The organism is Burkholderia sp. GbtcB21 (assembly GCF_019091065.1).
In the GTDB taxonomy this organism is placed as follows: Bacteria; Pseudomonadota; Gammaproteobacteria; order Burkholderiales; family Burkholderiaceae; genus Burkholderia; species Burkholderia pyrrocinia_C.
The window spans coordinates 400702-515418 of record NZ_JAGXKA010000001.1; the positions used below are offsets into that span (position 1 = coordinate 400702).

Below are 114717 nucleotides of genomic sequence, written 5' to 3' on the forward strand. Positions count from 1 at the left end.
ACGACGCCGCTCGACGTCCGCGCGCAACCGCTGATCGACGCGCTGATCGACGAGTATTCGACCCGTTACGACGCGTACCGCCCCGACAGCCGCGCATCCGCGCGCGACGAACTCGCGCGCTATCCGGCCGAACTGTTCGCGCCGCCCGAAGGCGCGTTCGTACTGCTGCTGCGCGACGGCGAAACGATCGGCGGCGGCGCGTTCAAGCGCTACGACGCGCAGACCGCCGAGCTCAAGCGCATCTGGACGCGCACGGACCTGCGCCGTCAGGGCCTCGCGCGGCTCATCGTCGAAGCGCTCGAGTTGCGCGCCGCGCAGCAGGGCTATCGACGCCTCTACCTGACCACCGGTTTTCGCCAGCCCGAAGCCTGGGCGCTGTACGACCGCACCGGCTATACGCGGCTGTTCGATTCGTCGATCGACCCCGAAGCGTATTTCCACCTGCGGTTCGGCAAGGATCTCGCCGATCCGTCGCGCACGTCGACGCTCGCCGACCTGCGGGCGCCGTTGCCCGAGCCGGCGCTGCCGCGCTGAGCCCACCGCTCCACCCGACTCCGCTCCCTACGACACGACAACAGGACGTTTTCATGCAACGAGCCGTACCGCATTCTTCCCGCGCCATCCGCACGCTGGCCGCCGCGCTGATCGGCCTGACCGCATTCGCCGCGGCTGCCGCGACGTTCGACCTGAGCCCCGAGCAGCGCGGCCGCCCGCGCGGCGTGGCCGATGCGGCCGTCGAACGCGCGGTGCCCGCGTCGTTCAAGTTCGCCGAGCCCGGCACGCTGACGATCGGCATCGCGCCGAGCCTGCCGCCGATCAGCTCGTATGCGACCGACGCGCGCACGGTGGTCGGCTTCGACGCCGACGTCGGCCAGCTCGTGTCCGACAGCCTCGGCCGCAAGCTGAAGATCGTCGCGCTCGCGTGGGCCGACTGGCCGCTCGCGCTCGAATCGGGGAAAGTCGATGCGGTGATCTCGAACGTGACCGTCACCGAGGAGCGCAAGCAGAAATTCGATTTCTCGTCGTACCGCCACGATCTGGTCGGCTTCTACGTGCGCAACGACAGCAAGATCCAGGCGATCCGCGAGCCGAAGGATGTCGCGGGGCTGCGCGTCGTGACCGACGCCGGCACCAATCAGGAAAAGATCCTGCTCGCGTGGGACCGCGAAAACGTCGCGCACGGGCTGAAACCCGTGCAGATCCAGTACTACGACGACCAGGCGATGCGCATCGTCGCCGTGCAGTCGGGCCGCGCCGATGCCGTGTTCAGCGTGAACTCGGTGCTCGCGTACCAGAGCGCGCAGCAAGGCAAGACGCGGCTCGTCGGCGCGATCAGCGGCGGCTGGCCGCGCACGGCCGACATCGCGATCGCGACGCGCCGCGGCAGCGGGCTCGCCGAGCCGCTGACCGTCGCGCTGAACGGGCTGATCAAGAACCGCCGCTACCAGCAGGTGCTCGACCGCTGGAACCTCGCGTCCGAAGCGATCGACCAGTCGCGCACGAATCCGCCGGGGCTGCCGAAGAGCTGATCGCCGCGCGCGCCCACCGTCCATCCACGCCATACGCAGGAACGCCGCTCACCATGTCTTATTCGCTTTCGTTGCTGGACAAGAGTCCGATCGCCGACGGCGCGAGCGCCGCCGACGCGCTGCGCTTCACCACGACGCTTGCGCAGCGCGCCGAACAGCTTGGCTACGAGCGCTTCTGGGTCGCCGAGCATCACGGCACGCCGGGTTTCGCGAGTTCCGCGCCGGAGATCGTCGTCGCGCACCTGCTCGCGCACACGTCGCGCATCCGCGTCGGCTCGGGCGGCGTGATGCTGCAGCACTACAGCCCGTTCAAGGTCGCCGAAGCGTTCAAGGTGCTGGCCGCGCTCGCGCCGGGCCGCGTCGATCTCGGCATCGGCAAGGCGCCCGGCGGATTGCCGCTGACCACGCGCGCGCTGCAGTGGTTCCACGACAAGGCGCGCAAGCCCGACTTCGCGGGCCAGCTCGCGGAGCTCGACGCGTTTCTCGGCTGGGGCGTCGCCGAAGATCATCCGCTCGCCGGCGCGGTCGCGATGCCGGTGCCGCCGCAGCCGCCCGAACGCATCCTGCTCGGCGGCTCGCCGGACAGCGGCGCGCTCGCCGCGCGCAACGGCTGGCGCTTCTGCTACGCGGGGCATTTCAACGGCGACGACGCGAATCTCGAACGCTCGCTGGACGCGTACCGCGGCGCGGGCGGCACGCGGCCGCTCGTTGCGCTATACGCGGTGGCCGCGCCGACGCGCGACGAGGCCGAGCAGCTGATCGGACCGCTGAAGATCTTCAAGCTGCAGTTCGCGGGCGGGCAGAGTTTCAACCTGGCGAGCGCACAGGCGGCCGCCGAATTCGCGCGGCAAAGCGGCGCGTCCGACTACCGGATCGACGAGCTGCGCCCGACCGTGCTGGCCGATACGCCCGAGCGCGTGCACCGCGCGCTCGATGCGCTGAGCCGGCGGCTCGACGTCGATGCGTTCGTGATCGATTCGCCGGTGACCGACTACGCGGCGCGGCTCGCATCGGTCGAATGGCTCGGCGGCGCGCTGTCGGCCACGCCGTTGCAAGCGGCCCTCGCGGCCGACCGCTCCCTCTCCCCTGACCAGAACGCGTGACGCTCCCATGACGACCCGACGATCGATCCCCTTCGGCCTGATGCTGCAAGGCGCAGGCAGCCACATGAACGCATGGCGGCACCCGAGCAACCCGCCGGACGCGAGCATCAACCTCGACTTCGCGATCGGCATCGCGCGCAAGGCGGAAGCCGCCGGCATCGCGTTCGCGTTCGTCGCGGACGGCCTCTACATCAACGAGAAGTCGATCCCGCACTTCCTGAACCGCTTCGAGCCGCTGACCGTGCTGTCGGCGCTCGCGGTCGCGACGAAGAAGATCGGGCTCGCGGGAACCATCTCGACGTCGTACAGCGAGCCGTTTACGGTCGCGCGCCAGCTCGCGTCGCTCGACGCGATCAGCGGCGGCCGCGCCGGCTGGAACGTCGTGACGACACCGCTCGAAGGCACCGCGAAGAATTTCGGCAAGGCGCATCCCGATCACGAACTGCGCTACGAGATCGCCGACGAATACCTCGACGTCGTGCAGGGCCTGTGGGACAGCTGGGACGACGACGCGTTCGTGCGCGACCGCGCGACCGGCCGCTTCTTCGATCGCGACAAGCTGCACACGCTCGATCACCACGGCCGCTTCTTCCAGGTCGCGGGCCCGCTCAACATCCAGCGCTCGCCGCAGGGGCAGCCGGTGATCTTCCAGGCCGGCTCGTCCGACACCGGCATCGGGCTCGCGGGAAAGTACGCGGACGCGGTGTTCACGCATTCGCCGTCGCTCGACGAAACAGCCGCGTTCACGCAGCGCGTGAAGCAGAGCGCGGTCGAGCACGGGCGGCAAGCCGGCGACGTGAAGATCTTCCCCGGCGTCGGGCCGATCGTCGGCCGCACGGCCGCCGAGGCCGAAGACAAATACCAGGCGATCCGCGACCTGTTGACGATCGACGAGGCGCTCGCATATCTCGGCCGCTATTTCGATCACCACGATTTCACGCAATACGCGCTGGATGCGCCGTTCCCGGAACTCGGCGACCTCGGCCGCAACAGCTTCCGCTCGACCACCGACCGGATCAAGGCCGACGCGAAGAACAAGGGCCTGTCGCTGCGCGAGACGGCGCTCGCGGTCGCGACGCCGCGCCCGAACTTCATCGGCACGGCCGAGCATGTCGCCGACGAGCTGATCCGCTGGCACGACGCGGGCGCCGGCGACGGCTTCATCCTCGGCTTTCCGGTGCAGGCGCAAGGCGTCGACGATTTCGTCGAACTCGTGATTCCGGTGCTCGAGGCGCGCGGCCGCTACAGCCGCGACCTGCCCGGCGCGACGCTGCGCGACCACCTCGGCCTGCCGCGCAAGGCGAGCCGCCACGCGGCACCCGGCGCTGCGCAGGAAACGGCGGCCGAAGCGCACGCCTGAGCCACCGCGGCCCGGCCATGTGCCGACCGCCGCGCCGCCCGTGCGCGGCGCGACCGACTGACCGACCGATTCGAGGACTTCCAACGACATGAGCGACACGACCCACCTCGGCGGCGCACTGCCGCCGCTCTCTTCCGCCGGCGCGCGCGAGCCCGGCACGCGGTTCCGGATCGTGCCCGCGCGCCACCGGGCGCGCACGGCCGGCACCGTGCTCGCCGTCGTGCTGATCGCGATCGCGCTGCATTCGATCCTCGGCAACCCGCAATGGGGCTGGCCGGTGTTCGCCGAATGGTTCCTGTCGCCGCCGGTGCTGTCGGGGCTCGCGCGCACGCTGGTGCTGACGCTGCTCGGCGCGGTGTTCGGCTTCGTGCTCGGCGCGTTCGTCGCGCTGGCCCGGCTGTCGCGGTCGCGCCTGCTGTCCGCGAGCGCATGGACCTTCGTGTGGCTGTTCCGCTCGATTCCGCTGATCGTGCTGCTGCTGATCCTGAACAACCTCGGCTACCTGTACGAGCATGTGCGGCTCGGCGTGCCGTTCACCGGCATCGTGTGGTTCGAAGCGCCGACGACCGACCTGATCAGCCCGTTCCTCGCGGCCGTGCTCGGCCTCACGCTGAACCACGCGGCGTTTTCCGCGGAAGTGATCCGCGGTGGCATTCTCGCGGTCGACCAAGGCCAGCTCGAAGCGGCCGCCGCGCTCGGGCTGCCGCGCGGCCGCCAGACCGCGCGGATCGTGCTGCCGCAGGCGATGCGCGCAATCCTGCCGACCGCGTTCAACGACCTGATCACGCTCGCGAAAGGCACGTCGATGGTGTACGTGCTCGCGATGCCCGAGCTGTTCTACACGGTGCAGGTGATCTATCGCCGCAATCTCGAAGTGATTCCGCTGCTGATGGTCGCGACCGTCTGGTATTTGATCATCCTGACCGTGCTGTCGGCGATCCAGGTACAGGTCGAGCGGCACTATGCGCGCGGCGCGCTGCGCAATCCGCCGCCGTCGGTGCTCACGTTCGCGCTCGCGCGCATCGGCGTGCTGTGGCGGCGTGCCACGTCGCGCCATTCGGCGTCGATCGTGCGGGCCGAAAGCGATACCGATCCCGCTGCCGCCACCGCGCCGCGCGCCGGCGGCGAAGTGGCCGTGCATGGCGTATCGAAGCAGTTCGGCATGCAGCGCGTGCTCGACAACGTGTCGTTCGTCGCGCCGCGCGGCAGCGTGACCGCGATCGTCGGGCCGTCGGGCTCGGGCAAGTCGACGCTGCTGCGCACGATCAACCATCTCGAACGCGTCGACGACGGTTTCATCGACATCGACGGCGAACTGATCGGCTATCGCCGCGACGGCGACGTGCTCTACGAGCTGAAGGAGCGCGACGTGCTGAAGCGGCGCACGGCCGTCGGGATGGTGTTCCAGAATTTCAACCTGTTCCCGCACCTGACGGTGCTCGAGAACCTGATCGAGACGCCGATCGCCGTCGCCGGCGTCACGCGCGATGCGGCCGAGCGCACCGCACGCACGCTGCTCGCGCGCGTCGGTCTTGCGGATAAGGCCGATGCGTACCCGCGCCAATTGTCCGGCGGCCAGCAGCAGCGCGTCGCGATCGCGCGGGCGCTCGCGTTGCGTCCCAAGGTGCTGCTGTTCGACGAGCCGACGTCCGCGCTCGACCCGGAGCTCGTCAACGAGGTGCTCGACGTGATCAAGGAACTCGCGCGCTCGGGCACGACGCTCGTGATCGTCACGCACGAGATCGGCTTCGCGCGCGAGGTCGCGGACAACGTGCTGTTCATGGAGCGCGGACGCATCGTCGAAGCGGGGCCGCCGGCCGTCGTGCTCGACGCGCCGTCGCATCCGCGCACGCGCGCGTTCCTGTCGCGGGTGCTGTGATGCGCATCCCTTCCGACAACCGGGGCGCCACACGATGATCGATCGACGTCAATTCATGACCGCCGCGCTGATCGCGGCATCCGGCGGCCAGTCGTCGCGCATCGCAAACGCGGCGGCTGCAACGGCCGACCTCGACCCACGCCAGGCCGGCCGGATTCGCGCGTCGCGCGACGACGCGGCCATCCGCGAGGCGAGCGGCTACCGCTGGGTGCGCGACGGCGCATTCACGGTTGCGATTTCACCGCACGCGCCACCCGTATCGACCTACGCGACCGACGCACGCACCGTGGTCGGCGCCGATCCCGACTATGCGCAGCTCGTCGCCGATGCGCTCGGCCGCACGCTCGTACTGGTGCCGATCGCATGGGCCGACTGGCCGCTCGGGCTGACGTCCGGCAAGTACGACGCGGTGATCTCGAACGTCGGCGTGACCGAGAAGCGCAAGGAGAAATACGATTTCACGACCTACCGGCTCGGGCTGCACGGCTTCTATGTGCGCACCGGCAGCCCGATCGCGAAGATCGCCGAGCCGAAGGACATCGCGGGCCTGCGGATCATCACCGGTGCCGGCACGAGCCAGGAGCGCATCCTGCTCGAATGGAGCCGGCGCAACGTCGCTCAAGGATTGAAGGCGACCGAGCTGCTCTATTTCGACGACGACGCGACCGCGCGCGTCGCGCTGCTGTCGGGCCGCGCCGATGCGGAGCTGAACCCGAACGCGTCGCTCGCGTACGAGGCCGCGCGCAGCGGCAAGATCCGCCGCGTCGGCGTCGTCAATGCGGGCTGGCCGAACAATGCCGACGTCGCGATCGCAACGCGTCGCGGCAGCGGCCTCGCGCCCGCGCTGACGCTAGCGACGAATGCGCTGATCGGCAGCGGCCGGTATGGGCAGGCGCTCGCGCGATGGGGTTTGCAGAGCGAGGCGATCGCTCGCGCGGAAACCAATCCGCCGGGGTTGCCGTCGTTCTGAAGGCGTCGATGCGTCGATGCGTCGATGCCTGAAATGACATCGCCCCGGCATTCCACGATGGAAATACCGGGGCGCAGTCGAAGCAGTACCGTTCGTCGCCGAGTCGCGCCTATGCCGTCACCGCAGCGTGATACCGGTCGAGCTCCTCGACATGCGCATGAATCGCCGGAATCAGGTCGCGCCCGTAGGCCAGCGCATCGTCGAGCGGATCGAACCCGCGAATCAGGAACGTCGACACGCCGAGCCGATAATACGCGCCGAGCGCCCGCGCGACCTGTTCGGGCGTGCCGACCAGCGCGGTCGAATTCCAGCGCGCACCGGTCAGGTTCGCGACACCCATCCACAAGCGCTCGTCGAGCACGTCGCCCTGCGCGGCGGCGGCCATCAACCGTTGCGAGCCCGCATTCTGCGGCGCGTGGCCGGCGATCGGCTGGCCGTTCGCGACCCGCGCCGCGCGTACGCGCTCGCGAATCGCCTCGGCCTTCTCCCACGCGGCGGCCTCGGTATCGGCGACGATCGGCCGAAACGACACGCTGATGCGCGGCGCGCGCCCGAACGGCGCGGCGGCGGCATGCACGCGCGCGATCTGCTCGCGCACCGATGCGAGCGGCTCGCCCCACGTCATGTAGACATCCGCGTGCTCGCCCGCGACCGCGAGCGCGGCCGGCGACGAGCCGCCGAAATAGATCGGCACGTGCGGCCGCTGCGCGCCCTTCACGAGCGGCGACGCGCCGCGCAGCCGGTAGAACTCGCCGTCGTGGTCGACCGGCGCGTCGGCCAGCCAGATCCGCTTCAGCACGTCGAGATATTCGCCGGTGCGGCGGTAGCGTGCATCGTGCGGCACGAAATCGCCGTCGCGCTGCAAGTCCGAATCGTCGCCGCCCGACACGACGTTCAGCGCGAGCCGGCCGCCGCTGAACACGTCGAGCGTCGCGATCTGCCGCGCGGCGGCCGACGGCACGATCACGCCCGGCCGGTGCGCGAGCAGGATGCGGATGCGTTCGGTCGCGGCGGCCGCGAACGACGCGACGATGAAACCGTCCGCCGCGTTGCTGAAATGGCCGACCAGGATCTGGTCGAAGCCCGCCGCCTCGTGCGCGTGCGCGAAGCGGCGCACGTAGTCGGGCTGGACGGCCGCGCCGCCCGGTACGTCGACCTCCGCGCCGGGCGTCGCGGTGATCATGCCGATGATGTCGACTGGCATGTCGGGTTGTCCTTCTGGTTCTCGATCGGGAATCGGGGATGCGACCGCGCGATTACTGCGCGGCGGCCGTCTTTTGCGCAGGCGCAGCGAACGCGCCCGCATACGAGCGGTCGAGCAGCTTCGACGTGTCGTACGCGGCCGGAATCACGCCGGCCTTGTGCAGGAAATCGGCCGTGTTCTGCGCGTCCTTCGCGGCCGTGTCGTCGACCGGGCCCACGCGCTGCTTCGCATTGTCGAGCCAGCGGTACGCGACGTCGGGCTCGAGCTTCGCGCGCTTCGACCATAGGTCCGCGTACTCGCGCGGATGGCTGTCGACCCACTGGCGTGCGGCCACGACGCGCTTCAGGAAATCGGTGATCTCCGCCCGCTTGCCCGACGCGGCCTGCTCGTTCGCGGCGACGAAGCTCAGCGCGGGCATCAGCCCCTGCGCGGTGGTGATGGGCCGCGCGCCCTGCCGCAACGCCAGCGTGCTGACGAACGGCTCCCACAGCGACACGGCATCGACCGAGCCGTTCGCGAGCGCGTTGGTCGCGTCGATCGGCATCAGGTACGCATACTTGACCGAATCCGCGCGCAGGCCAGCATGTTCGAGCGCGCGCAGCACGAGCTGCTGGCTCCATGCGCCGCGCCACACGGCGACGGTCTTGCCCTGCAGGTCGGCCACGGTACGCACCGGCGAATTCTTCGGCACGAGGATCGCGACGCCGTCGAGGCTCTGCCGCGACACCGCGACGACCTTCACCGGCGCGCCGCGCGCGGCCAGCGTGAGCAGCGCGGAATCGCCGAGGAAGCCGATGTCGATCGCGTTGCCGTTCAGGCTCTCGGCGACCGGTGCGGCGGCCTGGAAGTGCTTCCACTCGATCGTGTAAGGCAGGTCCTTCAGCACGCCGGACGCCTCCATCGACGCCTGGATGTTGAAGTAGTTCTGTTCACCGACGCGCAGCGTGACGGTGTCTTTCGCGATGCCCGGCTGCGCGGCAAGCGCCAGCAAGAGCGCCGTGACGATTCGGCTCAGCAACGTGATCTCCCGGATGGTTGGCGGGCTGCCGCACGACGGCGGCGCCTCGTTGTCCGCCTTGCGCGACGGCCGGCGGAACGGATGGATCCGATGAAGATACGGCGATCCTCTTCATGAGACAAACGCAATATTCTTCTATGTAAAGATGCAAATATTTTATGGAACGAGCCGCGTCACGCGACACCGGACGCAGCCCTCCGCCACATATCGTTCGAATGATTCCTCGATAGATATTTCGTTCACGAAATAAATCCCGGACTATATTTCGCATACGAAATAACCATCTGGAACGAGGACGGCCATGACCTCCCAACCGATCGAGTTTTCCGCCATCGACGGCTATCCGCTGCGCGGCACGCTGTGGACGCCCGATGCCGAACCTCACGCGCTGGTGCTGATCCATCCGGCGACGGCCGTGCCGGAGCGGCTGTATGCGGGCTTCGCGCGCTTCCTGACCGAACGCGGCTTCGCGGCATTGACCTACAACTACCGCGGCATCGGCGCGTCGCGGCCCGCGCGCCTGGGCGCGCTGCGAGCCCGCATGCGCGACTGGATGGAGCTCGACGTCGGCGCCGCGACCGCATGGGCACGGCAGGCATACGAAGGATTGCCGCTGCTGGCGGTCGGGCATAGCGTGGGCGGGCACGCGATCGGGCTGTCCGCGAGCACGACGCATCTGCGCGCGGCCGTGCTCGTCGCCGCGCATGCAGGCAGCACGCGCCTGATCGCGCAGGCGGCCGAGCGCCTGAAGGTGCGGCTGATCCTGCGCGTGCTGGGCCCGCTGATGTCCGCGCTGCTCGGCTACGTGCCCGGCAAGCGGCTCGGGCTCGGCGAGGACCTGCCGGCCGGCGTGTTCCGCGAATGGAGCCGCTGGACGACGCTGCCGCACTATTTCTTCGACGATCCGACACTCGGCGCGGCCGATCGTTTCTCGAAACAGCGGCTGCCGATCCTCGCGCTCGGCTTCGACGACGATCCGTGGGCGAACCCGGCCGCGATCGACCTGCTGGTAAGCTATCTGACCGGCGCGGCGGTCGAGCGCCGCCAGATCGATCCGCACGCGGCGGGCAGCGGCCCGGTCGGGCACATGGGCTTCTTCCGCAGCCGGCCCGGCGCCGTGCTGTGGCCCGACCTGGCCGACTGGCTCGCGCAGGCACTCGACACGCCGCGCGCCGCCGGCCGTCCCTCCCTTTCCATTGCAGCCGGGAACCCAGCTTGAGCGAAAACCGACGACTGTTTTTCCTGTTGAACATCGGCCAGCGGCGCGTGCAGCGCTGGGTCGACCGCAAGGCCGAGACCGATACGCGCGCGAGCGCCGCGCAGGCCGGCGTGCTGTTCTGTCTCGCGAAGCAGGACGGTGCGCTGATCGGTGAAATCGGCGCCGCGCTGCAGCTCGCGCCGTCCGCGATGACGGGGCTCGCCGACCGGATGGCGAAAGCCGGCCTGCTCGCGCGCCACGCCGATTCGGACGACGGCCGCGCGACGCGCCTGTACCTGACCGACAAAGGCCACGCGGCGCTCAAGCGCGCGCGCGTGCTGCTGCGCGAACTGAACGGCAAGCTGTGCGACGGGTTTTCCGACGCGGAACTCGATATCGTCGCGCGCTGGCTGCACGCATTGCAGGACCGGTTTCCGACGGAGCGCTGAGCAGCGGCAACGCGGACGCCGCATCGCCTGCCGGCAACGAATCGATTCGACAAAACCGGCTCGCGCCGGCTGCAATCGAAAGCGATTGCGATTCGCCTTTTCGATTCGATTTCCGCGCACTCGCGACGGCAAATTTTGCGTTCGCGCCGCGCCGCTCCGGCAACGCTTTCCGGCTACGCTCTGTTACAAAAAATTGCCTGCCGCGCCGCATCCGGATCATCTACATTGCAATCCACTTCTACGCATTCTTCGCCTGCCCGAACCGGCGTCCCAGCCGGGCGGCATCAACGACACATCCGTTACAAGCAATAAAACGAATAGGAGTCTTGACCGAAGTGCTGGCGGTATCCAGCGCACGCGGATCGCGGTGGCTGAAGCGGTATCCTGAACGACACGTCCCGGCGGCATGCATCGTGCGCGTCGCCGCGGCGCCCCGATCCGGCGGCCTGTGCCGCCGCGCATCGGCTCGCGCTGCCTCGTTCCGCCGCACCATCGCGGCCGCACGTCAACGAGGAGCAGTCCATGCGACGCACTATCGTGTCCCACCCGCTTTTCACCTGCCTGCCCGCCGTGATGGCGCTGGCCTGTGCCGCCGCGCACGCCGATCCCGTGCTCGTGTCCGGCCCCAGTCCATACGCCGCCTGCACCATAGGCGGGCCCGGCACCGTCTATGTGAATGCCGAGGTCGAACCCTGGCTTTCGGTCAATCCGGCAAACCCGACGAACATGATCGGCGTGTGGCAGCAGGACCGCTGGTCGAACGGCGGCGCGCACGGGCTCGTCGCCGGTTATACGTTCGACGGCGGCGCGACCTGGGCGCGGACGACTCAGCCGTTCAGCGCGTGCGCGCCGGGCGGGCTCAAGTACGAGCGCGCGTCCGACCCATGGGTGTCCTTCGGCCCGGACGGCACCGCGTATTCGGTATCGATCTCGTTCAACCAGTCGAACAACAGCAACGCGGTCGCGGCATCGGTATCGGCCGACGGCGGGCAGACGTGGAGCAGCCCCGCATTGCTGATGGCGGACAACGAACCGACCACGCAGTTCTTCAACGACAAGGAATCGGTGACGGCGAACCCGGTGAAGGCCGGCACCGCATACGCGGTATGGGACCGCCTCGAACTGCCGAACGGCAATCCGTACGCGAACCTGCATACGCAGGCGTTCCGCGGGCCGACGCTGTTCTCGAAGACGACCGACGGCGGCAAGACCTGGAGCAAGGCGAAGGTCATCGTCCACGTGCCGTCGCGCCAGCAGACGATCGGCAACCAGATCGTCGTCGATCCGAAAAGCGGCACGCTGTACGATTTCTTCAACCTGATCCAGCCGCCGTTCAGCAAGGCCGCGGGCAAGGTCGCGTTCATCAAGTCGACCGACGACGGCGCAACCTGGACGCAGCCGCAGGTGATCGCGGGGCTGCAGACGGTCGGCGTGACGGACCCGAACACCGGCGAACCCGTGCGCACCGGCGACATCATTCCCGAGCCCGCGATCGATCCCGCATCGGGCCAGCTATACGTCGTATGGCAGGACAGCCGCTTCAACGGCGGCAAGTACGACGAGGTCGCGCTATCGACGTCGAAGGACGGCGGCGCATCCTGGAGCGCGCCGCTGCAGATCAACACGCCGACCGGCCGGCCGGCCTTCAATCCGTCGGTGCGCGTCGACAACGCGGGAGCCGTGATGGTCACCCACTACGACTTCCGCGACCTGCTGGCCGGGAACACGACGACGCTGCCGACGGGCTTCTGGCGCAAGATCTCGCACGACGGCGGCGCCACGTTCAGCGACGAGCGGCGCGTCGGCGGACCGTTCGACATGAAGCTCGCGCCGAACGCGGAAGGCTTCTTCATCGGCGACTACCAGGGCCTCGACGTCGGCCCGTCGTCGTCGTTCCATCCGTTCTTCGTCCAGACCAGCGCGGGCAACCTGACGAACCGCACGGACGTGTTCTTCGCCCAATGATGTGAACCAGGCTGCACGGCCGCCGTCGCGACGTGATCCGTCGCGCGGCGGCCGCGCGCGTCACTGCATCTCGGTCAGCACGATGCGCCCGTCGACCTTGCCTTCGCGCAACTTCGCGAACACGTCGTTGATGTTGCCGAGCCGGTCGCGATGGATATGCGCGCGCACCAGGCCGTCGGCCGCGAAGTCGAGCGATTCCTGCAGATCGCGGCGCGTGCCGACGATCGAGCCGCGCACGGTGATGCCGTTCAGCACCGTCGAGAAGATCGGCAACGGGAAATCGCCGGGCGGCAGCCCGTTGAGCGCGACCGTGCCGCCGCGCCGCACCATCCCGAGCGCCTGCGCGAACGCGCTGCGCGACACCGCCGTGACCAGCACGCCGTGCGCACCGCCGATCTCTTTCTGGATCACCTTCGCCGGATCGTCGACCGATGCGTCGATCGTCAGTTCCGCGCCGAGCTGCCGCGCGAGCGCGAGCTTGTCGGGCGAAATGTCGATCGCGGCGACGTGCAGGCCCATCGCGCGTGCATATTGCACCGCCACGTGCCCGAGGCCGCCGACGCCGGAGATCGCGAGCCACTGGCCCGGGCGCGTATCGGTGACGCGAATGCCCTTGTAGACGGTCACGCCCGCGCACAGGATCGGCGCGATCTCGTCGAACGCGACCTTCGCCGGCAGATGGCCGACGTAGTCGGGATCGGCGAGCACGTATTCCGCGTAGCTGCCGTTCACCGAATAGCCGGTGTTCTGCTGGTCGTGGCACAGCGTTTCCCAGCCCGTATAGCAGTACTCGCAATGGCCGCAGGCCTTGTAGAGCCACGGCACGCCGACGCGGTCGCCCTCGCGCACGTGCGTGACGCCCGCGCCGACCGCCGCGACGATGCCCACGCCTTCATGCCCCGGAATGAACGGCAGCGACGGCTTCACGGGCCAGTCGCCGTCGGCCGCGTGCAGATCGGTATGGCAGACGCCCGTCGCCTTGATGTTGACGAGGATCTGGCCGGGGCCCGGCGTCGGCACGGGCACTTCCTCGATACGCAACGGTTCGCCGAATGCGTGCACCACGGCCGCTTTCATGGTTTGCGTCATGCGTCGCTCCTGTCTGGTCGATGAGCGATCCAGTATCCGGTTTCGGAATCGGAGGACGTTGATACGTATCAACGCGATGCGCGCCATCCGCAAATCGCGGCTGCTTCATCGCGCCGCACGGCGGCGCGACGCGGTCGGGCGCGCGGCGCTTCGCTCCACGCCGTGCCGGTCGCACTCGCAGGCGATCTTCGGCCGGAACGCCTTCCGCTCGAACCGATATTTCGACGACCAGACGGAAGTCGTACGCTCCGCTGACATCCGGCTTGGAATTTGAAATGATATAACATATCATTTCGCGTGCTCGTCCGCCTGACGCCTTTCCTCCCGGGTGGCCGAGCGTCGCCGAGCCATGTTCCAACGGGTCACCGCGCGTCGTTGACGCAACAATATATCGTATCCAGCCGTGACCCGTATCGCTCGTTATCCGATCCGATTCCAACCGATTCACCGACCATGCGCGACCTCCCTCGTCTACCGCTTCGCCCGCTTTCGCCCCTTTCGCTGATGCTGCTCGCCGCCGCCGCGCACGCGCAGACCGATGCACCCGCCGCGTCGGGCACGCCTTCGGCTACCGCGCTCGCGCCGATCTTCGTGACCGCGAACCCGCTCGGCGATACCGAGCTGATCTCGCCGACCGTCCAGCTTTCCGGCGACGCGCTGACGCGCCGCCAGGCCGATTCGCTCGGCGAAACGCTGAACGGGCTGCCCGGCGTGTCGACCACCACCTACGGGCCGATGGTCGGCCGCCCGATCATCCGCGGCATGGACGGCGACCGGATCCGGCTGCTGCAGAACGGCGTCGCGTCCTACGACGCGTCGTCGCTGTCGTACGACCATGCGGTACCGCAGGATCCGCTGTCGATCGAACGCGTCGAGATCGTGCGCGGCCCGGCCGCGCTGCTGTACGGCGGCAACGCGGTGGGCGGCGTCGTCAACACGATCGACAACCGGATTCCGCGCGAAGCGATCGAAGGCGTGACGGGTGCGCTCGACGCGCGCTACGGCGGCGCGAATTCCGTGCGCGCGGGTGCCGCGCAGGTCGAAGGCGGCAACGGCCGCTTCGCGTTCCACGTCGACGCGTTCGACCGCGAAACGAGCAAGCTGCGGATTCCCGGCTACGCACGCAGCAGCGCACAACGCGCGATCGACGGCCCCGATACGCCGCAGCCGGAAGGCAGCGTGCCGAACAGCGACGGCCGCGTGCACGGCGGCGCGGTGGGCGCGTCGTACACGTGGGCGGACGGCTTCGCGGGCCTGTCGTACAGCGGCTACGAATCGAACTACGGCTCCGTCGCGGAGAGCGACGTGCGGCTGCGGATGCGCCAGGAACGCCTCGCGCTCGCGTCCGAGGTGCGCAACCTGAGCGGGCCGTTCACGAAGCTGAAATTCGACTTCGCGTACACCGACTATCGCCACAAGGAAGTCGACAACGGCGAGACGGCGACCACCTTCCGCAACCGCGGCTACGAGGCGCGCATCGAGGCGCGGCATCGCAGGATCGGCCCGTTCGAAGGCGCGATCGGCGTGCAGTTCGGCCAGAACACGTTTTCCGCGCTCGGCGACGAGACGCTCGTGCCGTCCACCCGCACCAACAGCGTCGCGCTGTTCGGCCTCGAGGAATGGCAGGTCGTCCCGGCGCTGAAGCTGTCTCTCGGTGGCCGCTTCGAGCACGTGAAGGTCGACCCCGATCCGGCCGGCGTCGAGAAATTCGCGGGTGCGCAGCCGCGCGATTTCAATGCGGGCAGCCTGTCGGCCGGCGCGCTGTTTTCGCTGACGCCCGTGTGGTCGGTCGCGGCGAACGTCGCGTACACCGAACGCGCGCCGACCTTCTACGAGCTGTATTCGAACGGCCCGCACGATGCGACCGGCCAGTTCCTGATCGGCAACCCGAACGCGTCGAAGGAAAAGGCCGTGTCGACCGACCTGTCGCTGCGCTATGCGAGCGGCCCGAACCGCGGCAGCGTTGGCGTGTTCTACAACCGCTTCTCGAACTACCTGACCGAGTACAACACCGGCCGCGTCGTGAACGACGACGGCGAGCCCGTCGCGCCCGGCGCCGACGGCTCGCTGAACGAAGCGATCTATCGCGGCGTGCGCGCCGAGTTCTACGGCATCGAGCTGGACGGCAAATGGCGCGCGTTCTCGCGGCGCGGCCATACGGTCGACCTGGAACTGACGGCCGACTACACGCACGCGCGCAACGTCGACACGGGCCAGCCGCTGCCGCGCATCGCGCCGCTGCGCGCGACGCTCGCGGCCGACTACGGTTACGGCCCGTTCGGCGCGCGTGCGCAGGTCACGCACGCGTGGTCGCAGCATCGCGTGCCCGACAACGACTTCTCGACGGACGGCTACACGTCGCTCGGCGTGATGCTGACCTACAAGTTCCGCGTCGGCGCGACGCACTGGCTCGCGTACCTGCGCGGCGACAACCTGACGAACCAGGAAATCCGCTATTCGACTTCGGTCGTGCGCGGCTTCGCGCCCGAAGGCGGCCGCAGCGTGATGGCCGGGTTGCGCACTACGTTCTGAGTGCCGTGCGGCCCGCCGGAACTTGCGCACGCGGCGTTCGCCCGCACAAGTTCCGGCCCCGCCCGTCGCGAGATGCAGCGCACATCGTGCGGCATCTCGCCGTTTCCCCTGCGCCGACGCAGACTTTTAAAACTGGCGAATGACGAGTATCCTAAAAAAAGCACTCCCCGTTCGGACGGCGAATCGCGTGCCCTGATTCCCGTCCGATCGCATTGCGGCCCCATCGCATCGCGCGCAGCGCGCCGATGGCGGCGTCCGCTTCGCGCCCCGGCCGCACGAACCTTCCCCCAACAATCGTCAGGAGAGCTGGTGAGCCGACTCGTCGTCGTATCCAATCGCATCGCAGATCCCCGTAAAGCCGCGGCCGGCGGCCTCGCCGTCGCCGTGAAGGACAGCCTGCAGGAAACCGGCGGCGTCTGGTTCGGCTGGAGCGGCAGGCTACGCGGCGCCGACGATCAGCCCTCGCACGGCGAAGAGGTGCAGATCCAGAACGTCGGCGGGATCCAACTCGCGACGATCGACCTCGACCCGCAGGACTACGACGCTTACTACCTCGGCTATTCGAACAACGTGCTGTGGCCGGTGTTCCACTATCGGCTCGATCTCGCGCAGTTCGACCGGCGCTTCGCCGACGGCTACCGGCGCGTGAACCAGCTGTTCGCGCGCAAGCTGCGCACGCTGCTGCGCCCCGACGACGTCGTCTGGGTGCACGACTACCAGCTGATACCGCTCGCCGCCGAACTGCGCGCGATGGGCTGCACGAATCCGATCGGCTTCTTCCTGCATATCCCGATGCCGCCGCCGCCGATCATGGCCGCGATCCCCGAACACGAATGGCTGATGCGCTCGCTGTTCGCGTACGACCTCGTCGGCTTCCAGACCGAATCGGATCTGCTCCACTTCGAGCATTACGTCGAAGCGGAAGCCGGCGCCGCGCGGCTGCCGGATGGCCGCCTGCGCGCGTTCGGCCGCACGCTGTCGGCCGGCGCGTTTCCGATCGGCATCAACGTCGACGAGTTCGAGTCGCTCGCCCGCGATCGCGACGGCATCGACATGTTCGACCGGATGCGCGATGAATATTCGCGCCGCCAGTTGCTGGTCGGCGTCGACCGGCTCGACTACACGAAGGGGCTGCCGCAGCGCGTGCATGCGTTCCGCCAGTTGCTCGAGCAGTATCCGGAGAACCGCAACCGCGCGACGCTGATCCAGATCGCCGCGCCGAGCCGCGAGGATCTGGGCGCATACGACGACCTGCGGCGCGAGATGGACAGCCTGTGCGGCGCGATCAACGGCGACTACGGCGAACTCGAATGGATGCCGATGCGCTACATTCACCGCACCGTCGCGCGCAAGCGCTTGCCGGGCCTGTATCGCGCGAGCCGCGTCGCGCTCGTCACGCCGCTGCGCGACGGGATGAACCTCGTCGCGAAGGAATTCCTCGCCGCGCAGGACGCGGCCGACCCGGGCGTGCTCGTGCTGTCGCGCTTCGCGGGTGCGGCCGAGCAATTGAAGCCGGCGCTGCTCGTCAATCCGTACGACACGCAAGGCACCGCGCAGGCGATCCAGCGCGCGCTCGCGATGCCGCTCGAAGAACGCCGCCAGCGCCACTCCGCGCTGATGGCGATCGTGCGCAAGACCGACGTGCACTGGTGGCGCACACGGTTTCTCGAAGCGCTCGCCGAAGCGGCCGAAGTCGCGGCGGCCACCGAGCACTGACCGCACTCACATATCCGTCGCCGCGTATTCGAGCGCCGCGCCGTTCACGTCGCACACATCGACCGAGATCGGGATGCCCGCACGTATGCTCTCGGTCACCACGCAATACGCATCGAACTGATCGAGCACGCGCGTCGCCGCCGCGAGATCGGCCCACGTCTTGCCGATCGACAGCCGCACGGCCATCGCGCCCACGCGCACCCTGCCCGCTTCGTTCTGCGCCATGTCGACGTCGATTCGCGCGGTGACCGGCTCCGGATCGACATGCTGCCGGTTCAGCGCGAACAGCAGGCTCGCCGCGAGACAGCTCGCGACCGACGCGGCAAGCAGCCGGATCGGGTTCGGCCCGCGCCCGTCGCCGAGCGGCGGCGGTTCATCGATGAGCACCGGCGACAACGTCGTGCCGGCAAACGTGACTTCGAAGCCGAATCGCGCCTGCTGCGCGACTTCGACCGATACGTGCGCCTCGCTCATGGCGACTCCGTAGCTGGAAAGAGGGATAGGAATTCCGGCGCATCGCCGCATCGACACGCGCCGGCCGCAGGATTGCGGCGCGTTCAGCGCTCGGGTTCGCGCGGCGGCCCGTACGCGACGAAATCGCGCTCGACTGCCGACGCCTGCTCCGGCGCGAGCGCGTCGCCGCGCGGACCGGCTTCATCACCGGGTGCCGTCGTTGTGGACGACGGTTCGATGCGCCCGTCGATCAGCGCCTGCAGCGCGTCGCGTTCGAGCACCTCGCATTGCAGCAGCCGTCGCGCGATGCGTTCGAGCGCATCGCGCCCTTCGCCGAGCGTCGCCGCGACCCGCGCATGCGCGTCGGCCAGCAGCGCGTGCACCTCGTCGTCGATCATCCGTGCCGTGTGCTCGCTGCAGCGTCCGGCGCCCGCATGCCATGCGCCGGGCATGCCCTGGCGTGCATCGCCGTCGTCGAACGTCGCGAGCCCGATCTTCTCGCTCATCCCGTACTGCATGACCATGTGGCGCGCCATCGCGGTCGCGCGCTCGAGATCGTTCTGCGCGCCCGTCGACACGTCACCGAACACGAGCTCTTCGGCGACGCGCCCGCCAAGCAGCGCGTCGATCCGGTCGAGCAGCTCGCTCCTGCGCAGCACGTAGCGATCCTCGGTCGGCACCTGCTGCGTATAGCCGAGCGCGGCGACGCCGCGCGGAATGATCGACACCTTCTTCACCGGATCGCAGTGCGCGCGGCTTTCCGCGACGAGCGCGTGGCCGGCCTCGTGATACGCGATGGTCAGCTTCTCCTGCTCGTTCATCACGCGACTCTTGCGCTCGAGGCCCGTCAATGCGCGATCGATCGCCTCGTCGAAGTCGGCCATGCCGATCGCCGGCTTGCCGAGTTCGGCCGCATGCAGCGCGGCCTCGTTGACGACGTTCGCGAGATCGGCGCCGACGAAGCCCGGCGTGCGCGATGCGAGTTCGCCGAGATCGACCTCGGCCGCGAGCTTCACGTGCTTCACGTGCACGCCGAGGATCTGCCGGCGGCCATTCACGTCGGGCCGGTCGATCGCGATGTGGCGATCGAAGCGGCCCGGCCGCAGCAGCGCGGGATCGAGAATCTCCGGCCGGTTCGTCGCGGCCATGATGATCACGCCGGAGCCGGCCTGGAAGCCGTCCATCTCGACGAGCAGCTGGTTGAGCGTCTGCTCGCGTTCGTCGTTGCCCGACATCGGGCCGACGCCGCGCACCTTGCCGAGCGCATCGAGTTCGTCGACGAACACGATGCACGGCGCCTTCTGCTGGGCCTGCTCGAACAGGTCGCGCACACGCGCGGCGCCGACGCCGACGAACATCTCGACGAACGCCGAGCCGCTGATCGAGAAGAACGGCACCGCCGCCTCGCCGGCCACCGCGCGCGCGAGCAGCGTCTTGCCGGTGCCCGGCGCGCCGACCACGAGCACGCCCTTCGGAATCTTGCCGCCGAGCCGCTGGTAGCGGTCGGGGTTGCGCAGGAACGAGACGAGCTGCTGCAGCTCGGCCTTCGCTTCGTCGATGCCCGCGATATCGTCGAACGTGATGCCGGTTTCCTGCTGCACGTACACGCGCGCGCGGCTCTTGCCCATCCCGGTGAAATCCTGCAGCCCGCCGCGCCTGCGCAGCATCATGTTCCACACGAACACGAACAGCACGAGCGGCAGCAGCCACGAGGCAAGCGACGCGATCCAGCTCGTGTCGGGCGTGCCGTGATAGCGGATGCCGGCGGCGGTCAGCGTGTCGGTCAGGTGCTCGTCGGTCACGCGGTTGGTCGTGAAGCGCCACGGCGCGCCGGCCTGCTGTACGGCCGCGGCTTCGGACGCCGGCAGCATCGTGCCGGCCTGCGGCATCTTCAACGTGCCCGTGATCGACGCGGGGCCGACCTCGAGATCGTCGACTAGCCGCGCGGCGACAAGCTGGTGGAAATCGCTGTACGCAATCGGCGCCGAAGCCGGGTGCAGCATCAGCAACTGCGCGGCGAACAGCACGAAGAAGCCCGCCGCGATCAGCAATCCCGGGTAGTCGAATTTCTTGTCCATGGTATCGAGCCTGCCGCACGCGCGGTGCGGCGCGCACTCACTCGGACAACCGCACGCGACCGGCGTACGGCATCGGCAGCCATGCGGAAACGGCATCCATCCGAGCCATCGTCGCCTCGCTGTGTCGCCTCGCCTCGTCGCCTCGATGACGCCGCGGCGGCGCCGTCGGCCGGCACCGTCGGGCGATCGTCGCCCGGGCGGCACGCCGCGACGCGCCGCCCCTGAATTCAGTCTAGCTCGCGCGCGGGCGTCGCGCATCGCCCGCCGCACGAGTCGAATCGTCCGACAAACACCTTTCGTCGGCGGCGCCCGCCGCGTTATAGTCGCGTTCATGACATTTGTGTGACAGTTGCATCGCACCTGCTTTTGCGCGACGCCGGCCGTTGCTGTCCGTTTCGCATCGCGGCAGCCCGAGCGACGCGGCCGCGTATCGATCCACACCGCCAACCTGCTCATTCGAGGAGCCCACGACGTGACCGACACCCCCGATCGCCCCGACGACCTTCCCGCCGATCCCGACCGCCGCCGCGTACTCGGCGGCCTCGCCGCGCTCGGTGCCGGTGTCGCGCTCGGCGGCTGTGAAACCACGCCGGGCAGCGCGCCGCGCTCCGCCGCCGACCTGCGCATCGACGAAGCATTGCGCCAGCGCGTGCGCCACATCGTCGTGATCTATGCGGAAAACCGCAGCTTCGCGAACCTGTACGGCGATTTCCCGGGCGTGCGCCATCCGTTGAGCGAGGTGCGGCCCGAGCACGCGCAGCAGCTCGACCGCGACGGCAAGACGCCGCTGCCCGTGCTGCCGAAGATCTGGGGCGGGCTCGTGCCGCAGGCGCAGGAAGTGGACGGCAAGCGCTACGCGATCGCCGAGCGCGATATCGACAAGCTGCCGAACGCGCCGTTCCGGATCGCCGACGCGCAGGGCAAGCCGCTGCCGAACGGCGTGATCACGCGCGACCTGTGGCACCGCTTCTACCAGAACCAGATGCAGATCGCGGCCGGCCGCAACAACCAGTTCGCCGCCTGGGCCGATTCGGGCGGCCTCGTGATGGGCCATTACCGCAATTCGGCCGACACGCTGCGGCTGTGGAATCTCGCGCGCCAGTACACGCTGTGCGACAACTTCTTCATGGCGGCCTTCGGCGGTTCGTGGCTGAACCACATGTTCCTGATTTCCGCGCAGCCGCCGCTGTATCCGGACGCGCACAAGCATCCGCAGGCGGCGAAGCTGCTGTCGAAGGTCGAAGGCGACGATCCGGCCGGCACACGTCTCGCGCTCGCCGCCGATTCGCCGGCATCCGCGCTCGACGGCCCGCCGAAGTTCGCGGGAGACGGCCCGCTGACGCCCGACGGCTACGGCGTAAACACGATGGCGCCGCCGTACCAGCCGAGCTATGTGCCGCCGCCCGACCCGGGCAATGCCGCGTATGCCGATCCGGGCGACCATCGCGTGCTGCCGCCGCAGGGCTACGCGACGATCGGCGATCGCCTGTCGGAGAAGAACATCGACTGGGCGTGGTACAGCGGTGCGTGGCAATACGCGCTCGAGCATCGCGACACGGGCACCGTGCCCGATTTCCAGTACCACCACCAGCCGTTCAACTACTTCCGCAACTACGCGCCGGGTACCGCTGCGCGCCAGCGGCACCTGCGTGATGCAGGGCTCGGCGACGATGCGTCGACGAACCGCTTCATCGCCGACATCGATGCGGGGCGCCTGCCGGCTGTCACGTTCTACAAGCCGCAGGGCAACCTGAACATGCACGCGGGTTACGCGGACATCGAATCGGGCGACCGCCACATCGCGACCGTGATCGATCATATCCGGCGCGGTCCGCAATGGGACAACACCGTGATCGTGATGACGCACGACGAGAACGGCGGCTGGTGGGATCACGTCGCGCCGCCGGTCGGCGACCGCTGGGGGCCGGGCTCGCGGATTCCGGCACTCGTGATCTCGCCGTTCGCGAAGAAGGGCTTCGTCGATCACACACTGTACGACACGAACTCGATTCTGCGCTTCATCAGCCGCGTGCACGGGCTCGCACCGCTCGACGGCGTGGCCGCGCGCAACAACGCGTTCGCCGCGCGCGGCGAGACGCCGCCGGGCGATCTCACGAACGCGCTCGATCTCGGCTGACGGCGGGTTGGTCGCCTAGCCGGTTCACCGTTTCACCGCTTGAAACGACGACGCCCCGGGCAATGCGATCGATTGCCCGGGGCGTCGTTCATTTCAGGCGACGCTACGCGGCGCTGCGTAATGCGTCGCGCGCCGCGTGCGCGGCGCATGTCCGTCGTGGACAGGCCCGCCGCGTCGCATTTCGCGAGATGCGGATGGAGAAACGGCATCGATGCAAAAACGTCCCGCCGCCGGCGATGGAAGCCGGCGGCGGGACGTCAAGGTCGATGCATCGATGGGCCGATGCGGATCGTCAGCCGCCGAGGCGCTGTTCGATTTTCTTCATCGTATCGGTCATTTCAGCCGGCAAGCGCAGCTTCAGCATGTCGAACAGCGCCGCGTGCAGTTTCAGCTCCTCGCGCCATTCGTCGGCGTTCATCGACGTCACCGCGGCGAACTGCTCGCGCGTGAAATCGAGCCCGTCCCAGTGCAGGTCTTCATAAGCGGGCGACACGCCGAACGCATGTTCGCCGCCGCCGCCGGTGCCTTCGAGACGATCGAGCATCCACTTCAGCACGCGCATGTTCTCGCCGAAGCCAGGCCAGACGAACTTGCCGTTCGCGTCCTTGCGGAACCAGTTCACGCAGTAGATCTTCGGCAACGTGGCGCCCGCGCCTTCGAGCTGCTTGCCGAGCTTCAGCCAGTGCGCGAAATAATCGCTGACGTTATAGCCGCAGAACGGCAGCATCGCGAACGGGTCGCGGCGCACGATGCCCTGCTGGCCGACTGCCGCGGCGGTCGTCTCCGAGCCCATCGTCGCGGCCATATACACGCCTTCGACCCAGTCGCGCGCCTCGGTCACGAGCGGTACCGTCGTCGAGCGGCGGCCGCCGAAGATGAACGCGTCGATCGGCACGCCGGCCGGGTTCTCCCAGTCCGCGTCGATCGACGGGCACTGCGCGGCCGGCGCCGTAAAGCGCGAATTCGGATGCGCGGCCTTGCGGCCCGTTTCCTTGCCGATTTCGGGCGTCCACGGGTTGCCCTGCCAGTCGGTCAGCTTCGCGGGCGGCGTGTCGGTCAGCCCTTCCCACCACACGTCGCCGTCTTCCGTCAGCGCGACGTTCGTGAAGATCACGTTTTCCTTCAGCGTCGAGATCGCGTTCGGGTTGGTCTTCACGCCGGTGCCCGGCGCGACGCCGAAGAAGCCGGCTTCCGGGTTGATCGCATACAGGCGGCCGTCACGGCCCGGTTTCAGCCACGCGATGTCGTCGCCGATCGTCGTGACCTTCCAGCCGTCGAAGCCCTGCGGCGGGATCAGCATCGCGAAGTTGGTCTTGCCGCACGCGGACGGGAACGCGGCCGCGACGTGATACTTCTTGCCGGCCGGCGACGTCACGCCGAGGATCAGCATGTGCTCGGCGAGCCAGCCCTGGTCGCGGCCCATCGTCGACGCGATGCGCAGTGCGAAGCACTTCTTGCCGAGCAGCGCGTTGCCGCCGTAGCCCGAACCGAAGCTCCAGATCTCGCGCGTCTCGGGGAAATGCACGATGTACTTGGCCGGGTTGCACGGCCACCGCACGTCTTGCTCGCCCGCTTCGAGCGGATGGCCGACGCTGTGCACGCACGGCACGAACTCGCCGTCCTCGCCCAGCACGTCGTACACGTCGCGGCCCATGCGCGTCATGATCCGCATGTTCACCACAACGTACGGGCTGTCGGACAGTTCGACGCCGACGTGCGCGATCGGCGAGCCGAGCGGGCCCATCGAAAACGGCACCACGTACAGCGTGCGGCCGCGCATCGAGCCGCGGAACAGCTCGTCGAGCGTCTCGCGCATTTCGGCGGGCGCGACCCAGTTGTTGGTCGGGCCGACGTCGTCGCGCGATTCCGCGCAGATGAACGTGCGGTCTTCGACACGTGCAACGTCGGACGGATCGGATTGCGCGAGATACGAGTTCGGGCGCTTCGCCGGGTTCAGGCGCGTAAGCGTGCCCTGGTCGACCATCGCCTGGCACAGCGCGTCGTATTCCTCCTGCGAACCGTCACACCACACGACGCGATCGGGCTCCGTGAGCGCCGCAATGCGCGACACCCAGTCGATCAGCTTGCGATGCTTGACGAAAGCCGGCGGAGCGATCAGCGGGCCGTGCGTTGCTTCGGCCAGATTGTTTTGCGACATGGGGATGTCTCCAGATTATTGGACGGGAATGGGGGATGCGGGGTGAACCCGCCAGATGGGAAATGCGATCGGAATGCAGGACGCAGCAACGCGCAACGCGGGGCACGCGAGCTGTGCGCGTGTCGATGCCGCGATGCGGGCGAGAGGATGTGATGTCTCGTTAGAAGATGCGAACGCGAGTTTCGCCATGCCAGCAACCTGCCTTACAACTTCCATGCCGGCCAGCATACCATCGCCGTTATCGAGCGGGCGTTGCGTTGCAACAAGAAACAACTGTCACGACGTGCAGGCACATGTGTTGCAGGAAAGTCATTTCGACTGCGTCGACGCGATCGCTGCCGGGGACGAAACGCGGGGAACGTCCGTCGGACAAGCGTTTGGCGAAAGCGGCAAGTTCGGCCCGCCGGTTGCGCGGATGAAAATTGCACATGCGCGCCCGGCGAATTCTCGTTTTCGCTACTCAGGCAAACCCTGAATTAGGTTGCGTACACAAACATCGTGCTCCAACGCGTGATGTACGCCACTGCTCAAAACGGCGCCCCCGGCAATCCGGGGTAATACGCGCCCGCCGCCATCCCGCCGTCGACGGCCAGTTCGGCACCGTTGCAATACGACGCTTCGTCGCTCGCGAGGAGCAGCGTCGCGCGTGCGATCTCGTCGGGCAGGCCGACGCGCTGCAGCGGCACGTTCGCATAGTGGTTGTTGATCTCCTCGAGCGGCGCGCCGGCCGGGTTCGACATCGCGGTGTTCGCGCCGGCCGCCGGCCTGAAGCAGACCAACACGCATCCGGGCATTCAGTCGAGACCAGGCACACGGGGCCTGATAGTATCGGCGACCATTACGATACGAGGCTTGTATGCCGACATCCTATCGATTCATTGCCGATCCAGTAGACAGTGAAATTGTGCTGACATGGTTTCGGGAATTGGACGATCGACCTCGCGAAGTGGTAACGCCACATCAAACAGTTCTGCATTTTTCCAGTTCCGGAGCACTGCAATACACAGAGGACGGCTCCGTCAACGCGGAAAAATCGCCAATCGTCACGATCCGCCTTCCTCGAACCGTACGCGGAACCCTCTGGACGGTCGGGGAAGTGCATTTCAGATCGAGCGCACTTCGCCGCCTCTATCCTGCCCTGTATCGCATCAATCGGTCTTTTCTGGGATGGTTAAACACCTATCAATGCGTCTATTCACCGAATGATCGAGACAATCGGTATAGCTACTACTTCGAAGGGACGGTGAGAAACCAGACTTCTCCGGTATTTGCATTCCCTTCCGGCATGGAGGCGCTTGGCGCCGGGCGCTATTTCGTCAGCGCCGGCGATAACGATGTTGTGCTGGACCGGGTATGTAAGGCGCTGAGGTTGCGTGGGATCGATTTCGATCGAGGCAGCTAAGACTCGGCGTGATTCAGATGTCGCGAACGGTAGTTTGAGTGTACGTTTGCGCGTCCGTGGATTGCCGCCCGTTCCAATCCTCCAATGTTGACGGCAGGCTCCAAGATCACCCAGGCATCCCGCCTCATCCCAAAACGCTTGCCCCCAGCCGGACATCCGCCACCTGCGAATGTTCGACGTCACGCGGACAAGCTCCCCGCAGACGCCAGCCCTCGATATCGAGCGACATTCGTCGCAGGGTGCCACCCGTTACGGGCCCCCATCGCCTCGGCTACGCGTACTTGTCCCCGACCGTACTGCGAATCGGATGCGTGTCGTAGACGATGATCATCCGTTCGATGAGCCCCGCGACGTCGAATTCGAACACGTCGACGCACTCGAAGCGCACCGAGGAACCGTCTTTCAGGCCCCAGTCGTAGATGAAATAACCCGTCGCGCGTCGAGCTCCGGTCGCGCTGACGCAGATATCGATTGGTGTAATCTTGCTCTCTCCCGATGCGGCAGCGACCTTCGAAAAGAACGGCTCAGCGTGCATCCAGCCGAGAAACGGCGAGAAAATCAGGGCCTCCGGCGCGAACAACGCACAGATGGCGCCAACATCACCTCGCTCCAGTTCCCGGAGGTAGGCGCGAACCCGTTGCGGGTATGGTGATTCCGGCGTTGAGTTCAAAATTTTCCTCCGATCGTTCGTTGATAACCCGTCCATTCGCAAGAATGGGGCATGCGGTAGACGCACGATAGCGACGCACTGATGACTGAACAATCGAAAAATTCGCAATCCGGGTATGCAGCGCATGCATATCCGCTGGCTGACCTTACGCGCCCCCTGCCGCCGTTGACAGCGTTTCAGTCATTCGTGGCAGCGGCGCAGCTCGGCAGCGTCAGCAAGGCCGCGGACCATCTATGCCGAACGCAAGGCGCAGTGAGCCGCCAGATCCAGCAGCTGGAAGCGCATTATCGGTGCGCACTCTTTGTGCGTCACGCGTCGGGGCTGACGTTGACGGCAGAAGGAAGCGCGCTGCTGACTGTCACGGTGAACGTTCTCACGCAATTGGTTCGGCATGCCGACATCCATGCAGGGACGACCTCGGTACTCACGTTGAGGTTACCGTCCACGTTTGCAATTCGCTGGTTGCTCCCACGGCTGCCTGACATCAATCGCGCGCTGGGCGATACGGAGCTCCGCATCTCGACATCGGCGCACGATACCCCGGATTTCACTGCGACCGACGTCGATGCCATCGTCGTGCGAGGCACGGGGCAGTGGGCCGGTATGGAAGCGATTCCGTTATTCGAGGAGACGCTCACGCCGATGTGCGCGCCCATATTGGCAACATCGCTGCAATCCGTAGCCGACCTTGCGCACGCCAATTTGCTCCATCCCGGCCCCGGTCATGCAGAGTGGCGATGCTGGCTCGATCATGTTGGCTCACCCCGGATCGATGCAGGACGTGGACTCGTATTCGATACCCTCGAATTGACGCTCGCAGCGTCGATGGAAGGACACGGAATTGCAATAGGCGATCCGCGGATGGCAAGAGACCGACTTCGGGAGGGATCTCTGGTGACGCCGTTTCGGGACGTGGTTCGAAACGGCCTTTCCTATTTCCTCGTCTACCCGCCCCAACGGGCGACACAACCGAAAATTCGTGCCCTCGCCGACATCCTGCTACGTCTTGCGCGAGAAGACTGACCGATAGACGAAAGTCTCGTAGCCGAGCCGACATTCACATGTCCCACCCGAATCACGTGCGAAGGACGGGTTTTGGCCGAACCGGAACGACGCCGCACCGTGCTCGCGAGGCCGCGGCGCCCGCACTGCGGCGGTATTCGGTTGGCCGCATCGTGCGAATCTCGATGCGCAATGTAGCCTGTTCGCAGATGATTTTGGACGCAGCCAACCGGTCACCATATCGCATGGAGCAAGCAAAATTGCTGGCACCCGCCGTCACCGAGCGCCCGGCAACGAACTCCGCGTCAGCGGACGGTGATGTCGACGGTCACGATTTCGTATCCGGGGTCGGCGTTCTCGTTCGCCGCTTTTTTCGCTTCCTCATACGACAGAAAGGACATGGCGTCTTCAATCACCGGTGCCATGCCGATGTCGCCATCCTCACCGGTGCAGAGGAACTGCTCACCGGTCTTCACGACATAGATGGTCGTCATGGTCGTCATGCCTCCCTCCATGGTTTGCATGGGGAACTTCCAGTCTAGCTTCCACGACTCCGTATGCAACCCCGGCAGTCGAATTGATCTGCCGTCAAGATTCGTCATCCTCCGTGACCGCAGTTACGCCAAAGGTCATCCTGCGTGCGTCAAAGGACCAGCTCAACGATAGACGCCCGCCCGTGACAAAACGTCTATAATTGGACAATCCATCGACCATCCCGCCCGGAACGACATGAGCGACATGAACGACTACCCCGTTTTCGACACGCTTTGCGACCTGCTGACCACGTCCGGCGCCCGTTTCCGCGTGCTGGAACACCCGGCGGAAGGTAAATCCGACATCATCGCCGCGATCCGCGGCACGCGCCCCGAACAGGGCGCGAAGGCGATGCTGTGCACGTTCAAGGACGGCGGCAACACGACCGCGCTCGCCGTGATCCCCGGCCACCTGAAGATAGATTTCCGCAAGGTCGCGGACGCCGTCGGCCGCCGCAAGGCGACGCTCGCGTCACCCGATGTCGCGGCCGCCGTTACCCGCTGCGTGATGGGCGCCGTGCCGCCGTTCGTGTTCGACGGCAACGTGACGCTCGTCGTCGATCCCGCGCTGGTCGAACGCAACGACGAGATCGCGTTCAACGCGGGCCGCCTCGATCGCTCGGTCGTGCTCGATGCGGCCGACTACGTGCGGATCGCGCGCCCGTTGCTGGCCGACATCACGCGGCCGGAAACGACAACCGACCAGGAACACGCCGGTTGACCGTTTCCCGAAACCGTCGCATCGATCCGAAACCTGAACGCGAGCCCACCATGACCACCACCCGGAACAAAGCGCAGTCGGAGCAGGCATCGCTGATCGAACAGGTGCAGCGCATCGCCGAAGGGCTCGGCGAGATGTTCGCGCCGTTCACCGAGGTCGTGGTCCACGACCTGCGCACGCCGAAGCACGCGATCCTCGCGATCCACAACAACCTGTCCGGACGCGCGGTCGGCGACCCCGCGACCGAGCTCGGCCTCGCCCGCATCGAGGACGACGATTTCCCGCAGGTGCTCGCGAACTACCCGAACCGCTTCGCCGACGGCCGCACCGCGAAAAGCACGTCGATCGGCATCAAGGATTCGACCGGGCGCTACGTGGCCGCGCTGTGCCTGAACGCCGACGTCACGCTGTTCCGCGGCTTCCAGGGCATGCTGAACCAGTTCTGCAGCACGGACGGCGAAACCGTCGCCGAAACGCTCGACCCGGCCGGCGCGGACGCGATCCGGCAACGCATCGACGCGTTCGCGACGCGCCTCGCGACGACGCCGCGCGAACTGAAGACCGACCAGCGTCGCGAGCTGATGCACACGCTGAAGGCCGACGGCTTTCTCGAGGTGCGCCGCGCGATGGAGATCGTGTCGCAGCACCTCGGCGTATCGCGCGCGACCGTGTACAACGATGCGAAATGAGGCAAGCGCACTGCTTTCATGTTGACTAAATTTTCCGACCCTCGAACGACCATGAACTCTCCGACTCTCCCCACGTACGACGACGTTGCCGCCGCCGCGGCCCGGCTCGAAGGCCATGCGCACCGCACGCCGGTGATGACGTCGCGGACGATCGACGAGGCGCTCGGCGCGCAGGTGTTCTTCAAGTGCGAGAACCTGCAGCGCATGGGCGCATTCAAGTTCCGCGGCGCGTTCAACGCGCTGTCGCGCTTCGACGCCGAGCAGCGCCGCAATGGCGTCGTCGCATTCTCGTCCGGCAACCATGCGCAGGCGATCGCGCTGTCGGCGCGCATCCTCGGCATCCCGGCGACGATCGTGATGCCGCAGGATGCGCCGGCCGCGAAGATGGCCGCGACGCGCGGCTATGGCGGCAACGTCGTGACCTACGACCGCTATACCGAGGATCGCGAGCAGATCGGGCGCGACCTTGCGGAGAAGCACGGGCTCACGCTGGTCCCGCCCTACGACCATCCGGACGTGATCGCCGGCCAGGGCACGGCGGCGAAGGAACTGTTCGACGAAGTCGGGCCGCTCGACGCGGTATTCACGCCGCTCGGCGGCGGCGGGCTGCTGTCGGGCACCGCGCTGGCCACGCGTGCGCTGTCGCCGCACGCGACGTTGTACGGCGTCGAGCCGGAAGCCGGTAACGACGGCCAGCAATCGTTCCGGTCGGGCGCGATCGTGCATATCGACACACCGCGCACGATCGCCGACGGCGCGCAGACGCAGCACCTCGGCAACCTGACGTTCCCGATCATCCGCCGCGACGTCGACGACATCCTGACCGCGACGGACGCCGAACTCGTCGACTGCATGCGCTTCTTCGCGACGCGTATGAAGATTGTCGTCGAGCCGACCGGCTGCCTGTCGTTCGCCGCCGTGCGACGAATGAAGGACCAGCTGCAAGGCAAGCGTGTCGGCGTGGTGATCAGCGGCGGCAACGTCGATCTCGAGAACTTCTGCGCGCTGGTATCGACATCGGCATGAACGTCGCGGCGCGCATGAACATCCTGTCATCTGCGCGCCGCCGCTCCTTCACGTCGCGTTAAGTTTCGCGCCCTAGACTGATTACGTTGTCCTGAAGTCAGTCGTGAAGGAGCCACCATGAACACGCACGCGATCGTCGCCGCCGCCCTGGCGGCCGTTTCCCTTTCGGCGTTCGCTCAACCGGGCGTTACGTCAGCCGGTTTTCCCGCCGCATCGCCGCACGAAGCAGTCGCGCAGGCGCCCCATCGTGCGCCCGGCGCGCTGCCGGCCGCCGGCTTCGTGCTCGCGAAGATCGATCAGAACAATACGCCGCCCGACCGCGGCGGCGACCCGAGCGGCCGCACGCACGCCGGCACCCGCATGTAACGGCGCGTGCCGGCCGGCGCTGCCGCGCGCGGTCGTCATTGTCGGAACGACGGCAGCGACGGATCGCTCACCTAGATGACGCCGCGCACGCCCGCGACCAACTGGATCGCGCCGAATGCCGCGACGACGACGGCCGACACGCGCGACAGCCCGTGCATGAACGCGAACGACATCTTCGTGCGCAGCGCGGCGGTCGCGCCGCTCAGGCACAGCCACCACGTTGCGGAACCGATGAACACGCCGGCGACCATCAGCGACACGGCCGGCCACATCGCACCTTCCCGCGCGCCCGACAACGGGCCGAGCGCCGCGAAAATCCCGACGAACGACAGGATCGTCATCGGGTTCGACAGCGTGAGGCCGAACGTCGTCAGGAAATCGCGCAGGACAGTCGTGCGCGGCAGGTCGCGTTGCTGCGTCGACGCGGCCGGCGCCTGGCGCGCGATGGTCCACGCCAGCCACACGAGGAACGCGCCGCCGCCGATCTTCAGGCCGACGGTCAGCATCGGGAATGCGGTGACGATGCCCGCGATGCCCAGCGCGCCGAGCAGGCCATAGATCGCGTCGGCGCACGCGGCGCCGACACCCGTCGCGAACCCCGCCTGAAAGCCGCGGCTCAGGCTGCGCTGAATGCACAGCATGCCGATCGGGCCGACCGGCACCGCGATCGACAGCCCCATTACGACGGACTTGATGAACAGCATCGCCTGCTCCTTGCGACATGCAACGGGTTGAACAGGCATCGTAGGGAAAGTCCGGTCGCCGCTGAATGCTGTTTTTAAGGAAAAATAGCCGTTCTGCCTTAAAAAAACCGCCGCGATGGACGATCTGGACTGGAAGATACTCGCGCTGTTGCAGGCCAACGGCCGCATCAGCTATACGGAGCTGGCCCGCCAGGTTCACCTGTCGGTGCCGGCGGTGACGGAACGCGTGAAGCGCCTTGAAACGGCCGGCGTCATCGAGGGCTACACGGCCCGGATCAACCCGGCCGCAGCCGGCTATCCGGTGAGTGCGCTGATCGGCATCACGGTGCCGCAGCCGGCGAAAGCGAAATTCCTCAAGTTGCTGGAGACGATTCCCGAAGTCGTCGAATGCCATCACGTGACGGGCGCCGACTCGTATGTCATGCGGTTCGTCGCCACCAGCATGACCCACCTCGAACAGTTGATCGAACGCATCAACCTGTACGGCGAAACGCGCACGTCGATCGTGATGTCGACGCCGCTGCCGGCGCGCGGGCTGGCGCGGCCGCCGTCGAAGTTCGATGACGGCCGCAAGTAGCTGGCCGCGTTTTAATGGCCGGCCGGAAGATCCCGGCTGGAACCTTGGGCGGCCGGTGACGGTCGGCCGACCAAGAGACGGGTAGCAATGGTCGACAACTCAGCCGATGGCGTCTGGATAGGGCTCAACTTGTCGTCATCAAGACGGGCGAGCGCTGCGAATCGTTGCAGCTCTGCGTTTGAAATAAGAGGGAAAAGAATCCATCCCTCGGTTCCAAGCGCAGATATACCTAATGCTCAATCTTCAAAGTCGTTTACTCAAAACACTTATTGACCTGCTTTCGCAGGTTGTGGGTAATTGCAAGGTTGACGCCCCGTATTCACGCTCATAAGCTGGCCCTCGTTCCAATCTTGAAAAATGGGCGAAAACAATGAGAAAGCTCAATCAGGCAGTTTTTGCCGCGTTCATCATTTGGTTTGCGACGAGTTTCGCGCACGCGCAGCAGCCGGCCGCGAGCGGCTCGGACGTCGCGCCTGCCACACCGGTCATGTACGTGCGGGCTTTCCAGGTCGTTCAAGAAAGCAACGGCTCGGGGCGCTTGCTGTCCCGTTCGCGCGCGATCACGCACGGGAGGTCGGCTAGCCAGAATGCAGGTGCGTTGGCGAAGGCCATCGTCCAGCAGCTAAGCAACGCGGGCGTCACCGCGCGTTATCTCGCACCCGGCGAGCCATTGCCGATGCACGCATCGGGCTGGCTGATCGGCGGCGTTTTCTATTCACGCGTCCCGAGCGGCCGCATTCAGTCGCTGCTGCAAGGCGGCTCGGACGACGGCAACCCGAACACGGAAGTCTCAGTGACGATCGCCGACGCGGCTGGGGACTCCAACGTGCCGTTTGCGATCATCGGCGTGAAGGATGCGATCAAGGCGCAGGGCACGGTGGCGAGCTGGAATCCGTACATCGTTGCGGCAAAGTTCGTCGTCAAGAAAGTCGAGGGGACGATCGCGGTCGATTCATTGGCGAAGGAAATCGCCAATCAGATCATCGAGCACCTGGAGGCGCTGCAGCAGCATGCGGCGGCACGGCCGCATTAAGGTGAGGCCAAGAGGCGGTTTCATAACGATCGCCGTGAGGTGTTCCAGCAGATCATGCGGCAGCCGGGTTTAAGAAGCGCTTCGTGGATGTCGGCACGTCGCTCGGAACGAATGCGAGGATGCCGGAAATGATGCAAACCAAGCGTGCGTGCGTTCAACGACCCAACGGACCTTCCCGGGACCGCTGCCGTCAGGTTTCCCGCGTCGGGCGATGCTGAAGCCGTCTCCAAGGCCATTTGGCCGGTTGCCTCTGTGACGTTCGGCGCCGATCGGCTATTTGCCGACCGCGCCGCCGAGCAGGCCGCCCACCAGCGACGTCACCGACGCGAGCGGATTGCCGCCGCCGCCCAACGGCGTGGTGCCACCCGTGCCGGTCGCGGAACCGTCGTGCACGGGCGCCGGCATGCCGCCGACCACACTCGTCACCAGGCCGGCGATCGGCACCGCGCCATTCGCGCCGCTCGGATTCACGAGCCCGCCCGCATTGGTCACCGTATTGCCGACGGCACGGACGAGGTCACCGACACCGCTAACGACCGGCTGCGGCGACGTAGACGTCACCTTCCATCCGGCGGACGTGATTGCGCTGCCGACCTGCCCGAGCAGGCCGGCGACCGGCTGGCCGAGGCCGGTTGCCGTGCCGACCTGTTGCGTGAGTTGGCCGGCCGTCGTCACGAGCGGGGTGATCGCCGTGCTGAGCGCCTGCGTCGCCTGCTGGACCGGGCCCGACGACAGGGCCGAGCCGAGCATGGTGCCGCCCGACTTCAGACCGCCGGCCACCGTGTCGAGCAAGCCGCCGACCGGCGTCGTGATCGGCGCCAGCGGCGACAGCGGACCGGAGCCGAGCGCCTTCACCGTCTCGCCGAGACCGCTAACCGGATTGCTGGTCGAGCCGACGATGGTGCCGAGGCCGGCGACCGTCGTGCCGACCGGGTTCGGCGTGAAGCCGATCTGACCGATGCCGTTGCTCACGGCGTTCGACGTATCGCGGACGATCGTGCCGACGCCGGTGACCGTGTCGGCCGGCCCGGCGGTCACGCCCTTGCTGACGCCGCCGGGCAGGCTCGCGCCGCCTATCGTGACGCCCACGTCCGTGACAACGGAGCCGACCGAGCTGACGATGCCGTTGGTGCTGGGCGTGCCGCTGGTTCCGCTGGTGCCTCCGATTCCGCTGGTGCCGCTGCTGGTTCCGCTTGTGCCACTGGTCCCGCTAGTCCCGCTGGTTCCGCTGGTTCCGCTGGTTCCGCTGGTTCCGCTAGTCCCGCTAGTTCCGCTAGTTCCGCTGGTTCCGCTGGTCCCGCTGGTCCCGCTGGTTCCGCTAGTCCCGCTAGTCCCGCTGGTTCCGCTCGTGCCACTGCTCCCGCTCGTGCCGCTGCTCCCGCTCGTGCCGCTCGTACTCGTTCCGATGTTGTTACCGGCCAGTTTCGGCACCGTAACGTCGCTGCCGCCGCACGCGGCCAGCGCACACGCCGCGGCAATGGCGGCGAGCGCAACGTTCGCCTTGATGAAATGATTTTGCATGGAAGTCCCCGTCAGCTATTCAGCGCGAACATTCCAGCAAGCATCTACCGTGCCACCTTCGTCGGCTTCGTTAACAATTCCTCAACCGCGCCGTAGCGGCTTTCCTGACGGCACTTTCCGGCACGACGCATCGCATGCGAGTCCAGCCCTGCGGTTCGATCCGCCCTCGCGTCCCCGCGACGCCGACGTAACACCGGCCCTGCGTTACGTAGCACGAGCGGTGAAAAAACGGCCGCGACCGCACCTCGCTTGCCCCCGCCCCGGCACCTCGCGCAAGCCGCCGCTTCATTGAAAATCTCCCGTTACCCCGAAGACGTTTCCGCTGCGTGTGGAAGTCGCGCATCGCGAATGACTTGCGAACCCGGATGCCCCATTCAAACGATCAACGTCACGGCGGCCCAGGCGATCAGCACGACGCCCAGCACGCGCCCGACAAGGTCTCCACCTGGCAGGATTTTTTCCGCGAACACGAACAGCGACAGCGCGGCAATCCAGACGACATTCATCACGCCGCCGACGAATAGCAGCGCCATCAGCAACCAACAGCAGCCCACGCAATACATGCCGTGGCGCGCGCCGAGCAGGAAACTGCCGACGACGCCCGGACGCCAGTGCGCGACCAGAAAACCGGCCGGCGCGCGGCATTGCCGAAGGCACGCGCGTTTCAGCGGCGAGAATTGATAGAGCCCGGCCAGCGCGAGAACGACTGCGGAAAGAACAGCGCTCTTCGACCACAGCATCATTGCGGAGATCAGCCCGGCCGGCTGCAGCAGCACCTGAAGCAACGCCGCGCCGATCGAGAACGCGAGCCATACGGCCAGATAACCGGCCAGCAGCGACACCGACATGAACGCGGCACCCGAGCCGTCCGCGCCGCGATGCCGCAGCACGCGCCGGTACAGCATCACGAGCGGCGCCGCGCTGGGCGTCATCATCGCGATCATCATCACCCACCACATCGCAATCACGGTCGGCAGCGACGGATCCATGCTGCCCATGCCGGCCGCCAGTCGATGCGGAAAGAGCGCGACCGTTGTCATCTCCAGCGCCGACATGCCGGTTCCCGCGCCCATCCACAGATAGAACCAGCACGCGCCGACGAGCGCGGCCATGCCGAGCAGCGTGACGACGCGCTCGCGCCCGAGCCAGGTGTCGAACGGAGTCATGCCGCAACGCGATGCCGGATCAGCCCGTGGTTGTTCATGTGCAGCCGCGCGAACTGCGCGTAGGTTCCGTCGAGCGTCAACGCGATGTTGCCTTGCGAGCGCCCCGTGCCCGAACCGATCTCGGCAAGCTCGTATTCGAAGCCGTTCGGCAGGTCGATTCGCGCGCGATGCTCGGCGCCCGTCACCGGGTTGAGAATCGGATCGCCCGCAACGTCGAACACGCCGTCGACATGAATCCGGCCGCGCCGCGCATCGACATCGACGTCGAAATCGATCTTCGTGAAGATCGGCTCGAACGCGTGCTCGAGCGTCGACGCATACACCGAGAACATCGTCGCAAACGGATCGGTATCCTGACCGGTCATGATCTTCAGCACCGCTTCGCGCTGTGCCGGGCTGGCGCGCTCGTCGACGATCGGCTGGCACTTGCCCTTGCCTTCGTGGACCGCCCCCGGCCACTGAAACACGACAGCGATCCTGACGCCGTCGAGCACCACGTCACCGTAGTGGCCGCTGTCGATCGAAATCGCGCCCATCGCTTCGCAATTGCCGTTGGTCGGCAACGCACTGAACTGGCAAGGACAACCGTATGAGCAATTGCAACTGATCAATTCGGTACCCTGAATTTCCCACGGAGTCATGACTCCACCTCGCGCTCGGTGACATATGAACGCTTCGAATCTAGTGCACGGCACTGGGGAAATCAAAGCCGGAATGGAAGGCCGGTTCGACGCGTGAAACCCGTGCGTTCCGGCCTCACGCGTGACGTTCCGAACGACTCGACGAAGGCGGTTCCGGCCACCGTCGTCGCACCCGGATCTCACACGAACAGCGACGCGACGATCGCACACCACGCGGCACTCGCGCCGCGCGGAAACACTCGCCGAGGATCGCCGTGATCTCTTCCGCCGACAGCAGCTCGCGAGTTCATTTCCGGTTCGATTGAATCAAGAGCGGAATCAAGAGCGGCTTCGCCGCCGGCCAGCGAATACGCGTAGTCACGGATTGACAGAGTCGATTCGATCGAACGCCATGTTGCAGCCGATTCGTCGAACACGAACATGGGTGTCGCCCGTTAACCCGGCTTTCTCGCCGCCTCTGCGACGGCCACCCAGCCCATCACGGCGCCGGCGACCCAGCAGCACGTGACCAGCAGGTCGAGATCCATCCAGCCTTCGAAATTCGCGCTGTTTTCGAAACTGCAGCGATGATGGCCCCTGACCCATATGCAGCCGCTGATGAACTGCTGAATGTGCATGTAGACGTTGAAAACCGCAAAGGCGGAGGTAATGACGGCGACCCGCAGGCGTATGCTCGTTTTCATTGGCGCTGAAGGCGTGGGATGAACTCCTGCCGATCTTAAGCCAACGGCGACGTGTGACGCAATCGATCCGGTATCGGCCCGCTCATCGTGTCCGGTTCGAGCGTCGCGTCATGCACGATCGCGCCATGGCCGACGTGGCCGTTGACGCCGAGCCGGCACTGCTCGCCGACCCTTCATGCAGCACGCAGCCGTCCTGCACGTTGCTGCCGTCCGCGACGACGATCGCGCCGAAGTCGCCGCGCAGGCTCGCATGCGGGCCGATGTAGCAGCGCGCGCCGATCGTCACGTCGCCGATCACGACCGCGCTCGGGTCGACATACGCGGACGGATCGACGCGCGGCCGCATCTCGTTGAATTCGAATAGCGGCATCGTCAGAGCGCCGCGACCGCTTCCGGCACGAGCGTGAACAGATCGCCGACGACACCGTAGTCGACCACGCTGAAGATCGGCGCTTCCGGATCCTTGTTGATCACGACGATCACCTTCGAATCCTTCATGCCGGCGAGATGCTGGATCGCGCCCGAGATGCCGACCGCGATGTACAACTGCGGCGCGGCAGGCATCCATCCGGAAGCGGTGCGAAACGGGGTGGAAGCCCCGTTTTCTTTTGACGGGAGGAAAGAGGCAAACGACCGCGATGCCGGGTACGCCGCTTGCGCGCCGGCTGCCCTCGCCTGTTGACGCCACGCTGTCAGCAGGCGGCGCCTAAGCTCGATCGTTCGACACCCGAGGAGCATCGCTCGTGACCCGCACCGAACAATTCGCCGAATACGCCAGCCGTGCCGGCAGACGGCGCGGCCTGACCCTGCTGCCCCTCTGCATCGCCGTGCTCGTCGCACAGGTCGACACGGCCGTCGTCAATCTCGCGACGCGCGCGATCGGCGACTATTTCCACGCGGGCGTCGATGCATTGCAATGGGTCGTCGACAGTTACAACCTCAGTTACGCGGTACTGCTGCTGACCGGCGGGCTACTCGCCGATCTCCACGGCCGGCGTCGCATTTTCATCGCCGGCACCGCGCTGTTTACGGTCGCGTCGCTGCTGTGCGCGCTCGCGCCGTCGGTGTCGGTGTTGATCGCCGCACGCGCGCTGGCCGGTGTCGGCGCGGCATTGTTGCTGCCCGCGTCGCTCGCGATCGTGCGTGTCGTGTGGCGCGATCCGGTCGAGCGCGGCCGCGCGCTCGGCATCTGGGCTGCGTGCAACGGCGCGGCAATGGCGATCGGCCCGACGCTCGGCGGCGTGCTGATCCGGCACTTCGGCTGGCGCAGCATCTTCTTCGTCGTCGTGCCGCTGAGCATCGCCGCGATGCTGCTCGCGATCCCGGCCGTGCCCGAGTCGTCCGACCCGCGCGGCCGGCATTTCGACGGCGGCGCGCAAGTTACGGGTGCGCTCGCGCTCGGCGCGCTCGCATATTCGGCGATCGTGTTCCGCGATTCGCCGGCCGCGTGCGCGCTCGCGAGCTGCGTCGCGATTGTGTCGTTCGTCGTATTCACCTCGATCGAACGGCGCCACGGCGCGGCCGCGCTTGTACCGCTCGACCTCTTCCGGATCGGCACGTTTCGCGGCGCGATCGCCGCAACCGCCGGCATGACGTTCGGGATGTACGGCGTGCTGTTCCTGCTGCCGCTGACCTGGCAAAGCATCGGCCGCCTCGACTCGATCGGTGCGGGCCTCGCGCTGCTGCCGATGGCGCTCGCGTTCGTTGTCGTGTCGCCGTGCTCCGGGCCGCTGTCCGAGCGCGTCGGCACGCGCACGACGACGGCCGGCGGCGTCGCGGTGATCGCGAGCGGGCTCGCTGCGATCGGCGCGTCCGCCGGTTCATCGAGCCTGCTCGGCACTGAAATCGGGCTAGCGTTGACGGGACTCGGAATGGGGATCGCGACAGGGCCGTTGATGACCGTCGCCGTTGGCGCGGTCGAGGCCGCGCGCTCGGGCACCGCGAGTGCGCTCGTCAACGTCGCGCGGATGGCCGGCGCGACGCTCGGAATCGCGGTACTCGGCACGCTGTTCGCGGCCGCGCACGGCGGCGCGACCGGCTTGCGCGCGGCGATGTTTGCCGGCGCGGCCGTTCAGTTGACGGGTGCGGCGGTAGCGGCAGTCAGCGTGCAGCGCGCGCGCCAAGCGGCGTGACGCGTCGCGGCCTCTCTCACGCACGCACCGGCTTCACACCGCCCCACCCGTGCGCCGCCATACCCGTCAGCGATGCTTCCCGCCGTGCCGGCGCCGCCGGTGTTCCGCACGCGCCTGCAGCAGCGTCGGCATCAGTTCCTCGATGTATTGCCGCGCCTGCCCGCGCGTCACGATCTCGCTGAAGCGCAGATGGGCGTTGTCGTGGCCGACCAGCGCCGCATGCGCTTTCTTCAGGATGTGCAGATAGGCGATCAGGCTCGTGCCGTCGCGCACGGGCAGCGCGTCACGCGGGTCCAGGGCCGGGGTCGTGCTCATGATCCAATCCTTTGCGGGCAGTCGGTGCGGCAGGTGGTCGTCACGAGCGCCAGCAGGTCGTTGGCGAGGCGGTCGCGATCGGTCAGCGGCGCGAGGCCGAACAGCCGCTCGAGCGTCGCGGCGACCGACGCATGATCGTACGGCGTGTGGTCGACCTTCCCGGCCGCGACCCACGGCGAAATCACGATCGCCGGCACGCGCACGCCATACACGTCGAAGCCGAAGCCGCTCGCATTCAGCGTCGCGGCCGCGCCGTCGTTCGGCGGCGGCGCGGCGCCCGGCCTGACCGAATCGTAGAAGCCGCCGTGCTCGTCGTAGACGATCACGAACAGGCTGCTGTTCCACACCGGCGAATTGCGGATCGCGTTGTACACGCGCGCGGCGAGCTGGTCGCCGCCGGCCAGCCCGTCCATCGGGTGTTGCGAGCTGCCGTTCCGGTAGGTGCCGTGCACGATGTCGCCGTAGCTCGGCTCGATGAACGTGTAGCGTGCCGTGTAGCCGGCCGCGAGATCGGCCTCGAAGTGCGCGAGATCGTCGACGTCGACGAAGCTGATGCCCTTCAGCGACGCGACCTGCGGCACGTGGCCGAGCGGGTCGCCCGACTGATCCTGGTAGATGCGCCAGTTGTCGTCGCCGAGCGCACCGAAGATCGAACCCTTCGGATAGCGGAAGCCGTCGAACGCCTCCCACCCGCCCATTTCCTCCCTGGTCGGCGAATGGTCGAGCCCGGCCGACGACGCGCCGTGCAGGAAGAAGCGGTTCGGCCAGGTCGGCCCCGGCATCGACGCATGCCACGCGTCGCACAGCACGAACGCATTCGCGAGTGCGTACAGCGACGGCGCGTGCGTCCGCACGTCGGCGCCCTGCATGATCTTGCCCGCGTCGGCCGGCTGAGGCGGCGTGCCTTCGGAATGCGACGTCGCGTAGTTCGACACGAATCCCGAATTATTGACGCCCGGATAAGCCTGCCCTTTCATGAACGGCACGCCCGCGCCGCAGAGCTGTTCGAGCACGTCGGTGAATTCGTGGCACGGGTCGGTCGGCATCCGGTCGGGCGCGCCGCCGCCGAACGGATAGACGGCGCCGCCATACGCATTGCTGTCGCCCGGCGACGCGGCGACGATGTCGGCGATGCCCGACAGCGCGAACAGGTGATCGAACGAGCGGTTCTCGAGCATCAGCACGAACACGTGCTGGATGCGATCCTGAACCGGTGGGGATGCGGGAGCTGCGTCTGCACTCATGGCGCCTCCTGGCGTCGCGCGACGAATGTCCGGCTGGCACGGTCGTTGGCCCGCTGAAAGCGACTGAAGGGATTGAAAGCCACGCGCGAGCCGCGAATTGCCGACGAGTGTACGACCGTGCCGGCATCCGCGTAAAGCGACGCACAGTGCGTGCGCGGCGTGCGTGCTCAACCAGCTGCCGATGTGGCCGGCCGGCGCAATGCGCAGCGAATCAACGAGTACGGGGGAGAAACGACGATCCGAACCGGGCGGTTCGATCGGGATGCGACCTGGGCCGCCACGGCGTGACGACGCCGCAAGCGACCGACGAACGGCACGACCCGTGCCGTCCATCCGGTTCGTCCGGCCGCATGGCCGGACGGGAGTAGATCGGCGCGGTGCTGCGCGCGCGATCCTGGCCGCTTAGCGGCGCGGCCCGCTGTTGCGTTGCGGACGCGGGGAATTCGCGTCCTTGTGACGGAAGTTGATGCGGCCCTTGGTAAGGTCGTACATCGACAGTTCCAGCGTCACGCGGTCACCCGCGAGAATGCGGATGTGGTTCTTGCGCATGCGGCCCGACGCATATGCGCCCACCACCACGCCGTTTTCCAGCGTGACACGGTATTTGCTGTCCGGCAGCACTTCGTCGACGATTCCGTCCAGTTCCAGCAGTTCTTCTTTTGCCAAACCAATTCCTCCAGACAAGGTGATTGACCGCGGCCGCGGCGATCTGCCCGGCGCCGTTTCCCGCAACGGGACGACGGCCGGCAGGCTGCCGGGTATCGGTTCGTTCAGACGGGCCACGGGCCTGTCTTGCGATCGGAGCCCGGCGCGTTGCGGCGTTCGGGCGGTCGGTGGCGGCGGCGCGATGAGCGCCGCGCAAGTAGTCGGGACCGCGCCGGCTGCTATGGCATGGCGTCGGTCTGCTCGGGTTGATGCGTTAAAGCGGTGATGCGCTGGCGAAGCGGCGCTCGCTTCGCGAGGGCGTTATGTCGCACGCGGGTCACGCATGCGATGGGGAGGCGTCACGGCCGATGCATCGTGAATGTCGCGATGCATCGGTCGTGCGCATCGGAACGCGCAGGCCACCGGAACAGCGGCGCCCCGCGCGAAACTCCATCCGGCACCCGCCGCCGATCGGCGGCCGATGCCGATGCGGCTTACTGCGGCGTGATGTTCGACGCTTGCAGACCCTTCGGGCCGCGCTTCACTTCGAAGCTGACCTTCTGGCCTTCGGCCAGGGTCTTGAAACCCGTGCCGCGAATTTCCGAGAAATGGGCGAACAGATCGTCGCCGCCGTTGTCCGGGGAGATGAAACCAAAGCCCTTGGTTTCGTTGAACCACTTGACGGTACCGGTATCCACAAATACTTCCTTAATACGAATAATTGAACATGCGCCCGCGACGGGCACAGAAAGAATCAAAGAGGGAGAGACCAACGACTGCCGCACACGGAGTGCGGCCAATGATGAGCAATCGAACTTCTTGAAGACTTCGGTCACGGACACTACGCGGTAGCGGCCGCCCCGTCAAGCTCTTTCGGTGCGACGCGCGCGCACGGGCGCCGCGCGCGCCTTATGTGGCGGGTGTTGCCGGCCGACGGAGCATATTTCGATGCGCCCCCGATTTTTGGCCGGGCCGCCGGTTTTTTGCCGCAGTTCGAGCACGTGCTGCAGCGCCGGCGGCGCGTCGCTTTTTTCGCGCGCCTGACCTGCACGCCGATAAAACACTTGCTCGACTGCGCGGCCGCCATTTCGATCCGGGTTTGCGTCATGAGACGGCCCGCACCGAAAGAGCCATCACCGAGCCGCTAACTTTCCGTCTCCGGAATCGTATTGACGATCATCGAAAACAATTTGTCGAGATCGGCTTCGAGCTCGCTCCCGTCGAACGGATCGCGATTGGCTCCGAAGGCGGCGTCCGTCTCGGCCCAGTCTTCCGCCGTCAGCAGGCGTCCGGCGGCGGGCAAAATCAACGTCTCTTCCATACACCGGTGATCGGCGTAGTACTCGGCATATTCGTCCACCTTGGCTTGCAAAGCACGAAGTGCGGGAGCGCCCTTCAGCTCATAGCGCGTCAATGCGTGCTCCAGATTCATCAACTTCAATTCTCCCAACGCGTGTTGAGATTCCAGTTCGTCAATGACACTGTCGAACTCGTTTGTCTTGTCCCGCAGCGGCGCAAACAAGTAACGCTCCTCCTTGGGATGATGCACCTTCTCAGGGTACTCGCGAATGTAATAAAGCATGGCCCGAAACACCATGAGACCCGGAGCGGGCTTGCCAGTCGTCAGAAGATGGACAAACCGCCGCATGCCGTCGATCACGGTAGACAATTGCTCATGCTCACGGAAAATGATGGCGATGGCCCTACGCGGCCCGTGCGATGACATATCAAGCTCCGCGGCAGTACGTGAAATGCACCGGCGAATCGACCCGCTGCGCCACTCCGGCAGCAAGTACAAGCGCCAGTGTCGACACTTTCAATGTCGTTCATCAGCAGCCCGACATCAAAGCAAGCCGACGCCAAAGCCTTGATGGAAATCAACGATCTGTGCGGACATCGTGGCCCGCGGAGTCAGCGCCCCTCGGCCGGATCCTCGGTCGGTATATTCATAGCATTCTTCGATGCGTTCGAGCGATTTGCGTAGCCGTGCGTGCGCCTTCCCCCAGCGCTTGAGCGCGAGCATCTTCTGCGTCTCGTCGATCCAAGCCTGGTCGAACTGCCCCTGTTCGAGCAGCACCGGAAACATCCCGGCCTCGATCACGCCGACCAGGATCGAATTCGCGCGAACGTTGCAACGCCCCTCCTCGCGCGCTAGCCCCTTGACCAGTGCCTCGTTCGCGGCCTTCGGCGCGACCAACACGCTGCGCGTCGACGAGGACGACGACCTGTATGCGGCGATGGCGCGGGCCGTGAAGGCCGGCGCGTCGGTGCGCATGCCCGTGCGGGCCGCACGAATACCGCGCGGTGCTGGAGGACAAGAACGGCGCGCTGCTCATGATTTCGCAGAAACGGCCGGCATGACGATGCGCGGCGCGCGTGCGGGAATACGGGCGCATCACGCGTGGCAGGTGCGCTACGCCGGACGGGATCGAGCATCACGCATTGCCGATGACAATCGATGTCTCCAGGCAGCTTCCCGATGGCCACAGGAATCGGTACCATCGAGCGCTTGAAGACCGACAGGCGCCGCGCGTCCGTGCAATGGCGCCGCCCGCGCCCGGTCTTCGCACCGCCATTTCGCCATGTCCCGGGAACCCACACACTCCGCGCTGCTCTGGATCGTCGCCGCTGCGTTCTTCATGCAGTCGCTCGACACGACGATCGTCAACACTGCCCTGCCTTCGATCGCGCAAAGCCTGCACGCGTCGCCGCTCGCGATGCAGCCCGTCGTGGTCGCCTACACGCTGATGATGGCGATGCTCACGCCGGCGTCCGGCTGGCTCGCCGACCGGTTCGGCACGCGCCGCGTGTTCTCGGTCGCCATTCTCGTGTTCGTGCTCGCGTCGATCGGCTGCGCGGCATCGCATACGCTCGGCCAGCTCGTCGTCGCGCGCGCCGTGCAGGGCATCGGCGGCTCGATGCTGCTGCCGATCGGGCGGCTCGCCGTGCTGCGCCGCGTGCCGGGCGAACAGTACGTCGCGGCGATCGCGTTCGTATCGATCGCCGGCCAGCTCGGCCCGATCGTCGGGCCGACGCTCGGCGGCTGGCTCACGCAGGCGATTTCATGGCACTGGGTGTTCATCGTCAACGTGCCGGTCGGCGTGGTCGGCTTCATCGCGGTGCAGCGCTACCTGCCGCACGACCAGGCGAAACAGCCGCCGCCGTTCGACTTCGTCGGCTGTGCGCTGCTGTCGGTCGCGATGATCGCACTGTCGCTCGCGATCGACCCGCCGATGCCCGCGCATCGCGCCGCCTGGTCGGCCGGGCTCGCCGTGCTCGGCCTGGCGAGCGCGCTCGCGTACCTGCCGCATGCGCGGCGGCGCGCGCAGCCGCTGTTCCGGCTCGGGCTGTTTCGCGAGCCGAACTTCGGTTCGGGGCTGCTCGGCAACCTGCTGTGCCGGATCGGCACGAGCGCGGTGCCGTTCATGCTGCCGCTGCTGATGCAGGTGCAACTCGGCTATACACCGCTGCAATCGGGGCTGATGATGCTGCCGGCCGCGATCGCGGGCGTCATCGCGAAACGCTGGATCGCGCCGCTCGTGAAGCGCTTCGGCTACGCGACGTTTCTGGTCGTGAATACGGGGATCGTCGGCTGTGCGATCGCGGGGTTCGCGCTCGTGTCGGCGCGGCCCGCGCCGGTGCTGGAGATCGCGCTGCTGGTCGTGTTCGGCGCCGCGAACTCGATGCAGTTCGCGGCGATGAACGGCGTGACGCTGAAGGGGCTGTCGCATGCCGACGCCGGCAGCGGCAACAGCCTGTTCACGATGATGCAGATGCTGGCGATGGGGCTCGGCGTGTCGATCGGCGGCGGGCTAGTGAACCTGTTCGCCGCCTGGTGGGGCTCGATGGGGCGCGGATTCATGCTGTCGTTCGCGTGCATGGGCGCCGTCACGCTGCTGTCGTCCGTCGTGTTCCGGCGGATCGATACGGCCGCGCCGCCGGCCCGTGCGGCGGCGCGGCCGTCCGCGTGAGCGCGGACGTCAGTTCGCCTGGCGGCGCTCGACGACGCGCTTGAGCACCCAGCGGATCGACGAACCGTCGGCCGGCGGCCGCGCGACGCGGTATTCGTCGACTTCGAGCGTGTACAGGTAACCGGGCTGGTACGCAAAGCCCTCGATGCCCGCGTACCACAGGCTCCACGGCTCGCTCGGGCTGCTGCGGACCTGCAGGCATTCCATCGGTGCGACGCCCGTGCAGCGCGCGGATTGCGGCGCGACATAGACGGTCTTCGTCACCGGCCGGCCGTCGGCCGGGCGGGCCGCGTTCTGGGCCGTGACGGCCGCGTCGGTCTGGCATCCGGCGAGGAGCGTGCTGCCGGCAATGACGGCCGCGCCGAGCAGCGTTCTGGAATGGCGAAGCATCTGGTGTTCCTCTGGAAGCGTTGGAGGGGCGGTTAGACGATCGGCGCGGCGGGAAAGTTCGCAAATGCCTTACAGCCGGCGTTCTCCCCCCTCATTCGTGCGATGTCGCCCGCACGCCGACACGTTACCGTGCTCCGGTTCAGCCGCGCGCATCGCAGCCGACGGTCCGCATGTGCACGCCGGGCGCCTACTTCGCGCGCTTCGCGTCGTTCGGCAACACGAACTCGACACGGCGATTCAGTGCACGGCCGTCCGGATTGTCCGCGCCATTCCTGAGCGTATTGGGCGCGACCGGCCGGCTGCCCCCCAGCCCCTTGACCGACAAACGCGCCTTCTTCATCCCGTGCGACGTGAGCCAGTCGGCCACGGCATTCGCACGACGGAAAGACAGCGTCTTGTTATACGCGGCAGATCCTTTCGAATCGGTATGCCCCTCGATCACGATCGCCCCGGACGGAACGGACGCGGCGAGCCGCAGGATGTCGTCGAGTGTCGGCTCGGCAGACGGCCGGATAGTGGCCTTGTCGAAGTCGAACAGGATGTCGCCCAGCATCGACACCCGCACTGTCGCCTTGTCATCGCGCACGGACAGGCCGTCGTGCCGTGCCGCGAGCCCCGATGCCCTGGCCGACAGATCCGATACGGTGCTGTTCAGATCGGACGAGAAGCCCTTCACGTCCAGGACGGTTGCGTTGAGATCGCGAATGTCGCGATGCGCCGGCGGCGCTTGCGCGAAGGCGTCGCCGACGGCGGTCGCCGACAGGATCAGCGCCACGATTGATGTGATCGCTCCGGCCATGGTCAGCGATCGGTAATCTTGATGCCGTCGAGCGCTTCCACACCCGGAATCGACAACGACACCTTGGTGACGTTCTTCGGCGGAGCGGGAAATCTCCCGTACCACGTGCCCGCGCTCGGAGAATCCTTCGATGTGCTAAGAACCACGCGAGGGCTGGCCAGCGGCTGGTTGTTGCTGTCCGTCAGCAGCAAGTGCTTCTTGTTGCCTGCGAGCACGTAGATGCCGTTCTCGTAGTCGCTCTTGCTGATCGAGCTATAGAGCACTTCCACCTTGTTTGCGACGAGCGGCTTGAACCGCAGCTTGATCGTCAGGATATCGCCTTCGCGGATCGCCTCGATTGCCTGCGCTTCGGCTACGCCGCTCGAAACGAGCCCGACAGCCAGCGGCGTTGCGGCGGAAGACCCCGCGGGCGCCTGAGCCGACGCGTTATCGGAAAGTGCCGCGGTCGCCAGCAGCGCCCCCACGACGGTGCAGATGGTTGCTGCGTTTCTAATTGGTGTCACGGGAACCGTCCTTTTTTAAGGTTATTGGTAGCGTGCGTCAATTACGAAACGAGTTCTCTCATTGCCATTCCGGCGCTGGAACCCTGACTGTGTCTCGGATTTTATTTTATGAATTTGTAGGGAGAATACACGTCCTTCGTAAGGATCGACAACCGTCGCGGGCATATTCCCGTGGCGCGATTCGAGCGTAAATATTTCCGACTGTCAGGTGGCTCCTTGAAAAAACAAGGGACTACGCACGGCGTGGACATGCCCGATGCCATCGAATCTGCCATGTCGTGCGGAAAAACCGACCGCACTTCGTGCGCGATCGCGGTCATGGGGGTTTCGAGCACGGAGATACGGCCAGCCTCGCGAGTGAATTTGCAGAATCAGCGGAACGTCTGTGATCCGCATCAACGGACCCTGGTCCGCTTCGACGTCGAAGCACCGGCATGCGCCGCATGACGATCGTGTACCATCGGCGCTTCCCGATACGCTTTGTCGCGCTGCCTTCGTTCGCTCGCGCGGCCCACACTGCGCCCCCGCTTCGCATGACCTCACCCGTTCCGTCCGGCGCCGCGCTGCGCCCGCTGCCGATCGATACGCTGACCGTGCCGGCCGCACTCGACGGACGCGCGGGCACCAACCGCTCGGGCAGCACGCATCCGCAGATCGCCGCGACCAACGATCTCGACGCCGTGCGCGCATGGCTCGCGCGCTTCGTCGATACGCCGACCACGTTCCAGAACTACCGCAAGGAAGCCGAGCGCCTGCTGCTGTGGGCCGTGATCGCGTGCGGCAAGCCGCTGTCGTCGCTCACGCACGAAGATCTCGTCGTCTACCGGCAGTTCCTGCTCGCGCCCGCACCGACCGACGTATGGTGCGCGAACGGCGGCCGCAAGCATCCGCGCGACGACCCGCGCTGGCGGCCGTTCTACGGGCCGCTGTCGGCGGCCAGCCAGCGGCAGGCGCTGGTGATCCTGAACGTGATGTTCTCGTGGCTCGTGCAGGCCGGCTACCTCGCCGGCAATCCGCTTGCGTTGTCGCGGCAGCGGCAGCGTCGTCCCGCGCCGCGCATCACGCGCCATCTCGGGCAACCGCTGTGGCAGTCGGTCAAGGACGCGATCGTCGCGATGCCGCGCGACGATGCGCGCGCGTGCTTCCATGCGGATCGCGCGCGCTGGCTGTTCACGCTGCTGTATCTCGGCGGGCTGCGCATCACCGAAGCGGCCGACACGACGATGGGCCAGTTCTTCTGCCGGCGCGACGCGAACGGGCACGACCGCTGGTGGCTCGACGTGACGGGCAAAGGCGGCCGGCAGCGGCTCGTGCCGGCCACCGACGAGATGATGGCCGAGCTGTCGCGCTACCGGCGCGCGCACGGGCTGCCCGCGCTGCCGTCCGACGGCGAGCCCACGCCGCTCGTGCTGCCGCTCGGCCAGGCGCGCAAGCCGCTCACGCGCGCGGCGCTGCACAGGATCGTGAAGCGGGTGTTCCGGCACGCGGCCGACCGGCTGCGCGCGAACGGCGCGGCCGGCGACGAACAGGCGCGCGTGCTCGAACAGGCGTCCGCGCACTGGCTGCGCCACAGCGCGGGCTCGCATATGGCCGACGGCCGCGTCGACCTGCGGCTCGTGCGTGACAACCTCGGCCACGTGTCGCTCACGACGACGAGCCAGTACCTGCACGCTGACGACGACTGGCGGCATCGCGAGACGGAGGAGAAGCACCGGATCGGGTGGTAGGCGCTGCGTGCACGGCAGCACGCTGTCGCTGTCGCTGTCGCTGTCGCTGTCGCTGTCGGTGTCGGTGTCGGTGTCGGTGTCGGTGTCGGTGTCGGTGTCGGTGTCGATGTCGGTGTCGATGTCGAGGCCGACTTGCGTTTCGCACCAGCGTTCAGTGAACGAGTTCGAGCCCGCTTCCCGGCACCCTCGCCGCGAACCGCCCGGAACGCCCCGCCCGATCAGTACACGGCCACCCAGTGCCCGGGCACCCACGCCCAGTGATTGCCGGCCCACCGGTAATGCCCCTTCGCCCAGCGATAGCCGGGTGCCGGTGGCGGCGGCATCACTTCGACGAGCGGCGCCGGCTGCGGCGGCCGCACGGGTTCGACCACGCACGCGGACATCAGCACGGCACTCGCGCTCACCAGCACGGTAAGCGAAACGGATCGGATCTTCATCGTCAATTCTCCCTGTTGTGTAATCGTTTGGCGAGGTCGAACGCGGCGACACCCCGCGTCACGCAGCCCCGTGAATCAGGCCCGTCATCGGCCGCGTCGCACCGCTTTCCGCAAACAGCGCGGACGCGGTGCGGCGAGGATCGAGCCGCAGGCTTTCGGCAGCCGCGCCCGAGATCAGCGCATCGAGCGAGGCGGTCGGCTTCAGGTCGCGGCCTTCATACAGGTCGCCCGGCCGCAGTCCCGGCCAGTCGGCGATCACGCGGCCGCCCGCGACCACGCCGCCCGCCAGCATCGCGACCGACGCCTGCCCGTGATCGGTGCCGCCCGTGCCGTTCGCCGCGGCCGTGCGGCCGAACTCGGTCGCGACCAGCACCGTGGTCTGCTGCCATGCGGGCCCGAGGCCGTCGCGCAGTGCGGCGAGCATCGTGTCGAGCGCCTTCAGTTGATTGGCGAGCCGCGTGTTCTGCGCGCTGTGCGTGTCCCAGCCGCCCGTTTCGATCATTGCGATCCGCGGGCCGTCGTCGCGCGCGAGGAACGTCGCGGCAAGCTTGCCGACACCCGCGGGATCCTGCCGCGCATGCGCGTCGCCGGCGAGGCCGCGCGCTTGCATCGCCGATTGCCACAGCGGGCCGAGCTGCGTGTCGGCCTCGTAAAGCGCCGACACGCGCGCGAGCAGGTCGTCCGGCGCGGCCGGCAAACCGGACGGCGCATACGACGCGGCCTGCACGGTGCCGCGCAACGCGAGCGGCACGGTCGGCGCGAACGCGATCGCGCTTTCGCGCGTCGCCGGCAGCAGCGCGGCGAGCCGGTTCAGCCAGCCGTCCTTCACCTGATATGGCGCGCGGCCGCCTGTTTCGAGCACGTTCTGCCCGTCGAAATGCGAGCGGTCGCGATACGGCGACGCGATCGCGTGCACGAACAGCGCCTGCCCGTCGCGGTATAGCTGCGCGGTCTGCGTGAGCGACGGATGCAGCGCGAACGTGCCGTCGAGCCGCGTCGCGGACTCGGTATCGATCGCGAGCGCGCCGCGCAGCGACGCATACGCGGGTTCGGCATACGGGACGACGATGTTCAGGCCGTCGGCCGCGCCGCGCTGAATCACGAACACGAAGCGCCGGTCGGTCTCGACGTTCGCGAACACGATGCGCGGCGCGACGAGGATCGCGCCTGCGCCGGCGGCGGCAACGCTCAGGAATTGTCGGCGGGACAGTGCCATGTTCACCTCCGTTGGAAATCGGGCGATACGAGCAGCAGCGCGAGCGACGTGGTCGCACTTTCCGCGCGCGCCAGCGCGGTCGCGGTCGGCGCGCTCATCGACCCGGCGAGCAGTGTGTTGCCGAGCGTGCGCGGGTCGAGCCGGTCGCCGGTGCGTGCGGCCAGGCGCTGCGCGATCTCGACGCGGCGCACGAGCGCGTCGGGCGCGGCCCAACTCGCGGCGACGTCGTCGTAGCCCGCCGGCGAGCCCGGCCGCCACACCGGCTGGCCGAGCTGCGCGAGCAGCGGCGCGGCCTTCAGGTCGCCCCGATCGTCCATCTCGCGCCAGCCGAGCCCGCGCAGCGACGATACGGCCCACTCCCACGGCGTCTTGAACTTGCGGTTGACCGGCGACCACGCATCGGGCGCATCGACGAGCGCGCGATAGACGGTCGGCAGATCGCCGCCGCTCGCATCGAACGCGCGGACCAGCCGGTCGGTCAGCGCGGGCGGCGGATTGTCGGCGACGAAATGACGGGCAAGCTGGAACGCGATATGCCGGCCCGTCGCATCCGACCGCGCGAGGTCGTGCAGGATCGCGCGCGCCTGCGCTTCGCCCGGCTGGTCGTAGGTGCGCCCCATCACCGTGCGCGTGCCCGGTTCATGCAGCTTCGGGCGAAACACGAACGCGCCGGGCGCGGCATCGCCCGGCTGCAGCCCGCGTCCGCCCGCGATGCTCCAGCCCGTCAATGCGCGCGCGAACTCCGTCACGTCGGCTTGCGTGTAGCCGGTTCGCACGCCGAGCGTGTGCAGTTCCATGATTTCGCGCGCGAGGTTCTCGTTGAGCCCGCGCTTCGCCGACGGATTGCGTGCTTGCGCGCGCAGCGCGGCCGGGCTGTCCGGGCCGACCGAGCGTGCCTGGTCGAGAAAGACCTGCATCGCGGGATGCTGTTCGACGGCGACGAGCATGTCCTCGAAGCGGCCGAGCACGTGCGGGCGGATCGCATCGCGTTCGAACGCGCCCGCATACGCGGCCACCTGCCCCTTGTCGACCGACACCGCGAAATGGTTCGCCCAGAAATGCACGAGACGCTCGACGAACGGCGCGGGCGTGTTCAGCGCGCTGTTCAGCCGTGCGGCGACGGCGCTTCGATACGCGTCGTAGCCGTCGCGCCGGATCGATTGCGCGGTCGCGCGCTTCGCGGCCGCGTCGTCGCCTGTCATCGCGTTGCGCGCGTTCGCGAAGCGCGTCGCGAGCGCGATCGCGTCCGGTTCGCCGGCCCACGCGGCGGGCCGCGCGTCGTAACGGTCGAATTGCGCGACGAGCGCCGCCTTCGGGTCGGCAGGCGGCGCTTCGTCGGCCCGCGCGCCGAGACCGAAGCGGTTCAGCGCGATCGCGGCCGGCGTGGTGTCGTTCGGGTGGTCCATGACGGGCTCTCTGGCGGTGCGTACCCACGTTTAACGCAGGCATGCAGGGAAATCCGTCGCGGAGCTCGCAAATATTTTCTGGATCGGAGAAACGAGGAACGGGAGAGGCGGCGGAGGTGAGGCACTGCAACGGCGCGAGTCATCGACGCGCAACGGCGCGTGCAATTCATCCCGTGTACGCATTGCGCGTGACCGAATGCGAGTGCCGGCGACACGCGTATCGCGTGTCGCGCTGCCTGTTGCCTACTGACTCGCCGGCGTGTCCGGCTTCTTCTGCAGTCTCGGCGGCAGACGCCAGTTGCCGCTGTGCTGCAACCCGTCGACGAACTTCACGCGCTCTTCGGGTGTCAGCGTCGCCGCGAAATCGACGACGCTGCGCTCGACCTGCGCACGCATCGCGGTATCGGCCGCGCGCGTGCGATCAAGTGCGGCGTCGATCGCCGCGCGATCGAGTTGCGGCGCGGCGAGCAGATCCAGCACGGTGATCCGGCCGTCGCGCCCTTCCCGCGCGAAATCGCGGCCGTTCTTGCGCGCGGCCTTCAGCGCGGCGGCAAACTCGCGCTGCCGCGCATCGGGCAATTCGTCCGCCGCGAAACGCAACGCGGTGCGCTGCGCGGGCGCGCCTGCCGCAAGCTGGTCGCGATGCGTCGAGAACCACTGATACACGCCGCCGCCGATCGCGCCGAGCATGAACACGTTCAACACGACCGAGCCGACGAGGATGAATTTCCAGCCGCGTTCGCTCATTCATCGCTCCCATCGATGCTCGGGCCGCCGAACGTCGTCGTCAGATAACCCGGTTCGTGCTGCGACGTCGGCACGCTGCCGAGCATCAGCATCGACACGGCCACCGCGCCCGCCAATGCGCCGGCCAGGCCGACGCCCGCGAACGCCGCGCCCGACCACCACACGTTGCCGCGCCGCCGCGCGCGTTGCGGCGCGGGCGCCGTCGCGACGATGCGCTCGACCAGCGCCGGTGCAGGCGGCATGACCGTGTCGTACGAGAGCCATGCATCGAGGTCGGCGGCATCGTCCAGCGCCAGCAGCGCTTCGCGCGGGTTCGCGTGCGCCCATGCCTCGGCGGCCGCGCGCTCGCCGTCCGGCCAGCGCCGCGCGTCCGAGCCGTACGCGGCGACGATGGTGCGAAATCGTTCGGGTGTCATCGCTTGTCCTCGCTAGGTGGGTCGCCGGCCAGTTGCGCGCGCAGGTTGCGCCTCGCGCGGGCGAGCAGGCTTTCCAGCGCATCAACGGTGATGCCCATCAGGTTGGCTGCTTCCACATTCGACATTTCCTGATAGTACTGGAGCACGAGCGCTTCCCGCTGCCGCGGCGGCAACGCGGCAAGCGCCTGCCGCACGCGCGCATCGCGCGAGCGCAGTTCCGCATGCGCGGCCGGCTCCGGTTGCGGGTCCTGCACGTCGGGCAACGTATCGACGGGCTCCTCGCGCCGGCCGCGCAACCGGTCGTAGCACAGGTTCAGCACGACGCGATGCAGCCACGTGTCGAAACGCGCCTCGCCTTCGCGCCAGCGCGGCGCCTGATTCCAGATTCGCAAGAACGTCTCCTGTGCGACGTCCTCGGCTTCGTTCCGATCGCCGAGCATGCGCGTCGCCAATGCGAGCAGCCGCGGCAGCTTGCGCGCGACGAGCACGCGCACCGCCGACGAATCGCGCGCGCCGACGCGCGCGACGAGTTCCGCGTCCGGGTCGCGGTCGCCGCGATCGCTCAACGCCGCCTGCTCCGTCGCGCAGCGCGATTGCGTCGCGCTGTACCGGCAGGTGTGCCCGCCGCCCGGCTGAAGCTCATCGTCGTGCTCTCCTTGCATGCGTCGGGCCATCGCCGCGCGGCGCCACGCCGACGGTTCGGCGGCGTCGCGCGCATCGTGCGCGGCGTCGCACACGGTGTCGGCCATGTCCGTTTCATCGACATCCGTTTCGCGCGGCATATCGATCCTGTCGGCAACTCACGCGTCGCCCGGTTGCGCGACCGTCGGCCGGCGTGCTCAATATACGACGACCGGCACGGGCCGGTAATACACCGGACGCGCCGGCACCACGACGCAGCCAGCCAGCACGATGGCCGCGGCCGCCAGTATCACGATGGTTCGAAAAGGCATGGCTTCGACTCATGACATTGCGTGAAGGATCCGCCGCGCCGGCACGATGTCCCGCGCGGCGGCGCGCGCATCAGGCCCAGTGGCCCGGCACCCAGCGCCAGGCCGGCCCGCGCGCGGCCCAGTGTCCGGGCACCCAGTGATAACCGACGCGCACCACTTGCCAGTGGCCCGGAATCCATACGTAGCGGCCCTGCCGCCAGTGCCAGTGGCCCTGGTCCCACACGTAGCCCGCGCGCGGCGCCGGCATCACTTCGACGCGCGGCGCCGGCGGTGCGTAAGGCGCGACGATCACGGCCTGCGCGAAGGCGGCGGACGCCGCCAGCGCGGCCACGCATCCGGCGGCAAACCGCAATGGAACAGAAAGTTTCATGAAAGACTCCGAAGTAACGGGCATCGACCGGAAGCGGCCGTTCATGCGTTAAACGGAGCGGGCGACAGAAATCCGTCGCGGTATCGGCGAATAAATTTCGGGCGGATCGAACGCGCTTTGGCGCGGGTCGGCTGCCGCGCGATGCGCGAGCCAGCGTATCGGCCGCCATACACGGGGTTGCCGTGCTGTCACAACGCGGCAAAACTGCCCGTCGACAATGCGCGTCACCGGGATCCCGCTCGTTTCCGGCCCACGCCCCGGCCGCGCTCGCGCATGGCCGCGCGGCTCCACCTTTCGCGTCCCCATCAACGAAAACTACGACCATGTCGAACCAGGACACTCTCCCTGATCAGCCGAACGAGCCGGCCGCGTCGGTGTCGCGTCGCGGCTTCCTGAAACTCGCCGGCGTATCCGGCCTCGCCACTGCTGCCGGCGGGCTCGCGGCCGCCCGGGCCGCCGCGTCGAATCCGGACGGCACGCCCGAGCAGGTCCACCTGACGTGGGGCAACGACCCGACGTCCGAAGTCGTGATCTCGTGGGCGTCGCTCGCACCGGCCGTCAATCCGCGCGCGCGCATCGTCGCCGACGGCGAGCCGCCGCGCACGGTGCACGGCGTCCAGCGCCTGTACACCGACGGCCTGAACGGCGAAACCGTGTTCGCGTACCACGCGCGCGCGCACGGGCTGAAGCCGGATACGCGCTACCGCTACGAGATCACGGCCGACAACGACAGCAACGCCGCGCAGCCGTTCGCCGCGAATTTCTCGACCGCGCCGCGCGGCCGCGCGCCGTTCCGCTTCACGAGCTACGGCGATCTCGCGACGCCGAACGGCGCATGGGTGCTGTCGTCGCCGCAGAGCCGCTTCGCGGTGCAGGCCGTCGAGCAGTTCCAGCCGCTGTTCCACCTGCTGAACGGCGACCTCTGCTACGCGAACCTGAACCCCGCGCACCAGCCCGAGGTGTGGCGCGATTTCGGCAACAACAACCAGACGTCGGCCGCGAATCGCCCGTGGATGCCCTGCCCCGGCAATCACGAGATCGAGTTCAACAACGGTCCGCAAGGGCTCGACTCGTATCTCGCGCGCTATACGCTGCCGGAGAACGGCACGCGCTTCCCGGGCCGCTGGTACAGCTTCCGCGTGAGCTCGGTGCTGTTCGTGTCGCTCGACGCCGACGATGTCGTGTACCAGGACGCCGCCGCGTTCGTCGGCGGCCCCGCGCCGCTTGTGCCGGCCGCGAGCACGGGCCGCCCGCCGATCGAGCCCGGCACGTCGTTCTACGTGCGCGGCTACAGCAACGGCGAGCAGACGCGCTGGCTCGAACACACGCTGCGCCATGCTGCGCATGACGACGACATCGACTGGATCGTCGTGCAGATGCACCAGGACGCGCTCAGTTCGTCGAAGACGGGCAACGGTTCCGACAAAGGCATTCGCGAGGCATGGCTGCCGCTGTTCGATCGTTACGGCGTCGACCTCGTGCTGTGCGGCCACGATCACGACTACGAGCGCAGCTACCCGGTGCGCGGCTGCAATCACCGCGCGGGTGTCGACGCGTCGACCGGCGAAGTGGTCGAAACGCTGCAGCCGCGTCCGGTCGGCTCGAACGACCCGGACCGCACGAAGTTCGACACGAGCCACGGCACGATCCACCTGATCCTCGGCGGCGGCGGCACCAGCGCGCCGCTCGACGTGTACGGCGAGAATCCGTCGACCGGCTTTGCGCGGGCGAAGGTGTTCACGAAGCCGAACCGGCCGGTGCCTGGCACCGCGCCGAACACGTTCGTGCGCCAGCCGGCCGATGCGCTCGAGGATGCGATCTGGTCCGCGCGCCGCGATACGGGCACCGGTTACGGGATCGCGGTGTTCGACCACGACCCGGGCAAGCCGGGCGGCCACACGACGATCACGATGCGCTACTACCACGCGCCGGGCGCCGATCAGCACCCGACCGCGCAGTACGAGCTGTTCGAGACGATCGAGCTGAGCAAGAAGCGGCACGAGCGGTGATCGGGCCGGCGCCCGCTGCGGCGGGCGCCGGTTGCATTGGCATCGAGGAATGGGCGTGCCACGACGCGGGTTAGACTGCGTGCCTCGCACACCGGCCCATGAAGATGAGTTTCGAATACCGCATCCACACGACCCCGTCAGCCGACGCATTCGATGCAATCGCGGATGCGCTACGGCAAACGCATCGCGACATCGACGTCGATCCCGACCGACGACGGCTCGAAATTCGCGATGACACCGGCCGCTGGCCGCTGATCGGCCTGTCGACCGACGAACACGGGTTCTTCCTCGTCACGACGCTCGGGCCGACGCGTGACGCCATGCTCGACTCGATCGGACGTGCATTGTCGGCAATCGGAGCGGAATGGCGCATCGACGACGCATGACCGGCTAGCGCGTTCCGCACACACGCCTGAATCCGCCGCATGCACCCGGCTGTTCCCCCACCATCGTCCGCCACTCGGTCGCGCCGGCTCGGCCCCTTTAAACTACGCGTGTCCGGCGCAATCGCCGCATTGCATTGCCGGTTGCAGTCGCAACCGGACTTTTCCGTTCGCGCTGGCAGCACACGCGAGCGCAACCGAATCATCCGAAGTCGAATTTGAATGTCGAAACAAACAGGAAGCATGAAACGCAAGAACAAGAACAAGGCAACACTCATCGGGCTCGGCGCGGTGCTGTTGTGGGCCTCGGTGGTCGCCCTCGTTCGCGGAGTCAGCGAAAGCCTCGGTGCGACCGGCGGCGCCGCGATGATCTACACGGTGGCGTCCGTGCTTCTGCTGTTTTCGATCGGCTTCCCCGACCTGAGCAAGTTCCCGAAAAGCTACCTGCTGTGGGGCGGGCTGCTGTTCGTCTCGTACGAGCTGTGCCTGGCGCTGTCGATCGGGTATGCGAGCAACGGCCGGCAGGCGATCGAAGTCGCGATGGTCAACTACCTGTGGCCGAGCCTGACGCTGATCGCAGCCATCGTGTTCAACAAGCAGCGTGCCAACCTGCTGGTCGTGCCGGGCGTCCTGCTGTCGATGCTCGGCATCTGCTGGGTGCTCGGCGGCGACCAGGGCCTCGATCCGGCCGGTATGCTGCGCAACGTCGCGGACAATCCGCTGAGCTATGGCCTCGCCTTCTTCGGCGCGCTGATCTGGGCCGGCTATTGCACGGTGACGGCACGCATTGCCGACGGCAAGAACGGCGTCACGCCGTTCTTCATGCTGGTCGCAGCGGCGCTCTGGATCAAGTTCGCGATCGAGGGCGGCGGCGCCATGACGTTCAGCCTTCACGCGATCATCTATATCGTGCTGGCGGCATCGGCGCTCGGGTTCGGCTATGCGGCATGGAACACCGGCATCATGCACGGCAACGTGACGATCATCGTCGGCGCGTCGTACCTGACGCCGGTGCTCGCGGCCGCGCTCGCCGCAACGCTGCTGCATGCGCCTCTGTCAGCCGAATTCTGGCAAGGCGCAGTGATGGTTTGCGGCGGGTCGATCCTGTGCTGGCTCGCGACACGCAGCCGACGCAGTGAAAAGGCAGCGCCCGTTCGGGTCGGGAAGGATGCCGAAGGCAATTGCCCCGGGTGACGATGCGGGATGCTTCCGACGGGACGCAGGGTTGCCGGCTACGGCTGCGCGAACCGCAAGCCGCCCGCTTTAGCGTTGCGATTCCAGCGCGATACGCACCGCCAATCCGGCCAGCACGGTGCCCATCAACCAGCGCTGGACCGACGCCCAAACCGGTCGTCCCGCCAGAAAACCCGCGATGGAACCAGCCAAGCAGGCGATCAGCGCGTTGACGCTGACACTCACCGCGATCTGCACGCAGCCGAGCGCCAGCGATTGCGCGAGCACGCTGCCGTGCCCCGGTGAAATGAACTGCGGCAGCAGCGACAGATACATCACCGCGATCTTCGGATTCGCGAGGTTCGTGACGAAACCCATCGTGAAGAGCCTGACGCGGCTGTCGTGCGGCAACTGCCGGACCTGGAACGCGGAGCGGCCGCCCGGCTTGAGTGCCTGCCACGCCAGGTACGACAGATACAGCGCGCCGGAAAAGCGCAGCACGTCGTACGCATACGGCACGGTCATCACCAGCGCGGTGATGCCCAGCGCCGCGCAAACCATGTAGAAAACGAACCCCAGCGCGACGCCGCCGAGCGACACGAGCCCTGCGCGGCGGCCCTGGCAGATCGAGCGCGAAACCAGGTAGATCATGTTCGGTCCGGGCGTCAGCACCATGCCGAGCGACACGAGTCCGAACGCAAACAGGGTGGGCAAAGCCGGCACGGCAGGCTCCTTCGCGGCAGGGCAGTCAGGGTGACGAGGTTCGAACACTGTATTGCATCTCGATCATCCTCGGCATGAATAAACTGCAAGGCGCCCATGAGCGTTATTCATCTCGCCGGCCGCGCGCTACCTGCCCTTTTTCGAACGCGCCTGAATCGCTTTCGCGGCTTTGGCGCGTTGTGCGTCGACGAGCCTCACGAACTCGTCGGTGACCGCGTTGCCGGCCACGTTCCACGACAACCGCACGGAACGATGCAGCCTCGGCGACAGTTCCAGCACGCGGCCGCCGAACGGTGTGTACGTGAGCGTGATGCGCGGCACGATCGATACGCCCATGCCGGCCTCCGCCATCGAAAGAATGGTGCGCATCTCCACCACGTTGAACGCGGCCCGGAGCGGCGCGCCGCCACGCGCGAAGTAATCCGCGATCACCGGCCCGCACCCTGCCTTCGAGAAAATGAACGGCGCCGCGGACAACTGTTTTGCCGACACGCTCTTGCGGCCGCCGAACATGCCGTCCGGCGCCACCGCGACAAAGTCCTCGTCGAGCAGCGGCAGAGTGTGTGCGAACGTCTTCGTGCCGGCCACCACGCCGATGTCGGCCGTACCGTCGTCGATCCACCCTTCGACTTCGCTGTCCGTGCCTTCGAGCAGCACCGCCGACACGCCCTGGTGCATCTCCTTCAACGCCTCGAGCGCGGGAACGACGAACGCCAGCGAGACGCTCGGCAGCGACGCAACCACCAGCTTGCCTTCGAGCTTGCCGCGCGACAGGCTGAACTGCTGGCGCAGCAGTTGCGCTTCCCGCACCACGCTCTGGACGTACGGCCACAGGCGTTCGCCCGCCGCCGTCAACACCACCGGCTGCCGGTCCCGCCAGAGCAGCTTGACCTGCGTGATGTCCTCCAGCTCGGTCAATGCATGGCTGATCGCGGATTGACTGCGGCTGAGCCGGTCGGCCGCGGCGGTAAGCGAACCGAGTTCGACTACGGCGGCCAGTGCCTGCAACTGGGCAAGCGTCATCGGGTCTCCTTGTTCCGGGGTATGTATGTTTCACATGAGGCTTTGAAGCATCATGAATTATATTGAACCGTTCCGACAGTACCTCAAACGGCACCGCACCCGGCCCCGCGCTGCGCCGCGGTCGAGTCGAACGTCCACGGCAGCGCGCAGGCAAGATGCAGGTTCGATCCGCCGCGTCGATTGCACGCGCACCGACCTGCGCTCGAGAATCCATGTTGAACCACGCCACCGCATTGCTCATGCTTGCCGATACGAACTGCCGGCCTGAATCTGGGCCACGCGCCCGCCGGCCGCACACGAATAGCCGGCACGCCGGCAAGAAATAGCGATCAGCCCGCCGCCATCGATCGCGCATGCGTTCTGAAAGCTGCAAAGCGTAGTATTCGCGGACCCGGCGTATCGCTCCGCCCGACAGCGCGACGATACGTGACCGGCTTTGCTGCTCGCACGCTGACGCCGACGTCAGCGCTGCCCCGTTTTCAAAGGCACGAGATGGAAACCTATGTGTTGCTGGGCTGCGGACTCGGCGTTGGCCTGTTGATCGCCATCTGGGGAATCTGGTCGCTCCGGTAAGCCGTTCAGGCTCCGTTCGTCCGCAAGGAATCCGTAGGGCGACGGATAGGGAATTGTAGTTTCAGGCAGCCCATTTCACCCGATTGCTTCGCAGTCCCATTCAACCGCCCCATCGTCGATACGTCCGCGACGGAAGCGCCATGCGTGACCCGTTCGGCCCCGCGCACTGCCCGGTTCCCCAAGACGCGTTAGACTATTTCGATGGAACAATGCCGTTATTGCCAGAGAATCCGCGATGAATGGGATTGCCACGGGGACGAGTGCCGCCGGGCAATCGCAAAAGCGCTGCGCCGGCAGCGCGCGGGCCTGCCGATGGTGCCCGATCGCATCCGCAACGAACTGCCGTCCGGCGCGCCGACCCAGCAGGTGATCGCCGTTCTGTCGCGCCAGCGCCTGCGCGCGCGCCGCGGCAACGAGGAACGCCGGGAACGCAAGGAAATCGACGACGACGGCGTCTGATCCGGCCGCACCGCGGCCCGCCCGCGTCATTTCCACCTCCGCCGTCCTCCGCCAGTCGCCACCGGGCGCCCGCCCGTATCACCGCGCCCTTGCAAATCCGGCAATACTGAATGGGGACAGGAGATATTTGTCCCGGGATTATTGCCTCCGCGACAACGATCTTTCGCTGAAATCCACGTTTACCCTGAATCGACCGGCGCCTACGATGTAATCAACCGCTTACGACATGGTGTCGAACGCGGAAAGCCAAGACAAACATCGGAGGTCATCATGAAATCGCTCGTTTCCGCAGTCGTTGCCGCTGTCGCCCTGTCCGCCTCGTTCGGCGCATTCGCCCAAAGCACCGTGACCCGCGCCCAGTTGCGCAACGAGCTGGTCCAGCTCGAAAAAGCCGGCTACACGCCGGGCCTGTCGAGCCCGCACTACCCGGCCGACATCCAGGCCGCGCAAGCCCGCGTGCGCGCCGCCGACGACAATACCGGCTACGGTGCGCAACCGGCCGCGACCGTCCAGGGTGGCGCACCGGCCGCCAAGGCGCAAAGCCCGCGCGACTCGGTCTACTTCGGCCACTAAGCCTGCCGCTGCGCGCCCCGCGCGCAGTCCGCACATGCAACGAGCCCGTCCATGACGGGCTCGTTGCGCTTGCATCGCGTGTTTTACCGGCCGGCCGTCACCGGCTGGCGCCCGATGCGACGCGGCCGGCCCCGGCTTCGTCCGGCGCAGCGCCGCCGCCGACCAGGTCCTGATAGCGCACGTACGCGCACTGCGCGGATGCCTTCGCCGCATACATCGCCGCGTCGGCCTTGACGAGCAGTTCCTCGGCCGATGCGCCGTCGGCCGGAAACTCGCTGACGCCGATGCTCGCACCGACGGCCAAGCGCCGGTCGCCGAACTCCAGTTCTTCCGCCATCACGATCTGGATCCGCGACGCGACATCGCCGATCACCGCCGGTGAACGCACGTCCGCAATCAGCACGATGAACTCGTCGCCGCCGAGCCGCGCGACCATGTCACCGTTGCGCAGCACGAGGCTCAACCGCTTCGCGACCGCGACGAGCGTGCGGTCGCCGGCCGAATGCCCGTGCTGGTCGTTGATCTGCTTGAAGCGGTCGAGATCGACGAACATCACGGCCAGCCCTTCGTGCACCGCAGCCGCATGCCGGATCGCGGCATCGAGATGCTCCATGAACAGCAGGCGGTTCGGCAGCTCGGTCAACGGATCGTGGCCGGCAAGGTGCGTGAGCTCCTGCTGCTTCGCGCGCAGCATCGCGACCTGCGTGCGAATCTCGACACGCATGCTGTCGAAACAGCGCGCGAGCACGCCGATCTCGTCGGCACGCCGGACCGGCAGCCGTTCGGCGGCCGGATCGTCGAACACGTGCGTCGCGGCGCGCGCGAGCGCCTGCAGCGGCCGCGTGATCGCGCGCGCGAACAGGATCGCGAGAATCACCGCCATCAGGCTCGATACGAGCACCATCCGGACGATCCGTTCGCCGAGCATGCCGGCCGGCGCGAGCACGTCGGCAAGCGGACGCGCCATCCCGAGCACGACGAAGCGGTTGCCCTTGTCGTGCCCGAACGGCGTGCGCGCGAACGCGAACATCTGCCCCGGCGCGTCGTCTGGCTGCTCGAGGCCATTGAGCGTCACGCTCGTGCGCGTGCTGTCGAACAGCGTACGCGTGACGGCAAAGCGGTCCTGCATCAGCACGCGCAGGCCGCGATCGAAGCCGAACGTCTGCGCCGGGTCGGGATGCACGAGGAAATCGCCCCACTCGTTCGCGAGATACACCGCATAGTCTTCCGGCAGATCGCGTTCGAGCCGGTCGACCACGCGCGACAGTTCGACGTCGACGACCAGCGCGCCGACCGTCTGGCCCGACGTGTCGACGACCGGCGTGCCCACGCGCAGGATCGGCAGCCCTTCGGCCGCGTGCGAACCCGTCTCGTGGTTGATCACGATCGGCGACAGGTAGATATGGCCGGGCTCCGTCGCGAGCGTATCGAATACGTAGGAGAACTGTCCTTTCTCCTGGAATTCGCTTTCCGGCAGCACGACGACGCCACGCGCGTCGCGAACGACGCGGATGTGTTCGAGCCCGAAATGCCCGCTCGCGATCAGGCGAATCTGCAGGTATTCCGGATGATTTCTCATGAAGCTGCAATACACCTGCTCGAGCCGCGTGCGTCGCGCGCTGTCCGGATTGTCGCTGCCCGCGACGAGCGCGGACGACGGCAACTGCGCGAGCACGAGCGCATCGGCGGCAACGTCGGACAGCGCGGTCGTGAAGCGCTGCCCGAGCAGCTGCGTCGACATCAGCAGGCTGTGCTGCGCTTCCTGCACGAGCATCGTGCGGTTCGCGTGATACGCGTAATAGCCGGTCGTGCCGGACGCGATCACACCGATGCACGCGAACAGCACCGACAGCTTCGACGTGAGCCCGAGCCGGATCATTTGTCGAACCGCTCCGGGCGATCGCCCGACACGATGCGGCTCCACAGCGATTCGCGCCGCGCGATGTCCTCGACGGGCTGGAGCCACACGAGATGCTGGTGCCCGGTGTCGAGGCCCGGCGGCGGCTCGAGCGTGTTCGCGAGCCCCTGGCGCTCGGTCAGCAGCGCGCCGATCGCCGGTTCGAGCATGTAGTTGATCCACGCGAACGCGAGCTCGGCATGTTGCGCGCCGCGCGTGACGGCCCAGCAGTCGAGCCACGCAAGCGCGCCTTCGTCCGGGATCACGTAGCCGACGTCCGCGCCGGCGCGACGCAGCAACTCGACCTGCTGCGTGCCGTAGTTGCCGAACATCAGCGCCGCGCGATGCTGGACGAACAGCGCGGTCGCCTCTTCGGGGAGCGTGTAGTACGTCAGCAGGTTGCGGCGCAGGTCGATCAGCTTGCGCGCGACGGCGAGCGTCTGCGCGGGCGACAGGCGGAACGGATCGGGATAGCCGAGCGCCAGCGCCGCGAACGAGAAATTGTGCTGCGCACTGTTGAAGGCGAGCACCTTGCCGCGGTAGCGCGGATTCCACAGCTCGCGCATCGAGCGCGGCGCGGCCGAAACCTGCGTGCGGTCGTAGATCAGCCCCATCGACGAATACGTGAACGGGATCGCGTAGGTCGCGCCGTCCTGCACGAGCCCGCCGATCGTCGCGAGTTGCCGGAAGTTCGGCAACTGCCGCTGCCGGTTCGGGATGCGCGCCAGATCGATCGGCGCGAGCAGACGTTCGTGCGCATAGCGCTGGATCTCGGCCGTGTTCGCGGCCAGCACGTCGTACGGCGGCGGCGCCGCGCCGTGCATCCGCGCCCACAGCGCTTCGTCGGAATCGACGAACGTCACTTCGACACGCACATGAAACCGCGCCTCGAATGCGCTGACGACGTCGCGGTCCGCGTAGCCGGGCCATGCCAGCACGCGCAGCACGTTGTCGTTGACGGTTTCGGGAGAGTCGGCGAAAGCCGGCAGGCCAGACGCAAGCAAGCCGAGTGTCAGGATGACGAACAACGCGCGCACGGCTCCGCGGGCGCGCGTACGCACGCCGATTCCCCTGATCAAGCGGACCCCGTATGAATCGCTCGGCTGCATTCGACCATCCTTTTTCGAGTCGATGCGATATCCCGCAACAAGACCATAAAAAATATGGGCGCGCAATTGGAAATAGCCGCACGCGGCAGGCGTCGCGCATGCAGACATGCGACATGCCCGGCGCCGCGTCGATCCGGAATCGTTGCGGGCGCACGAACGCGGCAAGCCGGGCGATGAATGATCAGAAGAAAGCGCGTTGCCCGATGCTGACTGGTTCGCATTTCGATGACGACGCGATGACGACGCATTGCATGCGTTGCATACCTGCCTGCGGCCGTCGACGCTGATTGCGTCGGTTCGCCCCACTCGCGGAAATGACCGTCAGCGCGATACCGGCCTGAACTTCGCGATCTGCTTCTTCATCACGCGGCTTCCGAGCTACCTGCTGCAGTCGTACGGCTTCTCGCTCGCGTCGCTCGGCACGTGGGGCATGCCGCCCGCGCTTTTCTTTTCGGGCCGCGCATCGGACAATGACCCGCGCCCGCCGGCGCGGCGCCAATCCGGCCCGCGCGCGGCGACGGCGCCCCCCCCCCCGTCCACGCAGATGAAACGCTACGAAACCCTCGCCCACACGATCGCCGACGACATCCGCAACGGCAACCTCGCGGCCGGCACGCGCCTGCCGTCGCTGCGGCAGATCATCGCGCAGCACGGCGTGAGCCAGTCGACGGTGTTTCGCGCGTACTACCAGCTCGAACAGTGGGGGCTGATCCGCGCGCGCGAACGCTCGGGCTACTACGTCGCGCCGGGCGCAACGCCGGGAGCAGGCCCGGCCGCGAAGCGCCGCGCGAGCCGTGCCGGCGCATCGCGCAAGGTCGACATCAGCGACCTCGTGTTCTCCGTACTGGATGCCGCCACGCAGCCCGGCATCGTGCCGCTCGGTTCCGCGTTCCCGGCGCCGCAACTGTTTCCGCTGCCGCGCCTCGCGAAGTCGCTCGCGCAAGCCACGCGGCTCGTCAGCCCGTGGAGCACGGTCGTCGACCTGCCGCCCGGCAACGAGGCGCTGCGCCAGCAGATCGCGCGGCGCTATCTCGCGACCGGCGTGTCGCAGCCGATCGACGAGATCGTCGTCACGAACGGCGCGCTCGAAGCGCTGAACCTGTGCCTGATGGCCGTCACGCGGCCCGGCGACGTCGTCGCCGTCGAGGCGCCCGGCTTCTATGCGGCGCTGCAGGCGATCGAGCGGCTCGACCTGCGCGCGGTCGAGATTCCCGTCGATCCGCGCACGGGCCTCGATCTCGATGCGCTCGCGAACGCGCTCGAGCGGCACGACATCCGAGCGTGCTGGTTCATGACCAATTTCCAGAATCCGACCGGCGTCACGCTGTCCGCCGAAAAAAAGCGCGCGCTCGTCGACATGCTCGCGGCGCGCGAAGTGCCGCTGATCGAGGACGACGTCTACGGCGAGCTGCATTTCGGCCCCGACTATCCGCTGCCGGCGCGCGCGTACGACCAACACGGCCTCGTGATGCACTGCAGTTCGTTCTCGAAGACACTCGCGCCCGGCTACCGGATCGGCTGGGCCGCCGCCGGCCGGTTCGCGGAGAAGGTGCAGCGGCTCAAGCTGATGACGACGCTGTCGGCGAGCATTCCCGCGCAGGCCGGCATCGCGAACTATCTCGAGCACGGCGGCTACGACCGCCATCTGCGCAAGCTGCGCGGCGCGCTGCACACGCAGCTCGACCGGATGGACGACGCGCTGCGGCGCTGGCTGCCGGCCGGCGTCGAGTGGGTGCGGCCCGAAGGCGGGTATTTCCTGTGGCTCGCGTTCCCCGACGCGATCGACGCGATGGAACTGCATCGCCAGGCGATCGCGCGCGGGATCAGCTTCGCGCCGGGGCCGCTGTTTTCGGCCGCGCACGGCTTCGAGCGCTGCGTGCGCGTGAACTTCGGCCATCCGTGGAGCCGCGACATCGAGCGCGCGATCCGCGTGCTCGGCGAGCTGGTCGCGCAGCCGTCGGTTCGCAAGGGCGGTTGACCGCACACGGTGTGCACGGTACGCGCCGTCAGCGTCGCGGCCATGCAGCCAATCCGCGCGCGGGTTACATTGCGAATCTCACCGCCCCTTCACGATTTTTCATGAGCCAACTGCCCTACCTCGATCACGACGCGCTGTTGAAACTGGCGGCCGAAGCCGCGCACGTCACGCAGCCGTGCACGTGCACGAAGACCTCGCTCGCCGGATGGACGAGCCTGCCGCTGTCGCTGCAGGACACGCAGCTGACCGAAGTAGCCACGCTCGCGCCGCCCGGCGATGCGGAGCCGACCTATGCGGAATATCATCCGGCCGGTACGCGCTACGCGTCGGACGACGCGCCGATCGCGCTGCGCCATTTCCCGTACAACCGCTGCAACGTCAGCCGCTGCCGCGCGTGCGGCCGCCTGTTCCTGCGCTATCAGGAAGGCGGCGGCTACTTCATCGACCAGCGCATCCGCGCGCTCGATCCGGCGCTCGTCGTCGACGCCGACGCATAAGACATATCAACCGGCCACGGGCATGCACGACGCATGCCCGGCCCGCCGCGCCGGCGCCGCGCCCGCCATCTGCTGCGCCCTTTTCGCCCCGATCTGCTGCTTGTCCCGCCGCACCGCGTTCCCTACGCTGTCTTCCGTTGCCCGACATCCGTCGCAACGTTCCTCCGAGCCGTGCGCATGCCGCGCCGCGGCTCCTCTCGCGTATCACGTCATGTATCGATATACCGATTTCGACCGGGCGCTCGTGCTGAGCCGCGCCGCCCAGTTTCGCGACCAGCTCGAACGCTGGCAGCACGGCACGCTGAGCGAAGACGCGTTCCGGCCGCTGCGCCTGCAGAACGGCTGGTATGTGCAACGCCACGCGCCGATGCTGCGCGTCGCGGTGCCGTACGGCGAGCTGTCGAGCGCGCAGCTTCGCGTGCTCGCGCGGATCGCGCGCGACTACGACGTGCCCGACGACGCCACCTACCGCGCAGCATGCGACGCGCAGGCATTGCTCGGCACGCTGCGCCTGCCGACCCGCAGCGCGCACTTCACGACGCGCACCAACGTGCAGTTCAACTGGATTCCGCTTGCGAAGGCGGCCGACGTGATGGACCTGCTCGCGACCGTCGACATGCACGGCATCCAGACGAGCGGCAACTGCATCCGTAATATTTCGTGCGACGAGCGCGCGGGCGTCGCGCCTGACGAGATCGCCGATCCGCGCCCGTTCGCCGAAGTGATGCGCCAGTGGACGACGCTGCACCCGGAATTCGCGTTCCTGCCGCGCAAGTTCAAGATCGCGATCACCGGCGCCGCCGAAGACCGCGCGGCGACCGACTGGCACGACGTCGGGCTGAAGCTCGTGCGCGACGATGCGGGCGAGCTCGGCTTTCGCGTGAGCGTCGGCGGCGGGATGGGCCGCACGCCGATGATCGCGACGCTGCTGCGCGCGTTCCTGCCGTGGCGGCACGTGATGAACTACATCGAGGCGATCGTCCGCGTGTACAACCGCTACGGGCGGCGCGACAACAAGTACAAGGCGCGGATCAAGATCCTCGTCAAGACCGAGGGGCAGCGCTACATCGACGACGTCGAGGAGGAGTTCCGCCAGATCGTCGACCATGACGGCGGCCCGCACACGATTGCGCAGGCCGAATTCGATCGCGTCGCCGCATCGTTCGTGCCGCCGCGGCTCAAGCCTCGCACGCTCGACCTGCCCGACGTGAATGCGCACATGTCCGCTCAGGCGAGCCGCCATCCGGCATTCGCGCGCTGGCTCGCGCGCAATGTCGCCGCGCACCGCGATCCGGCGCTGCGCATCGTCACGCTGTCGTTCAAGCGCCGCCTGCAGGCGCCCGGCGACGCGTCGCCCGACCAGCTCGACGCGCTCGCCGATCTCGCCGACCGCTTCTCGGCCGGCGAGGCGCGCGTCACGCACACGCAGAACGTCGTGCTGCCGTGGGTACACGTCGACGACCTGTTCCTGCTGTGGGAGAACGCACGCGCGATCGGGCTCGCCAGCGCGAACGTCGGGCTGCTGACGGACATGATCGCGTGCCCGGGCGGCGACTTCTGCGCGCTCGCGAACGCGCGCTCGATCCCGATCGCCGACGCGATCGCCGAGCGCTTCCAGGATCTCGACCTGCTGCACGACGTCGGCGACATCGACCTGCACATCAGCGGCTGCATCAATTCGTGCGGCCATCATCACAGCGGCCACCTCGGCATCCTCGGCGTCGACAAGGACGGCGCGGAATGGTACCAGGTGACGCTCGGCGGGTCGGACGGCTCGACCGCGAGCGGGCCCGCGCGGCCGGGCAAGGTGATCGGCCCGTCGTTCTCGGCGGACGAGATCGTCGATGTCGTCGACGCGATCGTCAACGCGTATCTCGACGCGCGGATCGATGCGAACGGCCGCAGCGAGCGATTCATCGACACGGTGCGCCGCATCGGCGCGGAACCGTTCAAGGCCGCCGCGAACGACGCGCGCCACCACGCGGAGCATGCATGAAGCCAGCCAGCGACAACCCAAGCACGAACGCACGCATCCGGCTGCTGACGCCGGCCGAACACGCGGGCGATACGCAGGAACACGACGATTCGACGCTGACGATCGGCAACGACGAGGAACTGCCGCCGCTTGCCGCGCGGATCGCGCAGGCCGCGCGCATCGACCTGCAGTTCCCGTCGTTCACCGACGGCCGTGCGTACAGCCAGGCGTACCTGCTGCGCAAGCGCTTCGGCTTCGCCGGCGACCTGCGCGCGACCGGCGACGTGCTGGTCGACCAGCTGCTGCTGATGGAGCGCACGGGGTTTTCGAGCGCGGTGCTCGGCGACGACACGGACATCGCGGCCGCGCGGCGGCAGCTCGACCGGTTTCCGGGCTTCTATCAGCGCGATGCGAGAACGGCAACGCCACCGCAGGACACGGCGACGCAGTCTTCAAAATGAAACGGGCGGCACGCTGGCCGCCCGTACGATGAACCGGAAGCAATCCGGCCGACGCCCGCCGCGAAGCGGGCACCGGCATTCAGCGCGCCGCCACCGGCTTGCCGAACCCGCCGAGGATCTTCTTCTCGAGCGCGATGTAGTCGCGGCCGAAATGGTGATCGCCCTGCGTCTTGATCACGTCGGCGCCCGTGTTCGCGAGCGCCGGACACATCGTGTCCGTCTCTTCCGCGCCATAGAAGCACTGCACGAGCTGCGGCGGCACCTTCGCGATTTCCGGCGCGACCTTCAGCGCGTTGTCGCTCGCGGGCATGCCGAGCCAGCCCGTCACGCGGATCTGGAAATCGGCGGACGGCGCGAAGCCGAGCAGCGACATCACCGCGACCTTGTCGCGCAGGTCGGCCGGCAGCCGGTTGTACGCGAACGGCATCACGTCGGCGCCGAACGAATAGCCGACCAGCGCGACGCGGTTCGCATGCCAGCGCGCCGTGTACGTGCGCATCACGCGCGCGAGATCGCGGCTCACCTGCGCGGGCGGCTTCTCGCTCCAGAAATAGCGCAGGCTGTCGATGCCGACCACCGACACGCCGTCGCGCTGCAGCGCCTCGGCGATCGTCTTGTCGAGATCGCGCCAGCCGCCGTCGCCCGAGATCACGATCGCGAGCCGGCCGCTGCCGCCCTTGGCCGGCAGCTCGACGAGCGGCAGGTCCGACACGTCGAGTTCGTCGCCGCCGCTGCTGCTGTCGCGCAGGTGCGATGTGACCAGCGACACGAGCTTCGTGGAGTCGCCCGCTGCAGCCGTTTCGACGAAACCCGGCATCGCGCGGCGCACGATCGTCGGATCGGGCGGGCACGGTTTGAAGCGCGGATCGAGCTTCGGCGCCGGATTGACCGATACGACGCCGGCGATCGTGTTCTCCGGCGCCATCGCCAGGATCTGCTTCGCGATCGCGCCGCCCCGGCCCACGCCCGCGACGATCGGTGTGAAATAGCGCGACGACTGCGCGAGACGTTCGAGCTGGTGGCTGACCGCCTCGGCGTCGCCGTCGAGGTGATGGCAGGTCTCCTGCTTCGCGGCGAGGTTCGTCGCATAACGCTCGGAATCGACGCCGACCGTCATCGCACCGGCCTTGGCGAGCGCATCGGCGGCCTGCTGATCGGCGGCATTCCAGCCGGCCTCACGCGAGAACAGCACGACGAAACCGCGCAGCGGCCCGCTCGGCTTGGTCACGGTGACGGGTCCGTAGCGGCCGCCCGACACGGTTTCGGCCTTCACGGCGGCCGGCTGCGCGGCGCACGCGGCGCCGGCCAGCATCATTCCCGCGCAGGCGGCTGCCGCCCGCGCGATACCTTTCTTCGACATCATGAACGCCGACCTCCAGCCAGCAATGACAGATCCGCAAGCGTGACGAACACGCCGACCGAGCCCGAGGCCGCGAGGTAACGCGGCTCCCAGTGCGGTTCGAACTTGCTCTTGAATGCGCGCAAGCCGCGGAAGTTGTAGAAGCGGCCGCCGAAGCGCCAGACCATCAGTCCGAGCCGGTGCCACGGCGACGGCATCTTCGCCGCCCCCATCCCCGAGAACGGCGCGATGCCCAGGCTCAGCTTGCGGAAGCCCGCTTCCTTCAGATGCAGCGCGAGCTGCGTAAACAGATACTCCATCGCGTACGGCGACGCGTCCGGCAGATGGCGCATCACGCCAACCGTCGCCTCGGTGTTGAGGTCGGTCGTCATGAACGTGACGAACGCGATCGGCTTGTCGGCCTGCCGCACGAGCATCACCGACTGCGTCGCGAGATAGCCGTCGTGGAACGCGGCAACCGAGAAGCTCTTCTCGCGTGCATCGCGGCTGTCGAGCCAGCCGTCGGAGATGTCGCGCAGCGCCGGCAGCGCGACCGGCACGTCGCCCGGCGCGATCACCTCGACCGTCAGCGCGTCCTTGTCGCCGCGGCGCAGCGCGTAGCGCAGGTGCGAGCGGTTCGAGCCCTTCAGGTCGAACTGGTCGAGCGCGATATGCGCTTCCTCGCCGAGCTTCATCAGCGTGAGCCCCGCGTCGAGATACAGCGGCAGCGCGTTCGCGCGCACCTGGTAGAACGCCGCGCGGCCGCTGTGCGCGTGCGCGAGCGCGATGAACTTGCCGATCAGCGCCGGCCATTCTTCGCGCGGCCCGACCGGGTCGTGCAGCGCGGCCCACGTACGACCGTACTTCGCGTACATCAGGAACGCCTGGCGCGATTCCGAGAACAGGAACGACTTGTCGCCCATCAGCGCGAGGCCCGCATCGCTGCATTCCTGCGCGCGGATGATCCGTTCGGCGTCGAACAGATCCTGCGGCGCGGGCTTCACGAAACGGCCGGGCGCCGGGCGCAGCAGTTGCCACAGCGCGAACAGCGCGACGAACACGCCGGCCGCGAGCGTCGCGCGCAGCGCACGCGGCGCACGCGCGTCGAACGAGAAATGCGACCACAGCTCGCGCGTGTACGGCACGTCACGGAACGCGAAGAACAGCACCCACACGGCCAGCATCAGCACCATCGTCACCGACACGAACCAGCTCACCGTGAAGCGCTCGGCGAGCAGCGACGAATGGCGGTTGAAGCGGCGGCGGCTGACGAGCAGCAGCACCAGCAGCGTGCCGAGCACGCCGGCCTCGACGAACGCGAGACCCTTCGCCAGCGACAGCGCGAGACTCGCGAGCGTCAACGCAAAGGTCATCCACCATGCGCCGTCGAGCCGGCGCAGCAGCCCGCGTGCGACGAACAGCAGCGCGACGCCGAGCACGCTGCAGATCACCTGCGAGCCTTCGAGCACCCACAGCGGCACGAGGTGGCGCAGGATCGCGATCCGGTGCCAGAACGCGGGCGTCGCGCTCGAGATCACCAGCATGCTGCCGACCGCGAACGTCACGAGGCTCAGGAACAGCGGCGCGAGCAGCGACACGCGCGCGGCCTGCCGCGTCACGAGCCGGCGCCGCAGCGCGCGGCCCTCGAAACCGGCCAGCAGGCCGGCCGACAGCACGAGCGGCACGCCGAAGTAGATCGCGCGATACGCGATCAGCGCGGCGACCATCACGTGCGCGGGCACTTCGCGGCCGAGCGTGAACACCATCGCGGCTTCGAACACGCCGATCCCGCCCGGCGTATGGCCGATCATCCCGAGCAGCAGCGCGGCCGCGTACACGGTGATGAAGGTCGGGAAGCCGACCGGCGCGGCCGGCAGCAGCACCCACAGCGTCAGGCCCGCTGCGACGACGTCGAGCACCGCGTAGACGACCTGCATGACGAGATCGCGCCGTGCCGGCACGTCGAACGACAGCCACTTGAAGCGCGTGACGACCGGGCGCGCGGTGTTGCCGCACATGACGACCAGCGCGGCCAGCACCACGAGCAGCGCGGCGCCGCCCCAGGTGAGCACGCCGGGCGCGACGTGCAGCATCGCGGCGAGCGCCTCCGGCACGCAGACCATGCCGACCGCCGTCATCAGCACCATCGCGAGCGCCAGCGTGCCGCTCGTGAACACCGTCATCCGGCCGATCTGCGCGGGCGTGACGCCCGATACGCCGTACACGCGCGCGCGCACCGCGCCGCCCGTCAGCGCGCCGAAGCCGGTCGCATTGCCGAGCGCGGATCCGGCGATTGCGCCGATCCACAGCGCGGCGCGCGGCACCTTCGCGGCGACATAACGCAGGCCGACCGCGTCGCGGGCGACGAGCGCGAGATAGCTGAGCGCCGTCGCGGCCAGCGACGCGCCCCACTCGCCGACGGACATGTGGCGCAACTGGCGGATCACCGACCGGTAGTCGACCGATTCCGACAGGTGCTGGAACACGATGATCAGCAGCAGGCCGATGCCGAACGCGAGCAGCGGCGACAGCACGCGCTCGCTGCGAACCAGCGCCGAGACACGGGCGATCGCCGCCGCGGCACGGCCCGGCGACCCAGGGTGGCGGGAAGACATAGGTTGTTCAGTGGTGGTGCATAGCGAGTCGCGGCGCGGGATGGCCCGGCGGCGATATATCTGGTTGTTCTGCGTGGGCGGTCGGCCGAAGACGGAGGCAGGTGGCGCCTGGATCAGAACTTACGAGTATACGGAATTTATATTACAGAATCTTTCAGGTCCGCATTGTGGGGTTTTGTGGCACGCGGGACGCGTCAACATCGCATCAAAATCGTTCGGCCGATCAACGCAAGGTGCGCATCATACCGGGAACCGGAGCGGTTTTTTCATCTGATGAATAACGGACCGCGCATTTGGGGGAATTTCTCCCGGCCGGGCTGCGCGGGGGAGGACGAATTCGCGAGCGAGCGCGGGGTTTCTGGAATGGGGACGGGTTGATATCCGTTACTTGGGCTCCCTCTTCGCCCGGGTTCATGACCATGCTGCCCCCGATTACTTCGCCCGCTCATGCTCCGCCAACCCGATCGCCTTGTAGTCGTAAGTCGGATAGAACTCCGTCCGGTATGCACCCCAGGCCGTATCCTCGAGCACGCGATTGACCTCGCGCAGCCGCGATGCCGGCAGCCGCAGCACGACGACCTGCCCGATTCCCATCGTCACGGTCCAGCTCACCACTTCGACGCCCGGCGGCGGAAAAGCCTTGTAGAACCCCTGCTTCGCAAGCTGCGCATTCCGCTCGGCGAGCGGGCGCGACTGGTCGTGTTTCAGGAAGACGGTCAGCAGCACCGCGTTGTCGGGCGTCGCGGCGGCCGTGCTCGCCGGCACGGTCGAGGTCTGGGCGATGGCCGACGCGCTCCCGAGCGCGACGGCGGCAACGAGCGACGCGGCTGCAACGAGGGCCCGCGACGGGAAGCGTGGAAATACCGTCATGACGCGACTCCATGGCTTCGTGGATGGAACCGCCATCATGCGCCGCCTCGCAATTCGCCGCAGGCAGGCGACGCAGTCGAATGACGACCGACGAACCGGCCCGCTCGCATAGCACATCGATGAACGCACGCAGCTTCGCCGGCATGTGCTTGCGATATTCGTGCAGCCGCCCGTTCGCCGAAGACCGGAAGCGGATGCACGCATGACGCCCCGCCAGCGTTCAATACACATCCCGCATATAGCGCCGCGCCTTCGCGAGCCGCGCGACGTAGTCGTTCGCGTCGTCGTCCGACATTCCGCCGTGCTCGGCGACGACCGCCTTCAGCGCCGTATCGACGTCCTTCGCCATCCGCGACGCGTCGCCGCACACGTAGAAGTGCGCGCCTTCCTCCAGCCATGCGAACAGTTCGGCGCCCTGCTCGCGCATCCGGTCCTGCACGTAGATCTTGTCTGCCTGATCGCGCGAGAACGCGAGATCGAGCCGCGTCAGGAAGCCGCTGTCGTGCATCGCGCCCAGCTCGTCGCCGTAGTAGAAGTCGGTCTGCGCGTGCTGCTCGCCGAAGAACAGCCAGTTGCGGCCGCGCGCGCCGCGCGCCTGCCGCTCGTGCAGAAAGCCGCGGAACGGCGCGACGCCGGTGCCCGGGCCGACCATCACGATCGGCACGTCGCCGTTCACCGGCGGCCGGAAATGAGCGGACTTCTGCACAAACACGGGCACTCGGCCGTCGTCCGCGCGATCGGCGAGGAACGTCGACGCGACGCCTTTGCGCGCGCGCCGGCCGTTGTGATAACGCACGGCCGACACGGTCAGGTGAATCTCGCCCCGGTGCGCGCTCGGGCTCGATGCGATCGAATACAGGCGCGGCTGCAGCCGCTTCAGCATCCCGACCAGCTCGGTGCCCGACAGCTCGACCGGAAACTCGTGCAGCACGTCCGCAAGCTGTTGCCCCCACAACCATTGCTTCAGGTCGCCCTTGCGATCGTCGCCCAGCAGCGACTTCAGCGCGCCGTTCGCGCTGCGCGACGCGATGAACGCAAGCGTGTCCGGATGCGGGCGCGTGATGTCGAAGTGGCGCGCGAGCGCATCGCCGAGCCGCACGTCGCCGACGCCCGGCACCGACACGGGCGCGTCGGCCTTCAGCGCGGTGACGGACAGCAACTCGTCGACCAGCTCAGGGCAGTTGGTCGGCCACACGCCGAGCGCGTCGCCGGTTTCGTATTCGAGGTTCGCGCCTTCGGTCGACAGCGACACATAACGCGTGTCCTTCGCGGCGCCCGGACGGTTCAGCCGCAGGTTCGCGACGAGCTTCGACGGCGCCGGATGCGCCTTCGACGGCAGCAGCCCCGACGGGCTCATGCCGCCGGACGGCACCGCGTGCAGCGCGGCATCGGCCTCCTTGATCCGCGCGACGACGCGTTCGAGCCACTGGTCCGCATCGTTCTGGAATTCAACGTCGCAATCGACGCGCGCGCACAGGCGCGCCGCGCCGAGTTCCGCGAGCCGCGCATCGAGCCGGCGGCCGTGGCCGCAGAACTGGTCGTAGTTGCGATCGCCGAACGCGAGCACCGCGAAGTGCACGCCGTCGAGGCGCGCGGCGCTGCCGGCCTGCAGCGCGTCCCAGAATTCGCTACCGTTGTCGGGCGCATCGCCGTCGCCGAACGTGCTCGTCATCAGCAGCACGTATTGCGCGCCCGCGAGCGACGCGACCGGATAGTCGGACATGCACGCGGTGCGGATCTCGAAGCCCGCGTTCATCAGCTGCGTCGCGTAATCCTCGGTCAGCGATTCGATGTTGCCGGTCTGCGATGCCCACAGCAGCACGACCTTCGGGCGCGTGCGCACGATCCGCACGCCGCCGGTTGCAGCGGCATCGGCCGGCAGTGCCGGTGCAGCGGCAACCGGCGAACTCGCGGGCAGCGAACGGCTGAACAGGCCCGCGAGCATCCCGTCGAGCCAGAACCGCACCGGCGGCGTGAGCGGCGCGCCGGCCGGCAGCACCGGCACGCCGCCCTCGCGCCGGCCGGCGCTCGCCTTCAACCCGCTGACGAGGCCGGCCACATACAGCCGCTCGGTGTCGGTCAACGGCGGCGGCGCGAAGTCGGTCACGCCGAGCGCGGCCGCGAAAGTGTCGATGTCTGCCATGTCGGATTCCTGTGAAGCAGCGGCCTGCACCATCGTCGAAGCGGGCCGTGCGTCGTCGGCGCACGCGTCGGGTTGTGCCGTCTCGTCGTCGGCGGACGCGAACGCGTCGGTCTCGACGCGCCGCAGCGCGACCGCGCAATATTTCAGTTCGGGTTGCTGCGATTCGGCATCGATTGCGTCGTTCGTCACCGCGTTGATGCACAGGTCGTCGCCGTACACGTCGTTCCAGTGCATCGGCGCGAAGCAGTTGCCGCGCCGCACGCGCTCGGTCACGACGGCCGGCAGCACCGCGCGGCCGCGCGCCGAGCGGATCTCGACGCTGTCCTTCGCGGCGATGCCGAGCGCGCTCGCATCGTCCGGATGAAGCTCGACGAACGGGCGCGGGTTCAGCTTGTTCAGCATCGCGACCTTGCCCGTCTTCGTCATCGTGTGCCATTGATGCTGCAGCCGCCCGGTGTTCAGCACGATCGGGAACGTGTCGTCGGGCAGCTCGGCCGGATCGACGTGCGGCCGCGCGAAAAAGCGCGCCTTGCCCGACGGCGTCGGGAACGCGAGATGCGGCGCAGCGCTCCCGTCAGCCGCCGTGCGCAGCGTCTGGCTCACGCCGTCGTTCAGATAGCGGATCGGGTGCCGCTCGCGCGCGGTGCCCGGCGCGACCGGCCACTGCACCGGGCCGTCGCGCAGCGCCGCGTGGCTCGCGCCGCGCAGGTCGTAGCCCGTCGCCGGATTCGAGAAACGGACGATCTCGTCGAACACGTCGGCCGCCGACGCATAGTCGAACGCGTCGCCGAAGCCCATCGCGCGCGCGACTTCCGCGACGATGCGCCAGTCGGGCAGCGCGTCGCCGGGCGGCGCGACCGCGGCGCGCATCAGCGTCATGTTGCGTTCGGAGTTGATCATCACGCCGTCGCCCTCGGCCCACAGCGCACCGGGCAGCAGGATGTCCGCGTAGCGGTTGGTCTCGGTGTCGAGGAACGCGTCCTGCGCGATCACGAGCTCCGCGGCCTGAAGCCCGGCGATCACGTTCTGCCGGTTCGGCACGGTCGCGACCGGATTCGTGCAGACGATCCAGCACGCCTTGATGTCGCCGGCCGCCATCCGCGCGAACAAATCGACGGTGCCCTGGCCGGTTTCCTTGCGCAGCGTGCCGGCCGGCACGCGCCACAGGTTCTCGACGAAGCGCCGGTCGTCGTCGGACAGCACCGAGCGCTGGCCCGGCAGCCCCGGCCCCATGTAGCCCATCTCGCGCCCACCCATCGCGTTCGGCTGGCCCGTCAGCGAGAACGGCCCGCTGCCGGGGCGGCAGATGCGGCCGGTCGCGAGGTGCAGGTTGCAGATCGCGTTGGTGTTCCACACGCCGTGCGTGCTCTGGTTGAGCCCCATCGTCCAGCAGCTCATCCACTCCTGCGCGTCGCCGATCCATTGCGCGGCCGTGCGCAGGTCGGCTTCCGCGAGCCCGGTGATTTCCGCGACGCGCTCGGGCGTGTAGTCGGCAAGGAATGCGGGCATCGCGTCCCAGCCTTCGGTGTATGCGTCGATGAACGCGGCGTCGGTGCGGCCATTCGCATGCAGCAGATGCAGCAACCCGTTCGTCAGCGCGAGATCGGTGCCCGGCCGGATCTGCAGGAACAGGTCGGCCTTGTCGGCCGTGCCGGTGCGGCGCGGATCGACGACGATCAGCTTCGCGCCGGCCTTCACGCGATCCATCATCCGCAGGAACAGGATCGGATGGCAGTCGGCCATGTTCGCGCCGATCACGAAGAACAGGTTCGCGCGATCGAAATCCTGGTACGACCCGGGCGGGCCGTCCGCGCCGAGCGACTGCTTGTAGCCGGTGCTCGCGCTCGCCATGCAGAGGCGCGAGTTCGACTCGATGTTGTTGGTGCCGACGAAACCCTTCGCGAGCTTGTTGACGAGGTATTGCGCCTCGATCGACATCTGCCCCGACACGTAGAACGACAGCGCGTCGGGGCCGTGCGCATCGAGCACCGCGCGCAGGCGGCGCGCGGTCTCGGCGATCGCGTCGCGCGCCGGCAGCGGCACGAGATCGTCCTCGCGCGCGCGGCGCACGAACGCGCGGTCGAGCCGCCCGGAGCGGCGCAGCGCGACGTGCGCCGACGAACCCTTCGTGCACAGCCGCCCGAAGTTGGTCGGATGGTCGGAGTCGCCGGACACCTTGACGACCTCGCCATCCTCGACGTGCAGCACCATCCCGCAGCCGACGCCGCAGTACGGGCACACGCTCTTGACAGGGGTGGCGGTCATGCGCGCTCCGGGGCGGTCAGGCCGCGATCCACACGTATCCGTCCTCGACCCGCGACGGATACGCGCTCACGGACTGCTCGGGCGCTTCGAGGCATTCGCCGGTGCGCAGGTCGAAATGCTGCTTGTACAGCGGCGACGCGACGACGACGCGCTCGCCGAGGCTGCCGATCAGCCCGCGCGACATCACGGCCGCCTGCGACACGGGATCGACGTTGTCGATCGCGAACACGCCGCCGTCGGCGTGCGCGACGTGAAACACCGCGACCTGCTCGCCGTTGACGAGTGCGCACACGCCGGTGTTCGGCACGATGTCGTCGAGCGGGCACACGCGGGTCCAGGACAGCGGAAGACGATCGTTCATGATGGGCTCCTTGGAAAAGACGCTGGTGTCGGTCAGGGTCAGACGGTTGCGGATTCGGTCACGGCCTGCGCCGCACTTTCGGCGACGACGGGAATCGTCACGGGCTTGCCGCGCACGCGCTCGTCGGGCGTCGCGGGGCGAATCTGGCCGCGGGTCTCGACGAACGCGATGTTCGCGTCCGGCGCATCGCTGTTCACGAAGTGGCGGAAGCGCTTGCGCGTGTCGGGATCGGTCACGGCCTTCTTCCATTCGCATTCGTAGGTGTCGACCACGTGCTGCATGTCGGCTTCGAGTTCGGCCGCAATCCCGAGCTTGTCGTGCACGACCACGTCGGCCAGGTAGTCGAGCCCGCCTTCGAGGTTGTCGCGCCATACGCTCGTGCGTTGCAGGCGGTCGGCCGTGCGCACGTAGAACATCAGGAAGCGGTCGATGTAGCGCATCAGCGTGGCGCGATCGAGGTCGGACGCGAGCAGTTCCGCGTGGCGCGGCTTCATCCCGCCGTTGCCGCACACGTACAGGTTCCAGCCCTTCTCGGTCGCGATGATCCCGACGTCCTTGCCCTGCGCTTCCGCGCACTCGCGCGTGCAGCCCGATACGCCGAACTTGATCTTGTGCGGCGCGCGCAGGCCCTTGTAGCGGTTCTCGAGATCGATCGCGAGGCCGACCGAATCGTCGACGCCGTAGCGGCACCACGTCGAGCCGACGCACGACTTCACGGTGCGCAGCGCCTTGCCGTACGCATGCCCCGATTCGAAGCCGGCCGCGATCAGCTCTTCCCAGATCGACGGCAGCTGCTCGACGCGCGCGCCGAACAGGTCGACGCGCTGGCCGCCGGTGATCTTCGTATAGAGCCCGTACTTCTGCGCGACCTGGCCGACCGCGATCAGCCCTTCCGGCGTGACCTCGCCGCCCGGCATGCGCGGCACGACCGAGTACGTGCCGTCGCGCTGGATGTTCGCGAGGTAGTAGTCGTTCGAATCCTGCAGCCCCGCGTGTTCCTTCTTCAGCACGAACTCGTTGAAGCATGACGCGAGGATGCCCGCGACCGCCGGCTTGCACACGTCGCAGCCGAGCCCGCGGCCGTGCTTCGCGAGCAGTTCGTCGAACGTCGTGATGCGCTCGACACGGATCAGGTGGAACAGCTCCTGGCGCGAATGCGGGAAGTGCTCGCACAGATGGTTGTTGACCGCGAGGCCCTGCTTCTTCATCTCGGCCTTCATGATCTGCGTGACGAGCGGCACGCAGCCGCCGCACGACGTGCCGGCGCCCGTGCACGACTTCAGCGCGCCGAGGCTGGTCGCGCCGTCGGCGACCGCCGTGCAGATCTGCGACTTCGACACGTTGTTGCACGAGCAGATCTGGGCGCCGTCCGGCAGCGCGTCGACGCCGATCGCCGGCTTCGCCGCGCCGTCCGACGACGGCAGGATCAGGAATTCGGGCGATTCGGGCAGCTCGATGCGGTTCAGCATCATCTGCAGCAGCGTGCCGTATTCGGCCGCGTCGCCGACCATCACCGCACCGTGCAGAAACTTGCCGCAGTCGGACACCACGAGCTTCTTGTAGACCTGCCGGCGCTCGTCCGCGTACTGGTAGGTGCGGCTGCCGGCCGTCGTGCCGTGCGCGTCGCCGATGCTCGCGACGTCGACGCCCATCAGCTTCAGCTTCGTGCTCATGTCGGCGCCGGCGAACGCGGGTGCGTCGTTCGCGTCGCTGCCCAGCTGCTTCGCGACCACGCGCGCCATGTCGTAGCCGGGCGCGACGAGGCCGTACACCATGCCGTTCCACGCCGCGCATTCGCCGATCGCGTAGATGTCGGCGTCGCTGGTGCGGCATGCGTCGTCGATCGCGACGCCGCCGCGCGGGCCGATGTCGAGCCCGCATGCCCGCGCCAGCTCGTCGCGCGCGCGGATGCCGGCCGAGAACACGATCATGTCGGCATCGAGGTGCGTGCCGTCGGCGAACGCCATCCGGTGCGAGCCTTCCTCGCCGTCGACGATCTCGAGCGTGTTCTTGCCCGTATGCACGGTCACGCCAAGCGCCTCGATCTTCGCGCGCAGCATCCGGCCGCCGCCGTCGTCGACCTGCACGGCCATCAGGCGCGGCGCAAATTCGACGACGTGCGTGTCGAGCCCCATGTCGCGCAGCGCCTTCGCGCATTCGAGGCCGAGCAGCCCGCCGCCGACCACGACGCCGCGCTTCGCGTGTGTGCCGCACGCCTGCATCGCTTCGAGATCCTCGATCGTCCGGTACACGAAGCAGCCCGCGCGATCATGCCCCGGCATCGGCGGCACGAACGGGCGCGAGCCCGTCGCGAGCACCAGCTTGTCGTACGCGAGCGTTTCGCCCGACGCGAGCGTGACAGTATGCGCAGCGCGGTCGATCGATGCGACGCGTGCGTTCAGGCGCAGGTCGAACTGCGGATGACGCTCGAAGAAACCGGGTTCGACGAGCGACAGGTCGTCCGCCGACTTGCCCGCGAAGAATTCGGACAGGTGCACGCGATCGTAGGCCGGACGCGGCTCCTCGCCGAGCACGGTGACCTGCAGCGCGCCCGTCGTGCCCGCTTCCGCCGCGACGCATTCGAGCAGCTTGTGGCCGACCATGCCGTGGCCGATGACGATGAGTTTCATGATGACGTTTCCTTCGGTCGATCAGTTCGCGACGCTGCCCGCGGCCAGCGCGCGGTCGCGCAGCTCGGCCTCGCGTGCCTTGTGTTCTTCGCTGAAGCGCACGGCCATCGCGCACAGCGCGGTCGCGGTGACGGCCAGGCCCAGCAGGCTCAGCGTGTGCTGCACGTCGCCGACGCCCTTCAGCAGGAAGCTCGCGGCGACCGCGCCGACGTTGCCGCCCGCGCCGACGATCCCCGCGACGCCGCCCAGCGCCTTGCGGTCGATGAACGGCACCAGCGCGTAGGTCGCGCCGCAGGCCATGTGCGTGAACAGGCCGAAGGTCAGCATCGCGAAGAGCGCGATACCGACGCCTTGCGCATGCGAGAACCAGATCAGCCCGAGCCCTTCGCCGACGATCAGCGCGCACAGCAGCGTCGCGCGCACGTCGAGGCTGCGGCGCGCGGCGATCTTGTCGGACAGCCAGCCGCCGAGCGCGCGGGCGAACAGCGCGAGCAGCCCGAACATGCCGACCGCGAAACCCGCGTCCTTCAGCGACAGGCCGAAGTGATCGACGTAGTACAGCGCGGCGATGTTGTGGATGAACACCTCGACGCCGAAGCACGCACCGTACGTGACGAACAGCATCCACACGCGATAGTTGCCGCACGCGGCGACGAAGCTCGCCCAGCCGCCCTTCTTGCCGCTGTCGATCGTCACGCCTTCCTTGCGCAGCGCGACGAAGTCGCCTTGCGGGCAATCCTGCGTGAAGCGCCAGTACGCCCAGGCCATCACGAGCATCGCGACGCCCGGCACGACCAGCGCGATGCGCCACGACGAGCTTTCGCCGAAACCGAGCATCAGGCCGGCGGCGACCAGCAGCGGCATCAGCGCCTGCGTCGCACCCGCGCCCGCATTGCCCCAGCCGGCCGTCGTCGCGTTCGCGGTGCCGACCACGTTCGGCGCGAACATCACCGACGTGTGGTACTGCGTGATCACGAAGCCCGCGCCGATCGCACCGATGCCGAGCCGGCAGATCAGGAACGTCAGGTAGTCATGCGCGAACGGCACGGCGAACACGGGAATCGCGCCGAGCAGCAGCAGGCCGGCATAGATGCGGCGCGGGCCGAAGCGGTCGCACAGCGGGCCGACGAGCAGCCGCACGGCGATCGTCGCGGCCACCGCGGCGATGTTGATGTTGGCGACCTGCGCCGCCGTCAGATGAAATTCGCGTGCGATGAGCGGCATCAGCGGCGCGCATGCGAACCACGCGAAGAAGCACACGAAAAACGCCATCCACGTCAGGTGGAACGCGCGCATCGGCGCGGTGCGGAGGCTGAAGAGATCGATACGGGTAGCTTTGTCGGTCATGTCATCCGCCAAACGAAAAACGGCGTCCTGCGCACCCGGTCTCGTCGAGACCCGATGCGTAGGACGCCGTTGCCCATGAAGCCCGTTGCCGGGCGCGTATGTATTCGGTACTGCGGACGAGTCGCCATTGACGCGTCCGAACCAGCTTACGCAAACGCCGTGCCATGTCGGCCCGAATCGCGCCGGCATCCCCGCTGCACAAGGCTCGCCGGCCAGCGCGCACCGCGATCCGGCACGCGGCGCACGATGCGCCGCGATGCAGCGAGGCACAGATGTGGTGCGCTGCAGCACTGTCGCCGTGCGACATTGCGGTGCGCGCTGACGGGGCACGATGCACGCCGACGCGGCATCGCGTCTCTCCGCGCGCCGCGCCCGCATTCATGCACGCGGCCGTCGCGCCACGCTCCCGCCGTGCATCGCACCGGTTGGCCCGGATATTGCTGAACTCCATGCATCACACCGGCAACGGCGCCGGTGGGCAGTTCCCGCAAAACCATGCCCGTCATTCACGGCGGGCCCGTCAGGACAACGGCGTCCCTCCCGTGCGCGGCACGGCCGGATGCCGGACTGTTTCTACCGCCCGCCGCCGCCGCGCAGACAACGCGCTATCGACGGCCGCACGCACGCGGCACAGGAACACGACATGACGACAGGCAAAGTCACCTTGCTGGGCGCCGGCCCCGGCGACCTCGATCTCCTCACGCTGAAGGCCGTGAAAGCACTGGCCGCCGCCGACGTGCTGCTGCTCGACGATCTCGTCGCGCCCGGCATCGCCGAACTCGCCCCGCAGGCGCGCGTGATCCGCGTCGGCAAGCGCGGCGGCTGCCGCTCCACGCCGCAGGCGTTCATCGAGCGGCTGATGCGCCGCTACGCGCTGCGCGGCGCGCACGTGGTGCGCGTGAAGGGCGGCGACGCGCTGCTGTTCGGGCGCGCCGGCGAAGAGCTCGCGACGCTGCGCGCCGCCGCGATTCCGGTCGAGATCGTCAACGGCATCTCGTCGGGATTCGCGGCCGCCGCGAGTCTCGGCATCTCGCTCACGCACCGCGAGCACTGCCAGGGCGTCACGTTCGTCACCGCGCACCGCCAGGACCACGGCGAACCCGACTGGTCGCGACTCGCGGCGACCGGCACCACGCTCGCGATCTATATGGGGATGAGCCGCGTCGACAGCATTGCGACGGGCCTGCTCGCCGCGCTGCCGGCATCGACGCCGGCCGCGGCCGTGCAATGGGCCGGCACGCCCGACGAGCGCCGCTGGACCGGCACGCTCGGCACTCTCGCGCGCGGCATCGACGAAGCGCGGCTCGGCAGTCCGGCCGTGATCCTCGTCGGCGGCACGATCGGCGAGGCGGCCGTGCGGCATGAGGATGCCGCACGCGACGCGGCGCTGGTCCGGGCCGCGTAGCATGCGCAGCATCACGCGGCACCGGCCGCCCGCCTCTTCCGAATCCATTGGCCGCGTTCGCGCCGGCCGCCGGTCGCGCACGCGCGGTATCGGAACCGCGTCCCGACTCGGCCGTCACATGCCGTTCGCGCGCCGCGCCGACCTTCTGCCGCTGCCGCTCGCCTCATGAGTTCGTCCGCCCTGCCCACCCGCCTGCGCGTGCTGCTCGTCACCGACACCGACAAGCCGATCGGCGAACTCGGCGACGCGCTCGCGCGCCTCGGCTACGAGATGCTGAACGACGTCGCGACGCCCGCGCGCCTGCCGGCGGCCGTCGAGGAACAGCGCCCCGACGTCGTGATCATCGATACCGATTCGCCGTCGCGCGACACGCTCGAGCAGCTCGCGGTGATGAACGCGACCGCGCCGCGCCCCGTGCTGATGTTCAGCCACGACGGCGACCAGGCGCTGATCCGCGCGGCGGTCGGCGCCGGCGTCAGCGCGTATCTCGTCGAAGGATTGTCGGCCGAGCGCCTCGCGCCGATTCTCGAAGTCGCGCTCGCGCGCTTCTCGCACGACGATGCGCTGCGCCGCCGGCTCGCCGACGTCGAGCGCGAACTCGCGGAGCGCAAGCTGATCGACCGCGCGAAACGCGTGCTGATGGACCAGCGCAGGCTGTCCGAGCACGATGCGTATGCAGCGCTGCGCAAGCGCGCGATGGATCAGGGCCTGCGCATCGTCGACGTCGCGCGGCAGTTGCTCGATGCGTCACCCCAGCCATGACCGCCATGAATACTTCGCCCCCCGTCGCGCCGGAACGCGCGCATCTTCGCCTCGGGTTCGTCGCGCTCAGCGACGCGGCCCCGCTGATCGTCGCGCAGCGCCTGAACCTCGGTGCACCGCACGGCCTGACGCTCGAACTGAACCGCCAGCCGTCGTGGGCCGCCGTGCGCGACAAGCTGCTGAGCGGCGAGCTCGACGCCGCGCACGCGCTGTACGGGCTCGTCTGCGGGCTGCAGCTCGGCATCGGCGGCCCGCAGGCGGACATGGCCGCGCTGATGGTGCTGAACCGCAACGGCCAGGCCATCTCGTTCTCGCGTGGCCTCGCCGACGCGTACCGCGAGAGCGGCAGCGTGCGCGACGCACTCGCGACGCTCGGCCGCAAGCCGCTGCTCGCGCAGACCTTCCCGACCGGCACGCACGCGATGTGGCTGAACCACTGGCTCGCATCGCACGGCGTCGATCCGCTGCACGACGTGCGCAGCGTCGTGATTCCGCCGCCCGAGATGGTCGCCGCGCTCGCGGGCGGCGAGCTCGACGGCTTCTGCGCGGGCGAGCCGTGGCATGCGGTCGCCGAAGCGTGCCAGGCCGGCCGCACCGTCGCCGTCACAAGCGAGATCTGGCCCGAACATCCGGAGAAGGTGCTCGCGGCCCGGCGCGACTTCGTCTCGCTGTATCCGGCCACCGCACGCGCACTGATCCGCACGCTCGTCGATGCCTGCGCGTGGCTCGACAGCGCCGCGCACCGCCGCGAGGCGGCCGACTGGCTCGCGTCGCCCGACGCGATCGGCGTGCCGGCGCGGCTGATCGCGCCGCGCCTGCTCGGCGACTACGGCGCGGGGCCGTTCGCGGAGCCGCCGCTGCCGATCCGTTTCCACGACGGCGGCGCCGTGAACCGGCCCGATCCGCTCGACGGCCGGTGGTTCCTGGCCCAATACCGGCGCTGGGGCATGCTCGACGGTTCGCACGACGACGCGGGGATCGCCGCGGCGATCGCGCAGACCGCGTTGTATGATGCTGCGGTCGCCGAACGCGGCGCAGCGGGCCCGTCGCAAGCGTGATGCGCGCCGCGTGACGCAGTTGGCGCGCGCTCAGGAGCCGCGCCAAGCCGATCCGGGCCACCCGGCGGCTTCCGGCATGCGCCGCACGGACGCACCGCATTGCCACTCCGTCCCCGATCCGAACCGATGCCGAAACGAACACGCGCGCCGCTCGACGTGCTGCTCACCGAAATCCGCGCGTGCCGCGCATGCGAAGCCGAGTTGCCGCTCGGCCCGCGCCCGGTCGTGCGCGCGCATCGCGACGCGCGGATCCTGATCGTCGGGCAGGCGCCGGGTGCGCGCGTCCATGCAAGCGGCATCCCGTGGGACGACGCGAGCGGCAAGCGGCTGCGCGGCTGGCTCGACGTCGATGCCGATACCTTCTACGACGAGACGCGCTTCGCGATCGTGCCGATGGGTTTCTGCTACCCGGGCCGCGGCGCGAGCGGCGACAACCCGCCGCGCCCCGAATGCGCGCAACTGTGGATCGACCGGCTGGTTGCCGAGTTGCCTTCGGTCCGGCTGACGCTGCTGATCGGCCAGTACGCGCAGCGGCATTTCCTGCGCGACACGCGCAAGGCGACGCTGACCGACACCGTGCACGCATGGCGCGACTACGGCCCCGGCGTGCTGCCGCTGCCGCATCCGTCGCCGCGCAACCAGGCGTGGTTCAAGCACCATCCGTGGTTCGACGCCGACGTCGTGCCCGAGCTGCGCCGCCGGGTCGCGCCGCTGGTTACGGGTTGATCGGCCGGCCCAGTCCATCCCCGCCCATCCCCGCCGCGCCCGGTTCGCTGTACCATCGCGGCTCAACCGCGTCACGAACCGCAGAATCCTTCATGCCATCCACCGCCCCGCCGCGCCTGTACGGGATGCCCGAACGCAGCGACCGGCTCGATTTCTACATCCGCGACCAGGCGTCGCGCCAGGCGATCACCGAGCCGCACCGGCACGCGTATTTCCAGATCCAGTTCAACCTCGGCGGCGACACCGAGCAGCGGATCGGCGGCGTCACGCGGCCGTTTCCGCGCGGCGCGCTCGCGTTCGTGCTGCCGCACCGCGAGCACCTGATCCCGCATCCGGAAGGCGCGCACTTCATCGTGATCAACTTCAGCCAGGCGTTCCTGCGCGCCGATCTCGACGTCGATCCGCTCGATCTCGAGGACGTGCCTGCGCACCGCTTTCCCGAGCTGACGCCGTTTCGCTTCCAGGAGCATCTCGATTTCATCCTGACCGGCGACACGTACGACGAAGCGCGCCGCCTCGCGCTGTGCATGCTCGATACCGATCGCGTGCGCACCTTCGGCTCGACCACGCTGCTGCGCGGCTACCTGCTGCAGCTGATCGGTCTCGTCTGCACGCAATACGCGGGCGCGCTCGACAAGCTCGCGCAGCACGGCGCCCAGCGCGCGGGCCGGCGCGACGCGCTCGCGCGCGTGCTGCGGCACGTCCGTGCGAACCTGACCCGCGAGGACCTGACGCTCGCCGCGACCGCCGAGGCCGCGTTCCTGTCGCCGAACTACCTCGCGCACCTGGTCCGCAAGGAAACCGGCAGCACGTTCACCGATCTCGTGACCGAACGCCGGATCGCGCTCGCACAATCGCTGCTGGCCCACACGAGCCGGCGCATCGCGGACATCGCGCGCTCGGTCGGCTTTCGCGACGAAGGGTATTTCGCGCGGCGCTTCCGCGCGCGGGTCGGCGTGTCGCCGAAGGCGTACCGCGACGCGAACGCCGCGTTGCCGGACGGCGACGACGCACCGGCATCCGCCGACGCGTAGTTTTGTCCCGGTAAAACGCAGTTGCGTCGCATCCGGCCGCACGCGCGTCGGGTATCGTTGCACGCATGCCGGCCCGTGCGCCGCACGGGCGCCGGCATCCGTCTACCCACCGAACGAGGCCATCCGATGTCCGCCTATGTCATCGACGCTTCCGAGCGTCCTTCCGTCGAAGTCGAACAGTCGTCCGCGCGCTTTCCGGTGCGCCGCGTGTTCTGCGTCGGCCGCAACTACGCCGACCACGCCCGCGAAATGGGCGCCGATCCCGACCGCGAGCCGCCGTTCTTCTTCACGAAGCCGGCCGACGCGATCGTCCCGGCAAGCGGCACCGTCCCGTATCCGCCGCTGACGAGCGATCTCCATCACGAAATCGAGCTGGTCGTCGCGATCGGCAAGAGCGGCCGGTCGATCGACCCGGCCGACGCGCTGTCGCACGTGTGGGGCTACGGCGTCGGCGTCGACCTCACGCGCCGCGACCTGCAGGCCGAAGCGAAGAAGCTGAGCCGTCCGTGGGACTGGGCGAAGGGTTTCGACGCGTCGGGCCCCGTGACCGCGCTGCGCGCGGCGACGGCCACCGACCACCCGGCCGCCGGCCGCATCTGGCTCGCGGTCAACGGCGAAACGCGCCAGCAAGGCGATCTCGCCGACATGATCTGGGCCGTGCCCGACGTCATCGCGTACGTGTCGCGCTCGGTCGAGCTGAAGGCCGGCGACCTGATCTTCACCGGCACGCCGGCCGGCGTCGGCGCACTGCAGCCGGGCGACCGCGTGACGGGCGGCGTCGACGGCGTCGCTGCGTTCGAGTTCGTCGTCGGCGCGAAGCCGTAACGGCTCAAAGAGGCTCGCACGCGGGCCGATGCAGCGCCCGCCGTGCGTTGCTCGTTGCGGCTCTGGCCGGCCGCGACGGCATTCCGGTTGCTCAGTCGTAGCGGCGCAGGAATGTGTCGGCGACGGCCGGCGGATTCAGCGCTTTCGCCGATTCGTTTTCCAGCGCCTCGGCTGCGTCGTCGTCGCTGATCGACACGAACAGCGTGATGGCGTCCCTTGCTTCGCCCGTGCCGAACAGGCCGTCGCGATCGAGCAGCCGCAACGCCTCGATCATGTCGGTGTGGAGTTGCCGGGAGAATTCCGCGAACCTCGACCGGACAAACGTCGGGCTCAGTACTTCGTCGGCCAGCTTGCCGCAGATCACGTTGAACGGCGACGCTTCCGCCGCCGCGTACGCCCATTCGGGACAGCCCCACACGTACCACGGATCCGGATCGTCGTCCGCGACCGCCTGCTGCGCGCGGACCCGGCTCAGCCCTTCGACCGAATTGGCCGCCGGCACCACCGTCATCGCGCCGCTGTCCGTATAAAGCGCGAACGCGTAGAAATGCTCGTCCGGGTGCAACGCCCGCAGCGCCTTGAACGTCGCCCTCGCGGCGTCGGCAATTTCCCGCTGGAAATCAGAAAAGTCGATCATCGCATCCTCGCCCAGTCGCCCTTCGCGCGTCGGGGAATACGGCTCGCGGATGGTTCGTCGTCTCCCGGCATTCGATGAATTGTCCGCCAATCGCGCGCGGCGCGGTAGCGGGCCGCATCCGTGTTCACTGCCCGGCGTCCCGCGCGTCGAACACGCGCACGCAGACGGCGGCCGCGAGCGCGATCGCCGCCGACAGCAGCATCATCGCGAGCGGCGCATAACCCGCGTTGCCGGCGGTCAGCACCGCGCCCGTCAGCGACGACAGCGCGGCGCCGCCGGCGATCGTCATCGCACCGGCCAGCCCCGACGCGCTGCCCGCCAGTTCCGGCCGCACCGACACGGCGCCGGCATGCGCGCCGGGATTGGTCAGCCCGTTGCCGATGCCGACCAGCACGCACGGCCCGAACCACGCGATCGCATGCGTCGCGCCGCCAAATACCAGCGCGAGGCCGATCAGCGGCCCCGCGCACGCGACGACACGACCGCACAGGATCGTCGTCGCCAGCGCGTAGCGGCGCGCGAAACGCGCGGCCAGAAAGCTGCCGCACACGAAACCGGCGGTGATCGTCCCCATGTAGAAACCGATCTCCGCCGGCGCGATGCCGAACAGCGTTTTCGCGGCGAGCGGCGCGCCGGCCAGGAACGCGTAGAACGAGCCCGTCGAAAACGCCATGCAAAGCGCATAGGCCCAGAAACGGCGGGCGCGGAGCAGCGCCGGATACGCGCGAAGCTGCCGCCCGAGACTCGACGACCGGTTCGTGTGCGTCTCGACGAGATCGAACGCGCACCAGCCGAACAGCGCGATGCCGGCTGCGCCGAGCAGCCAGAAGCTCGCACGCCAGCCCACCGTCTGATCGAGCACGCCGCCGAGCGTCGGGCCGAGCATCGGCGCGAACGCGGCCGCCATCGCCGCATAGCCGATCCGGCTCGCCGCGCGGCTGCCGCCGCCGGTGTCGCGGATCGTCGCCATCGACACCGGATAGACCGACGTGATCGCCGCCTGCATCAGCCGGCACGCGAGAAACACGCGGATATCGGTCGCCATCGCGCAGCCGAGCGAGCCGAGCGCGAACACGCCGACGCTCGCCAGCACGATCGGCCTTCGCCCGAACCGGTCCGACAGCGGCCCCATCACGAACTCGAGCGATGCCGCCACCGCCGCGTACCCGCCGAGCGACAGCGCGACGAGCGCATAGTCGGCGCGCAGGTCGCGCGCGATCGCCGGCAGCGACGGCAGGAACAAGCTCAGCGGCAGCACCGAGAACGCGCACAGCAGGATCAGCGTCGCGTGTCGCGGCGACGCCGCAACGGAATCGATCGGCAGGTTCGGTTGCAAGCGAATGTCCTCCGCGCACGCGCCGCGTGGGGGTGCGCAATGGAAAAAAGTTCTTCGCGGATTTCTGGGGGGCGTGAGAAAGACCGTCTGAGGTCGGCCAGAAGCGGGCGTTCGACATCGCTGGTCGGATCGTTGACAATGCGGCTGTCGACCACGCCGAGATCGGAAGAATGGATAACGATCGGGTGTTTTTGCTGCCGTGTGGAATCGACCTCAGGGTTGAGGACGGAATCGCAAGTATCGAATCCAATTTGCCGGACGCACTACCTAGCTTTAGCGATCCCGTAGAGAATGGGCGCATCGTCGGGGTTGTTGAAGGCGTCGAGCAATTGTTGCTTTCGCTCGCGCGTGTCGGTATCGATTTGTCCAATCCGCAGTTCGCGCGGGCAATCAACGACTGCGTAGCCAACCTTCAATCAGGCTGATCGGCGAATTTCCGCGTGCGGCCAGGAGCTGCCACGCGACGACCAAGCCTCAAAGGCGACGCTCATACTTCAGATATGCTCGAGGTTGGCATCCTGTTTCTAACAGTATGAGGCGTAGAACGATATGGTTGAAGGCTGGCACGGAGACGATTACATCGTCCTATTTGCAGACGATGAGGCATTGGCCACGGCGAGCGCCTGCGGATTCGACACGGCGCTTCCCGGCTTCTCAGTCTTGGGGCTCCGAGGTTGGCAAGATTTCATCGTCCAGGATGAGGCCGGGGCGACTTTCACCATCCCCAGCGTTCCGCTGGATACGCGTTACCTTGCATCTTTCAATCTTCCGGTTCCGTATGACCTGGAGCCTGATCCGCGACTCGCTGGAAAGGTCAAATGGCTAGTAAAACCACTGATTTTCGGTGGAACCGCAGACGCAGAGGAGAACGTGTCATGGGTTACGCATCAGCAGCACGGAGAGCTCGTGCGATGGTGGAATGAGCAGTACAGGTTCGCCAAGGCCTCGCAGGCTTGACGACGCAATCGCCTTGGATAGGCCGGGAGCGGTCAGCAGCCCTCGCGTCTTGTATTGGGAACAATAACAACAGCGACCGACGCTATTCTCAACGACTACCGAGAGTGGATCCGTGATGCCCGATTTACTTAATGAAACTGAGCGACCAACATGGTTTGCTTATCCGCGCCACTTTGCCCGGGCAGTTGAACTGAATATCCTCAATCTAGAGCCGTGGCAGCTACTTGAGGGAAAATGGCTCCGCGTTCGGCTAGAAGGGCTGGCTAAGCGATATCCCGATCGGCAGTTGGTCCCTTTCTTCCGAGATACGGGTAGCGATGACATAGCCTGTTGGGAGGCGGGCAAGGGCGAACGAGTGCAGATCGTTCACGACTTCGCGTCGGCAGGGTGGGAATGCGCCGGCGAGTTCGAAAATTTCCTAGCCTGGTACAAGGCCACCGTAGACATCGCATTGGACTTTGAGTGACCGCTTCCGGGATAGCCGTGGGGGCGGCTCCGGGTCGGTTTCCGCCGGTCACCACCGGCAGTTGCCGGCCAACTACGGCCGTTCGTCCATGCAGCCGCGCGGCCATTGGAAAGTCGGCTTGACCGCTGACAGCGGCCGATCGTTGGAATTGTCGGCCTCGGCTAGCGATGATCGCAGCGGCTTATATTGGTGTCGTGTTCAACGGTGCCGGAATGTCGAATAGCATAGTGCTGATGTGAATCTCGCGCCCAGGATCGGAACTCTTGACAAAGACATAGCGACAGTCGCCGTCCGGTACGTGGCTCGCGGTTTTACGATACTCCGATCTTGCTATCATCACCTCGTGCATCTTCTGCCGTACCGCGGATGAGTCTTTGTTCCGGTTGAAGATGAGCAGAGCACATTTTGAATCCCGCCATGAAAGGTATCCTAGAAGCTGCTCAATTGCCTCGTCGAATCCTTTTTCGCCTCGCCAAAATTTGCACTCGGCAATGAAAATATTGCGGTTGTCGACACGGATCAAAATATCGGTCTTACCAGCCGCGTTGAAGGTCTCGCCGGTCGCTGTGCCGTCGTAGTGCCCGTTCAATTGCAGGAGAAAGTGTGTTCGAATCGCCTCCTCATCCAGCGACGCGAAGGCGTTAGGGTTTCGCTCAATGACTAGCGACATGCTCCGGATCACGCTGAGGATGTGTTCATATTCCTTTTGTTCGAGGGTGGGTTCTGGAGCAAATTTCGCGGTGGCCGCGGCAGGCCGACTCACAGGCGGCTTTCGGCGCACATCGGGCGCGACATACGTCATAGGCCTATCGCGCGGCTTCATCGGTATGCCCAATGCCGAAATTGCGCCGTTGGCGGTCTTTGCTTTGGCGATTTTCTGCGCCAAAACTGTACGAACGGAGTTCTCGACGCTGCGGTTATGGCCCATAACATCGTTGCGAATTTGGGCCGCCGCTTCGATCAACATTCTGATGTTGCTGTCTATCTGCTGCTTGATCTGCTGCGGGTTGGCTTGATCATCTCGGAAGGTCGAATAAAACGTTACTTCGGTATCTCCGACATTCAGTTCGGGATAAGGATGCATCGTAAACGTCGACGGTTGGAGGTGCCAGAGGTCGCGAGACCCAGTGTATGGCACCGAAATGGAAAGCTGCGTTCCCTTGGCGGACCTTTGCCGCGCGCCGGGAAAACCAAACTCGAAATCACTATAGACGGCCATATCTACACTGCGCGGCTCGTCCATGTAATGGCCGTCCGAATCAAGCGTGAGAGGTTCCAAACGGTACTTAGACAGGAAATAGTCCTCGAGCTCACTTGCTGACGCTTTGAGGACATAGTCGTTTTCCAGCGATTCAATCTCCTGTACGAGTTCGGCTTCTCGTTGGCGGAAGTAGTCATATGTCGATGCCGTGTTGAACGGCCGGCCCATCGTGTGGTTTCTCATCCGTCCTCCCGTTGCCTCTATCGATAGCTCTATCGGTTCGCGCACTGAAATGCAGCGGCAGTTTACTGGCAGCGACTGCGGATTTTGCCGCCCTTTTTACTTGCCAGATAGCGTCCATGGTAGCAGCACTTGTTTCGTGCGTGCCTCGTACGTAACTCACCGAATCGATACCGACGTAATTCCCAAGCCGCAAAAGCAAGGCGGTGTCCTCGTCTGGCGCGTCGGCGATCTCCGCCGTGCCCTCGCGTCAAGAGCGGCCCATGGCACTCGATCCCGTCGCGCTCTTGCTTGCTACAAAACACCACGCCAAGAAGACCGCACCGGCTCCGCTCTCCTCGTGGACCTTCGCTCCCCTCGCCAGCTTGCTCGTGAATCTGGGAAAACGTTCGGTGAAGGCCTCCGCGCTGCCCACCGCGGTCAGCCCCGGCTCGCGCACGGCGCGTGTCGTGCCCCCGAGCCAAAGCAGCCGCAGAGCTTCCATGCGCGCCGGCGCCCACGTCCGGAACGAGGCAGAAAACAGAGTCGCCGTGACCCGCGCTGTCGTCGCCCTCAGATCAACAAACGGCTGTCGCTGCAGTGAGCGCGCTGCGCGCGAATCATCGCCCACGGCATCAATCTTGGCCGCGTCGAGCAGGCCCGCGTATTCGTGTTCGACACCAGTTTCGATGTCGATACCGCTATCGCCGCGCTCGACGCGGCCCATGCGGTCGGTGCGGCGCCACGCTCACCGACGCTCAGCGAAAGGACGGTCGGGGGAAAGCGGCCTAGATGACCGAACTACTCTGCTACCTGCCGTTGGGTTGGTCGCAACGCGACCGTCGGCAACGGGTCGATCTGCACCGGTCGCGCGTCACAGGGCGGCGGCCGGCCGCGTTCGGCCAATTACCGCTATTCAACATCGCCGACATTCAGTCATTCAAACGACTGCTTCGCTCAAACAGTCGGACCTCACGATCGTTTCTCAATGAAGCCAATATGGGACAACTAGAGCGCTTAGAGAAACGACAACACACCATGTTTTATACCTTCACTCGTCGTCAATAATAGCGTCGCGACGAGGCTTAGACGTATCAAGCACATCAACACGCTTAAGATGATTTCACCACATAGCGCGCATATCAGAACGCTTAGCCGAACCGAAACCGACTCCATTGCGAACAGACGCATTAACTCTACCAAAGGCACTTGTCGCGTATGGGCGTGAACGGCATACATCTTCAGAAGCGGAGATTTTCGGGTTTTTGTCATTCTGTGACCTCATAGAACTGATCTTGTCGTCAGTGTCTGTCTACGAGTCGCGTAGTGGAAGCCCAGTGCATGTAGGATGCGCAATTTGCTCGCTCGGTGCGCACCCTACATGCAGGGTGCTATCCCGCCTTCTTTTTTCTCCAGTCCCGCACCCAGCGAGCAATAACGACCTCACTTTGGAGCGATTCAGGCCATTTGTCGCACATATCGCGAGCGAAGGCCGCCGCACTTGGATACTTTGAGGGAGACTGCTCCCACATCTGCCACAGTTCGTACACCTTATGCTTCACTATCTGGATCGGAGATTTCGTATGCCTTGCTCTTGCAGCGCGCGCCATGCGCTCACGGCTAGACTCCATCTCGAAGTACAAGGCCATTTCCATATGGTTGCTCCAACGCGCAATCGACGCGAACTGCCATGCCAGTCCTAGCTCGTACAGCGCACGTTCCTTGTTTTTCGACTTGAAGTGCACGATCAACTGATCTAAAACCGCCAAACCAGTAGCCGCACAGAGATTCCCTATCGTCGCAAATGGTTCTTCCGAAAATTCGAGAACTGAATACCTCGCCAGCGAGAGGTAAGGACCATCGTCCGACTCGCTACACTCGTGCCAACTTTCAAACATGACCAAGAGAGATTCGAGAGGCGTACCTCCGTCTCGAAGCACGATATTCGCAAGACACTCATCCGTGGAAATCTTGCGGGACCGATGGGCGGAACGCCAAATCTGATTCCATATCTCGACAGACCAATCGACGAATCTCTGCGTATCTTCGAGTTTGTGTTCGAACATCCTCACGTGGATTCGACCGTCTTGCGCCGTTTCAGTGAAGTCGTAACCTCGGACCTGTTCACTCAACTCCAGTGCCACCGAGGCGAGATAGTCCGGAAACCGCGCCGAAGCTTCATGCGAGAGATACGCCGTAAGAAGCGCGCTTTCGAATTTGTATCCCATGTGTCGGTCCATTGTTCGATGCGTCGCCGAGAATACCAGAATAGGATTTGATAGGTACCGCCGTTCGCCCAGCGACCGCTCCTAGACGCCCGCAGGCGTACAGTGCGCACGACCGTTGCAGCTTAGAACCGGCCATCGCTTCCCCTCAAGTGCATAGGACCGCTCCGGGTCGGCAAGCGACACCCACTGAATTCCACGAAGCCCCCCAAAAAAGCCCCCGAACGAGTCGTGGGCGCATGAGTGCCCGCTCGGCACCGCTACCGGACCCTGCGCCAGCGTACAACTACGATAAAGAACGCCGCTTTCATTCGGAACGGCTCCTGAATGCCTGACCGTCTGCCAGCGATACTGGACGATGACAGCCGCACGACGCCAGCCACGCCGCCCTACCGCACCCGCACCGACACGAACTTCCGCGCGTTATTACGCTGGATCAGCAGCGCGATCACGCTGCCGTTCGCTTCGAGCGACTGCACGTCGTCTGGCGTCTCGAGCAGCGTGTCGTTGATCTCGAGCACGACATCGCCCGGCTGGATGCCCGCCCTCGCTGCCGGGCCGTGCACCGCGTCCACCATCATCCCGACAGCGAGCCCCGTCGAGCGGCGCTCGTCGTCGCTCAGCGCATGCATCGTCAGCCCCAGGCGATCGCCGCCTTCGCCCGCCGCCGGCCCCGGCCGTGCAGCGGCCTTCGGCGCAACCATGCCGACTGTCGTGCCCGCGCTGCCGGCCGCGTCGTCGGCGCCCGTGATCGTCAGCATCACCGGCGCGCGCTTGCGAATCACCCGCAGCGACACCTTCTCGCCGGGTGACAGCGCGGCGGCCAGGTCGTTCAGTTCGGCCGAGCGGCCGATCGCCTTGTCGCCCAGCTTCACGATCACATCGCCGGGCTTCACGCCGGCCGCGGCGGCCGGCGAACCGGACGCGACGCCGTTGACGAGCGCGCCCGCCGGACGCGGCAGCCCGAACGCCGCGGCCAGCCCGATGCCGACATCCTGCACGTCGACGCCGAACGCGTTGACTGACGGCGCGCCCTGCGCCGGCGCCTGAGCCTGCGCCTGTTGCGCCTGCATCTGCGTCTGTAGCTGCGCACGCACCTTTGCCGCGAACGCGATCGGGATCGCGAACGTCATGCTCGCGTAGCGGTCGGCGCCCGTATAGACCTGCACCGCGATGCCGATCACGTCGCCCGCGCGATTGAACACGGGGCCGCCCGAGTTGTCGGGATTCGGCGCGATATCGGTTTCGAAGAACGGAAACGCGCTGCCGTCCGGCAGCCGGTGCGACGTCGCGCTGACGATGCCGGCCGTGACCGTGTTGCCCGATCCGTCCGGCGCACCGATCGTCATCACCGGTTCGCCCGCACGCACCTTCGCCGAATCGCCGATGCGCACGAACGGCAGCTTCGTTGCGCTGACACGCAACACGGCGACGTCGCTTTGCGGATCGACGGCCAGCACCGTCGCCTTGAATTCGCGGCGGTCGGTGAGCCGCACCGTCACGTCGGTCGCATCGTCGACCACGTGCGCGGACGTCAGGATCAGGCCGTCGGCGCTGACGATGAATCCCGAGCCGCTGCCCGATACCGCGCGCAGCGCCGTGTCGGGCGGCGGCGCCTGCGAGCCCTGCGCGGGCGCCGGCGCGCCGCGCCGGAAGAACGCGGCAAGCGGATCGTCGGGATCGAGCATCGCGAAGGACGGCCCGCCGGCCTGCTGGTCGGGCGCGGCGGTCATGATGGTCACGACCGCCGGGCCGTAGCGGTCGACGATCGCCGGAAAATCGACCGGCATCGCGTAAGGCGCGGCGGCCGGCCTTTCCTTCATGGCAGGTTTGACGGGCGGTGCGAGGGTCCCCGCAATGGCGGCTGGCGGCGGTAGCAAGAAACCGGCAAACACGCCGCCGATCAACGCGGTGCGAAGCACGGCGCGAGCAAGCGTCTGGCGAACCACGGTGCACCTCCCCCGGCAGTCGCGGCGCCGACTTGCGCGAGACGCGCAGGCACCCGACAAGCACCGGTACACGCATCCATTTATACTCCACGCGGCCCGATGAAACATACGAATCGAAACCCGCATGCCGGGTGATTCAGCGGCCGCGGAGCCGCGACGGCGTTCGTTTCGAACAAAGCGCGCGATTCGTCAATCCGCACAAGTCCGGCGACCGTTCAATCCCCGCCGACCCGCTCCGCGATCGCCGACAACGTCCGCAACATCGGCTCGAACGCATCGGCCGACGTATTGCCGAAGCCGAGCACGAGCCCGTTGGCCGCCGACTCCGCATGAATCGAAAAACCCGACAGCGGAAACGGCCCGATGCCATGCGCGCGCGCCGCGTCGACGATCGCGCGGTCGCGGTAACGCGCGGGCAGCCGCAGCGCGAGATGCAATCCGCACGGCCCGCCCTCGACCTGGTGCGGCACGCTCAGGCTGCCGTCGAGCGCGGCGAGCAGCAACCGACGCCGGTCGCGATACAGCCGGCGCATCCGCCCCAGATGCCGGCCGTATTCGCCCGTCTCGATGAAATCGGCCAGCGCGAGCTGCACATGGCGCGTGCCGCCGCGCAGCATCTCCGGCAACACCGTCCGCACGGCGGCCAGCAGCGCCTCGGGCAGCACCAGAAAACCGATCCGCAGCGCCGGAAACATCGTCTTGCTGAACGAGCCGAGATAGACCACCGGCGAATCGGGCGCGAGCCCGTGCATCGCGCCGATCGGCTCGCCGGTGTGACGGAATTCGCTGTCGTAGTCGTCCTCGATGATCCACGCGCGATGCCGGCGCGCGGCATCGATCAGCGCGAGCCGCCGCGAGATCGACAGCACGGCGCCGGTCGGGAACTGGTTCGACGGCGTCGTATAGACGAGGCGCGGCGTCCGCTCGCGCCAGTCGTCCTCTTCCGCGCGCAGCCCTTCGGCGTCGACCGGCATCGGCACGACATCGAGGTCGGCTGCCTGCATCGCGGTGCGCGCGCCGCGATAGCCGGGCTCCTCGACCCACACCGTCTCGCCCGGGTTCGTCAGCAACTGCGCGCACAGCGCAATCGCGCCCTGCGCGCCTTCGGTGATCACGATCTGCTCGGGATCGCAGCGCACGCCGCGCGTCACGGCCAGGTGCCGCGCGATCGATTCGCGCAGCGCGCGTTCGCCGAGCGGATCGCCATAGGCGAGCAAGTCGCGGGCGGCACGGCGCAGCGCGCGGTCGATCGCGTGCCGCCACGCATCCACCGGGAAATGCGACAGCGCGGGCACGCCCGGCCGGAAGCCCTCCGATTCGCCGCTGCCGACGAGGCTCGGGCGAATCCGGCCGAGCCGCTGCGCGACGGCCGGCGGCGCGGCACGCCGGCGCGGCGGCGCCGGCCGCGACAGCCCGACCACGCGCGTGCCGCGGCGGTCGGACTGCAGGAAGCCTTCGGCAACGAGCTGCTCGTAGACGGCGGCCGTCGTATTGCGCGACACGCCGAGCGTCTCGGCCAGCGCGCGCGTGCCGGGCAGCCGCGTGCCGGCGGGCATCGCACCGCCGAGAATCGCGTCGCGCACGCGGCGCAGCAACTGGCGCTGCAGCGAAGGCGCGCCCGGCGTGCGCGCCAGCGGCGCGTCGAGCGGCAGCAACGGAGAGTCGCCGGAAGGAAAGGCAGTCGTCATCGGAACATCGCAGCGTGAAAGTGTCGGAGCACGGCGCACGGCTAGTGGCGCCCGTGGCGTGGCACCATAAATTTGCCGATATGTGGCGCTTTTCATGGTACCTCACCGCGACTACGATCGTCTGCATGCCGGCATGTCGCCGGCCGCCAACCGAAGCGAGATCGACCTTGTCCACGCTCACCAACGCCTTCCAGCAACCCATCGGCCACCCCGTTCCCGACTGGTCCGCGCGCCCACGCCCCGAGCGCATCGTGCTCGAGGGCCGCTACTGCCGGCTCGAGCCGCTCGACGCCGAGCGTCACGCGGCCGACCTGTATGCGGCCTACGCGCAGGCGCCCGACGGCAGCGACTGGACCTATCTCGCGCACGGGCCGTACGCCGACGAATCGGGCTACCGCGACTACGCGCGCGGTGCGCAGGCGAGCGCCGATCCGCTGCACTACACGGTGATCGACGTTGCCACGGGCCGTGCGGTCGGCACGCTCGCGCTGATGCGCATCGATCCGGCCAACGGCGTGATCGAGGTCGGCTCCGTCACGTTCTCGCCGCTGCTCAAGCGCACGCCCGTGTCGACCGAAGCGCAGTACCTGCTGATGAAGTACGCGTTCGACACGCTCGGCTACCGGCGCTACGAATGGAAATGCGACGACCTGAACGCGCCGTCGCGCAAGGCGGCCGCGCGGCTCGGCTTCCGCTACGAAGGCACGTTCCGGCAGGCGATCGTCTACAAGGGCCGCAGTCGCGACACCGCGTGGTATTCGATCGTCGACGGCGAATGGCCGGCTGTACGCGCCGCGTTCGACGCGTGGCTCGCGCCGGAGAACTTCGACGCACAGGGCGAGCAGCGCCGGTCGCTCACCGCGATCCGCCACGCGCAGGCGAACGCGCGCGACGCGGCCGCCCGCGCGAACGACGCGACGCGCGTCACGGTGCGCCCGCTCGTCGCCGCCGACGAAGCTGCGTGGCGCCCGCTGTGGCAGGGTTATCAGAAGTTCTACGACACCGCGCTGAGCGATGCCGTGTTCGCGACGACGTGGGCGCGCCTGATGGATCCAGCCGAGCCGATGTTCGTGCTCGGTGCATTCGACGCATCGGGCGCGCTGGTCGGGATCGTGCATTCGATCTACCACCGCTCGTGCTGGACCGAAGGGCCGTACTGCTACCTGCAGGACCTGTACACGGCGCCCGACGCACGCGGGCAAGGCGCGGGCGGCGCGCTGATCGAGGCCGTGTACGAACGCGCCCGCGAAGCCGGCGCGAGCCGCGTGTACTGGCTCACGCATGAAACCAACACGACCGCGCGCGCGCTGTACGACAGGCTCGCGAACAATGCCGGGTTCATCCAGTACCGGCACGATCTGAAGAAGTAACGCGGCGCAGCGGCCGGCCGGCGTTCAGTCGAGAACGTCGGCCGGGTCCCGTGAAGCGTCGTCCTCGGGCGCAACGTCCGCCCGCGCCGCGCCGGCCGCGCACGGCACCGACGCCGGGCAGATCATCTCGTCGCCATTCGCGGGCACGGGCCGCCGCACCGGCCGGAACACCGGCTCGCCGGGCTCGATCGACCGCCCCGAGATCGCACAGCGGCCCGGCTGCAATGCGACACGCAGGCGCCAGCGCTGCTCGCCGTAATGGCAACGGCCGCTCTCGACCCAGCGAATCAGCAATCCGTCATCACCGGCCTCGAGCACCGTGACGAACAGTTGCGGGCGCAACGGCGACACCGCGGCCGCGGCATGCTCCCGAACCGGCGCGGGGCCGATCGTCACGAGCGGATGCCCGACGCCGCCGCCGTGCAGTGGCATCGCATCGTGTTCGCCAGATGCCGGCGCTTCGCACGACACATCTTCTTCGCAGATCGGGCTTTCCATGGTGTTCGGCATGCTTGAAGGATTGACGTGCAGGTTGAACGGCACCGGCGCTAGTCCGATCGCCGCGCCGGCGACGGCGGCCGCGATCGGACTGGCGCACATGATACAAATTGAAGTTCACTTCAAGTAAAGGAAAAGTTGCGCAACGATGCGTTTCGCCGATCGCTGTAATGGGCCGGCGCGACAGCGACGGCATCCTGATCTAAGCTGTCGGCTTCGCCCCGACGCCGCCGCGTACATACGCATGCCGACTGCCTCCCCCGCTGACGCCACGCTTCCGCTCGACTCGGTCTGGTCGACCTTCCTCCACCGCAAGGCCGCCGTGCGCACCTTCATCGCCGGGTACTGCGCCGCGCGCGACCGGCGCGACGCGCCGCTGCACGACAGCCCGGACGGCCACGTCGTACAGTTCGATGGCGGCATGGGCCGGCCTTTCGAGCATTTCATGATCGAGGGCGCGCCCGTGTGCAGCGACGGCCCGTTCGCCGTCGGCGCATGGATCACGCGCTATGGCGCCGCGCCGCTGCCGCCCGCGCTGCAAGGCAGGACGCGCCGGCTGTCGGACGAGCATTTCATGGCCGCCGATATCGGCGTGCTGTCCGGCGACGACGCCCTCGCGAAAGCACTCGCCTGTCGCACGTCGGGTGATATCGACGCGTTCAATGCGAGCGCCCCATTTCCGCCGCTCCGGCCGAATCCGGCCGCGTTCCTGTTCGCGCACCGGCTGGACGAGCAAATCGCGGCCACCGCGCGCTACGGCTTCGCGTCGGCGCGCGATATCGTCGTCGACCGGGTCGGGACGGCGGACGCATACCGGCGCCGTGGCCTCGCAATGCAGTTGCTCGCCGCGATCGTCGCGCACGCGCGCCAACGTGGCGCGCGGCGTGTGTGGCTCGTGTCGACCGAGGCCGGTCAGCCGCTGTACCGCGCCGCCGGATTCACGCCGCTCGCGCCGGTCGCGGTGGACGAAGTCGTCGCCTGAGCGCGCTTCGAATCGCACCAACGCCGTTCGTCTCGCGATTCGTCTCATTTCGCTGAGACGAACGTCCCGGCGTCTCACCCGGCCCGCGACTTCGCAACCGCAGCAAATTCACGCACGGACTCTCGTCTTATCGCTTCCTGCAAACGTGTAGCGCAATAGTGCATCGCACTCTTCCGCCCCTCTCCGACCACCCCGCACCGCCCCGATTCACGCTGGCCCCGTTCCTGCATACCGTTCGATCGCGCAATCGCGCGACGGGCGCACCGGCAGCGACGCCTCACGCCCGACGACAACCTGACGGAGACAGCAACGTGAGTACACCGGCACCGACTACCGCCCGCAGCATGAAAGCCGCCGTCTGGCGCGGCCGCCACGACATCCGCGTCGAAGAGGTTCCCGTTCCGGAGCGCCCGCCGGCCGGCTGGGTCACGATTCGCGTGCACTGGTGCGGCATCTGCGGCTCCGACCTGCACGAATACGTCGCGGGCCCCGTGTTCATCCCGGTCGATGCGCCGCATCCGCTGACGGGATTGAAGGGCCAGTGCATCCTCGGCCACGAGTTCAGCGGCGAGATCGCCGAACTCGGCGCGGGCGTGACGGGCTTCGCGGTCGGCGACCGCGTGACGGCCGATGCGTGCCAGCATTGCGGCACCTGCTGGTATTGCAGGCACGGGCTGTACAACATCTGCGAAAACCTCGCGTTCACCGGGCTGATGAACAACGGCGCGTTCGCCGAATACGTGAACGTGCCGGCCGAGCTGCTGTACAAGCTGCCCGACAACTTCCCGACCGAAGCCGGCGCGCTGATCGAACCGCTCGCGGTCGGGCTGCACGCGGTGAAGAAAGCCGGCAACATCGTCGGGCAGACCGTCGTCGTGGTCGGCGCGGGCACGATCGGCCTGTGCACGATCATGTGCGCGAAGGCCGCCGGCGCCGGGCGCGTGATCGCGCTCGAAATGTCGGCCGCGCGCAAGCAGAAGGCGCTGGAGGTCGGCGCGAGCGTCGTCATCGATCCGAAGACGTCCGACGCGATCGCGGAAGTCAAGGCGCTGACGGGCGGCTACGGCGCCGACGTGTCGTTCGAGTGCATCGGGCACACGGCCACCGCGAAACTGGCGATCGACGTGATCCGCAAGGCCGGCAAGTCGGTGATGGTCGGCATCTTCGAGGAACCGACGTCGTTCAACTTCTTCGACATCGTGTCGACCGAGAAGGAAGTGATCGGCTCGCTCGCATACAACGGCGAATTCGCGGACGTGATCCGCTTCATCGCGGACGGCCGCATCGACGTGCAGCCGCTCATCACCGGACGCATCGCGCTCGGCGACATCGTCACGCAAGGCTTCGAAGAACTGGTCAACCACAAGGACCGGAACGTGAAAATCATCGTCCAGCCTGCCGTCGCCTGACGGCGCACGCGGCCGCGGCAACGATTCGTGCCGCGGCACGCGTGCCGTTGTTCCTCCCGCAAGAGTCGCCCCGCACATGGGCGACGCAAACGTTTGCCGAACGATTCCCCTCCAGCGCCCTCTTCCCTGCTGTCGTCATCCGAAGCGATTTCAAGCCGTTCTCCGGCCATACACGGCGATTCAAAACATTCGCAATCCAAACCATTAGCCGCAACACCCCACCCGTCGAACCAGAGATCAGGGTTTCCCCCGAGTCAAGCACGATTCATCCGGTGTCGACAGGAAGGTGGCGCAAGGCGATCCTGTGCAACGCGCGATCCGGCATCCCGGTCAGGATCGTTGCCGCCGCGTGACGGCGAAATACCTGTTGAACCTCACGGCGCAACGGCGCCGACAGGCCGAGAACCCGGGCCTACCCGGGATAGCTTGCAAACATGACGCGTCATGAATATGTCATTTAATCGGGAATACGCAAACAACGGTCGATCGCTGACGATCCAGCAGAAGACGCATATCGGCTTCGCGCTCGTCACCACGCTGCTGGCCTTGCTGTGCGGCACGATCGTCTGGGGAAGTTTCCGGCAATACCGGCAGGAAAACGCCGACCTGCAAGGCTTCGAATTAATCCACGGCGCGATGGTCGCGGCCAACATGATCTCGGCCGAGCGCGGCCCGACGAACGACCTGCTGGTACGCCTGCAGCACGACGAAGCGACGGAAGTGCGCAACCTGCTCGCCGCGCGTGCGCGATCCGACGAGGCGCTCGAACACTTTCGCGCCGGCATCGGGCAGGCGAGCGCACTCGACGATCGCAAGCGCGGCAACCTGCTGCACGCGCTCGACGCGATCCGGGTCACGCTCGCCGACGCACGCGCGGAAGTCGACGCGCTCGACGCACGGCCGCTCGCGTCACGGACCGTTCACGATATCCAGCACGCGCAGGCGCACCTGTTCCGGGCCGTCGACACGGTTTCGTTACTGATCGACGGCGCGATGACCGATACGGCAATGCGCGACCCGCACACGTCGGGCGCGATCCTGCTGGCGCGGCTGCTGAGCGACCTCCGGGAATACGCGGGGCGCACGGGTTCGCTGCTCATTGCCCCGATGTTCGCGCGGCAGCCGCTCGACCGCGCGCAGTTCGCGGACATCATGCGGATGCGCGGACGCATCGAGCAATTGCGCGCATTGGTCGACGGCGCGATCGGCGCGCAGCTCGACGATGTCGACGTGGCGCGCGAGTATGCACAGCTGAACGCGGCGTTCGACACTCATCTTCTCCCGCTCGTCGACACGATCGTCGCGAACGGCCAGACTGGCGCCTACACGATGAGCGCCGCCGATTTTTCCAGGACGATCGTCCCGTACTTCCGGCCGTGCGAACTGCTGCGCGACCGTGTCATCGACGTTGCCCGGCGTCGTGTCATTTCGGACCGGAACACGGCCCGGATCAAGGTTGCGATGTCGGCGTTCGCGACGGCGCTCAGCATCGCGATCCTGTTCTCGCTCGCGCGCGGCACGCAGCGGCTGCTGTCGAAGCCGCTCGATACGCTCGGCCGCCGGATCATCGCGCTCAGCAACGGCGATACGGCTCACGTCGCGATGCCGCGCGGAATCGCGCCCGAGATCACCCGCATTCATCAAGCGCTGGAAATCTTGCGCAACGCTTACGTACGCCGCGACATGCTCGAGCGCCAGCGCAACGACATGCTGACGCTGTTCTCGCACGACATGCGCGCGCCGCTGACGTCGCTGATCATCCTGATCGCCACGCAGGAACAGCATGCGGACGACGCGCAGAAGAAGCGGCAGTTCGCGAGAATCGGCAAACTCGTGCGGCACACGCTGGCGATGGCCGACGGTTTCGCTCAGCTGTCGCGTGCGGAGGCCAGCGAATACGAGCGCGTGCCGGTCAACCTCGCCGACCTGATGAACGAGGCGCGCGACGCGGTGTGGCCGCACGCGCACCAGAAGCTCATTTCGATGGACGACGTGCCGCGCCGCGACGACGCGATCGTGCTCGGCGACCCGGCCCTGCTGTCGCGCGCGCTGATCAACCTGCTGGACAACGCGATCAAGTACAGCGCATCGCTGACGAGCGTCGAATGCCGGGTCGAGCCGAGCGCCGACGGCAAGACCGTGCGCTGCACGATTCGCGACAGCGGATGCGGGATCAGCAGCACGGACCAGACGCGGCTGTTCGAGCGCTACCGGCGCTTTCGCACCGCAGGACAACCGGAAACCGGCGGCGTCGGGCTCGGCATGGCGTTCGTCAAGGCGGTCGTCGAACGGCACGCAGGCGAGATCCACGTGCATAGCGTCGTGCGGCACGGCACCACGGTCACGATCACGCTGCCGGCAACCCCAATGCGTGATGCGTGACCAACGCGCCGGCGGCGAACGGCCGTTGCAACACCGCAGCCCGGCGCGATTCTTCGATATACTGGACCGAACCCTTTTCAGGGCAACCGCGGGCAACCACGCCCGTCGCGCGTTCGCCCCAACCTGCGTGGAATTGCGTACCGTGAAACCGCGAGCCGGCCTGATTCTCGAACTCTTCGTCAACCTGCTGCTGCCCTGGGTCGCGTACCGGGTCGCGCATCCGTATTTCGGCGAAACCGGCGCGCTTTACGCGTCGGCGGTTCCGCCGATCATCTGGTCGATTGTCGAATTCGTCCGCTCGCGCCGCGTCGACGCGGTGGCGGCCGTCGTGCTGCTCGGCATCGCGCTGTCGATCGCCGGAATGGCGTTCGGCGGCAGCCCGCGCACGCTGCTGATGCGCGAGTCGCTCGCGTCGGGCACGATCGGCATCGTGTTCCTGCTGTCCCTGTTCCGCGAACGTCCGCTGATCTTCTATCTGGCCCGCGCCACCGTGGCGCGGGAAATGGCCGGCGGCGCCGCGCACTTCGAATCGGTCTGGGCCGCACAGCCGGGGCTGCGGCAGATGCTCCGCCGGATGACCTTCGTATGGGGCGCCTTCATGACGCTGGAGATGCTGCTGCGCTGCTGGATGGTCGTGACCTGGCCCGTCGAGCGCGTGCTGGTCGTGTCGCCGATCATGGGCTACACCGTGTTCGGCTGTCTGCTGATGTGGACATTCTGGTACCGGCGGCGGATGCGCGTGCGCAACAGCGTCGACATCCCGACCCGCGACGGCGTCACCGAGGTCGCCGGCCGCTGACGGCCGACCGGCCGGCGCCGGCCCGGCGGCATGTCGCCGCGCCTGCTGTATGATGCGCGGCGTCTTGTCCGACCTATGCGTTTCCTGTCATGTCCCTTTCGCTCCTTCCGTGCGCCACGATCTGGCTCGCCCTGTTCGCGGCCGCCGCACTCGTGTGGCATCGCCCGCAGCACGGCCTGAGCCTCATTCTGGCCGTGCTCGGCTATGCCGGCGCGCTGGCGTTCGGCAAGCTCGAACCGGTCGCGCTGGCGCCGCTAGCGCTGCTGGCCGCGGCCGCGTGGGGCGTGTCGCCTGCGCGCCCGCTCGCGGTGCGGATCGCCGCGCACGCGGTATTTGCCGCGCTCGCGATCGCGCTGAACCTGCACCTGATCCCCGGTTTCCACAATCCGCTCGTGATCGCCCCGACGCGCTTCACGCCGGACGCCGTGCCGTTCACGATGTACCTGAATCTCGACAAGCCGCTGGTCGGCCTGTGGCTGCTGTGGGTGCTGCCGTGGGTCGCACCCGATGTCGCGCTGTCGCGCGCGCTGCGCACGGGCGCAGTGGCGGCCGTCGCGACGGCCGCCGCATGTCTGGCCGGCGCGCTCGCGTTCGGGATGGTCGGCTGGGCGCCCAAATGGCCGGCGTCGGGCTGGCTGTGGCTCGTGAACAACCTGCTGCTCGTGACGCTCGCCGAGGAAGCGCTGTTCCGCGGCTACGTGCAAGGCGGGCTGACGCGCGCGCTCCGCGCGTTCGCATGGGGCCCGTGGGCCGCGCTCGCGATCGGCGCGGTGCTGTTCGGCGCCGCGCACGCGGCCGGCGGCTGGCAATGGATCGTGCTCGGCACGGCGGCCGGCGTCGGCTACGGCCTCGCGTGGCGGCGCGGCGGACTGCTCGCCTCCGCGCTCGCGCATGCGGGGCTGAACGTCGTCCACTTCGGCCTGTTCACCTACCCGATGCTCGACGCTGCGCGCTGATCCCGGCGCGCGGCGCCGCCCGTCGAGATACCGCGCTCAGTTGAACCCGGCGATCGCGTGCGGCACGTACGGGCCTTCGAGCTTGGCGATCTCGTCGTCGGTCAGTTTCAACTCGAGCGCGCCGAGCGCATCGTCCAGCTGCTGCGGCTTCGAGATGCCGACGATCGGCGCGGTGACGCCGCGCTTTTGCGCGACCCATGCGAGCGCGACCTGCGCGCGCGGCACGTTGCGCGCGGCGGCAATCGCGGCGACAGCGTCGACGACCGCCTTGTCCGCATCGGCCGTCGCGTCGTACAGCCGCTGGCCGACGTCGTCCTTCTGCTGCCGTTCCGACGATTCGTCCCAGTTGCGCGTCAGGCGGCCGCGTGCGAGCGGGCTCCACGGAATCACCGCGATGCCCTCGGATTCGCACAGCGGCAGCATTTCCCGCTCTTCCTCGCGATACAGCAGGTTCAGGTGGTTCTGCATGCTGACGAAGCGGGTCCAGCCGTTCTGCTTCGACGTGTACAGCGCCTTCGCGAACTGCCACGCGAACATCGACGACGCACCGATATAGCGCGCCTTGCCGGCCTTCACGACGTCGTGCAGCGCCTCGAGCGTCTCCTCGATCGGCGTGCCGTAATCCCAGCGATGAATCTGGTAGAGGTCGACGTAATCGGTGCCGAGCCGCTTCAGGCTCTGGTCGATGTCGGTCATGATCGCCTTGCGCGACAGGCCCGCGCCGTTCGGCCCCGGCCGCATCCGGTAGAACACCTTGGTCGCGATCACGACGTCGTCGCGCTTCGTGAAATCGCGCAGCGCGCGGCCGACGATCTCCTCCGACGTGCCGTCCGAATACATGTTCGCGGTATCGAAGAAGTTGATGCCGGCTTCGACCGCCCGCTGGATGATCGGGCGGCTTTCCGCTTCCGGCAGCGTCCACGGATGCGTGCCGCGCGACGGCTCGCCGAACGTCATGCAGCCCAGCACCAGTTTCGATACTTCCAGCCCGGTCGATCCGAATTTCACGTATTCCATCGCACGCCTCGTCATTGAAGTTGAGCTTGCGGCCGGATGCGCGCCGTCATTCGGCGCGCAGGGCGCGAACGGTGCGCCGCGCATCCGCCAGACGTCGCATGTTATCCCGCGCCGCGCAAACGCGCAGGGCACGCACGCCGGCACGCCGGCACGCCGTGCGCATCGGGCGCACGGTCGCAACGCGGAAAAGGACGGGCGGGTTACTTGACCTGGTCGGCGATCGGCTGCAGGAACGCGGAGAAGCCGGTCAACATGATCTGCACGCCGATGCACAGCAGCAGGAACGCCGACACGCGCATCGCGACCTTGGTGCCTTCGGTGCCGAGGTAGCGCGACAGCAGCGCGGCGCGGCTGTAGGTTTGCCAGATCACCACGGCGACGAGCACGGACACGGCAATCGATACGATGCTCGACAGCATGAACTCCGACAGCTTGTGCGTGCGGTTCGCATTCAGCGCGATCGCGGTCGAGATCGAGCCGGGGCCGACCGTCAGCGGCACGGTCAGCGGGAAGAACGCGCGCGTCATGATCGCGTTCGCGTCGATCGGCTTGACCGGCGTGTCGCCGCCGCCCGGCACGTCGGGCTCGTTCAGCATCTGCCAGCCCGCCACCGCGACCGCCAGGCCGCCGCCGATCCGCAGCGCCTCCATCGAGATCCCGAAGAAATGCAGCACGGGCGTGCCGGCGAAGAACGCGACCATCAGCACGATGAACGCGTTGAACGCCACCTTCCTCGCGAGCAGGTCGCGCTCGTGCTCGGTGAGCGCCTCGGTCCGCTCGAGAAACAGGAACGCGATGCCGATCGGATTGATGATGCCGATCAGGCCGGTGAAGCCGAACAGGATCTCGGAGATAAGGCGGTTGACGATCATCGGGCGAAGAATCGGTCGGGGCTGGGCCGGCAGCGTGCCGGGGGTCACGCATTGTAGAGCAAGCGCCCGCGCCCGAGACGCAAAATGCGGCCGGGCGCGCTTAGCCGCCGATCGTCGCGGTTTTTCCTTACTCGGCGCCCGCTTCCCACGCCGGCGGCCGCTTCGCGAAGAACGCGGCGAAACCCTCCTTCGCCTCCGGCGTCGCCCGCACGCGGGAGATCGTCTGCGCGGTGAACGCCGCGCGCTCGTCCGACGGCGGATACTCGCCGATCGCGTCGAAGAAGCGCTTGATTTCCATCAGCGCGTTCGGGCCGTTGCGAGCAAGCTCCGCGAGCGTCCGGTCGAGCGCTTCGTCGAGCGCGTCGAGCGGCACGGCCTGGTGGATCAGGCCGATCGCGACGGCTTCGCCGGCGGCGAGCTGTGTCGCGGTCAGCGCGAGCCGGCGCGCCTGGCGCTGGCCGACCGCCTCGACCAGATACGGGCCGATCACGGCCGGCAGGATTCCGAAACGCGCCTCGCTCACCGAAAAGCGCGCATGGTCGCTCGCGATCACGATGTCGCAGGCCGCGCACAGGCCCACGCCGCCGCCGAACGCGTGGCCCTGCACGCGAGCCACCGTCGGCTTCGGGCACTGCCGGATCGCGCGCATCATCGCGGCGAACCGCTGCGCGTCACGCAGGTTCGCGGCCGCATCGTTCGCGCTCGCGCGCTGCATCCACTGCAGGTCGGCGCCCGCGCAGAATGCGCGGCCGTCCGAGCGCAGCACGATCGCGCGCACGTCGTCGCGCCGGCCGAGCGCCGTGAATGCGTCGGTCAGCTCGGCGATCATCGTCTCGTCGAACGCGTTGAGCACGTCGCCGCGCTGCAGCGCCACGGTCGCGATGCCGCGCGCATCGACCGCGACGGCCAGGGTCTTCAATCCATCCATCGAACAGGTTTCCTCGGGTAGAACGGCAAACATCGGAATCAGGCGGCCTGGCGGCGGTCGATCACGCGCCGGGCCTTGCCGGTCGAGGTCGCGGGAATGCCGCCCGCCGCGAGCACCGTCACGCCGGACGACACGCCGACCATTGTCTTGATCCGGTGCTGCAACTCGCGCGCGAGCGCCGCGCGATCGCTTTCGGTAACGGACGCCGCAGCCTCGGAGCGCAGTTCGACCGCGATATCGAGCCGGTCCATGTGACCGTCGCGCGACAGCGTGATCTGGAACTGGCCCGACAGCGCCGGCAGCGCGACGACGATCTCCTCGATCTGGCTCGGGAACACGTTCACGCCGCGCACGATCAGCATGTCGTCGGAACGTCCGGTGATTTTCGCGAGACGGCGCATCGCGCGCGCGGTCGGCGGCAGCAGCGCGGTCAGGTCGCGCGTGCGGTAGCGGATCACCGGCATCGCCTCCTTCGTCAGCGACGTGAACACGAGCTCGCCCTGACTGCCGTCGGGCAGCACTTCGCCCGTGACGGGATCGATGATCTCCGGGTAGAAATGGTCTTCCCATATCACCGGGCCGTCCTTCGACTCGACGCATTCGCACGCTACGCCCGGGCCCATCACTTCCGACAGCCCGTAGATGTCGAGCGCATCGATGCCCACGCGCGTCTCCACTTCCTCGCGCAACGCCTGCGTCCACGGCTCGGCGCCGAAGATGCCGATCTTCAGCGACGACTCGGCCGGGTCCATCCCCTGCCGCACCATCTCGTCGATCAGGTTCAGCATGTACGACGGCGTGACGAGGATGATCTTCGGCTCGAAATCGCGGATCAGCTGCACCTGCTTCTCGGTCTGCCCGCCCGACATCGGCACGACCATGCAGCCGAGCCGCTCCGCGCCGTAATGAATCCCGAGGCCGCCCGTGAAGAGGCCATAGCCGAACGCGTTGTGCAGCGTGTCGCCCGGGCGGCCGCCGGCCGCGCGGATCGAACGCGCGGTCACGTTCGCCCACGTGTCGATGTCGCGCGCGGTGTAGCCGACCACGGTCGGCTTGCCCGTCGTGCCGCTCGACGCATGCACGCGCACGACCTGCTCGCGCGGCACCGCGAAGAGCCCGAACGGATAGTTGTCGCGCAAGTCGTTCTTCGTCGAGAACGGGAATTTCGCGAGATCGGCGAGCGTCTTCAGGTCGTCCGGATGCACGCCCGCCGCATCGAACGTGCGCCGATAGTGCGGGACGTTGTCGTACGCGTGGCGCAGCGACCACTTGAGGCGCTCGAGCTGCAGCGCCTGCAGTTCGTCGCGGCTGGCGGTCTCGATCGGCTCGAGGGCGGCGTCGGGATGCGTCGGGTGGGTCATCGGGGTGCTCCTCCAATGGAGTGATGTCGTTATCGTGTTCGGGGTAATCGGAGTGGCCGGGGCCGGCGGCTACGACCGGAACGTGCGGCCGGCCGCATGCAGCGCGGCGATGCGCGGCGACACGCGATAGCGGTCCTCGCCGTAGCTCGCCGCCAGGTTCGACAGCACGCGAAACACACGGCCGATGCCGATCGCATCGGCCCACGCGAGCGGGCCGCACGGGTAGTTCACGCCCTTCTCCATCGCGAGATCGAGATCGGCGGGCGAACACACGCCCTGGTTCACCGTGTCGGCTGCCTCGTTCGCGAGCATCGCGACGGTGCGCATCGCGACCATCCCCGGCACGTCGGCCACGCCGACGACGCGAAAGCCCGCCTGCTGGAACAGCCCGACCGCGTCCGCATAGGCGGCATCGCTGCACTGGAGCGCACGCGTCAGCGCGACGAGCCCGGCCTGCGCGTAATCGCGCGCGAGGTCGACGAGCACGAGATCGGCCACGCCCGTTTGCGCGGCGCGCGCGGTCGCCGTGCGGCCGTCGGTCAGCGCGATCGATGCGCGGCCGGCCATCGCGAGCAGGTCGTCCGGATGCGCGCCGGCTGGCCGTGCGAGCGCGACGCGTTCGGCGAAGCGTGTGTGCAGCGCGGCGGCCGGGCCGTCCTGCGCGTACAGCGTGACATCCGCCGGCGCATCGCGCTGCGGCTCGAGATCGGGCGCGGGCGGCGTCGCGCCGTCCGCATACGAATAGAAGCCGCGCCCCGACTTGCGCCCGAGGAAACCCGCGTTCACGAGTTCCTGCTGGATCAGCGACGGCGTGTAGCGCGGGTCGTTGAAATACGCGCGGAACACCGATTCGGTCACCGCGAAGTTCACGTCGTGGCCGATCAGGTCCATCAGTTCGAACGGCCCCATCCGGAAGCCGCCGGCCTCGCGCATCACCGCGTCGATCGACGCCGGCGCGCCGCCCTGCTCGTTCAGCACGCGCAGCGCCTCCGCGTAATACGGCCGCGCGACGCGGTTCACGATGAAGCCCGGCGTCGATTTCGCCATCACGGGTTGTTTGCCCCACGCGGCCGCGGTCGCATACAGGACCTGCGCAACGTCGGGCGCGGTCGCCAGCCCGCTGACCACCTCGACGAGCGCCATCAGCGGCGCCGGGTTGAAGAAATGCAGGCCGGCGACGCGCTGCGGCACGCGCAGCCCGGCCGCGATCGACGTGATCGAGATCGACGACGTGTTGGTCGCCAGCAGGCACGCGTCGTCGACATGGCGTTCGAGCGTCGCGAAAATGTCGCGCTTCACGTCGAGCCGTTCGGCCGCCGCCTCGACGATCAGCGCAGCGCCCGCCAGATCGGCCAGCGCGCGCACCGCGCGGATCCGGTTGCCGGCCGCGTCGGCCTGTGCCGGTTCGAGCCGGCCCTTCTCCGCGAGCCGCGCGAACTGTGCGCGGATGCCGGCCAGCGCGTTGTCGCAGGCCGCTTCGTTCAGGTCGTACAGCAGCACCGAATGGCCGGCCGCCGCCGCAACCTGTGCAATGCCCGCGCCCATCGCGCCGGCGCCGATCACGCCGACGATGGCCGACGGCGCCAGCGCGCCCGAGTTCACCGAATGTGCAGAGGAAACAGCCATCGCTTGCGATCCGTCATGAAGTGGAAGTGCGAGCGATTATAAACCGACCGGTCGGTAGATTTATGTCAGGGCGAGCCCGAATTTGTCGTGCAAGAGACCGTTACGGAAACTGCAAAGACAAAAAATTGAAGAATTGGGCACTTTTTGTAAACCGAAAGGTCAATGAAAGCGTTCGAATATGAGATTGCGGCCCCCAAACGCCTGATAAAATTCGACAACTCGACGGATTTCAGGGGGAAACCGCGTGTCACGCCGCCACCGATGTCCATCGTCCGCCACCCTTCCGGGGCCGGAACCGAGCCTCCGGCCGGCGTGTCTTCACGATTGTTCGCCCTGCCATCGGCGGCCAGCCTCATCGAACCGTTTCACCCAGCGACGGGCTCCAGCCCGCCCGCGCCCCTCGCCGCCTCACGGCGGCGAACTCAAGGCAGCGCCATTACGCGCGGCCACCCTTCGGTTTCATCGTCCTCGTTCGGCGGATAGTACGGCCGGGCTTCGTCACCCCGTGACGGCGCGTCGCGCGCCGCCACTCGCATAAGGAAACCCTCCATGCCGCTCTCGTCCAACCAGCTCCCGCGCTGGACCCTCTGGGCCCCGCTTGCCGCATGGCTGGTACTCGCGCTGTCGCGCGCCGTGCCGGCCGAAGGCCTCGTCATCGCGCTGTTCGCCGCCGCACTGGCCGGCGCCGTGTTCGCCGCCGTCCACCATGCGGAAGTCGTCGCGCACCGCGTCGGCGAACCGTTCGGCACGCTCGTGCTCGCGGTTGCCGTGACCGTCATCGAA

Annotated in this window: 104 protein-coding genes and 4 pseudogenes (2 of these 108 cut by a window edge); 50 read left to right on the forward strand and 58 right to left on the reverse strand. The window is 67.5% G+C overall.

The window, feature by feature from the left end; all coding sequences use genetic code 11:
• The 6 genes from KVT39_RS01695 to KVT39_RS01720 form a co-directional block, all read left to right on the forward strand.
• On the forward strand, nt 1–534 hold the 3' portion of the coding sequence (locus KVT39_RS01695) for a GNAT family N-acetyltransferase (RefSeq protein ID WP_217587357.1). The gene continues 27 nt to the left of window position 1, outside the view; the window shows 534 of its 561 coding nt (coding positions 28–561); its start codon lies off the left edge, out of view; it ends in the stop codon at nt 532–534.
• A gap of 53 nt (nt 535–587) precedes the next feature.
• Nucleotides 588–1529: an ABC transporter substrate-binding protein gene (locus tag KVT39_RS01700; protein ID WP_217587365.1), complete on the forward strand. Its 942-nt coding sequence runs from the start codon at nt 588–590 to the stop codon at nt 1527–1529.
• Nucleotides 1530–1582: 53 nt separating this feature from the next.
• Nucleotides 1583–2632: an LLM class flavin-dependent oxidoreductase gene (locus tag KVT39_RS01705; RefSeq protein WP_217587373.1), complete on the forward strand. Its 1050-nt coding sequence runs from the start codon at nt 1583–1585 to the stop codon at nt 2630–2632.
• A 7-nt stretch (nt 2633–2639) separates the two neighbouring features.
• Entirely contained in the window at nt 2640–3992 is a 1353-nt protein-coding gene (locus KVT39_RS01710; protein WP_217587375.1) for an LLM class flavin-dependent oxidoreductase, read from the forward strand.
• A gap of 88 nt (nt 3993–4080) precedes the next feature.
• Nucleotides 4081–5871 (forward strand): amino acid ABC transporter permease/ATP-binding protein, encoded by a 1791-nt coding sequence (locus KVT39_RS38380; protein ID WP_217587383.1) that lies wholly within the window; start codon nt 4081–4083, stop codon nt 5869–5871.
• 34 nt (nt 5872–5905) lie between these two features.
• The gene (locus KVT39_RS01720; protein ID WP_217587385.1) at nt 5906–6841 is read left to right on the forward strand and encodes an ABC transporter substrate-binding protein; all 936 of its coding nucleotides are present in this window, start codon (nt 5906–5908) and stop codon (nt 6839–6841) included.
• Nucleotides 6842–6950: 109 nt separating this feature from the next.
• Here KVT39_RS01720 and KVT39_RS01725 read toward each other — a convergent pair whose 3' ends face one another.
• Both KVT39_RS01725 and KVT39_RS01730 read right to left on the reverse strand, forming a co-directional pair.
• Nucleotides 6951–8045 (reverse strand): LLM class flavin-dependent oxidoreductase, encoded by a 1095-nt coding sequence (locus KVT39_RS01725; RefSeq protein WP_217587393.1) that lies wholly within the window; start codon nt 8043–8045, stop codon nt 6951–6953.
• 52 nt (nt 8046–8097) lie between these two features.
• Nucleotides 8098–9063 carry an ABC transporter substrate-binding protein gene (locus KVT39_RS01730; protein ID WP_105391918.1) on the reverse strand — a complete coding sequence of 322 codons (966 nt, stop codon included), beginning with the start codon at nt 9061–9063 and terminating at the stop codon, nt 8098–8100.
• A 301-nt stretch (nt 9064–9364) separates the two neighbouring features.
• Between KVT39_RS01730 and KVT39_RS01735 the strand changes: the two genes are divergently transcribed.
• The 3 genes from KVT39_RS01735 to KVT39_RS01745 all read left to right on the forward strand — a co-directional run bounded on the left by KVT39_RS01735 (nt 9365) and on the right by KVT39_RS01745 (nt 12675).
• Complete coding sequence (locus KVT39_RS01735; RefSeq protein ID WP_175747727.1) at nt 9365–10282, forward strand: alpha/beta hydrolase; 918 nt, start codon at nt 9365–9367, stop codon at nt 10280–10282.
• The gene (locus tag KVT39_RS01740) at nt 10279–10710 is read left to right on the forward strand and encodes a MarR family winged helix-turn-helix transcriptional regulator (protein WP_217587395.1); all 432 of its coding nucleotides are present in this window, start codon (nt 10279–10281) and stop codon (nt 10708–10710) included. The genes KVT39_RS01735 and KVT39_RS01740 overlap by 4 nt, the downstream gene beginning before the upstream one ends.
• A 522-nt stretch (nt 10711–11232) precedes the next feature.
• The gene (locus KVT39_RS01745) at nt 11233–12675 is read left to right on the forward strand and encodes a sialidase family protein (RefSeq protein ID WP_034180155.1); all 1443 of its coding nucleotides are present in this window, start codon (nt 11233–11235) and stop codon (nt 12673–12675) included.
• 60 nt (nt 12676–12735) lie between these two features.
• Here KVT39_RS01745 and adhP read toward each other — a convergent pair whose 3' ends face one another.
• A complete protein-coding gene (gene adhP / locus KVT39_RS01750) occupies nt 12736–13764 on the reverse strand; it encodes an alcohol dehydrogenase AdhP (protein WP_034180156.1) in 1029 nt (342 codons plus the stop codon).
• Between the two features lie 453 nt (nt 13765–14217).
• Here adhP and KVT39_RS01755 point away from each other — a divergent pair, with 453 nt between their 5' ends.
• Both KVT39_RS01755 and otsA read left to right on the forward strand, forming a co-directional pair.
• Nucleotides 14218–16296, forward strand: a complete 2079-nt coding sequence (locus KVT39_RS01755; RefSeq protein ID WP_243712444.1) for a TonB-dependent receptor — start codon at nt 14218–14220, stop codon at nt 16294–16296.
• A 309-nt stretch (nt 16297–16605) separates the two neighbouring features.
• Nucleotides 16606–18012, forward strand: coding sequence for an alpha,alpha-trehalose-phosphate synthase (UDP-forming) (gene otsA / locus KVT39_RS01760; protein ID WP_034180159.1), 1407 nt, complete (start codon nt 16606–16608; stop codon nt 18010–18012).
• Nucleotides 18013–18018: 6 nt separating this feature from the next.
• Here the strand turns inward: otsA and KVT39_RS01765 are convergent, their stop codons facing one another.
• The gene (locus KVT39_RS01765; RefSeq protein WP_034180160.1) at nt 18019–18486 is read right to left on the reverse strand and encodes an OsmC family protein; all 468 of its coding nucleotides are present in this window, start codon (nt 18484–18486) and stop codon (nt 18019–18021) included.
• 83 nt (nt 18487–18569) lie between these two features.
• The gene (gene ftsH / locus KVT39_RS01770) at nt 18570–20543 is read right to left on the reverse strand and encodes an ATP-dependent zinc metalloprotease FtsH (RefSeq protein WP_105391922.1); all 1974 of its coding nucleotides are present in this window, start codon (nt 20541–20543) and stop codon (nt 18570–18572) included.
• Between the two features lie 472 nt (nt 20544–21015).
• Between ftsH and KVT39_RS01775 the strand changes: the two genes are divergently transcribed.
• Entirely contained in the window at nt 21016–22680 is a 1665-nt protein-coding gene (locus tag KVT39_RS01775; RefSeq protein ID WP_034180162.1) for an acid phosphatase, read from the forward strand.
• Nucleotides 22681–22972: 292 nt separating this feature from the next.
• On the opposite strand, the gene KVT39_RS01780 is transcribed toward KVT39_RS01775, so the two are convergent.
• A complete protein-coding gene (locus tag KVT39_RS01780) occupies nt 22973–24838 on the reverse strand; it encodes a phosphoenolpyruvate carboxykinase (GTP) (RefSeq protein WP_131948943.1) in 1866 nt (621 codons plus the stop codon).
• A gap of 55 nt (nt 24839–24893) precedes the next feature.
• Here KVT39_RS01780 and KVT39_RS01785 point away from each other — a divergent pair, with 55 nt between their 5' ends.
• Nucleotides 24894–25313 carry a hypothetical protein gene (locus tag KVT39_RS01785; protein ID WP_165948150.1) on the forward strand — a complete coding sequence of 140 codons (420 nt, stop codon included), beginning with the start codon at nt 24894–24896 and terminating at the stop codon, nt 25311–25313.
• Nucleotides 25314–25365: 52 nt separating this feature from the next.
• Here the strand turns inward: KVT39_RS01785 and KVT39_RS01790 are convergent.
• Nucleotides 25366–25587 (reverse strand): annotated as a pseudogene (locus KVT39_RS01790) (SDR family oxidoreductase); the annotation flags it as partial.
• Between the two features lie 107 nt (nt 25588–25694).
• Between KVT39_RS01790 and KVT39_RS01795 the strand changes: the two are divergent.
• A complete protein-coding gene (locus KVT39_RS01795) occupies nt 25695–26240 on the forward strand; it encodes a hypothetical protein (RefSeq protein WP_146120865.1) in 546 nt (181 codons plus the stop codon).
• Between the two features lie 271 nt (nt 26241–26511).
• Here KVT39_RS01795 and KVT39_RS01800 read toward each other — a convergent pair whose 3' ends face one another.
• Complete coding sequence (locus KVT39_RS01800) at nt 26512–26910, reverse strand: nuclear transport factor 2 family protein (protein WP_034180925.1); 399 nt, start codon at nt 26908–26910, stop codon at nt 26512–26514.
• A gap of 81 nt (nt 26911–26991) precedes the next feature.
• Between KVT39_RS01800 and KVT39_RS01805 the strand changes: the two genes are divergently transcribed.
• Nucleotides 26992–27933, forward strand: coding sequence for a LysR substrate-binding domain-containing protein (locus tag KVT39_RS01805; RefSeq protein WP_217587398.1), 942 nt, complete (start codon nt 26992–26994; stop codon nt 27931–27933).
• Between the two features lie 284 nt (nt 27934–28217).
• Here KVT39_RS01805 and KVT39_RS01810 read toward each other — a convergent pair whose 3' ends face one another.
• Nucleotides 28218–28406: a hypothetical protein gene (locus KVT39_RS01810; protein ID WP_034180926.1), complete on the reverse strand. Its 189-nt coding sequence runs from the start codon at nt 28404–28406 to the stop codon at nt 28218–28220.
• Nucleotides 28407–28650: 244 nt separating this feature from the next.
• Between KVT39_RS01810 and KVT39_RS01815 the strand changes: the two genes are divergently transcribed.
• The 4 genes from KVT39_RS01815 to KVT39_RS01830 all read left to right on the forward strand — a co-directional run bounded on the left by KVT39_RS01815 (nt 28651) and on the right by KVT39_RS01830 (nt 31247).
• Nucleotides 28651–29166, forward strand: coding sequence for a YbaK/prolyl-tRNA synthetase associated domain-containing protein (locus KVT39_RS01815; protein WP_105391961.1), 516 nt, complete (start codon nt 28651–28653; stop codon nt 29164–29166).
• A 50-nt stretch (nt 29167–29216) separates the two neighbouring features.
• The gene (locus KVT39_RS01820) at nt 29217–29855 is read left to right on the forward strand and encodes a transcriptional regulator (RefSeq protein ID WP_034180166.1); all 639 of its coding nucleotides are present in this window, start codon (nt 29217–29219) and stop codon (nt 29853–29855) included.
• 51 nt (nt 29856–29906) lie between these two features.
• Nucleotides 29907–30881, forward strand: a complete 975-nt coding sequence (locus tag KVT39_RS01825; RefSeq protein WP_105391926.1) for a threo-3-hydroxy-L-aspartate ammonia-lyase — start codon at nt 29907–29909, stop codon at nt 30879–30881.
• A gap of 117 nt (nt 30882–30998) precedes the next feature.
• Nucleotides 30999–31247, forward strand: a complete 249-nt coding sequence (locus KVT39_RS01830; RefSeq protein WP_034180168.1) for a hypothetical protein — start codon at nt 30999–31001, stop codon at nt 31245–31247.
• 71 nt (nt 31248–31318) lie between these two features.
• On the opposite strand, the gene KVT39_RS01835 is transcribed toward KVT39_RS01830, so the two are convergent.
• Nucleotides 31319–31951 (reverse strand): LysE family translocator, encoded by a 633-nt coding sequence (locus tag KVT39_RS01835; RefSeq protein WP_034180169.1) that lies wholly within the window; start codon nt 31949–31951, stop codon nt 31319–31321.
• Between the two features lie 115 nt (nt 31952–32066).
• Here KVT39_RS01835 and KVT39_RS01840 point away from each other — a divergent pair, with 115 nt between their 5' ends.
• Entirely contained in the window at nt 32067–32528 is a 462-nt protein-coding gene (locus tag KVT39_RS01840; protein WP_034180170.1) for an Lrp/AsnC family transcriptional regulator, read from the forward strand.
• Between the two features lie 370 nt (nt 32529–32898).
• Complete coding sequence (locus tag KVT39_RS01845; protein ID WP_034180171.1) at nt 32899–33561, forward strand: DUF4410 domain-containing protein; 663 nt, start codon at nt 32899–32901, stop codon at nt 33559–33561.
• 20 nt (nt 33562–33581) lie between these two features.
• Here the strand turns inward: KVT39_RS01845 and KVT39_RS01850 are convergent.
• The 8 genes and pseudogenes from KVT39_RS01850 to KVT39_RS38385 form a co-directional block, all read right to left on the reverse strand.
• Nucleotides 33582–33774, reverse strand: a pseudogene (locus KVT39_RS01850) (IS5/IS1182 family transposase); the annotation flags it as partial.
• 60 nt (nt 33775–33834) lie between these two features.
• On the reverse strand, nt 33835–35082 hold the full coding sequence (locus KVT39_RS01855; RefSeq protein WP_217587400.1) for a collagen-like triple helix repeat-containing protein: 1248 nt from the start codon (nt 35080–35082) through the stop codon (nt 33835–33837).
• Nucleotides 35083–35456: 374 nt separating this feature from the next.
• Nucleotides 35457–36248 (reverse strand): DUF2182 domain-containing protein, encoded by a 792-nt coding sequence (locus tag KVT39_RS01860; RefSeq protein ID WP_217587402.1) that lies wholly within the window; start codon nt 36246–36248, stop codon nt 35457–35459.
• The gene (locus tag KVT39_RS01865; RefSeq protein WP_034180174.1) at nt 36245–36889 is read right to left on the reverse strand and encodes a DUF1326 domain-containing protein; all 645 of its coding nucleotides are present in this window, start codon (nt 36887–36889) and stop codon (nt 36245–36247) included. The genes KVT39_RS01860 and KVT39_RS01865 overlap by 4 nt, the downstream gene beginning before the upstream one ends.
• Nucleotides 36890–37068: 179 nt before the next feature.
• On the reverse strand, nt 37069–37311 hold the full coding sequence (locus tag KVT39_RS01870) for a hypothetical protein (RefSeq protein WP_131948935.1): 243 nt from the start codon (nt 37309–37311) through the stop codon (nt 37069–37071).
• 12 nt (nt 37312–37323) lie between these two features.
• Complete coding sequence (locus KVT39_RS01875; protein WP_034180175.1) at nt 37324–37572, reverse strand: hypothetical protein; 249 nt, start codon at nt 37570–37572, stop codon at nt 37324–37326.
• 77 nt (nt 37573–37649) lie between these two features.
• Nucleotides 37650–37942 (reverse strand): annotated as a pseudogene (locus KVT39_RS01880) (phenylacetic acid degradation protein PaaY); the annotation flags it as partial.
• Nucleotides 37943–37944: 2 nt separating this feature from the next.
• Nucleotides 37945–38226, reverse strand: a pseudogene (locus KVT39_RS38385) (electron transfer flavoprotein subunit alpha/FixB family protein); the annotation flags it as partial.
• An 89-nt stretch (nt 38227–38315) separates the two neighbouring features.
• On the opposite strand from KVT39_RS38385, the gene KVT39_RS01890 reads away from it, so the two are divergent.
• On the forward strand, nt 38316–39704 hold the full coding sequence (locus KVT39_RS01890; protein ID WP_217587404.1) for an MFS transporter: 1389 nt from the start codon (nt 38316–38318) through the stop codon (nt 39702–39704).
• Nucleotides 39705–39770: 66 nt separating this feature from the next.
• On the opposite strand, the gene KVT39_RS01895 is transcribed toward KVT39_RS01890, so the two are convergent.
• The 6 genes from KVT39_RS01895 to KVT39_RS01920 form a co-directional block, all read right to left on the reverse strand.
• Nucleotides 39771–40019, reverse strand: a complete 249-nt coding sequence (locus KVT39_RS01895) for a hypothetical protein (protein WP_105391932.1) — start codon at nt 40017–40019, stop codon at nt 39771–39773.
• Nucleotides 40016–41263 (reverse strand): alkaline phosphatase family protein, encoded by a 1248-nt coding sequence (locus KVT39_RS01900; protein WP_217587406.1) that lies wholly within the window; start codon nt 41261–41263, stop codon nt 40016–40018. The genes KVT39_RS01895 and KVT39_RS01900 overlap by 4 nt, the downstream gene beginning before the upstream one ends.
• 402 nt (nt 41264–41665) lie before the next feature.
• Nucleotides 41666–41929 (reverse strand): translation initiation factor IF-1, encoded by a 264-nt coding sequence (gene infA, locus KVT39_RS01905; RefSeq protein ID WP_034180178.1) that lies wholly within the window; start codon nt 41927–41929, stop codon nt 41666–41668.
• Between the two features lie 473 nt (nt 41930–42402).
• Nucleotides 42403–42606 carry a cold-shock protein gene (locus tag KVT39_RS01910; protein WP_006483056.1) on the reverse strand — a complete coding sequence of 68 codons (204 nt, stop codon included), beginning with the start codon at nt 42604–42606 and terminating at the stop codon, nt 42403–42405.
• Between the two features lie 446 nt (nt 42607–43052).
• Nucleotides 43053–43634 (reverse strand): hemerythrin domain-containing protein, encoded by a 582-nt coding sequence (locus KVT39_RS01915; protein WP_034180179.1) that lies wholly within the window; start codon nt 43632–43634, stop codon nt 43053–43055.
• A gap of 117 nt (nt 43635–43751) precedes the next feature.
• Nucleotides 43752–44183 (reverse strand): SDR family oxidoreductase, encoded by a 432-nt coding sequence (locus KVT39_RS01920; protein ID WP_254640302.1) that lies wholly within the window; start codon nt 44181–44183, stop codon nt 43752–43754.
• 307 nt (nt 44184–44490) lie between these two features.
• Between KVT39_RS01920 and KVT39_RS01925 the strand changes: the two genes are divergently transcribed.
• Nucleotides 44491–45879, forward strand: coding sequence for a DHA2 family efflux MFS transporter permease subunit (locus KVT39_RS01925; protein WP_217587408.1), 1389 nt, complete (start codon nt 44491–44493; stop codon nt 45877–45879).
• A gap of 9 nt (nt 45880–45888) precedes the next feature.
• Here KVT39_RS01925 and KVT39_RS01930 read toward each other — a convergent pair whose 3' ends face one another.
• From KVT39_RS01930 to KVT39_RS01940, 3 genes are all read right to left on the reverse strand, one after another.
• The gene (locus KVT39_RS01930; protein WP_034180182.1) at nt 45889–46269 is read right to left on the reverse strand and encodes a DUF4377 domain-containing protein; all 381 of its coding nucleotides are present in this window, start codon (nt 46267–46269) and stop codon (nt 45889–45891) included.
• Nucleotides 46270–46456: 187 nt separating this feature from the next.
• Complete coding sequence (locus KVT39_RS01935; protein WP_217587416.1) at nt 46457–47068, reverse strand: OmpA family protein; 612 nt, start codon at nt 47066–47068, stop codon at nt 46457–46459.
• A gap of 2 nt (nt 47069–47070) precedes the next feature.
• Nucleotides 47071–47571 (reverse strand): hypothetical protein, encoded by a 501-nt coding sequence (locus KVT39_RS01940; protein ID WP_258170570.1) that lies wholly within the window; start codon nt 47569–47571, stop codon nt 47071–47073.
• A 533-nt stretch (nt 47572–48104) separates the two neighbouring features.
• Between KVT39_RS01940 and KVT39_RS01945 the strand changes: the two genes are divergently transcribed.
• Nucleotides 48105–49298, forward strand: coding sequence for a tyrosine-type recombinase/integrase (locus KVT39_RS01945; protein ID WP_217587418.1), 1194 nt, complete (start codon nt 48105–48107; stop codon nt 49296–49298).
• 218 nt (nt 49299–49516) lie between these two features.
• Here the strand turns inward: KVT39_RS01945 and KVT39_RS01950 are convergent, their stop codons facing one another.
• The 7 genes from KVT39_RS01950 to KVT39_RS01980 form a co-directional block, all read right to left on the reverse strand.
• Nucleotides 49517–49735 (reverse strand): YXWGXW repeat-containing protein, encoded by a 219-nt coding sequence (locus KVT39_RS01950; RefSeq protein ID WP_217587420.1) that lies wholly within the window; start codon nt 49733–49735, stop codon nt 49517–49519.
• Between the two features lie 58 nt (nt 49736–49793).
• The gene (locus KVT39_RS01955; protein ID WP_217587422.1) at nt 49794–50951 is read right to left on the reverse strand and encodes a DUF1501 domain-containing protein; all 1158 of its coding nucleotides are present in this window, start codon (nt 50949–50951) and stop codon (nt 49794–49796) included.
• Between the two features lie 2 nt (nt 50952–50953).
• Nucleotides 50954–52357, reverse strand: coding sequence for a DUF1800 family protein (locus KVT39_RS01960; RefSeq protein ID WP_217587427.1), 1404 nt, complete (start codon nt 52355–52357; stop codon nt 50954–50956).
• 243 nt (nt 52358–52600) lie between these two features.
• Nucleotides 52601–53104 (reverse strand): periplasmic heavy metal sensor, encoded by a 504-nt coding sequence (locus KVT39_RS01965; RefSeq protein WP_034180187.1) that lies wholly within the window; start codon nt 53102–53104, stop codon nt 52601–52603.
• A complete protein-coding gene (locus KVT39_RS01970) occupies nt 53101–53520 on the reverse strand; it encodes a hypothetical protein (protein WP_217587429.1) in 420 nt (139 codons plus the stop codon). Before KVT39_RS01970 ends, KVT39_RS01965 begins: the two co-directional genes overlap by 4 nt.
• On the reverse strand, nt 53517–54269 hold the full coding sequence (locus KVT39_RS01975) for an RNA polymerase sigma factor (RefSeq protein WP_254640303.1): 753 nt from the start codon (nt 54267–54269) through the stop codon (nt 53517–53519). The genes KVT39_RS01970 and KVT39_RS01975 overlap by 4 nt, the downstream gene beginning before the upstream one ends.
• 274 nt (nt 54270–54543) lie before the next feature.
• Nucleotides 54544–54843, reverse strand: coding sequence for a YXWGXW repeat-containing protein (locus KVT39_RS01980; protein WP_034180189.1), 300 nt, complete (start codon nt 54841–54843; stop codon nt 54544–54546).
• A 323-nt stretch (nt 54844–55166) separates the two neighbouring features.
• Between KVT39_RS01980 and KVT39_RS01985 the strand changes: the two genes are divergently transcribed.
• From KVT39_RS01985 to yddG, 3 genes are all read left to right on the forward strand, one after another.
• The gene (locus KVT39_RS01985) at nt 55167–56852 is read left to right on the forward strand and encodes a metallophosphoesterase family protein (protein WP_217587439.1); all 1686 of its coding nucleotides are present in this window, start codon (nt 55167–55169) and stop codon (nt 56850–56852) included.
• Between the two features lie 98 nt (nt 56853–56950).
• Nucleotides 56951–57238: a hypothetical protein gene (locus KVT39_RS01990; protein WP_175747699.1), complete on the forward strand. Its 288-nt coding sequence runs from the start codon at nt 56951–56953 to the stop codon at nt 57236–57238.
• Nucleotides 57239–57478: 240 nt separating this feature from the next.
• A complete protein-coding gene (yddG, locus tag KVT39_RS01995; RefSeq protein WP_217587441.1) occupies nt 57479–58429 on the forward strand; it encodes an aromatic amino acid DMT transporter YddG in 951 nt (316 codons plus the stop codon).
• 69 nt (nt 58430–58498) lie between these two features.
• Here the strand turns inward: yddG and KVT39_RS02000 are convergent, their stop codons facing one another.
• Both KVT39_RS02000 and KVT39_RS02005 read right to left on the reverse strand, forming a co-directional pair.
• Nucleotides 58499–59131, reverse strand: coding sequence for a LysE family translocator (locus tag KVT39_RS02000; protein WP_034180193.1), 633 nt, complete (start codon nt 59129–59131; stop codon nt 58499–58501).
• Between the two features lie 126 nt (nt 59132–59257).
• On the reverse strand, nt 59258–60154 hold the full coding sequence (locus KVT39_RS02005; protein WP_175747690.1) for a LysR family transcriptional regulator: 897 nt from the start codon (nt 60152–60154) through the stop codon (nt 59258–59260).
• Nucleotides 60155–60928: 774 nt separating this feature from the next.
• On the opposite strand from KVT39_RS02005, the gene KVT39_RS02010 reads away from it, so the two are divergent.
• Together KVT39_RS02010 and KVT39_RS02015 are read left to right on the forward strand one after the other, a co-directional pair.
• Complete coding sequence (locus KVT39_RS02010; RefSeq protein WP_006478949.1) at nt 60929–61186, forward strand: hypothetical protein; 258 nt, start codon at nt 60929–60931, stop codon at nt 61184–61186.
• A 270-nt stretch (nt 61187–61456) separates the two neighbouring features.
• Complete coding sequence (locus tag KVT39_RS02015) at nt 61457–61759, forward strand: DUF4148 domain-containing protein (protein WP_131948915.1); 303 nt, start codon at nt 61457–61459, stop codon at nt 61757–61759.
• A gap of 97 nt (nt 61760–61856) precedes the next feature.
• On the opposite strand, the gene KVT39_RS02020 is transcribed toward KVT39_RS02015, so the two are convergent.
• Nucleotides 61857–63638 carry a sensor domain-containing diguanylate cyclase gene (locus tag KVT39_RS02020; RefSeq protein ID WP_217587450.1) on the reverse strand — a complete coding sequence of 594 codons (1782 nt, stop codon included), beginning with the start codon at nt 63636–63638 and terminating at the stop codon, nt 61857–61859.
• Entirely contained in the window at nt 63635–64765 is a 1131-nt protein-coding gene (locus KVT39_RS02025) for a PotD/PotF family extracellular solute-binding protein (protein ID WP_217587452.1), read from the reverse strand. The genes KVT39_RS02020 and KVT39_RS02025 overlap by 4 nt, the downstream gene beginning before the upstream one ends.
• Before the next feature lie 544 nt (nt 64766–65309).
• Between KVT39_RS02025 and KVT39_RS02030 the strand changes: the two genes are divergently transcribed.
• The 4 genes from KVT39_RS02030 to KVT39_RS02045 all read left to right on the forward strand — a co-directional run bounded on the left by KVT39_RS02030 (nt 65310) and on the right by KVT39_RS02045 (nt 69676).
• Nucleotides 65310–66743 carry a PLP-dependent aminotransferase family protein gene (locus KVT39_RS02030; protein ID WP_217587934.1) on the forward strand — a complete coding sequence of 478 codons (1434 nt, stop codon included), beginning with the start codon at nt 65310–65312 and terminating at the stop codon, nt 66741–66743.
• Between the two features lie 101 nt (nt 66744–66844).
• Nucleotides 66845–67240, forward strand: coding sequence for a hypothetical protein (locus KVT39_RS02035; RefSeq protein ID WP_217587454.1), 396 nt, complete (start codon nt 66845–66847; stop codon nt 67238–67240).
• Between the two features lie 211 nt (nt 67241–67451).
• A complete protein-coding gene (locus KVT39_RS02040; RefSeq protein WP_034180200.1) occupies nt 67452–69236 on the forward strand; it encodes a nitrite/sulfite reductase in 1785 nt (594 codons plus the stop codon).
• Nucleotides 69233–69676, forward strand: a complete 444-nt coding sequence (locus KVT39_RS02045; RefSeq protein ID WP_105391948.1) for a DUF934 domain-containing protein — start codon at nt 69233–69235, stop codon at nt 69674–69676. Before KVT39_RS02040 ends, KVT39_RS02045 begins: the two co-directional genes overlap by 4 nt.
• 79 nt (nt 69677–69755) lie before the next feature.
• On the opposite strand, the gene KVT39_RS02050 is transcribed toward KVT39_RS02045, so the two are convergent.
• The 7 genes from KVT39_RS02050 to KVT39_RS02080 all read right to left on the reverse strand — a co-directional run bounded on the left by KVT39_RS02050 (nt 69756) and on the right by KVT39_RS02080 (nt 83246).
• Nucleotides 69756–71039: an AcvB/VirJ family lysyl-phosphatidylglycerol hydrolase gene (locus tag KVT39_RS02050; RefSeq protein ID WP_217587456.1), complete on the reverse strand. Its 1284-nt coding sequence runs from the start codon at nt 71037–71039 to the stop codon at nt 69756–69758.
• Complete coding sequence (mprF, locus tag KVT39_RS02055) at nt 71036–73630, reverse strand: bifunctional lysylphosphatidylglycerol flippase/synthetase MprF (RefSeq protein WP_217587458.1); 2595 nt, start codon at nt 73628–73630, stop codon at nt 71036–71038. The genes KVT39_RS02050 and mprF overlap by 4 nt, the downstream gene beginning before the upstream one ends.
• Before the next feature lie 432 nt (nt 73631–74062).
• Nucleotides 74063–74500: a hypothetical protein gene (locus KVT39_RS02060; protein WP_217587460.1), complete on the reverse strand. Its 438-nt coding sequence runs from the start codon at nt 74498–74500 to the stop codon at nt 74063–74065.
• Nucleotides 74501–74720: 220 nt separating this feature from the next.
• The gene (locus KVT39_RS02065; protein ID WP_217587462.1) at nt 74721–78908 is read right to left on the reverse strand and encodes a bifunctional nitrate reductase/sulfite reductase flavoprotein subunit alpha; all 4188 of its coding nucleotides are present in this window, start codon (nt 78906–78908) and stop codon (nt 74721–74723) included.
• Between the two features lie 16 nt (nt 78909–78924).
• Nucleotides 78925–79269: a nitrite reductase small subunit NirD gene (gene nirD, locus KVT39_RS02070; RefSeq protein WP_034180211.1), complete on the reverse strand. Its 345-nt coding sequence runs from the start codon at nt 79267–79269 to the stop codon at nt 78925–78927.
• A 38-nt stretch (nt 79270–79307) separates the two neighbouring features.
• Nucleotides 79308–81899 carry a nitrite reductase large subunit NirB gene (gene nirB, locus KVT39_RS02075; RefSeq protein ID WP_217587464.1) on the reverse strand — a complete coding sequence of 864 codons (2592 nt, stop codon included), beginning with the start codon at nt 81897–81899 and terminating at the stop codon, nt 79308–79310.
• Nucleotides 81900–81920: 21 nt separating this feature from the next.
• A complete protein-coding gene (locus tag KVT39_RS02080; protein ID WP_217587466.1) occupies nt 81921–83246 on the reverse strand; it encodes an MFS transporter in 1326 nt (441 codons plus the stop codon).
• 643 nt (nt 83247–83889) lie between these two features.
• Between KVT39_RS02080 and cobA the strand changes: the two genes are divergently transcribed.
• The 6 genes from cobA to KVT39_RS02110 all read left to right on the forward strand — a co-directional run bounded on the left by cobA (nt 83890) and on the right by KVT39_RS02110 (nt 89056).
• Complete coding sequence (gene cobA / locus KVT39_RS02085; RefSeq protein WP_217587468.1) at nt 83890–84651, forward strand: uroporphyrinogen-III C-methyltransferase; 762 nt, start codon at nt 83890–83892, stop codon at nt 84649–84651.
• 165 nt (nt 84652–84816) lie between these two features.
• Nucleotides 84817–85413 (forward strand): ANTAR domain-containing response regulator, encoded by a 597-nt coding sequence (locus tag KVT39_RS02090; RefSeq protein ID WP_034180215.1) that lies wholly within the window; start codon nt 84817–84819, stop codon nt 85411–85413.
• Between the two features lie 5 nt (nt 85414–85418).
• The gene (locus tag KVT39_RS02095; RefSeq protein WP_217587470.1) at nt 85419–86471 is read left to right on the forward strand and encodes a CmpA/NrtA family ABC transporter substrate-binding protein; all 1053 of its coding nucleotides are present in this window, start codon (nt 85419–85421) and stop codon (nt 86469–86471) included.
• Nucleotides 86472–86597: 126 nt separating this feature from the next.
• Nucleotides 86598–87197 carry a uracil-DNA glycosylase family protein gene (locus KVT39_RS02100; RefSeq protein ID WP_105391964.1) on the forward strand — a complete coding sequence of 200 codons (600 nt, stop codon included), beginning with the start codon at nt 86598–86600 and terminating at the stop codon, nt 87195–87197.
• Nucleotides 87198–87289: 92 nt separating this feature from the next.
• Complete coding sequence (locus KVT39_RS02105) at nt 87290–88231, forward strand: helix-turn-helix transcriptional regulator (RefSeq protein WP_217587478.1); 942 nt, start codon at nt 87290–87292, stop codon at nt 88229–88231.
• Between the two features lie 126 nt (nt 88232–88357).
• Nucleotides 88358–89056 carry a fumarylacetoacetate hydrolase family protein gene (locus KVT39_RS02110; RefSeq protein WP_217587480.1) on the forward strand — a complete coding sequence of 233 codons (699 nt, stop codon included), beginning with the start codon at nt 88358–88360 and terminating at the stop codon, nt 89054–89056.
• A 91-nt stretch (nt 89057–89147) separates the two neighbouring features.
• On the opposite strand, the gene KVT39_RS02115 is transcribed toward KVT39_RS02110, so the two are convergent.
• Both KVT39_RS02115 and KVT39_RS02120 read right to left on the reverse strand, forming a co-directional pair.
• Nucleotides 89148–89693: a DUF4303 domain-containing protein gene (locus KVT39_RS02115; protein ID WP_034180219.1), complete on the reverse strand. Its 546-nt coding sequence runs from the start codon at nt 89691–89693 to the stop codon at nt 89148–89150.
• Nucleotides 89694–89817: 124 nt separating this feature from the next.
• A complete protein-coding gene (locus KVT39_RS02120; protein ID WP_217587482.1) occupies nt 89818–91029 on the reverse strand; it encodes an MFS transporter in 1212 nt (403 codons plus the stop codon).
• A gap of 170 nt (nt 91030–91199) precedes the next feature.
• Between KVT39_RS02120 and KVT39_RS02125 the strand changes: the two genes are divergently transcribed.
• The 3 genes from KVT39_RS02125 (at nt 91200) to KVT39_RS02135 (ending at nt 92452) form a co-directional block, all read left to right on the forward strand.
• Nucleotides 91200–91454, forward strand: a complete 255-nt coding sequence (locus KVT39_RS02125; RefSeq protein WP_217587484.1) for a hypothetical protein — start codon at nt 91200–91202, stop codon at nt 91452–91454.
• Between the two features lie 124 nt (nt 91455–91578).
• Nucleotides 91579–91986, forward strand: a complete 408-nt coding sequence (locus tag KVT39_RS02130; protein ID WP_217587486.1) for a hypothetical protein — start codon at nt 91579–91581, stop codon at nt 91984–91986.
• Between the two features lie 115 nt (nt 91987–92101).
• Nucleotides 92102–92452, forward strand: coding sequence for a hypothetical protein (locus KVT39_RS02135; protein ID WP_217587488.1), 351 nt, complete (start codon nt 92102–92104; stop codon nt 92450–92452).
• A 181-nt stretch (nt 92453–92633) separates the two neighbouring features.
• On the opposite strand, the gene KVT39_RS02140 is transcribed toward KVT39_RS02135, so the two are convergent.
• Both KVT39_RS02140 and KVT39_RS02145 read right to left on the reverse strand, forming a co-directional pair.
• Nucleotides 92634–93896 (reverse strand): hypothetical protein, encoded by a 1263-nt coding sequence (locus KVT39_RS02140; RefSeq protein WP_217587490.1) that lies wholly within the window; start codon nt 93894–93896, stop codon nt 92634–92636.
• A gap of 247 nt (nt 93897–94143) precedes the next feature.
• Nucleotides 94144–94599, reverse strand: a complete 456-nt coding sequence (locus KVT39_RS02145) for a hypothetical protein (RefSeq protein WP_217587492.1) — start codon at nt 94597–94599, stop codon at nt 94144–94146.
• Between the two features lie 65 nt (nt 94600–94664).
• On the opposite strand from KVT39_RS02145, the gene KVT39_RS02150 reads away from it, so the two are divergent.
• Nucleotides 94665–94940 carry a hypothetical protein gene (locus KVT39_RS02150; protein WP_217587500.1) on the forward strand — a complete coding sequence of 92 codons (276 nt, stop codon included), beginning with the start codon at nt 94665–94667 and terminating at the stop codon, nt 94938–94940.
• A gap of 323 nt (nt 94941–95263) precedes the next feature.
• Here KVT39_RS02150 and KVT39_RS02155 read toward each other — a convergent pair whose 3' ends face one another.
• From KVT39_RS02155 to KVT39_RS02165, 3 genes are all read right to left on the reverse strand, one after another.
• Nucleotides 95264–96100 carry a hypothetical protein gene (locus KVT39_RS02155; RefSeq protein WP_217587502.1) on the reverse strand — a complete coding sequence of 279 codons (837 nt, stop codon included), beginning with the start codon at nt 96098–96100 and terminating at the stop codon, nt 95264–95266.
• Between the two features lie 386 nt (nt 96101–96486).
• Nucleotides 96487–98046, reverse strand: a complete 1560-nt coding sequence (locus KVT39_RS02160) for a trypsin-like peptidase domain-containing protein (protein WP_217587504.1) — start codon at nt 98044–98046, stop codon at nt 96487–96489.
• 215 nt (nt 98047–98261) lie between these two features.
• Nucleotides 98262–99734 (reverse strand): PLP-dependent aminotransferase family protein, encoded by a 1473-nt coding sequence (locus KVT39_RS02165; protein ID WP_217587506.1) that lies wholly within the window; start codon nt 99732–99734, stop codon nt 98262–98264.
• Nucleotides 99735–99901: 167 nt separating this feature from the next.
• On the opposite strand from KVT39_RS02165, the gene KVT39_RS02170 reads away from it, so the two are divergent.
• Nucleotides 99902–101104 carry a GNAT family N-acetyltransferase gene (locus tag KVT39_RS02170; RefSeq protein WP_217587514.1) on the forward strand — a complete coding sequence of 401 codons (1203 nt, stop codon included), beginning with the start codon at nt 99902–99904 and terminating at the stop codon, nt 101102–101104.
• A gap of 24 nt (nt 101105–101128) precedes the next feature.
• Here KVT39_RS02170 and KVT39_RS02175 read toward each other — a convergent pair whose 3' ends face one another.
• The gene (locus KVT39_RS02175) at nt 101129–101614 is read right to left on the reverse strand and encodes a DUF3331 domain-containing protein (protein ID WP_217587938.1); all 486 of its coding nucleotides are present in this window, start codon (nt 101612–101614) and stop codon (nt 101129–101131) included.
• A gap of 232 nt (nt 101615–101846) precedes the next feature.
• On the opposite strand from KVT39_RS02175, the gene KVT39_RS02180 reads away from it, so the two are divergent.
• The 5 genes from KVT39_RS02180 to KVT39_RS02200 all read left to right on the forward strand — a co-directional run bounded on the left by KVT39_RS02180 (nt 101847) and on the right by KVT39_RS02200 (nt 108130).
• Nucleotides 101847–102584 (forward strand): GNAT family N-acetyltransferase, encoded by a 738-nt coding sequence (locus KVT39_RS02180; protein ID WP_217587516.1) that lies wholly within the window; start codon nt 101847–101849, stop codon nt 102582–102584.
• A 344-nt stretch (nt 102585–102928) separates the two neighbouring features.
• Complete coding sequence (locus KVT39_RS02185; protein ID WP_034180228.1) at nt 102929–103993, forward strand: 2,3-butanediol dehydrogenase; 1065 nt, start codon at nt 102929–102931, stop codon at nt 103991–103993.
• 444 nt (nt 103994–104437) lie between these two features.
• Entirely contained in the window at nt 104438–106375 is a 1938-nt protein-coding gene (locus KVT39_RS02190; protein ID WP_217587523.1) for a HAMP domain-containing histidine kinase, read from the forward strand.
• Between the two features lie 142 nt (nt 106376–106517).
• Nucleotides 106518–107174 (forward strand): VC0807 family protein, encoded by a 657-nt coding sequence (locus KVT39_RS02195; protein ID WP_072439081.1) that lies wholly within the window; start codon nt 106518–106520, stop codon nt 107172–107174.
• 89 nt (nt 107175–107263) lie between these two features.
• Complete coding sequence (locus KVT39_RS02200; RefSeq protein WP_217587612.1) at nt 107264–108130, forward strand: CPBP family intramembrane glutamic endopeptidase; 867 nt, start codon at nt 107264–107266, stop codon at nt 108128–108130.
• A gap of 36 nt (nt 108131–108166) precedes the next feature.
• Here the strand turns inward: KVT39_RS02200 and KVT39_RS02205 are convergent, their stop codons facing one another.
• The 5 genes from KVT39_RS02205 to KVT39_RS02225 all read right to left on the reverse strand — a co-directional run bounded on the left by KVT39_RS02205 (nt 108167) and on the right by KVT39_RS02225 (nt 113934).
• On the reverse strand, nt 108167–109147 hold the full coding sequence (locus tag KVT39_RS02205) for an aldo/keto reductase (RefSeq protein ID WP_217587617.1): 981 nt from the start codon (nt 109145–109147) through the stop codon (nt 108167–108169).
• A gap of 200 nt (nt 109148–109347) precedes the next feature.
• On the reverse strand, nt 109348–110019 hold the full coding sequence (locus KVT39_RS02210; RefSeq protein WP_034180232.1) for a MarC family protein: 672 nt from the start codon (nt 110017–110019) through the stop codon (nt 109348–109350).
• Nucleotides 110020–110146: 127 nt separating this feature from the next.
• Complete coding sequence (locus tag KVT39_RS02215; RefSeq protein ID WP_217587621.1) at nt 110147–110947, reverse strand: enoyl-CoA hydratase-related protein; 801 nt, start codon at nt 110945–110947, stop codon at nt 110147–110149.
• 38 nt (nt 110948–110985) lie between these two features.
• Nucleotides 110986–112308, reverse strand: coding sequence for a phenylacetate--CoA ligase PaaK (paaK, locus tag KVT39_RS02220; RefSeq protein ID WP_217587632.1), 1323 nt, complete (start codon nt 112306–112308; stop codon nt 110986–110988).
• Between the two features lie 69 nt (nt 112309–112377).
• On the reverse strand, nt 112378–113934 hold the full coding sequence (locus KVT39_RS02225; protein ID WP_217587634.1) for a 3-hydroxyacyl-CoA dehydrogenase: 1557 nt from the start codon (nt 113932–113934) through the stop codon (nt 112378–112380).
• A gap of 549 nt (nt 113935–114483) precedes the next feature.
• On the opposite strand from KVT39_RS02225, the gene KVT39_RS02230 reads away from it, so the two are divergent.
• Nucleotides 114484–114717, forward strand: the 5' portion of a protein-coding gene (locus tag KVT39_RS02230; protein ID WP_034180236.1) for a calcium:proton antiporter. It continues 855 nt past the right edge of the window; 234 of the gene's 1089 nt are visible here — the first part of the coding sequence; its start codon is at nt 114484–114486; its stop codon lies beyond the right edge, outside the window.

Bases quoted from the DNA above. Each gene is read 5' to 3' on its own strand.
- KVT39_RS01735 (WP_175747727.1), top strand. From the start codon at position 9,365: ATGACCTCCCAACCGATCGAGTTTTCCGCCATCGACGGCTATCCGCTG.
- KVT39_RS01805 (WP_217587398.1), top strand. From the start codon at position 26,992: ATGACTGAACAATCGAAAAATTCGCAATCCGGGTATGCAGCGCATGCA.
- KVT39_RS01935 (WP_217587416.1), bottom strand. From the start codon at position 47,068: ATGGCCGGAGCGATCACATCAATCGTGGCGCTGATCCTGTCGGCGACC.
- KVT39_RS02015 (WP_131948915.1), top strand. From the start codon at position 61,457: ATGAAATCGCTCGTTTCCGCAGTCGTTGCCGCTGTCGCCCTGTCCGCC.
- KVT39_RS01745 (WP_034180155.1), top strand. From the start codon at position 11,233: ATGCGACGCACTATCGTGTCCCACCCGCTTTTCACCTGCCTGCCCGCC.
- KVT39_RS01985 (WP_217587439.1), top strand. From the start codon at position 55,167: ATGTCGAACCAGGACACTCTCCCTGATCAGCCGAACGAGCCGGCCGCG.
- KVT39_RS02215 (WP_217587621.1), bottom strand. From the start codon at position 110,947: ATGGATGGATTGAAGACCCTGGCCGTCGCGGTCGATGCGCGCGGCATC.
- KVT39_RS02205 (WP_217587617.1), bottom strand. From the start codon at position 109,147: ATGGAATACGTGAAATTCGGATCGACCGGGCTGGAAGTATCGAAACTG.
- nirB (WP_217587464.1), bottom strand. From the start codon at position 81,899: ATGAAACTCATCGTCATCGGCCACGGCATGGTCGGCCACAAGCTGCTC.
- KVT39_RS01700 (WP_217587365.1), top strand. From the start codon at position 588: ATGCAACGAGCCGTACCGCATTCTTCCCGCGCCATCCGCACGCTGGCC.
- KVT39_RS01965 (WP_034180187.1), bottom strand. From the start codon at position 53,104: ATGAGCGAACGCGGCTGGAAATTCATCCTCGTCGGCTCGGTCGTGTTG.
- KVT39_RS02020 (WP_217587450.1), bottom strand. From the start codon at position 63,638: ATGATCCGGCTCGGGCTCACGTCGAAGCTGTCGGTGCTGTTCGCGTGC.
- KVT39_RS01860 (WP_217587402.1), bottom strand. From the start codon at position 36,248: ATGACTCCGTTCGACACCTGGCTCGGGCGCGAGCGCGTCGTCACGCTG.
- KVT39_RS02105 (WP_217587478.1), top strand. From the start codon at position 87,290: ATGCCATCCACCGCCCCGCCGCGCCTGTACGGGATGCCCGAACGCAGC.
- KVT39_RS02185 (WP_034180228.1), top strand. From the start codon at position 102,929: ATGAAAGCCGCCGTCTGGCGCGGCCGCCACGACATCCGCGTCGAAGAG.
- nirD (WP_034180211.1), bottom strand. From the start codon at position 79,269: ATGAACGATCGTCTTCCGCTGTCCTGGACCCGCGTGTGCCCGCTCGAC.
- KVT39_RS01980 (WP_034180189.1), bottom strand. From the start codon at position 54,843: ATGAAACTTTCTGTTCCATTGCGGTTTGCCGCCGGATGCGTGGCCGCG.
- KVT39_RS01970 (WP_217587429.1), bottom strand. From the start codon at position 53,520: ATGACACCCGAACGATTTCGCACCATCGTCGCCGCGTACGGCTCGGAC.
- adhP (WP_034180156.1), bottom strand. From the start codon at position 13,764: ATGACGCAAACCATGAAAGCGGCCGTGGTGCACGCATTCGGCGAACCG.
- KVT39_RS02140 (WP_217587490.1), bottom strand. From the start codon at position 93,896: ATGAGAAACCACACGATGGGCCGGCCGTTCAACACGGCATCGACATAT.
- KVT39_RS01900 (WP_217587406.1), bottom strand. From the start codon at position 41,263: ATGAGTGCAGACGCAGCTCCCGCATCCCCACCGGTTCAGGATCGCATC.
- KVT39_RS02065 (WP_217587462.1), bottom strand. From the start codon at position 78,908: ATGACCGCCACCCCTGTCAAGAGCGTGTGCCCGTACTGCGGCGTCGGC.
- KVT39_RS01725 (WP_217587393.1), bottom strand. From the start codon at position 8,045: ATGCCAGTCGACATCATCGGCATGATCACCGCGACGCCCGGCGCGGAG.
- KVT39_RS02200 (WP_217587612.1), top strand. From the start codon at position 107,264: ATGTCCCTTTCGCTCCTTCCGTGCGCCACGATCTGGCTCGCCCTGTTC.
- KVT39_RS01865 (WP_034180174.1), bottom strand. From the start codon at position 36,889: ATGACTCCGTGGGAAATTCAGGGTACCGAATTGATCAGTTGCAATTGC.
- KVT39_RS02045 (WP_105391948.1), top strand. From the start codon at position 69,233: ATGAAGCCAGCCAGCGACAACCCAAGCACGAACGCACGCATCCGGCTG.
- KVT39_RS02150 (WP_217587500.1), top strand. From the start codon at position 94,665: ATGACCGAACTACTCTGCTACCTGCCGTTGGGTTGGTCGCAACGCGAC.
- KVT39_RS01855 (WP_217587400.1), bottom strand. From the start codon at position 35,082: ATGCAAAATCATTTCATCAAGGCGAACGTTGCGCTCGCCGCCATTGCC.
- KVT39_RS01825 (WP_105391926.1), top strand. From the start codon at position 29,907: ATGAACTCTCCGACTCTCCCCACGTACGACGACGTTGCCGCCGCCGCG.
- KVT39_RS01765 (WP_034180160.1), bottom strand. From the start codon at position 18,486: ATGAGCGAGGCGCACGTATCGGTCGAAGTCGCGCAGCAGGCGCGATTC.
- KVT39_RS02005 (WP_175747690.1), bottom strand. From the start codon at position 60,154: ATGACGCTTGCCCAGTTGCAGGCACTGGCCGCCGTAGTCGAACTCGGT.
- KVT39_RS02175 (WP_217587938.1), bottom strand. From the start codon at position 101,614: ATGCCGAACACCATGGAAAGCCCGATCTGCGAAGAAGATGTGTCGTGC.
- ftsH (WP_105391922.1), bottom strand. From the start codon at position 20,543: ATGGACAAGAAATTCGACTACCCGGGATTGCTGATCGCGGCGGGCTTC.
- KVT39_RS01785 (WP_165948150.1), top strand. From the start codon at position 24,894: ATGGGAAATGCGATCGGAATGCAGGACGCAGCAACGCGCAACGCGGGG.
- KVT39_RS02110 (WP_217587480.1), top strand. From the start codon at position 88,358: ATGTCCGCCTATGTCATCGACGCTTCCGAGCGTCCTTCCGTCGAAGTC.
- KVT39_RS01840 (WP_034180170.1), top strand. From the start codon at position 32,067: ATGGACGATCTGGACTGGAAGATACTCGCGCTGTTGCAGGCCAACGGC.
- KVT39_RS02180 (WP_217587516.1), top strand. From the start codon at position 101,847: ATGCCGACTGCCTCCCCCGCTGACGCCACGCTTCCGCTCGACTCGGTC.
- KVT39_RS01955 (WP_217587422.1), bottom strand. From the start codon at position 50,951: ATGGCACTGTCCCGCCGACAATTCCTGAGCGTTGCCGCCGCCGGCGCA.
- KVT39_RS01845 (WP_034180171.1), top strand. From the start codon at position 32,899: ATGAGAAAGCTCAATCAGGCAGTTTTTGCCGCGTTCATCATTTGGTTT.
- KVT39_RS01915 (WP_034180179.1), bottom strand. From the start codon at position 43,634: ATGTCATCGCACGGGCCGCGTAGGGCCATCGCCATCATTTTCCGTGAG.
- KVT39_RS02165 (WP_217587506.1), bottom strand. From the start codon at position 99,734: ATGACGACTGCCTTTCCTTCCGGCGACTCTCCGTTGCTGCCGCTCGAC.
- KVT39_RS02090 (WP_034180215.1), top strand. From the start codon at position 84,817: ATGAGTTCGTCCGCCCTGCCCACCCGCCTGCGCGTGCTGCTCGTCACC.
- KVT39_RS01875 (WP_034180175.1), bottom strand. From the start codon at position 37,572: ATGAAAACGAGCATACGCCTGCGGGTCGCCGTCATTACCTCCGCCTTT.
- KVT39_RS01945 (WP_217587418.1), top strand. From the start codon at position 48,105: ATGACCTCACCCGTTCCGTCCGGCGCCGCGCTGCGCCCGCTGCCGATC.
- KVT39_RS01710 (WP_217587375.1), top strand. From the start codon at position 2,640: ATGACGACCCGACGATCGATCCCCTTCGGCCTGATGCTGCAAGGCGCA.
- KVT39_RS02010 (WP_006478949.1), top strand. From the start codon at position 60,929: ATGGAACAATGCCGTTATTGCCAGAGAATCCGCGATGAATGGGATTGC.
- KVT39_RS02040 (WP_034180200.1), top strand. From the start codon at position 67,452: ATGTATCGATATACCGATTTCGACCGGGCGCTCGTGCTGAGCCGCGCC.
- KVT39_RS01835 (WP_034180169.1), bottom strand. From the start codon at position 31,951: ATGCTGTTCATCAAGTCCGTCGTAATGGGGCTGTCGATCGCGGTGCCG.
- KVT39_RS01755 (WP_243712444.1), top strand. From the start codon at position 14,218: ATGCGCGACCTCCCTCGTCTACCGCTTCGCCCGCTTTCGCCCCTTTCG.
- KVT39_RS01870 (WP_131948935.1), bottom strand. From the start codon at position 37,311: ATGTTCGTGTTCGACGAATCGGCTGCAACATGGCGTTCGATCGAATCG.
- mprF (WP_217587458.1), bottom strand. From the start codon at position 73,630: ATGTCTTCCCGCCACCCTGGGTCGCCGGGCCGTGCCGCGGCGGCGATC.
- KVT39_RS02225 (WP_217587634.1), bottom strand. From the start codon at position 113,934: ATGGCTGTTTCCTCTGCACATTCGGTGAACTCGGGCGCGCTGGCGCCG.
- KVT39_RS01795 (WP_146120865.1), top strand. From the start codon at position 25,695: ATGCCGACATCCTATCGATTCATTGCCGATCCAGTAGACAGTGAAATT.
- KVT39_RS02115 (WP_034180219.1), bottom strand. From the start codon at position 89,693: ATGATCGACTTTTCTGATTTCCAGCGGGAAATTGCCGACGCCGCGAGG.
- KVT39_RS02095 (WP_217587470.1), top strand. From the start codon at position 85,419: ATGAATACTTCGCCCCCCGTCGCGCCGGAACGCGCGCATCTTCGCCTC.
- KVT39_RS38380 (WP_217587383.1), top strand. From the start codon at position 4,081: ATGAGCGACACGACCCACCTCGGCGGCGCACTGCCGCCGCTCTCTTCC.
- KVT39_RS02025 (WP_217587452.1), bottom strand. From the start codon at position 64,765: ATGCAGCCGAGCGATTCATACGGGGTCCGCTTGATCAGGGGAATCGGC.
- yddG (WP_217587441.1), top strand. From the start codon at position 57,479: ATGAAACGCAAGAACAAGAACAAGGCAACACTCATCGGGCTCGGCGCG.
- KVT39_RS02210 (WP_034180232.1), bottom strand. From the start codon at position 110,019: ATGATCGTCAACCGCCTTATCTCCGAGATCCTGTTCGGCTTCACCGGC.
- KVT39_RS01925 (WP_217587408.1), top strand. From the start codon at position 44,491: ATGTCCCGGGAACCCACACACTCCGCGCTGCTCTGGATCGTCGCCGCT.
- KVT39_RS01815 (WP_105391961.1), top strand. From the start codon at position 28,651: ATGAACGACTACCCCGTTTTCGACACGCTTTGCGACCTGCTGACCACG.
- KVT39_RS01720 (WP_217587385.1), top strand. From the start codon at position 5,906: ATGATCGATCGACGTCAATTCATGACCGCCGCGCTGATCGCGGCATCC.
- KVT39_RS02155 (WP_217587502.1), bottom strand. From the start codon at position 96,100: ATGGGATACAAATTCGAAAGCGCGCTTCTTACGGCGTATCTCTCGCAT.
- KVT39_RS02135 (WP_217587488.1), top strand. From the start codon at position 92,102: ATGCCCGATTTACTTAATGAAACTGAGCGACCAACATGGTTTGCTTAT.
- KVT39_RS02060 (WP_217587460.1), bottom strand. From the start codon at position 74,500: ATGACGGTATTTCCACGCTTCCCGTCGCGGGCCCTCGTTGCAGCCGCG.
- KVT39_RS01990 (WP_175747699.1), top strand. From the start codon at position 56,951: ATGAAGATGAGTTTCGAATACCGCATCCACACGACCCCGTCAGCCGAC.
- cobA (WP_217587468.1), top strand. From the start codon at position 83,890: ATGACGACAGGCAAAGTCACCTTGCTGGGCGCCGGCCCCGGCGACCTC.
- KVT39_RS01820 (WP_034180166.1), top strand. From the start codon at position 29,217: ATGACCACCACCCGGAACAAAGCGCAGTCGGAGCAGGCATCGCTGATC.
- KVT39_RS02130 (WP_217587486.1), top strand. From the start codon at position 91,579: ATGGTTGAAGGCTGGCACGGAGACGATTACATCGTCCTATTTGCAGAC.
- KVT39_RS02145 (WP_217587492.1), bottom strand. From the start codon at position 94,599: ATGGGCCGCGTCGAGCGCGGCGATAGCGGTATCGACATCGAAACTGGT.
- KVT39_RS01705 (WP_217587373.1), top strand. From the start codon at position 1,583: ATGTCTTATTCGCTTTCGTTGCTGGACAAGAGTCCGATCGCCGACGGC.
- KVT39_RS01780 (WP_131948943.1), bottom strand. From the start codon at position 24,838: ATGTCGCAAAACAATCTGGCCGAAGCAACGCACGGCCCGCTGATCGCT.
- KVT39_RS01930 (WP_034180182.1), bottom strand. From the start codon at position 46,269: ATGCTTCGCCATTCCAGAACGCTGCTCGGCGCGGCCGTCATTGCCGGC.
- paaK (WP_217587632.1), bottom strand. From the start codon at position 112,308: ATGACCCACCCGACGCATCCCGACGCCGCCCTCGAGCCGATCGAGACC.
- KVT39_RS02030 (WP_217587934.1), top strand. From the start codon at position 65,310: ATGAAACGCTACGAAACCCTCGCCCACACGATCGCCGACGACATCCGC.
- KVT39_RS01920 (WP_254640302.1), bottom strand. From the start codon at position 44,183: ATGCGCACCGACGCGCCGGCCTTCACGGCCCGCGCCATCGCCGCATAC.
- KVT39_RS01950 (WP_217587420.1), bottom strand. From the start codon at position 49,735: ATGAAGATCCGATCCGTTTCGCTTACCGTGCTGGTGAGCGCGAGTGCC.
- KVT39_RS02190 (WP_217587523.1), top strand. From the start codon at position 104,438: ATGAATATGTCATTTAATCGGGAATACGCAAACAACGGTCGATCGCTG.
- KVT39_RS02050 (WP_217587456.1), bottom strand. From the start codon at position 71,039: ATGATGTCGAAGAAAGGTATCGCGCGGGCGGCAGCCGCCTGCGCGGGA.
- KVT39_RS01810 (WP_034180926.1), bottom strand. From the start codon at position 28,406: ATGACGACCATCTATGTCGTGAAGACCGGTGAGCAGTTCCTCTGCACC.
- KVT39_RS01975 (WP_254640303.1), bottom strand. From the start codon at position 54,269: ATGGCCGACACCGTGTGCGACGCCGCGCACGATGCGCGCGACGCCGCC.
- KVT39_RS02080 (WP_217587466.1), bottom strand. From the start codon at position 83,246: ATGACCGACAAAGCTACCCGTATCGATCTCTTCAGCCTCCGCACCGCG.
- KVT39_RS01960 (WP_217587427.1), bottom strand. From the start codon at position 52,357: ATGGACCACCCGAACGACACCACGCCGGCCGCGATCGCGCTGAACCGC.
- KVT39_RS02035 (WP_217587454.1), top strand. From the start codon at position 66,845: ATGAGCCAACTGCCCTACCTCGATCACGACGCGCTGTTGAAACTGGCG.
- KVT39_RS01895 (WP_105391932.1), bottom strand. From the start codon at position 40,019: ATGAGCACGACCCCGGCCCTGGACCCGCGTGACGCGCTGCCCGTGCGC.
- KVT39_RS02100 (WP_105391964.1), top strand. From the start codon at position 86,598: ATGCCGAAACGAACACGCGCGCCGCTCGACGTGCTGCTCACCGAAATC.
- KVT39_RS02125 (WP_217587484.1), top strand. From the start codon at position 91,200: ATGGATAACGATCGGGTGTTTTTGCTGCCGTGTGGAATCGACCTCAGG.
- KVT39_RS01830 (WP_034180168.1), top strand. From the start codon at position 30,999: ATGAACACGCACGCGATCGTCGCCGCCGCCCTGGCGGCCGTTTCCCTT.